99 protein-coding genes and 3 pseudogenes (2 of these 102 cut by a window edge) are annotated in these 114,818 nt (G+C 71.8%); 45 read left to right on the top strand and 57 right to left on the bottom strand.

Translation table 11 applies throughout. The annotated features are described in order from the left end of the window. Positions 1-442, bottom strand: the 5' portion of a protein-coding gene (locus Q5425_RS22720) for an MFS transporter (protein ID WP_308674289.1). It extends 701 nt beyond the left edge of the window; the window shows 442 of its 1,143 coding nt (coding positions 1-442); its start codon is at positions 440-442; its stop codon lies off the left edge, out of view. Positions 443-503: 61 nt separating this feature from the next. Between Q5425_RS22720 and Q5425_RS22715 the strand changes: the two genes are divergently transcribed. Continuing rightward, complete coding sequence (locus Q5425_RS22715; protein WP_308674288.1) at positions 504-1,436, top strand: DUF5937 family protein; 933 nt, start codon at positions 504-506, stop codon at positions 1,434-1,436. Between the two features lie 242 nt (positions 1,437-1,678). Here the strand turns inward: Q5425_RS22715 and Q5425_RS22710 are convergent, their stop codons facing one another. Next, the gene (locus tag Q5425_RS22710; RefSeq protein WP_308674287.1) at positions 1,679-2,557 is read right to left on the bottom strand and encodes a hypothetical protein; all 879 of its coding nucleotides are present in this window, start codon (positions 2,555-2,557) and stop codon (positions 1,679-1,681) included. 254 nt (positions 2,558-2,811) lie between these two features. Between Q5425_RS22710 and Q5425_RS22705 the strand changes: the two genes are divergently transcribed. Further along, positions 2,812-3,447 carry an MBL fold metallo-hydrolase gene (locus Q5425_RS22705; RefSeq protein ID WP_308674286.1) on the top strand — a complete coding sequence of 212 codons (636 nt, stop codon included), beginning with the start codon at positions 2,812-2,814 and terminating at the stop codon, positions 3,445-3,447. Here Q5425_RS22705 and Q5425_RS22700 read toward each other — a convergent pair. Beyond that, positions 3,410-4,150, bottom strand: a complete 741-nt coding sequence (locus Q5425_RS22700) for a TetR/AcrR family transcriptional regulator (RefSeq protein ID WP_308674285.1) — start codon at positions 4,148-4,150, stop codon at positions 3,410-3,412. The two genes, Q5425_RS22705 and Q5425_RS22700, sit on opposite strands and share 38 nt — an antisense overlap. Before the next feature lie 40 nt (positions 4,151-4,190). On the opposite strand from Q5425_RS22700, the gene Q5425_RS22695 reads away from it, so the two are divergent. After that, positions 4,191-4,883, top strand: coding sequence for a DUF2306 domain-containing protein (locus Q5425_RS22695; protein WP_308674284.1), 693 nt, complete (start codon positions 4,191-4,193; stop codon positions 4,881-4,883). On the opposite strand, the gene Q5425_RS22690 is transcribed toward Q5425_RS22695, so the two are convergent. The 3 genes from Q5425_RS22690 to Q5425_RS22680 all read right to left on the bottom strand — a co-directional run bounded on the left by Q5425_RS22690 (position 4,853) and on the right by Q5425_RS22680 (position 7,004). Then, complete coding sequence (locus Q5425_RS22690) at positions 4,853-5,557, bottom strand: DUF2334 domain-containing protein (protein ID WP_308674283.1); 705 nt, start codon at positions 5,555-5,557, stop codon at positions 4,853-4,855. The two genes, Q5425_RS22695 and Q5425_RS22690, sit on opposite strands and share 31 nt — an antisense overlap. 66 nt (positions 5,558-5,623) lie before the next feature. Further along, positions 5,624-6,088: an NAD(P)H-dependent oxidoreductase gene (locus tag Q5425_RS22685; RefSeq protein WP_308674282.1), complete on the bottom strand. Its 465-nt coding sequence runs from the start codon at positions 6,086-6,088 to the stop codon at positions 5,624-5,626. Beyond that, positions 6,009-7,004, bottom strand: coding sequence for a phosphoribosylaminoimidazolesuccinocarboxamide synthase (locus tag Q5425_RS22680; protein ID WP_308674281.1), 996 nt, complete (start codon positions 7,002-7,004; stop codon positions 6,009-6,011). Before Q5425_RS22680 ends, Q5425_RS22685 begins: the two co-directional genes overlap by 80 nt. Positions 7,005-7,051: 47 nt before the next feature. On the opposite strand from Q5425_RS22680, the gene Q5425_RS22675 reads away from it, so the two are divergent. Beyond that, on the top strand, positions 7,052-7,858 hold the full coding sequence (locus tag Q5425_RS22675; protein WP_308674280.1) for an SAM-dependent chlorinase/fluorinase: 807 nt from the start codon (positions 7,052-7,054) through the stop codon (positions 7,856-7,858). Here the strand turns inward: Q5425_RS22675 and Q5425_RS22670 are convergent. The 9 genes from Q5425_RS22670 to Q5425_RS22630 all read right to left on the bottom strand — a co-directional run bounded on the left by Q5425_RS22670 (position 7,741) and on the right by Q5425_RS22630 (position 16,018). Then, positions 7,741-8,622, bottom strand: coding sequence for an MOSC N-terminal beta barrel domain-containing protein (locus Q5425_RS22670; protein ID WP_308674279.1), 882 nt, complete (start codon positions 8,620-8,622; stop codon positions 7,741-7,743). The genes Q5425_RS22675 and Q5425_RS22670 overlap by 118 nt on opposite strands. Before the next feature lie 43 nt (positions 8,623-8,665). Further along, a complete protein-coding gene (locus tag Q5425_RS22665) occupies positions 8,666-9,406 on the bottom strand; it encodes an amino acid ABC transporter ATP-binding protein (protein ID WP_308674278.1) in 741 nt (246 codons plus the stop codon). Next, complete coding sequence (locus tag Q5425_RS22660; RefSeq protein WP_308674277.1) at positions 9,403-10,167, bottom strand: amino acid ABC transporter permease; 765 nt, start codon at positions 10,165-10,167, stop codon at positions 9,403-9,405. The genes Q5425_RS22665 and Q5425_RS22660 overlap by 4 nt, the downstream gene beginning before the upstream one ends. A gap of 7 nt (positions 10,168-10,174) precedes the next feature. Further along, positions 10,175-10,954 carry an ABC transporter substrate-binding protein gene (locus Q5425_RS22655; protein WP_308674276.1) on the bottom strand — a complete coding sequence of 260 codons (780 nt, stop codon included), beginning with the start codon at positions 10,952-10,954 and terminating at the stop codon, positions 10,175-10,177. Between the two features lie 7 nt (positions 10,955-10,961). After that, positions 10,962-11,726, bottom strand: a complete 765-nt coding sequence (locus Q5425_RS22650; RefSeq protein ID WP_308674410.1) for an ABC transporter substrate-binding protein — start codon at positions 11,724-11,726, stop codon at positions 10,962-10,964. Position 11,727: 1 nt separating this feature from the next. Further along, a complete protein-coding gene (locus Q5425_RS22645; RefSeq protein WP_308674275.1) occupies positions 11,728-12,552 on the bottom strand; it encodes an ABC transporter substrate-binding protein in 825 nt (274 codons plus the stop codon). A 151-nt stretch (positions 12,553-12,703) separates the two neighbouring features. Then, the gene (purB, locus tag Q5425_RS22640; protein ID WP_308674274.1) at positions 12,704-14,131 is read right to left on the bottom strand and encodes an adenylosuccinate lyase; all 1,428 of its coding nucleotides are present in this window, start codon (positions 14,129-14,131) and stop codon (positions 12,704-12,706) included. Positions 14,132-14,182: 51 nt separating this feature from the next. Continuing rightward, entirely contained in the window at positions 14,183-15,328 is a 1,146-nt protein-coding gene (gene dgoD / locus Q5425_RS22635) for a galactonate dehydratase (protein ID WP_308674273.1), read from the bottom strand. Positions 15,329-15,340: 12 nt separating this feature from the next. Beyond that, the gene (locus tag Q5425_RS22630) at positions 15,341-16,018 is read right to left on the bottom strand and encodes an SDR family oxidoreductase (protein WP_308674272.1); all 678 of its coding nucleotides are present in this window, start codon (positions 16,016-16,018) and stop codon (positions 15,341-15,343) included. A 73-nt stretch (positions 16,019-16,091) separates the two neighbouring features. Here Q5425_RS22630 and Q5425_RS22625 point away from each other — a divergent pair, with 73 nt between their 5' ends. From Q5425_RS22625 to Q5425_RS22615, 3 genes are all read left to right on the top strand, one after another. After that, entirely contained in the window at positions 16,092-16,709 is a 618-nt protein-coding gene (locus Q5425_RS22625; RefSeq protein WP_308674271.1) for a bifunctional 4-hydroxy-2-oxoglutarate aldolase/2-dehydro-3-deoxy-phosphogluconate aldolase, read from the top strand. Next, positions 16,702-17,703 carry a beta-propeller fold lactonase family protein gene (locus Q5425_RS22620; RefSeq protein WP_308674270.1) on the top strand — a complete coding sequence of 334 codons (1,002 nt, stop codon included), beginning with the start codon at positions 16,702-16,704 and terminating at the stop codon, positions 17,701-17,703. The genes Q5425_RS22625 and Q5425_RS22620 overlap by 8 nt, the downstream gene beginning before the upstream one ends. A gap of 61 nt (positions 17,704-17,764) precedes the next feature. Then, entirely contained in the window at positions 17,765-18,469 is a 705-nt protein-coding gene (locus Q5425_RS22615) for a FadR/GntR family transcriptional regulator (RefSeq protein WP_308674269.1), read from the top strand. A gap of 53 nt (positions 18,470-18,522) precedes the next feature. Here the strand turns inward: Q5425_RS22615 and Q5425_RS22610 are convergent, their stop codons facing one another. From Q5425_RS22610 to Q5425_RS22600, 3 genes are read right to left on the bottom strand one after another with little or no spacing between them, the layout of a single operon-like run. Next, complete coding sequence (locus Q5425_RS22610) at positions 18,523-19,116, bottom strand: TetR family transcriptional regulator (RefSeq protein WP_308674268.1); 594 nt, start codon at positions 19,114-19,116, stop codon at positions 18,523-18,525. Between the two features lie 34 nt (positions 19,117-19,150). After that, complete coding sequence (locus Q5425_RS22605; RefSeq protein WP_308674267.1) at positions 19,151-19,867, bottom strand: hypothetical protein; 717 nt, start codon at positions 19,865-19,867, stop codon at positions 19,151-19,153. Beyond that, a complete protein-coding gene (locus Q5425_RS22600) occupies positions 19,860-20,369 on the bottom strand; it encodes a SigE family RNA polymerase sigma factor (protein ID WP_308674266.1) in 510 nt (169 codons plus the stop codon). The genes Q5425_RS22605 and Q5425_RS22600 overlap by 8 nt, the downstream gene beginning before the upstream one ends. Positions 20,370-20,505: 136 nt before the next feature. Between Q5425_RS22600 and Q5425_RS22595 the strand changes: the two genes are divergently transcribed. The 3 genes from Q5425_RS22595 (at position 20,506) to Q5425_RS22585 (ending at position 23,022) form a co-directional block, all read left to right on the top strand. Further along, a complete protein-coding gene (locus tag Q5425_RS22595) occupies positions 20,506-21,528 on the top strand; it encodes a GntG family PLP-dependent aldolase (protein ID WP_308674265.1) in 1,023 nt (340 codons plus the stop codon). A 15-nt stretch (positions 21,529-21,543) separates the two neighbouring features. After that, entirely contained in the window at positions 21,544-22,122 is a 579-nt protein-coding gene (locus tag Q5425_RS22590; protein ID WP_308674264.1) for an HAD family phosphatase, read from the top strand. An 84-nt stretch (positions 22,123-22,206) separates the two neighbouring features. Continuing rightward, positions 22,207-23,022 (top strand): SAM-dependent methyltransferase, encoded by an 816-nt coding sequence (locus tag Q5425_RS22585; RefSeq protein WP_308674263.1) that lies wholly within the window; start codon positions 22,207-22,209, stop codon positions 23,020-23,022. Here the strand turns inward: Q5425_RS22585 and Q5425_RS22580 are convergent. The 9 genes from Q5425_RS22580 to purD form a co-directional block, all read right to left on the bottom strand. After that, positions 23,019-23,210 carry a hypothetical protein gene (locus tag Q5425_RS22580; RefSeq protein WP_308674262.1) on the bottom strand — a complete coding sequence of 64 codons (192 nt, stop codon included), beginning with the start codon at positions 23,208-23,210 and terminating at the stop codon, positions 23,019-23,021. The genes Q5425_RS22585 and Q5425_RS22580 overlap by 4 nt on opposite strands. Positions 23,211-23,307: 97 nt before the next feature. Next, complete coding sequence (locus Q5425_RS22575; RefSeq protein WP_308674261.1) at positions 23,308-24,489, bottom strand: pyridoxal phosphate-dependent aminotransferase; 1,182 nt, start codon at positions 24,487-24,489, stop codon at positions 23,308-23,310. A gap of 9 nt (positions 24,490-24,498) precedes the next feature. After that, positions 24,499-25,629, bottom strand: a complete 1,131-nt coding sequence (locus Q5425_RS22570; protein WP_308674260.1) for a transglycosylase SLT domain-containing protein — start codon at positions 25,627-25,629, stop codon at positions 24,499-24,501. 14 nt (positions 25,630-25,643) lie between these two features. Beyond that, on the bottom strand, positions 25,644-25,955 hold the full coding sequence (locus tag Q5425_RS22565; protein ID WP_308674259.1) for a hypothetical protein: 312 nt from the start codon (positions 25,953-25,955) through the stop codon (positions 25,644-25,646). Positions 25,956-26,090: 135 nt separating this feature from the next. Further along, positions 26,091-26,849: an ESX secretion-associated protein EspG gene (locus tag Q5425_RS22560; protein ID WP_308674258.1), complete on the bottom strand. Its 759-nt coding sequence runs from the start codon at positions 26,847-26,849 to the stop codon at positions 26,091-26,093. A 2-nt stretch (positions 26,850-26,851) separates the two neighbouring features. Beyond that, entirely contained in the window at positions 26,852-28,441 is a 1,590-nt protein-coding gene (locus Q5425_RS22555; RefSeq protein ID WP_308674257.1) for a hypothetical protein, read from the bottom strand. Positions 28,442-28,450: 9 nt separating this feature from the next. Continuing rightward, the gene (locus tag Q5425_RS22550; RefSeq protein WP_308674409.1) at positions 28,451-29,017 is read right to left on the bottom strand and encodes a DUF3558 domain-containing protein; all 567 of its coding nucleotides are present in this window, start codon (positions 29,015-29,017) and stop codon (positions 28,451-28,453) included. Positions 29,018-29,042: 25 nt separating this feature from the next. Continuing rightward, positions 29,043-29,423 (bottom strand): hypothetical protein, encoded by a 381-nt coding sequence (locus Q5425_RS22545; RefSeq protein WP_308674256.1) that lies wholly within the window; start codon positions 29,421-29,423, stop codon positions 29,043-29,045. A gap of 124 nt (positions 29,424-29,547) precedes the next feature. Beyond that, entirely contained in the window at positions 29,548-30,822 is a 1,275-nt protein-coding gene (purD, locus tag Q5425_RS22540; RefSeq protein WP_308674255.1) for a phosphoribosylamine--glycine ligase, read from the bottom strand. A gap of 180 nt (positions 30,823-31,002) precedes the next feature. Here purD and Q5425_RS22535 point away from each other — a divergent pair, with 180 nt between their 5' ends. The 3 genes from Q5425_RS22535 (at position 31,003) to Q5425_RS22525 (ending at position 34,748) form a co-directional block, all read left to right on the top strand. Continuing rightward, positions 31,003-32,154: a glycerophosphodiester phosphodiesterase gene (locus Q5425_RS22535; RefSeq protein WP_308674254.1), complete on the top strand. Its 1,152-nt coding sequence runs from the start codon at positions 31,003-31,005 to the stop codon at positions 32,152-32,154. A gap of 40 nt (positions 32,155-32,194) precedes the next feature. Then, on the top strand, positions 32,195-33,142 hold the full coding sequence (locus Q5425_RS22530; RefSeq protein ID WP_308674253.1) for a serine hydrolase domain-containing protein: 948 nt from the start codon (positions 32,195-32,197) through the stop codon (positions 33,140-33,142). A 70-nt stretch (positions 33,143-33,212) separates the two neighbouring features. Further along, entirely contained in the window at positions 33,213-34,748 is a 1,536-nt protein-coding gene (locus Q5425_RS22525; protein WP_308674252.1) for an amino acid permease, read from the top strand. A 76-nt stretch (positions 34,749-34,824) separates the two neighbouring features. Here the strand turns inward: Q5425_RS22525 and Q5425_RS22520 are convergent, their stop codons facing one another. Continuing rightward, on the bottom strand, positions 34,825-36,060 hold the full coding sequence (locus tag Q5425_RS22520; RefSeq protein WP_308674251.1) for an aromatic acid/H+ symport family MFS transporter: 1,236 nt from the start codon (positions 36,058-36,060) through the stop codon (positions 34,825-34,827). A 149-nt stretch (positions 36,061-36,209) separates the two neighbouring features. Between Q5425_RS22520 and Q5425_RS22515 the strand changes: the two genes are divergently transcribed. Beyond that, a complete protein-coding gene (locus tag Q5425_RS22515) occupies positions 36,210-37,844 on the top strand; it encodes a Na+/H+ antiporter (protein WP_308674250.1) in 1,635 nt (544 codons plus the stop codon). On the opposite strand, the gene Q5425_RS22510 is transcribed toward Q5425_RS22515, so the two are convergent. Together Q5425_RS22510 and Q5425_RS22505 are read right to left on the bottom strand one after the other, a co-directional pair. Further along, positions 37,825-38,733: a TIGR03564 family F420-dependent LLM class oxidoreductase gene (locus Q5425_RS22510; RefSeq protein WP_308674249.1), complete on the bottom strand. Its 909-nt coding sequence runs from the start codon at positions 38,731-38,733 to the stop codon at positions 37,825-37,827. The genes Q5425_RS22515 and Q5425_RS22510 overlap by 20 nt on opposite strands. A gap of 41 nt (positions 38,734-38,774) precedes the next feature. After that, complete coding sequence (locus Q5425_RS22505) at positions 38,775-39,020, bottom strand: hypothetical protein (RefSeq protein ID WP_308674248.1); 246 nt, start codon at positions 39,018-39,020, stop codon at positions 38,775-38,777. Positions 39,021-39,211: 191 nt separating this feature from the next. Between Q5425_RS22505 and Q5425_RS22500 the strand changes: the two genes are divergently transcribed. After that, positions 39,212-42,127 (top strand): BTAD domain-containing putative transcriptional regulator, encoded by a 2,916-nt coding sequence (locus Q5425_RS22500; protein WP_308674247.1) that lies wholly within the window; start codon positions 39,212-39,214, stop codon positions 42,125-42,127. Positions 42,128-42,270: 143 nt separating this feature from the next. Further along, positions 42,271-42,768, top strand: coding sequence for an OsmC family protein (locus Q5425_RS22495; protein WP_308674246.1), 498 nt, complete (start codon positions 42,271-42,273; stop codon positions 42,766-42,768). 170 nt (positions 42,769-42,938) lie between these two features. Here Q5425_RS22495 and Q5425_RS22490 read toward each other — a convergent pair whose 3' ends face one another. Beyond that, a complete protein-coding gene (locus tag Q5425_RS22490; RefSeq protein WP_308674245.1) occupies positions 42,939-43,670 on the bottom strand; it encodes a TetR/AcrR family transcriptional regulator in 732 nt (243 codons plus the stop codon). Between the two features lie 106 nt (positions 43,671-43,776). Here Q5425_RS22490 and Q5425_RS22485 point away from each other — a divergent pair, with 106 nt between their 5' ends. The 3 genes and pseudogenes from Q5425_RS22485 to Q5425_RS22475 all read left to right on the top strand — a co-directional run. Next, entirely contained in the window at positions 43,777-45,141 is a 1,365-nt protein-coding gene (locus Q5425_RS22485; RefSeq protein ID WP_308674244.1) for an MFS transporter, read from the top strand. Between the two features lie 22 nt (positions 45,142-45,163). Continuing rightward, positions 45,164-45,802 (top strand): SDR family oxidoreductase, encoded by a 639-nt coding sequence (locus Q5425_RS22480; protein ID WP_308674243.1) that lies wholly within the window; start codon positions 45,164-45,166, stop codon positions 45,800-45,802. A gap of 53 nt (positions 45,803-45,855) precedes the next feature. Then, a pseudogene (locus Q5425_RS22475) lies at positions 45,856-46,295 on the top strand (IS5/IS1182 family transposase); the annotation flags it as partial. A 33-nt stretch (positions 46,296-46,328) separates the two neighbouring features. Here Q5425_RS22475 and Q5425_RS22470 read toward each other — a convergent pair. Beyond that, positions 46,329-47,615: an adenylosuccinate synthase gene (locus Q5425_RS22470; RefSeq protein ID WP_308674242.1), complete on the bottom strand. Its 1,287-nt coding sequence runs from the start codon at positions 47,613-47,615 to the stop codon at positions 46,329-46,331. 76 nt (positions 47,616-47,691) lie between these two features. On the opposite strand from Q5425_RS22470, the gene Q5425_RS22465 reads away from it, so the two are divergent. From Q5425_RS22465 to Q5425_RS22455, 3 genes are all read left to right on the top strand, one after another. Beyond that, positions 47,692-48,372: a hypothetical protein gene (locus tag Q5425_RS22465; protein ID WP_396135214.1), complete on the top strand. Its 681-nt coding sequence runs from the start codon at positions 47,692-47,694 to the stop codon at positions 48,370-48,372. Between the two features lie 124 nt (positions 48,373-48,496). Continuing rightward, positions 48,497-49,126 (top strand): HNH endonuclease family protein, encoded by a 630-nt coding sequence (locus Q5425_RS22460; protein ID WP_308674241.1) that lies wholly within the window; start codon positions 48,497-48,499, stop codon positions 49,124-49,126. A gap of 19 nt (positions 49,127-49,145) precedes the next feature. Next, positions 49,146-50,252 carry a glycosyltransferase gene (locus tag Q5425_RS22455; protein ID WP_308674240.1) on the top strand — a complete coding sequence of 369 codons (1,107 nt, stop codon included), beginning with the start codon at positions 49,146-49,148 and terminating at the stop codon, positions 50,250-50,252. 15 nt (positions 50,253-50,267) lie between these two features. On the opposite strand, the gene Q5425_RS22450 is transcribed toward Q5425_RS22455, so the two are convergent. Next, on the bottom strand, positions 50,268-52,151 hold the full coding sequence (locus Q5425_RS22450; RefSeq protein WP_308674239.1) for an FAD/NAD(P)-binding protein: 1,884 nt from the start codon (positions 52,149-52,151) through the stop codon (positions 50,268-50,270). A gap of 462 nt (positions 52,152-52,613) precedes the next feature. Between Q5425_RS22450 and Q5425_RS22445 the strand changes: the two genes are divergently transcribed. Both Q5425_RS22445 and Q5425_RS22440 read left to right on the top strand, forming a co-directional pair. Then, positions 52,614-53,873, top strand: a complete 1,260-nt coding sequence (locus Q5425_RS22445; protein ID WP_308674238.1) for an MFS transporter — start codon at positions 52,614-52,616, stop codon at positions 53,871-53,873. A 321-nt stretch (positions 53,874-54,194) separates the two neighbouring features. After that, positions 54,195-55,358, top strand: coding sequence for a GGDEF domain-containing protein (locus Q5425_RS22440; protein WP_308674407.1), 1,164 nt, complete (start codon positions 54,195-54,197; stop codon positions 55,356-55,358). A 104-nt stretch (positions 55,359-55,462) separates the two neighbouring features. Here the strand turns inward: Q5425_RS22440 and Q5425_RS22435 are convergent, their stop codons facing one another. Beyond that, positions 55,463-56,107: a TetR/AcrR family transcriptional regulator gene (locus Q5425_RS22435; protein WP_308674237.1), complete on the bottom strand. Its 645-nt coding sequence runs from the start codon at positions 56,105-56,107 to the stop codon at positions 55,463-55,465. An 89-nt stretch (positions 56,108-56,196) separates the two neighbouring features. On the opposite strand from Q5425_RS22435, the gene Q5425_RS22430 reads away from it, so the two are divergent. Further along, complete coding sequence (locus Q5425_RS22430; protein WP_308674236.1) at positions 56,197-57,420, top strand: lipase family protein; 1,224 nt, start codon at positions 56,197-56,199, stop codon at positions 57,418-57,420. 65 nt (positions 57,421-57,485) lie between these two features. Here the strand turns inward: Q5425_RS22430 and Q5425_RS22425 are convergent, their stop codons facing one another. Then, the gene (locus Q5425_RS22425) at positions 57,486-57,782 is read right to left on the bottom strand and encodes a hypothetical protein (protein WP_285992158.1); all 297 of its coding nucleotides are present in this window, start codon (positions 57,780-57,782) and stop codon (positions 57,486-57,488) included. A 139-nt stretch (positions 57,783-57,921) separates the two neighbouring features. Between Q5425_RS22425 and Q5425_RS22420 the strand changes: the two genes are divergently transcribed. Genes Q5425_RS22420 through Q5425_RS22405 form a run of 4 tightly spaced genes read left to right on the top strand, consistent with a single transcriptional unit; the run spans position 57,922 to position 61,045 of the window. Next, a complete protein-coding gene (locus tag Q5425_RS22420; protein WP_308674406.1) occupies positions 57,922-58,356 on the top strand; it encodes a MarR family transcriptional regulator in 435 nt (144 codons plus the stop codon). Then, positions 58,353-60,023: an MFS transporter gene (locus Q5425_RS22415; protein ID WP_308674235.1), complete on the top strand. Its 1,671-nt coding sequence runs from the start codon at positions 58,353-58,355 to the stop codon at positions 60,021-60,023. Before Q5425_RS22420 ends, Q5425_RS22415 begins: the two co-directional genes overlap by 4 nt. Continuing rightward, positions 60,020-60,760: a dienelactone hydrolase family protein gene (locus Q5425_RS22410; RefSeq protein WP_308674234.1), complete on the top strand. Its 741-nt coding sequence runs from the start codon at positions 60,020-60,022 to the stop codon at positions 60,758-60,760. The genes Q5425_RS22415 and Q5425_RS22410 overlap by 4 nt, the downstream gene beginning before the upstream one ends. Before the next feature lie 12 nt (positions 60,761-60,772). Then, positions 60,773-61,045: a DUF6295 family protein gene (locus tag Q5425_RS22405; protein ID WP_308674233.1), complete on the top strand. Its 273-nt coding sequence runs from the start codon at positions 60,773-60,775 to the stop codon at positions 61,043-61,045. On the opposite strand, the gene Q5425_RS22400 is transcribed toward Q5425_RS22405, so the two are convergent. The 4 genes and pseudogenes from Q5425_RS22400 to Q5425_RS22385 form a co-directional block, all read right to left on the bottom strand. Continuing rightward, positions 61,046-61,504, bottom strand: a complete 459-nt coding sequence (locus Q5425_RS22400) for a hypothetical protein (RefSeq protein ID WP_308674232.1) — start codon at positions 61,502-61,504, stop codon at positions 61,046-61,048. It lies immediately after the preceding gene. Next, positions 61,501-62,919 (bottom strand): aminotransferase class V-fold PLP-dependent enzyme, encoded by a 1,419-nt coding sequence (locus tag Q5425_RS22395; RefSeq protein ID WP_308674231.1) that lies wholly within the window; start codon positions 62,917-62,919, stop codon positions 61,501-61,503. The genes Q5425_RS22400 and Q5425_RS22395 overlap by 4 nt, the downstream gene beginning before the upstream one ends. Beyond that, on the bottom strand, positions 62,906-64,219 hold the full coding sequence (locus tag Q5425_RS22390) for an MFS transporter (protein WP_308674230.1): 1,314 nt from the start codon (positions 64,217-64,219) through the stop codon (positions 62,906-62,908). The genes Q5425_RS22395 and Q5425_RS22390 overlap by 14 nt, the downstream gene beginning before the upstream one ends. Before the next feature lie 118 nt (positions 64,220-64,337). After that, positions 64,338-64,948, bottom strand: a pseudogene (locus Q5425_RS22385) (TetR/AcrR family transcriptional regulator). 23 nt (positions 64,949-64,971) lie between these two features. Between Q5425_RS22385 and Q5425_RS22380 the strand changes: the two are divergent. Continuing rightward, entirely contained in the window at positions 64,972-65,712 is a 741-nt protein-coding gene (locus tag Q5425_RS22380; protein ID WP_308674229.1) for an SDR family oxidoreductase, read from the top strand. An 83-nt stretch (positions 65,713-65,795) separates the two neighbouring features. Here Q5425_RS22380 and Q5425_RS22375 read toward each other — a convergent pair. The 3 genes and pseudogenes from Q5425_RS22375 to Q5425_RS22365 form a co-directional block, all read right to left on the bottom strand. Beyond that, positions 65,796-65,906 (bottom strand): annotated as a pseudogene (locus Q5425_RS22375) (IS481 family transposase); the annotation flags it as partial. A 26-nt stretch (positions 65,907-65,932) separates the two neighbouring features. Beyond that, positions 65,933-66,958 (bottom strand): LLM class F420-dependent oxidoreductase, encoded by a 1,026-nt coding sequence (locus tag Q5425_RS22370; protein WP_308674228.1) that lies wholly within the window; start codon positions 66,956-66,958, stop codon positions 65,933-65,935. 9 nt (positions 66,959-66,967) lie between these two features. Continuing rightward, complete coding sequence (locus Q5425_RS22365; protein ID WP_308674405.1) at positions 66,968-67,885, bottom strand: oxygenase MpaB family protein; 918 nt, start codon at positions 67,883-67,885, stop codon at positions 66,968-66,970. A gap of 86 nt (positions 67,886-67,971) precedes the next feature. Between Q5425_RS22365 and Q5425_RS22360 the strand changes: the two genes are divergently transcribed. From Q5425_RS22360 to Q5425_RS22345, 4 genes are all read left to right on the top strand, one after another. Further along, positions 67,972-68,562, top strand: coding sequence for a TetR/AcrR family transcriptional regulator (locus tag Q5425_RS22360; RefSeq protein WP_308674227.1), 591 nt, complete (start codon positions 67,972-67,974; stop codon positions 68,560-68,562). Positions 68,563-68,618: 56 nt separating this feature from the next. Then, positions 68,619-69,404, top strand: coding sequence for an IclR family transcriptional regulator (locus tag Q5425_RS22355; protein ID WP_308674226.1), 786 nt, complete (start codon positions 68,619-68,621; stop codon positions 69,402-69,404). Positions 69,405-69,493: 89 nt separating this feature from the next. Next, positions 69,494-71,659 carry a glycosyl transferase gene (locus Q5425_RS22350; protein WP_308674225.1) on the top strand — a complete coding sequence of 722 codons (2,166 nt, stop codon included), beginning with the start codon at positions 69,494-69,496 and terminating at the stop codon, positions 71,657-71,659. A gap of 80 nt (positions 71,660-71,739) precedes the next feature. Beyond that, positions 71,740-72,495, top strand: coding sequence for a DJ-1/PfpI family protein (locus Q5425_RS22345; protein WP_308674224.1), 756 nt, complete (start codon positions 71,740-71,742; stop codon positions 72,493-72,495). A gap of 41 nt (positions 72,496-72,536) precedes the next feature. Here Q5425_RS22345 and Q5425_RS22340 read toward each other — a convergent pair whose 3' ends face one another. The 6 genes from Q5425_RS22340 to Q5425_RS22315 form a co-directional block, all read right to left on the bottom strand. Then, entirely contained in the window at positions 72,537-73,688 is a 1,152-nt protein-coding gene (locus Q5425_RS22340; protein ID WP_308674223.1) for an LLM class flavin-dependent oxidoreductase, read from the bottom strand. Then, entirely contained in the window at positions 73,685-74,689 is a 1,005-nt protein-coding gene (locus Q5425_RS22335) for an ABC transporter substrate-binding protein (protein ID WP_308674222.1), read from the bottom strand. Before Q5425_RS22335 ends, Q5425_RS22340 begins: the two co-directional genes overlap by 4 nt. A gap of 4 nt (positions 74,690-74,693) precedes the next feature. Next, positions 74,694-75,398 (bottom strand): ABC transporter ATP-binding protein, encoded by a 705-nt coding sequence (locus tag Q5425_RS22330; protein WP_308674221.1) that lies wholly within the window; start codon positions 75,396-75,398, stop codon positions 74,694-74,696. Beyond that, positions 75,383-76,198 carry an ABC transporter permease gene (locus tag Q5425_RS22325; RefSeq protein ID WP_308674220.1) on the bottom strand — a complete coding sequence of 272 codons (816 nt, stop codon included), beginning with the start codon at positions 76,196-76,198 and terminating at the stop codon, positions 75,383-75,385. Before Q5425_RS22325 ends, Q5425_RS22330 begins: the two co-directional genes overlap by 16 nt. A 126-nt stretch (positions 76,199-76,324) precedes the next feature. After that, positions 76,325-77,035: an MBL fold metallo-hydrolase gene (locus Q5425_RS22320; protein ID WP_308674219.1), complete on the bottom strand. Its 711-nt coding sequence runs from the start codon at positions 77,033-77,035 to the stop codon at positions 76,325-76,327. A 10-nt stretch (positions 77,036-77,045) separates the two neighbouring features. After that, the gene (locus tag Q5425_RS22315) at positions 77,046-77,927 is read right to left on the bottom strand and encodes a LysR family transcriptional regulator (RefSeq protein WP_308674218.1); all 882 of its coding nucleotides are present in this window, start codon (positions 77,925-77,927) and stop codon (positions 77,046-77,048) included. 95 nt (positions 77,928-78,022) lie between these two features. Here Q5425_RS22315 and Q5425_RS22310 point away from each other — a divergent pair, with 95 nt between their 5' ends. Continuing rightward, the gene (locus Q5425_RS22310; RefSeq protein ID WP_308674217.1) at positions 78,023-78,637 is read left to right on the top strand and encodes a dihydrofolate reductase family protein; all 615 of its coding nucleotides are present in this window, start codon (positions 78,023-78,025) and stop codon (positions 78,635-78,637) included. Here Q5425_RS22310 and Q5425_RS22305 read toward each other — a convergent pair. Beyond that, positions 78,606-79,580 (bottom strand): zinc-dependent alcohol dehydrogenase family protein, encoded by a 975-nt coding sequence (locus Q5425_RS22305; RefSeq protein ID WP_308674216.1) that lies wholly within the window; start codon positions 79,578-79,580, stop codon positions 78,606-78,608. The genes Q5425_RS22310 and Q5425_RS22305 overlap by 32 nt on opposite strands. Positions 79,581-79,662: 82 nt before the next feature. On the opposite strand from Q5425_RS22305, the gene Q5425_RS22300 reads away from it, so the two are divergent. Continuing rightward, entirely contained in the window at positions 79,663-80,232 is a 570-nt protein-coding gene (locus tag Q5425_RS22300) for a helix-turn-helix domain-containing protein (RefSeq protein ID WP_308674215.1), read from the top strand. Here the strand turns inward: Q5425_RS22300 and Q5425_RS22295 are convergent. Further along, positions 80,164-81,327 (bottom strand): hypothetical protein, encoded by a 1,164-nt coding sequence (locus Q5425_RS22295; protein ID WP_308674214.1) that lies wholly within the window; start codon positions 81,325-81,327, stop codon positions 80,164-80,166. The genes Q5425_RS22300 and Q5425_RS22295 overlap by 69 nt on opposite strands. A gap of 454 nt (positions 81,328-81,781) precedes the next feature. Beyond that, entirely contained in the window at positions 81,782-82,294 is a 513-nt protein-coding gene (locus tag Q5425_RS22290; RefSeq protein WP_308674213.1) for a DinB family protein, read from the bottom strand. A gap of 64 nt (positions 82,295-82,358) precedes the next feature. Here Q5425_RS22290 and Q5425_RS22285 point away from each other — a divergent pair, with 64 nt between their 5' ends. From Q5425_RS22285 to Q5425_RS22275, 3 genes are read left to right on the top strand one after another with little or no spacing between them, the layout of a single operon-like run. Beyond that, positions 82,359-83,219 carry a hypothetical protein gene (locus Q5425_RS22285; RefSeq protein WP_308674212.1) on the top strand — a complete coding sequence of 287 codons (861 nt, stop codon included), beginning with the start codon at positions 82,359-82,361 and terminating at the stop codon, positions 83,217-83,219. 53 nt (positions 83,220-83,272) lie between these two features. Then, a complete protein-coding gene (locus Q5425_RS22280; RefSeq protein ID WP_308674211.1) occupies positions 83,273-84,943 on the top strand; it encodes an ABC transporter ATP-binding protein in 1,671 nt (556 codons plus the stop codon). Next, entirely contained in the window at positions 84,940-86,691 is a 1,752-nt protein-coding gene (locus Q5425_RS22275) for an ABC transporter ATP-binding protein (RefSeq protein WP_308674210.1), read from the top strand. Before Q5425_RS22280 ends, Q5425_RS22275 begins: the two co-directional genes overlap by 4 nt. 41 nt (positions 86,692-86,732) lie before the next feature. Here Q5425_RS22275 and Q5425_RS22270 read toward each other — a convergent pair whose 3' ends face one another. The 5 genes from Q5425_RS22270 to Q5425_RS22250 all read right to left on the bottom strand — a co-directional run bounded on the left by Q5425_RS22270 (position 86,733) and on the right by Q5425_RS22250 (position 107,797). Then, positions 86,733-87,563 (bottom strand): RICIN domain-containing protein, encoded by an 831-nt coding sequence (locus tag Q5425_RS22270; RefSeq protein ID WP_308674209.1) that lies wholly within the window; start codon positions 87,561-87,563, stop codon positions 86,733-86,735. Between the two features lie 308 nt (positions 87,564-87,871). Further along, positions 87,872-88,081, bottom strand: a complete 210-nt coding sequence (locus Q5425_RS22265) for an MbtH family protein (RefSeq protein WP_308674208.1) — start codon at positions 88,079-88,081, stop codon at positions 87,872-87,874. Positions 88,082-88,092: 11 nt separating this feature from the next. Further along, the gene (locus Q5425_RS22260; RefSeq protein ID WP_308674207.1) at positions 88,093-89,118 is read right to left on the bottom strand and encodes an ABC transporter substrate-binding protein; all 1,026 of its coding nucleotides are present in this window, start codon (positions 89,116-89,118) and stop codon (positions 88,093-88,095) included. 107 nt (positions 89,119-89,225) lie between these two features. Next, a complete protein-coding gene (gene panD, locus Q5425_RS22255) occupies positions 89,226-89,642 on the bottom strand; it encodes an aspartate 1-decarboxylase (protein ID WP_308674206.1) in 417 nt (138 codons plus the stop codon). Positions 89,643-89,644: 2 nt separating this feature from the next. Continuing rightward, positions 89,645-107,797 (bottom strand): non-ribosomal peptide synthetase, encoded by an 18,153-nt coding sequence (locus tag Q5425_RS22250; RefSeq protein WP_308674205.1) that lies wholly within the window; start codon positions 107,795-107,797, stop codon positions 89,645-89,647. Positions 107,798-107,932: 135 nt separating this feature from the next. Between Q5425_RS22250 and Q5425_RS22245 the strand changes: the two genes are divergently transcribed. The 4 genes from Q5425_RS22245 (at position 107,933) to Q5425_RS22230 (ending at position 111,748) form a co-directional block, all read left to right on the top strand. Continuing rightward, the gene (locus tag Q5425_RS22245) at positions 107,933-108,970 is read left to right on the top strand and encodes an iron chelate uptake ABC transporter family permease subunit (protein WP_308674204.1); all 1,038 of its coding nucleotides are present in this window, start codon (positions 107,933-107,935) and stop codon (positions 108,968-108,970) included. Beyond that, on the top strand, positions 108,970-110,028 hold the full coding sequence (locus tag Q5425_RS22240) for an iron chelate uptake ABC transporter family permease subunit (protein ID WP_308674203.1): 1,059 nt from the start codon (positions 108,970-108,972) through the stop codon (positions 110,026-110,028). The genes Q5425_RS22245 and Q5425_RS22240 overlap by 1 nt, the downstream gene beginning before the upstream one ends. A gap of 4 nt (positions 110,029-110,032) precedes the next feature. After that, complete coding sequence (locus Q5425_RS22235; RefSeq protein WP_308674202.1) at positions 110,033-110,842, top strand: ABC transporter ATP-binding protein; 810 nt, start codon at positions 110,033-110,035, stop codon at positions 110,840-110,842. Between the two features lie 420 nt (positions 110,843-111,262). Next, a complete protein-coding gene (locus tag Q5425_RS22230; RefSeq protein WP_308674201.1) occupies positions 111,263-111,748 on the top strand; it encodes a DinB family protein in 486 nt (161 codons plus the stop codon). On the opposite strand, the gene Q5425_RS22225 is transcribed toward Q5425_RS22230, so the two are convergent. Then, entirely contained in the window at positions 111,735-113,033 is a 1,299-nt protein-coding gene (locus Q5425_RS22225; RefSeq protein ID WP_308674200.1) for a lysine N(6)-hydroxylase/L-ornithine N(5)-oxygenase family protein, read from the bottom strand. The genes Q5425_RS22230 and Q5425_RS22225 overlap by 14 nt on opposite strands. Positions 113,034-113,146: 113 nt before the next feature. Between Q5425_RS22225 and Q5425_RS22220 the strand changes: the two genes are divergently transcribed. Together Q5425_RS22220 and Q5425_RS22215 are read left to right on the top strand one after the other, a co-directional pair. After that, positions 113,147-114,091 (top strand): methionyl-tRNA formyltransferase, encoded by a 945-nt coding sequence (locus Q5425_RS22220; RefSeq protein ID WP_308674199.1) that lies wholly within the window; start codon positions 113,147-113,149, stop codon positions 114,089-114,091. A 55-nt stretch (positions 114,092-114,146) separates the two neighbouring features. Further along, positions 114,147-114,818, top strand: the start of a protein-coding gene (locus tag Q5425_RS22215) for an alpha-galactosidase (protein WP_308674198.1). Its footprint extends 1,416 nt past the window's final position; the window shows 672 of its 2,088 coding nt (coding positions 1-672); it begins with the start codon at positions 114,147-114,149; its stop codon lies off the right edge, out of view.

The raw sequence follows: 114,818 nt of genomic DNA, 5'->3' as shown, positions 1-114,818 counted from the left end.
GCACGCCGTCGAGGATCATCGCGTCGACGGAGATCGCCCGCGGGAGCAACCCGTCGTCGACCGTGTCGGCGAGCAGCGTCCGGAACGCGCCCGACACCGCCCCGCCCGTGATGCCGGGCAGCAGGACCAAGACGAGCAACCCGGCGCTCGGCGCGCCTTTCGCGGCGGCCACGGCCAAGGCGGCGAAGCCGGCGGCGGTCAGGAGCAGCAGTACCGGCAGCCCGCGCGAAGGGCCGACGCGGTCGAGCAGCCGCCCGACCGGGACCGCGCAGACCATCTCGGCGGCGACGAAGACGGCCATCAGCACACCGCCCAGCCGGTACGACCCGGTGGTGGCGGTGGTCAGCAGGGTGAACGCGAGCGGCGCCATGGTCGACGGGAGCCGGGCGAACTGGACCCCGGCCGACCAGCGCCAGTACGCGCGATGGGTGAACAACGACATGGCCGAACGCTCTCTCGGAGATCTCCTGAGGCACACTGATTCGGGTGAGAGCGAATCAACGGTGATCGAGCTCGTCCTGACCGCGGCCGGGAGCCAGCGCGTCCGCTTCGCGATCTCGCCGTTGGAAGAGGTGCTCGGCGCCGTCCAGACGTTGCTCGGCATCCGGCGGCACCCCGCGCACCTGCCGTGGCTCTCCGACGTGCCCGATGTGCCCGAGCTGGCCGCGGTCCTGAGCGCGCGGCACTACATCACGGAGTTCTTGAGCCCGCCGCCCGACGGTCCCGAGACGACCGCCGAAGCGCAGCTCGCGGTGGTCCGCGCGACGCCGCCGTCGCAGGTGGCGCTGGAACTGGGCATGGTCGACGCGGACCTGTCGGGGCTGCCCGCGAACCCGGCGGCTGCGCGCGACCTGCTCGCCGGCCAGCTGGAGACGGTGTGGCACGCGCTGCTGGCGCCGCAGTGGCCCCGCTTGCGCGAACTGCTCGCGGCGGACATCGCCCACCGGACGCGGCAGCTCGGTTCGGGCGGCCTCGCGGCGATGCTGGCGGAGCTCCACCCCAGCGTCCGGCTGTCGGGCACGTCGGTGCTGGTCGACGTCCGCGCCCGGGAGCGGCTGTCGATCGACTCGCGGGGGCTGCTGCTGATCCCGGCGGTGTTCGCGTGGCCGAACGTCGGCGTGGTGACGGTGCCGCCGTGGCAGATTTCCCTGCTGTACCCGGCCCGCGGAGTGGCTTCGCTGTGGACTTCCGTTGCGGCACCACCGGAGCCGCTGGCGGAGATCCTCGGCCGCACGCGGGCCCTGCTGCTGACAACGCTCGACGCACCCGCGGCGACGGCCGACCTGGCCCGCCGGCACGGGTTGGCCCCGGCGACGGTTTCGGCGCACCTGACGGCGTTGCGCGGAGCCGGGTTGCTGGCTTCGGCGCGCCGCGGGCACCGGGTGCTGTACCGGCGGACGGAGCTGGGTGACGCTTTGCTCACCGGTAAGCTCTGACAGCAACCTGTTGTCCACGCATTCTCGAGGAAGCGCCTAGCCCGTCGTGGTTGAATCATTTCGTGGCATAGGGCGCGCCTGGGGGTCGTCGAGGCGCTACAGTCGCGGGTCTCCGGCCGGAACAGGTGGCCGGGACTTCCGTGATGACCAGTCGAGGATGGTAATGATTCACCAAGGTGGCGAAGGCGGAGACACGTAGTTCCGCCTGCAAGAGCAGCAAGAGGCCCCGTCCATCGGACGGGCTACCTCGCCTTTTTGAGGTCGAGGCGCATCCCGACCCGAAGGCGTGGCGGGATGTTCCTCGCCACCAGGCACACCTCGGTCGGTCCGACACCGTTGCGCCGCACCGACAGCGAGTAGTCGTGTTGCCCCTTCACCAGTCCGATCGCATCACAAGCGACGTCGCTGCCCTCCGGTAGCTGGATCACGTATTCCAGATAGTCGGTGACGCAGGCGAACCGCAACGCGAATTCGTCCGGTCGCCGATCGCGCATCAAGGGGGCACACTTTCCCGGCCATTCTTTTTCGATCACCATGACGATTTCGTCGCCCCGCCGGGCCGGACTGCCGAAATGTGCGATTATTTCCAGCCTGCCGTCGTTCAGCCACGTCGACGTGGCGTCCCGCCGCGTGCCACCGATACCGTCCACTTCGAGCGACTTGACGTCCACCTTCACCTTGCGCCGGACTTTTTCGGGCTGATTCCAACCCGCTCCCGTGCGAATGGCGAAGAAGTCGAGCAAATCGCATTCGACGACCGCCTTGACGGTGATCACCTCGCTGGCGTCCCCGTTTGCCCGCACGACGGCGGACTCCACCCAGCTGGCGATCCGCCACGAGTGACCGTGCCGCTCCTTGAGGACGGTGCAGTAGTACTGGAGCAGCCGCCGATCGAGTTCCGTTCGTGACCGCCATTCCACCCGGTTCGCGATCAGGAGGATGTACAACCCGATCACCCCGAGCAACACCGCCACGATTGCGCCCGCCTTTATCGCCGAGTTACCCAGCAATGCGCTGAGCAGTCCGCCGAACGCGAGGATCCCGAGCACACCTTCCACCAGACCGACAATGCCGGTGTAGATGACATAGTCTCGGAGCCAGCCGAGGAAGCTCTTGAGCATCGGGCGCCCACTTCCCTGTAGCGACGGGTGCCGGACGCTCAAGAATAAGCCATTGCGGTATCTTTCGGCCAAGTTGCTCCGTCCGAGTGGACAAATCCCGGACATTCCGCAAAAACCGAAACCGAGCGTCACCGAGACCGGTGTTCCTCCGGTCGGCAGCCGAGACCGGCCCGCCCGGTGGCGACCCAGCGTGTTGGCGAGCTGCCGACAACGCGCCTAGGCTGGGATGGACCACCCGTGAAGGAGAACCATCGATGCGTATCGTCCATTTCGGACACGCCTGCCTGTTGCTGGAGACCGGTTCCGAGCGGATCCTGATCGATCCCGGGACCTTTTCCACCGGCTTCGAGGGTGAGCGGGAGCTGTCCGCCGTGCTGGTCACGCACCAGCACTTCGACCACCTCGACGTCGAACGGCTGCCGAAGGTCCTCGAAGCCAACCCGGGCGCCAAGCTGATCGTCGATCCCGGGTCCGCGCCCGAGGTCCGGAAACTCGGCTTGGAATTCGACGTCGCCGACGTCGGGGACACCTTCGCCGTCGGGGAGACCTCCGTCAAGGCCGTCGGCGGGGAGCACGCCGTCATCCACTCCGACATTCCCGTCATCCCGAACATCGGGTACGTCTTCGGCGACGGCGCCTTCTTCCACCCCGGAGACTCGTTCTTCGTGCCCGAGCAGAAGATCGACGTCCTGGGCCTGCCGACCGGGGCGCCCTGGCTCAAGGCCGGGGAGGCCGTCGACTACCTGCGGGCCGTCGCGCCGCGGGTGGCCGTGCCCATCCACGAAGCCGTACTCGCCAATCCGGCCATGCACTACGGCCTGTTCGGCAACCTCGCGCCCGAAGGCACCGAGGTCAAGGTGCTCGACCGGGGCGAACCGGCGAAGTTCTAGCCACCCACGCCTCGACGCCGTCGAGGAAGCGGTCCACGCCGAAGCCGAGTTCCGCCGGCAGCCCTTCCTGTTCGTACCCGGGGTCGCCGGCGGCTTCGGCCTCGTGGACCGTTGTCAGCGCCGGGTATTCCGCCGGATCCAACACGGCCGCCAGGGCCCGCGCCAGCCCGCCGTTGTCGCCCCGGCCGGCCAGGTCGAGGCTGATCTGCGCCGTGCCGCGGACGACCGCCGTCAGGTGCAGCGCCGCCGCCCTGGCCTCGGCGCCCGTCAAGCCGGCCGCGAGCAGGGGCCGCAGCAGGCGGTCGAGCCAGGCGAGCTGGTTGGGACCGACCGGGGTGTGGTCGAGCGGGACCCGCAGGATCCACGGGCGGGTCTGGAAGCCGGCCCACAGGGCGCCCACCCACTGCCGGACCGCCGGCCGGAAGCCGTCGTCGAGCTCCGGCGGCCGCCCGGCGCCGACGTCGGCGACGACCTCGAGCAGCAGGTCCTTGCTCGGGATGTGCTTGTAGAGCGCCATCGTCGAGTAGCCGAGCTCGGTGGCGATCCGCTGCATCGACAGCGCCTCCAAGCCGTCCGCGTCCGCGATCCGGACGGCGGCGTCCGCGATCCGCGCCACGGTGAGCTGCGCCCGGGGCCCGCGCCGCCCCCTCGAGCGGCCGGCCCACAGCACTTCGAGACTGCGCTCCACGTTGTTGTCGTGCATCCGCCCATCCTAAAACCGTGTATGCCATACACTCAGGTGTATGACCTACACAGTTTCCTGGTGGCGCCGTCCCTGGATCGTTCCGCTGCTGCTGGTGGCGGCGGCGTTCCTGGCTTTCTCCCTACCGCCCTACTTGACCTTCGACCCGGCCCAGTCCCGCCTGAGGCCGCCGGAGCACAACACCGTCTACTACCCCGCGCTCGTCGCGCACGTCCTGTTCGGCACGGTCGCGATGGTGACCGCGTGCTTCCAGATCTGGCCCGCGTTCCGCGCCCGCTACCGGCGCGGACACCGGATCACCGGCCGGATCTACGTCTTCTGCGGCGCGCTGCCCGCCGGCCTGCTCGGGTTGTACATCGGCTGGCACACCGCGGCGGGTCCGTCCGTGCGGGTGGCCAACCTCGTGGGCTCCGCGCTGTGGATCGGGGTCACCGTCGCCGGCCTGTGGCTGGCCCGGCAACGCCGCTACGGCGAACACCGCCGGTGGATGTCACGCAGCTTCGCGCTCAGCATGTCGATCGTGCTGAGCCGGGTCGTGAACGTGATCGCCACGATCGTGCTGACCCCGCAGGTGGACACCACGTTCCGCGGCAGCGAGGAGCTCATGCGCTACAGCGCCGCCAGCATCGGCGTCTGGCTCAGCCCGCTGGTGCTGCTCCTGCTCACCGACTGGCTGCTCGAACGCCGCAAACCCGCGAAACGTCAGGCCGCGACCGCGCGCAGCGAACCGTAAGTCGCCCCGAAGGCGCGGTTCTCCAGCGCGACGTCCACCGCGTCCAGCAGGGCCTGGCGGAGGCCGGGGCGGGTGAGGTCCGTGGCGTCCGCCCCCAGCCGGACCAGCCCGCCCCGGCGAGCCGCGCGCGCCGCCGCCAGCACCAGCGTGAAGCAGCGCACCGTCTCCGTGCGGTGCGACTGGCTCGTGAACTCACTCACCCGGGCCCGGCGCACTTCGCCGGTGACGAGGTCCCGCACCGCGCCGAGGTCGGCGCACAGCCGGAAGCCGTGCTCGGCCAACGCCTGCAGCGTGCCCTGGGACGCGATCCAGCGCGGCGGCGCGAAGCCGTCGACCGCAAGACCGGCGTTGTCCAGCGCGGCCTTCGCGGCGATCAGCCGCAAGCGGGCCTCGTGCGCGGGCAACGTCGCGAACTCCGCCTTCTTGCCCAGGTACACCGTGCGGTGCGTGGGTGTGACGGTGTGGTCATAACCGTGCAGCAGCACGGAATCACCACCACGGGCGCGGGTGCGGACCCACTCCGTCACCGGGCCTTCGCCGGTGCGGGCGGCGTACAACACCGAGAGCGGCACTTTGCGGCGGTCGAGCTCGGCCGCCAAGTCGGCGCACCGGTGCAGCGTGCGCGGGGTGATTCCCGACAGCGAAACCAGCAAGCGAGCGTCCACGACCACCATTGGGACCCACGCGTCTGACGCTCCCGTGAACTGCGCAGGACGGGCGGGCGACCGTTGCCGGAAGCCTCAAACGCCCTCACGCAGGCGCTTCACCGCCACCGCGATCCGCCCCCGCAGGTCCGGATCGGCGACCTGGCCGTCCCCGACGTCCGCGCGGGAAACCGGGATCCGCGCGCACGCCTCTTCGACGATCTTCGCGCCCGCGTACGTCAGGACCTTGCGCAGCGAGTCGTGCGCGTCCCGGCCGCCGGTCGGCGCCGCGATCGAGGACGCGTTGATCCACGCCACCGGCTTGCCGTACATCTCACCGCCGCCCACGGTCCAGTCGAGCAGGTTCTTGAACGAACCCGGCAGCCCGCCCGCGTACTCCGGCGTGCAGATCAGGACCGCGGCCGCCTCCCCGATCGCGGCGCGCAGGCCGGCGACCGCGGGGTGCAGCGGGTCGCGGTCGTCATCGGGGTTGAAGTGCGGCAGGTCGCCGAGGCCGGTGTACGTCTTGCTCGCGGTGAGGGTCGCGACGGTCCCCAGCACCGCCGCATTGCCCGAGCCGGCTCGCAGGCTGCCGCAGATCAGCAGGATCACGGGGCCAGTCTGCCAGCGAAAGCCCGGTGATGCGGCGGTACGCCTCGAGGTAGCGCTCGCGGGTGGCCGTCACCACCTCGGGTGGCAGCGGCGGCAGCGCGGACACGCAGTCCCACCCGGACGCCGGGTCGACCAGCCAGTCGCGCACGTGCTGCTTGTCGAACGACGGCCGGCCGACGCCGGGCTGGTGACCTTCGGCGAGCCAGTAGCGCGCCGAATCGGGCGTCAGCAGCTCGTCCGCGAGCACCAGGCCGCCGTGGGCCCCGATGCCGAATTCGAACTTCGTGTCGGCCAGCAGCAGGCCCTGCTCCGCGGCCCGCGCGGCCCCCCGGCGGTACAGCTCCAGCGACGCCTCCCGGACCTCCTCGGCGAGCGCGCGGCCGAGCACCGACACGAACGTGTCGAAGTCGATGTTCTCGTCCTTCTCGCCGGGACGGGCCTTGGTCGACGGCGTGAAGATCGGCTCGGGCAGCCGCGCCGACTCGGCCAGCCGGGGCGGCAGCGCCAGCCCGCACACCGCGCCGGACCGGCGGTAGTCCGCGTACCCGCGGCCGGTGAGGTAACCGCGGACGACCGCCTCGACCGGCAGCATGTCGAGCCGCTCGACCAGCAGCGCGCGGCCGCGCACGGACTCGGGGATGAGCGGCCCGTCGCAGGTCACGAGGTGGTTCGGGAGAACGTCGGCGAGCTCGCGGAACCAGAACACGCTCATCGCGGTGAGCACCCGGCCCTTGTCGGGGACCGAGGTGGGGAAGACCTGCTCGAAGGCGGAGATGCGGTCGGAGGCGACGATCAGCAAGTGGTGGTCGCCGACGGCGTACAGGTCGCGGACCTTGCCGGTGGCGAGCCGGGGGAGGGGTGTCACGCGCTGAACCCTAACGCGCACCCTCCGCCACCATGGATGATGCTGGCATGGCGTACGACTGGATCTCGGTGACCACCGACTACGGCCTGCGCGACGGCTTCGTGGCGGCCTGCCACGGCGTGATCGCGCGGCTGGCGCCCGCGGTGCGGGTGATCGACGTGACCCACGAAGTGCCACCCCAGGACATCCGGCACGGGGCGATGGCCCTGGCCCAGACCGTCCCCTACCTGCCGGAATCGGTGCACGTCGCCGTGGTCGACCCCGGCGTCGGCACCGCCCGGCTGGGCGTGGTCGTCGTCGCGGAGGACGGGCTGCTGGTCGGGCCGGACAACGGCCTCCTGCTGCCGGCCGCGCAGGCGCTGGGCGGGGTCCGGGCGGCGTACGAGCTGGCGGAGCCGTCGCTGCGGCTGCCGGCGACGTCGGCGACGTTCCACGGACGGGACGTCTTCGCGCCCGCGGCCGCGCACCTCGCGCTCGGCGTGGCCCCGGCCGACTTCGGCGATCCGGTGGACGACCTGGTCGCGATGCCGGAACCGTTCGTGGCCGCGTTCCCCGGGAAGCTCGTGTCGGAGGTGCTGACGGTCGACCACTTCGGCAACGTCCAGCTCGCCGCGACCCCGGCGGACCTCGAGCTCTCGGGCCTGACCGGCGCGGTGTCCGTGCACAGCGAGCGCGTGGCGGTGACCACGGTGCTCGGGCGGACCTTCGCCGACGTGCCCGCCGGCGCGTCGGTGCTCTACACCGATTCGGCGGGGCGGCTCGCCGTCGCCGTGAACGGCGGCTCCGCGGCGGCCCTGCTCGGGCTCGGACCGGCCCAGGAGTGCACGATCACCTCGTCGCCGACGGCGACCTGACCCGGCCGCAGCACCGCGGCCTTCATCCCGAAGACGACGCCGCCGCTCGGGCCACGCCGGTAGGTGGCGAGGGTGCGGATCGGCTCGGGGCCGGCCTTCGCGCCGGTTTCCTGGTCGATCATCGGGACCGTGCAGCGGACGCACTTCTCGGCGTAGCCGAACTTCGCGGTGCCCGCGGTCAGCTCGCGGGCTTCGTCCTCCCGGTGGGGTTCGGCCCAGCCGGAGATGACGATGTTGGGGCGGAAGCGGTCCATCGGGACGGGTTCCCCCTGGCCGGCGGCGATCCGCTCGTTCAGAGCGTCCAAAGAGGACTCCGAGGCGATGAGCAGGGCGTGCGCGTCGCCGAAGGCGGCCACGCCCGGGAACTCACCGCCGCTGACGCGGTGATGGTCCGGCGTGACACCGATCAGTTCGGCCGGCCGGCCGAGCAGGTCCGAGAACCACTCGTCGGCTCGGGGGTCCTGCCGGACGCCCTCGCCGTGCCAGGCGAGCATCGACACCGGGCGCCGCGAGCCGTCGCGCCGGATGTCGAAGACGACGTCTTCGCGACCGGGGGCGGACAGCGCGAGCCGGTCGCCCAGCACCCGCGGCCGGACGCACGCCATGGCCGGGTGCTCCCGCTGAGTGAGGATGTCCCCGTCCGGCGTGACGACCTGGAAGACGCGGTCGTGCGCGAGCCCGGTTCCGGTCACCTCGGCGGACGGCACGTCGGTGCCGGCGCAGGCCTTGACCGGGTAGTACGTCAGCCGAGCGATTCTCGCCATCTCCGCAGGCTACCCGGGCTGCGGCCGCCGAAGCTTCTCCTTGTCAGAGCACCTGCGAGAGGAACCGCTGCAACCTCGGGCTCTGCGGTTCGTCGAAGATCTCCGCCGGCCGGCCCTGCTCGACGATCCGGCCCGCGTCCATGAACGCCACCTCGTCGGCCACACTCCGGGCGAAACCCATCTCGTGGGTGACCACGATCAGGGTGAGTCCGCGCGAAGCCAGTCCCGCCATGAGGTTCAGCACGCCCTTGACCAGCTCCGGGTCCAGCGCGCTCGTCGCCTCGTCGAAGAGCATCACCTCGGGGTCCATCGCCAGCGCCCGGGCGATCGCGACGCGCTGCTGCTGGCCGCCGGACAACGCGCTCGGGCGGTACGGGGCCTTGTCCGCGAGACCGACCTCCGCCAGGCGGGCGCGGGCGATCGCCGACGCCTCCTCCTTGCTCAGCTTCTTCACGCTGCGCAGCGGCAGCACGATGTTGTCCAGCACGCTCCGGTGGCCGAAGAGGTTGAAGTGCTGGAACACCATGCCCACGCGCTGGCGCAGCGCGTCCGGGTCGGCCTTGATCACCGATTCGCCGTCGAGCAGCAAGTCGCCCGAATCGGGCTCCTGCAGGCGGTTCACGCACCGCAGGAGCGTCGACTTGCCGGAGCCGGACGGGCCGATGACACACGTCGTCTTCCCGCTCTCCACGCGGAGGTCGACCCCGCGCAGCACCTCCAGGGTGCCGAAGCTGACGTGGATGTCCCGCAGTTCCACGCTGGACGAACGCACCGCCGTCGTCACGAGCCGACCTTCCCGCTGGCCACCAGGTCCAGCTCGTCTCCGTCGCCCGGATCGTCCACACGCACCTTGCGCCCGGTCCGGAGCTTCTTGTCGATGTAGTTGACCAGGTGGGTCAGCGGCACGGTGATCACCAGGAAGAACACGCCCGCGGCGACCAGGGGCGACAGGTTGCCCGTGTTGGCCGCGAGGTCCTGGCCGATCCGGAACAGCTCCCGCTGCCCGGACAGCAGCCCGAGCACGTAGACGAGGCTGGAGTCCTTGACCAGCGCGATGAACTGGTTCACCAGCGCCGGCAGCACGCGCCGCACGCCCTGCGGGATGATCACCAGCAGCATCGACTTGGTGTAGCTCATCCCGAGTGCCCGGCTGGCCTCCAGCTGGCCCTTGTCGACGCTCTGGATGCCGGACCGGAAGATCTCCCCGATGTAGGCGGCGGCGATCAGGGACAGCGCCAGGATGCCCATCGGGTACGGGTTGGTGCCGACGACGTCCCGCGCGAGCGTGCCGAGCCCCTGACCGATCAGCAGGATCGTCAGGATGGCGGGCAGCCCGCGGAAGACGTCGGTGTAGATCCGCGCGGGCCAGCGCAGCCACCACTTGGTGGACAGGCCCATCACCGCCAGCACCATGCCGAGCACGGTGCCGATCAGCGCCGAGGACACCGACAGGATGAGCGTGTTGAGCAGGCCGGTCTTCAGCAGGTCCGGCAGGACCTGGGAGATGTAATCCCAGTCGAGGAAGGTGTTGACGAAATCGTCCATTGTGGAATTACTGCCCCGGCTTGAACTCGGCGGGCACCGGCGCGGTGGGCTCGAACTGATCGTGCACCTTGACCCAGGTGCCGTCCGCGATGACCTTCTTCAGGCCGTCGTTGATCTTGTTGATCAGGTCCGTGTTGCCCTTCTTGAAGGCGAACCCGTGCGGGATGGTCGTGGTGATCGCCTTGGTCACCTTGAGCTTCGCATCGGCGTTGTTCTTCGCGTAGTCCTCGGCCGTGGCCTGGTCGAACACGGCGCCGTCGATCGCGCCGGTCTTGAGGGCGTTGAGGGCCGCAGCGTCGTTCGGGAAGCGGACGGCCTGCGCGGTCGGCGCGTTCGAACCGAGCCACGTGTCCGAAACCGTGCCCTGGACGACCCCGATCCGCTTGCCCGCCAGCGAGTTCTCGTCGGTGATGCCGGCGGTCTCCTTGGCTTCGATGCCGAGGGACTGGTAGTTGTACGGCGCCGAGAAGTCGACGGTCTTCTTGCGGGCGTCGGTCTGGGAGATCGCCGAGCTGCCGATGTCGAACGTGCCGTTCGCGACCTGGCCGAGCAGCGCCGAGAACTCCGTCGCGGCGAACTCCAGCTTCAGGCCTTCCTTGGCCGCGATGGCCTTCAGCAGCTCGTTGTCGAACCCGGTGTAGTTGCCGTTCTCCTGGTAGGCGTTCGGCTTCGAGTCGCTCAGCGTGCCGACGCGCAGGGTCTTCTCGCCGCCGCTGTCCGAGCCGCCGCACGCCGTGAGCGCGGCCAGCAAGGTCGCGGTGATTACCGTGACCAGCGTTTTCTTCATGCTTCTCCTAACCCTGGAACCCGGCCGGCACCGGAGCGGTCGGCAGGAACTGCTGGTGCAGCTTAAGCCAGGTTCCGTCGGAGATCACCTGCTTGAGCCCGTCGTCGATCTTGCGCAGCAGCTCGGCGTTGCCCTTCTTCACCGCGAAGCCGTGCGGCACATCGGTGACGAAGCTCTTGACGACGACCAGCTTGGCGTCCGGGTTGCCGGTGACGTTCTTCTCGGCGATGCTCTGGTCCAAGATGTACGCGTCGACGGCCCCGCTCTTCAGCGCGGTCAGCGCGGCGGCGTAGTCGGGGAACCGCACGGCCTGCGCCGCCGGGACCGTGCTGGTCAGCCAGTGGTCGCCGACGGTCGCCTGGATGACGGCGACGCGTTTGCCCGCCAGCCCCTGCTCGTCGGTGACCGGCGTGCCCTGCTTGGCCTGGATGCTCATCGTTTCGAAGTCGTAGGCCGCCGAGAAGTCCACCGTCTTCTTGCGCTCGTCGGTTTGCGCGATCGCCGAGCTGGCGATGTCGAAGCGGCCCGACGCGACCTGCCCGAGCAGGGCGGAGAAGTCGGTCGCGGCGAACTCCAGCTTCAGGTTCTGCTTGGCCGCGATGGCCTTGAGCAGCTCGTTGTCGAAGCCGGTGTAGTTGCCGTTCTCGAGGTAGATGTTCGGCGGCGCGTCGCTCAGCGTCCCCACCCGCAACGTCGAGGAAGCGCTGTCCGAGCCGCCGCACGCGGTCAGCGTGAGGGCGGCCGCCAACACGGTGACGATCAGCTTCTTCATGTCACGCATCCAGGTTCTTCACGGGCAGGCCGGGACCGCCCGGCTGCAGTTCCTTCGACAGCGGCGTGTTCTTGTAGAACTGCCCGTAGATGCGGGCGACCGTGCCGTCCGCGACGGCCTTGGCCAAGCCGTCGTTGAGCTTCTTCAGCAGATCCGGGTTCGTCTTGGCGACGGCGAACGCCGACGGCGTGTCCTTGTCCTCGGCGGTGTACCCGAGTTCCAGCGGGACACCCGGGTTCTGGTCCAGGTACTTCTGCCCGATGTCCTGCGGTACGACCCAGCCGTCGAGGGTGGCGTTCTTGAGCTGCGCAAAACCAGCGTTGTAGTCCGGGAAGCGGACGACCTGGGCGCCGGCGACCTTGCCCGCGAACTCGTCCTGCACCGAGCCCTGGACCACGCCGAGCCGCTTCCCGCCCAGCGCAGCGACGTCCTCGAGGTTCGCGCCCTTCGCCGTGACGACCGTGGTGAAGCCCGTGTTGTAGCCGTTGGAGAAAGCGACCGTCTTCTTGCGCGCCTCGGTGCTCGAGATCGTCGAGCTGCCGATGTCGAACTTGCCGGTCGCGACGCCGGCGAGCAGGCTGGAGAACTCCGTGCCGACGAACTCGACCTCGAAGCCCTCGCGCTGGGCGATGTCGCGCAGCAGCTCGTTGTCGTAGCCGGTGAAGCGGCCGTTCTCCAGGTAGATCGACGGCGGGGCGTCGCTCAGGGTCCCGACGCGGAGGGTCTGCCCCGCGGCCGAGGTGCCCGACCCGCCGCACGCGGCCAGGGTCAGCGTCAGCGCGCCCGCGGTGACGACCGCGGCGATCTTCGACAGCGTGGATCTCATCGCTTCTTCCAGAGGTTGGCGCGCCAAGGGCGCGAGGAAAGCACGTCAGGTCATCGGGTAGACGTCCTGACGCTCCGGTTTCGTGCGATCGAGATTAGGGATTTCGCCCGTTCGTGTGGATTCGTTCCAGTCCGTGGACGGGTGCGTCAGCTCACAGGATCGGCTGCGGCGCATAACCCGCGGCGCCGGGGAACCGCTCGAGGACCTGCGCGACGCGCTCGGCGACCTGCGCGACCTGCCGCCCGGCCGTGCCGGTGAACGAAATCCGGTCGGCGAGGAGTTTGTCCAGCTCACCGCGGTCGAGCGGGATGCGGTCGTCGGCCGCGAACCGGTCGAGCAGGTCGTTCTCGGCGCGCCCTTCGCGCATCTCGAGCGCGACGGCGACCGAGTGCTCCTTGATCGCTTCGTGGGCCGTTTCCCGCCCGACGCCCGCGCGGACCGAAGCCATGAGCACCTTCGTCGTGGTGAGGAACGGCAGATAGCGATCCAGCTCACGCTCGATCACCGCCGGGAAGGCGCCGAACTCGGCGAGCACCGTGAGGAACGTCTCCAACAGGCCGTCGAGCGCGAAGAACGCATCCGGCAGCGCCACGCGGCGGACGACCGAGTCGGAGACGTCACCCTCGTTCCACTGGTCGCCGGCCAGCTCGCCGATCATGGACAGGTAACCGCGCAGCACCACGGCGAGACCGTTGACCCGCTCGCAGGAGCGGGTGTTCATCTTGTGCGGCATGGCCGACGAGCCGACCTGGCCGGGCTTGAAGCCCTCGGTCACCAGCTCGTGGCCCGCCATCAGCCGGATCGTCTTGGCCAGGCTGGACGGCGCCGCGGCGAGCTGGACCACAGTGGACAGCACGTCGAAGTCGAGCGAGCGCGGGTACACCTGGCCGACGCTGACGAACCGCCGGTTGAAGCCGAGGTGCGCCATGACGCGGTCTTCCAGATTGTCCAAAGTAGACTCGTCGCCGAGCAGGTCGAGCATGTCCTGCGCGGTGCCGACCGGGCCCTTGATGCCGCGCAGCGGGTACCGCTCGATGAGGTTGTCGAGCCGCTCGAAGGCGACCAGCAGCTCGTCGGCCGCCGTGGCGAACCGCTTGCCGAGGGTGGTGGCCTGCGCGGCGACGTTGTGCGAGCGCCCGGCCATGACCGTGTCGGCGTGCTCGACGGCGAGGACGGCCAGCCGCGCCAGCACGGCGGCGACGCGGGTGCGGACGAGCTCCAGGGACCGGAGCAGCTGCAGCTGCTCGACGTTCTCGGTGAGGTCGCGGGAGGTCATGCCCTTGTGGACGTGCTCCTGCCCGGCGAGCTCGCTGAACTCCTCGATCCGCGCCTTGACGTCGTGCCGGGTGACGCGCTCGCGGGCGGCGATCGACTCGAGGTCGACGTTCTCCAGCACGCGCTCGTAGGCCTCGACGACTCCGTCCGGTACCTCGACGCCGAGGTCCTTCTGTGCCTTGAGGACGGCGAGCCACAGCTGCCGTTCCAGGACGACCTTCTGCTCCGGGGACCAGAGCGAGACCAGCTCGGCCGAGGCGTAGCGGGCGGCGAGTACGTTCGGAATGCGGGGCTTGTCCGTCACGCCCTCACGATACCTGCGCAGGTCAGCGCGGCTCGGCCCCCGGTCGCCGGGTCACCACTCGGCGAAGCTGCCGTCGTCGTGGCGCCACACCGGTGAGCGCCACGCGTGCCCGGTCTCGTCCGCGCGCCGCACGGCTTTCTCGTCGACCTCGATGCCGAGGCCGGGCTTGAGCGGGCGCGCCGCGTAGCCGTCCTGGAACGCGAAGATCGACGGGTCCACGAGGTACTGGTGCTCGCGGCCCTCGTGGTAGTGCATGCCCACACTCTGTTCCTGGATCAGGAAGTTCGGCGTCGCGAACGCGACCTGCAGCGACGCGGCCAGCGAGATCGGCCCGAGCGGGCAGTGCGGTGCCAGCGAAGCGCCGTACACCTCGGCCAGCGCGCCGATCCGACGCAGCTCCGAGATGCCGCCGGCGTGCGACGGGTCCGGCTGGACGACCGCAACGCCGGCGTCGAGCACCGGCTTGAACTCCCAGCGCGAGTAGAGCCGCTCGCCGACCGCGATCGGCACCGTGGACGCCTCGACGACCGCGCGCAGCGCGTCGCCTTGCGTCTCCGGCAGCACCGGCTCCTCGACGAACATCGGCTGGACGTCCTCCAGCAGCCGGACCAGCCGCCGGGCCATCGCGGGCGAGACGCGGCCGTGGAAGTCGATCGCGAGGTCGCGGTGCGGGCCGAGCACCTCCCGCGCCTCCCACGCGCGTGCCACCGCCGCGTCGGCCTCGGCCGGGGACGCGATCGCCGCCAGCGGGCCCGCGACGTTCATCTTCACCGCCGTGAACCCGGCCTCGACCTGCGCGGACACGGCTTCGCGGATGCCGGCCGGGCGATCGCCGCCGACCCAGCTGTAGACCCGCACGCGGTCGCGGACCGGGCCGCCGAGCAGTTCGTGCACCGGCGCGTCGCGGACCTTCCCGGCGATGTCCCACAACGCTTGGTCGAACCCGGCGAGCGCGCTGGAGAGCACCGGGCCACCGCGGTAGAAGCCGCCGCGGCGCAGCACCTGCCAGTGGTCTTCGATGCGCAGCGGGTCCTGGCCGATCAGCAGGTCGGACAGCTCGTGCACGGCCGCGCGCACGGTCGCCGCGCGGCCCTCGACCACGGGCTCGCCCCAGCCGCAGATGCCCTCGTCCGTGCTGAGCTTGAGGAACAGCCAGCGCGGCGCGACCAGGAACGTCTCAACCCCGGTGATCTTCACCCGTGTCCCCCTCTACGCGGAATCCTTGGCGGCGGACCAGCCGCCGTCGACGGTCAGCTCGGCCCCGGTGACGAACGACGCGGCGTCCGAGAGCAGGAACGCGATCACGTTCGCCACCTCGGCCGGATCGCCGAGCCGGCCCGCGGGGGTCGCCCGCGCGCTGCGTTCGCGGTCCGCCGGCGAGATGTGGCGCCAGGCCTCGGTCAGCACCGGTCCCGGCAGCACGGAGTTGACCCGCACCTCGGGGGCGTATTCGACGGCCAGCTGGCGGGCCAGCGAGACCAGCGCGCCCTTGCTGGCGGCGTACGCGGGGTGGCCCGGCAACCCGAAGTGCGCGTGCACCGACGAGACCAGCACGACCGCGCCGCGCCGTTGCCGCAGCGACGGCAGGCAGGCCTTCAGGGCGAGGTACGTGCCGGTCAGGTTGACGTCGAGCTGGCGCTGCCACTCGGCGAGGTCGATTTTGTGCAGCGGCCCGGTGCTCGGGACGTAGGCGTTGCTGACCAGGGCGTCGACCTCACCGATGGCCGCCCACGTCGCTTCGTCGCCTACGCTGCCCCGGATCGGGACGACGCCGTCGGGGAGTTCGGCGATGTCCACGCCGAGCACGCGGTAGCCGGCTTCCAGGAGCTTGCGGGCGGTCGCCAGCCCGATCCCGGACGCCGCTCCGGTCACCACCGCTGTCGGCATCGCCTCTCCCGTCCTCGCAGCACTCGGGAGAGAATAAATCCTAATTTAAGATTTCACAAGGTAAACTGCAGCCATGAGCTACCGCTGGGAGATCACGGCGTCCGCACTGCACCAAGGAGTCATCGGCATCGTGCGCACCCGCGATGCGGAGTCGGCGGTTTCGGCGGCCCGCGTCGCGCTCGAAGCCGGGCTGCGGTCGATCGAGCTGCCGCTGACGAATCCTGGCGCACTGGACGCGATCTCCGGCCTCACGGCCGCCTACCCGGACGCGACGATCGGCGCCGGCACGGTGCTCGACGAGCCGTCCGCCGTGCTGGCGATCCGCGCCGGCGCGCGGTTCCTCGTGTCGCCGTCGGTGGACGCCGCGGTGATCCGCACCGCTCACCGGTACGGCGCGGCGGCCTTCCCCGGCGCCGGTTCGGTGACCGAAATCGTGCGGGCGCTGGAAGAAGGCGCCGACGCGGTGAAGGTGTTCCCGGCTTCGGCGCTGGGGCCCTCGTGGGTGTCGGACGTGCGGGCGGCGCTGCCGCAGGCCCCGCTGGTACCCACCGGCGGCATCGGCCCCGACGACGTGCCAGGCTGGCTTTCGGCGGGTGCGGTCGCCTGCGGGATCGGCTCGGCGCTGACCCGCGGCACGACCGCGGAGATCACCGCCCGCGTCGAGACGCTGTTGAGGAGCGCGCATGGCTGAGCTGGTCTTCGTCGGGTGCTACACCGGCGACGCGGGGAACGGCACGGGGATCACGACGTTCTCGCGGACGCCGTCGGGTGAGCTCCGCGAAGCCGCTGCCCTGCCGCTGGAGTCGCCGTCGTGGCTGGTGAGGCACCCCTCGTTGCCGGTGCTGTACGCGGCCAACGAGCTGTCGGACGGTGGTGTGACGGCGTTGGCCATCTCCCCTTCGGGGACGTTGTCGGTGCTGGGCACGGCCGAGACGGGTGGCGCGCACCCGTGCCACCTGGCGGTGACCCCGGACGGCCGTTTCCTGTTGTGCGCCAACTACACGGGCGGCAGCCTGGCGGTGTTCTCGCTGTCGCCGTCGGGTGCGCTGGAGTCGCGGACCGCGCTGGTCCAGCACTCCGGCAGCGGCCCGGTGTCCGACCGCCAGGAAGCGGCGCACGTCCACATGGCCGTTCCGGGGGCGTCGATGGTGAGCGCGGTCGACCTGGGCACGGACGAGATCCGCAGTTACACGCTGACGCCGTCGGGCGAGCTGGAGCCGCTGGCGGTGTCTTCGCTGCCGCCGGGCACGGGACCGCGTCAGCTGGTCCGGCGGCCGGGCACCGACCTGGCGTACGTGGTCGGCGAGCTGGCGGGGACCGTGGTGACGGTCCGGGAAACCTCGCCGGGCGCGTTTTCGGTGGTGTCGGTGGCCGCGTCGACGCACGCCGAGCCGTCGGTCCCGAATCTGGTGGCCCACTTGGAGCTGTCGGGCTCGCGCATGTACGTGTCGAACCGCGGCCCGGACTGCGTGACGGAGTTCGCGCTCGACGACGCCGCCGCGGTGGCGGACCAGCCGTGCGGCGCGAACCCGCGGCACTTCGCGTTGGTGGGCGGGACTTGTTACGTGGCCGCGCAATCGGAGGACGCGATCACGGCGTTCACGCTGACCGCGTCCGGCGAAGCGGAGCTGCGGTACTACCCGACGGGGTCGCCGACGTTCGTGCTGCCGGTTTCCCTGCCTTGACGCGGAGCGACGCCGTGTATTCATAATGCCGTCATCACCTGCTGGCTGAGAGGGCCCTCCATTGACCGAACACCGGCCACGCGGGCTGCACGGCCAGACCGTGGAGGCGCTGGCCAGCCGGATCCTCTCCGACGAGTGGGGCGAGGGCACCGTCCTGGACCTGCCCGCGCTGCGCGAAGAGCTCGACATCAGCCTCACCGCGCTGCGCGAAGCGCTGAAGGTCCTGGCGGCCAAGGGCATGATCGACGCCCGGCAGAAGCGCGGCACCTTCGTCCAGCCGCGCGAGAAGTGGAACCTGCTCGACGCCGACGTCATGCGCTGGCAGACCGCGGCCGCCGACGACCCCGGGCTGCTCGACGAGCTCACCGAGGTCCGCGCGGTCGTGGAGCCCGCCGCCGCCCGGTTCGCCGCCGGGCGCGCGTCGGAGGAGGACATCGAGTCACTTCGGGACGCGCTGGCCGACATGGCCGCGGCGGGTGACGACCCGGAAGCGAGCGTCCAGGCCGACCTCGCCTTCCACCGGCGGCTGATGGCCGCCACCCACAACAACTTCCTGATGCGGATGGAACGGGTCATCGCGATCGGCCTGGCCGAGCGCGACAAGCTGGTGCACGGCGCGTCGACGGCGGAGGACCCGGTGCCGAGCCACCGCAAGGTGTTCGACGCGATCGTCGCGGGCGACCCGGCCGCGGCGGAGCAGGCGATGCTCGCCCTGGTCACGAAGGCCCGCGACGACCTCGAAAAGGCTCAGCGCACGCGCTCGTGAGTGGTAAGGCGGGTTCTAACCCGCTTTACCACTCACGACCGGCCGCGGCAGGCTCATTCGGCGAGGGCCGCCTGGAGCATCCGGGCCGCCGCCGCGCGCGGCTCCGGGTCTACCGCGATCAGGGCGTTGACGACCGCGCCGTCGACCAGCGCGACCAGCCGTTCCAGCTCGGTGGCGGTGACCGGGGTGCCCGAGCGGGCGAAGATCTCCGTCAGCAGCTCGTTGAGCTGGGCCGACAGCGTCCGCATCAGCGGCCGCAGGTACGGGCGGCGGCCGGTCGCGACCAGCCGCTCGTACCGCAGGAGGACGGCTTCGGCGTCGGCCGCCTGGTCACCGCTCTCCGGGCCGAGCAGCATGTCGAGCACCAGGTCGACGGTCGCCTGCACCCCGCGGTTGCGGGTCGCGAGCTCCTCCAGCCGCCGGCGGCCGGTCGCCAGCTCGGCGCTCGAGTGGTGCTCGACGGCCGCCGTGACCAGGTCTTCCAGCGAGTCGAAGTAGTACGTCGTCGAAGCGAGCGGCAGGCCGGCCCGCTCGGCCACCGCCCGGTGCCGCACGGCGTCGAACCCGCCCTCGACGAGCAGTTTCGCGGCGGCCTCGACGAGCGCGGCGCGCCGTCGCTCCCCCTTCGGGGTGGTCGCAGCGGTCATGGCCGGTCATTCTGCCAACCGGGCGGACCCGGGCTCAGAAGCGGGGCGCGAGATCGCGGGCGAACCGGTCCACCTGCCCGGCGTACGGCGCCGCCGCTCCCGCGGAAGGCACGCTGACCAGCACCAGCACCCCACCGGACGCGGTACTCACCCGGGCCGTGACGGTGCCGGCGGGCTGGGACTTGAAGAGCTCCGGGATGCCCTTCGGGTACACCGCCGCGGCGACTTCGCCGCCCGGAACCGGGAACCCGGCGGACCGTGCCACCGTCGAACAGGCGCCGCCCGGGACGGCCTGGGTGGCAGTGACGTGGCCGGGGAGCTCGCCAGCGAGGGCGATGGCGAGCTCCCCGTCCACCTGTTCGCACCCGGAGGCGCCTTCGGCCAGCTGGCCGGTCCTCCCGTCCCCGTCACCCCCCTGCTGAGGTGGCTGGGCCGGGAAGTTCGGTGACTCCTCGCCGATCTGAGGACGCATCGAGCCGTCCCCCGGTTGCGCGGAGCCCGGTCCCGCTTGCGCGGGCGCGGCGTTGTCCTTCGCCGCGGTGAGCGACCCGGGGGTACCCCCGGAGACGACGCCGTACGCACCGAACCCGACGACGACCAGCGCGACCGCGCTCACCCCGGCGGTGATCCGGTTCCGGCGGCGCGCGGTCTGGCGGCGGGATTCGCGGACGACGTCGTCCTGGGTGAACGTCGGCGACGGCGCGTCCGGGGGCGCGGCGGAGAACAACGAGCGCAGCTCCTGCTCATCCATTGGTCTCCACCTCCCGTTCGAGGACCTGCCTCAGGTTCGCCAGCCCGCGGGCGGTCTGGCTCTTCACGTTGCCTTCGCTGCAGCCCAGCGCCTTCGCCGCGCCGGTCACGTCGAGTCCTTCGAAGAACCGCAGGACCAGCACCGCCCGCTGCTTGGGCGGCACTTCCTTCAACGCCGCGAGCAGGTCTTCCCTGGTCGCGACGAGGTCGTCGAGCCCGGGCGAGTCGTCGGGCGGTTCCGGCAGCGTCTCGGTCTGCCACTCGCGCCGCCACGGCCGCCGCGATTCGTCGATCGACGCCCGCACGAGCGTCGTGCGGACGTACGCGTCGGTCGCCGCGCGATCCCTGATCTTCTTCCACCTCCGGTGCAGTGCGACGAACGCCGTCTGCGCGAGGTCGTCCGCCCGGTGCCAGTCACCGCAGAGCATGTACGCGGTCCGGCGCACGGCGTCCCGCCTGGCGGCGAAGTACTCCGCGAACTCCTGCTCGTCGCGCTGGTCCACGCGCAGTCGTGCTCCGCTCGGTTGTCGTTCGCCCGGGAGGACGGAATCAGGGGCGTCCACGGTTGCACGGACCGGCGGGGTTCGACCACCCGAGGGCTCATTGATCCCCACGACGTGGGTGTGATGTGATCGCAACGTGACCTTCACGCTGTCCGTCCTGGACTTCCGCTCCGACACCGTCACCCGGCCGGATGACACGATGCGCGCGGCGATGGCCTCCGCCGAGGTCGGGGACAACGTCCTCGAACGCGACCCCACGGTCGCGGAGCTCGAGGAACGGGCGGCGCACGTCCTGGGCATGCCGGCCGCGCTCTGGGTGCCGAGCGGGACCATGGCCAACCTGATCGCGCTGAGCCTGCACCTGCAGCGCGGCGACCGGTTCCTGGCGACCCGCGGCGCGCACGTGCTGGCCAACGAGCTGGGCTCGGCGGCGTGGTTGGCCGGCGGCATGCCGGACATCCTGGAGCACGACGGCGGCCCGGGCCGCCCATCGCCCGACGCCCTCGCAGCCGCGATCGGACAACCCGGGCCGTACTTCACATTACGGACATCGCTCCTCTGTCTCGAGAACACCCACAACGCGGCCGGTGGCGCGGTGACGCCGCCCGACGAGCACGCCCAGCTGCTGTCCGTCGCGAAGGAAGCCGGCCTGACCGTGCACCTCGACGGCGCCCGCCTCTGGCAGGCCGCGGTCGCGCTCGAAGTACCGCCCGCCGCGCTGACCGTCGGCGTCGACACCGTGTCGGCCTGCTTCAGCAAGGGCCTCGGCGCGCCGGTCGGCTCGGTCGTCGCGGGCAGCACGGCGTTCGTCGAACGGGCGCGCCGGATGCGGCAGATGCTCGGCGGCGGCGTCCGGCAGGGCGGCGTCCTGGCCGCGGCCTGCCTGATCGCGCTGGACCGCATCCCGGAGCTGGCCGAGTCGCACGAAAACGCCCAGCGGCTCGCCGAGGGCCTGCGGGAACACGGCTGGCCGACCAACGTCCCCGACACCAACATCGTGCTCGCCGAGGTACCCGACATCCCCACCGCGCTGGCCTGGCTCGATTCCCTCGGGATCCGCGCGGTGCCGATGGCGGGCAAGGTCCGGTTCGTGACCCACCGGGACCTGAGCGCGGCCGACGTCGAAGAAGCCCTGCGCCGGATCAAGACCGGCGCCTGAAAGTACTGGGGACAGATGAACTGGATCGTGTTCGACTACGGCGACGTGCTCAGCAAGCCGAGCGCCGCCCTCCCGGACCTGGCCGCGGCGATGCGGGCCCCGCTGCCGCAGTTCCTGGAGGCGTACTGGGGATACCGGATCCCGTACGACGCCGGCAGCACGCCGCTGGAGTACTGGCAGGCCGTCGGCGACGCCGTCGGGGTGCCCGTCGACGAGGCCCTGTCGGCCGAGCTGACCCGCATCGACGTCGAAGGCTGGGGCCACCTGGAGCCGTCTTCGGCGGCACTGCTCGAAGCGCTCTCCGAAGCCGGCGCGAACTTGGCGCTGCTGTCGAACGCGCCGTCGGTGTTCGGCGAATGGGTCCGCGCGCAGGACTGGGCGCGGTACTTCCGCGTGACGCTGTTCTCGGGCGACGTGCGGTGCGTCAAGCCGGACGCGAAGATCTTCCGCCTCCTGCTCGACGAGCTCGGCGCCGAGCCGGCCGACTGCCTGTTCTTCGACGACCGCGAGTCCAATGTGGAGGGAGCACGGGCGGTGGGGCTCCGGGCCCAGGTGTGGAACGGCGCCGACGCGGCCCGCGCCTGGCTGGACTGAGGCTTCACCCACACCGCACGGCCGCCTACCCGCCGTGATCCCCGTGTCCTAGGCTGTGCGCGTCCCCGACCCCGGTAGGTGCCCATGGTGACGAGCGAACGACCGTCGGCCCGCGTCGACTTCGAGCGGCCGAGCTTCGCGCGCGTCTCCGACGCGCTGATGGGCGGGCAGAACCACTACGAGCCCGACCGCGCCGTCCTGCGGCAGCTGGTGGCCATCGCGCCGGAAGCCCCGGCGATGGCGCGGGAGGTGCGGCAGTGGCTGATCCGCGCCGTCCGCTACCTGACCGAACGGCTGGACGTCGACCAGTTCCTCGACCTCGGTTCCGGCTTCCCGACGGTGGAGAACACCCACCAGGTGGCGCAGAAGTACAACCCGGAAGCGCACGTCGTCTACGTCGGCGACGACCCGGTGGTGGAGGCGCACGGCCGGGCCCTGCTCGTCGACAACGACTTCACCCACATCTGCGGCACCGATCCGCTGAACCCCGGCGAAACGCTCACCGGGGTCGCCCAGTTCATCGACCTCGGCCGGCCGGCCGGGCTCGTGCTGTGCGGGGTCGTCGACCACATCGCCGACCTCGAGCAGGCGCAGCAGGTGGTCAAGTCCTACGTCGGCGCGCTGGCGCCGGGTTCGTACCTGCTCCTGCTGCACCAGCACAACCCGGAAGACGGCTCCGAAGCGGCCGCCGTCGCGGCGTCGCTGCAGGACCGGTTCGGCCGCACCGGGCTCGACACGCGCTACCGCACCCGCGCCGAGATCACGGCGTTCTTCGACGGCCTCGACCTGCTCGAGCCCGGGCTGACCCCGCCGCACCAGTGGTGGCCCGACGGGCCGCGCCTGGCGCCGCTGACGCCGGTCAACTGGACGGCGTTGGGCGGCGTGGCGCTGATCCCCTAGTAGCGGTTGATGCGCCGCGGGTCCTTCTTGCCACCGCTGATCGCCTTGTAACCGGCGGCGCCGAGGAAGGCGATGCCGCCGATGATCGCGATCCACAGGACGGCCTTGAACACGAAGCCGATCACGGCGCCCAGCACCATGAACGCCACCCAGGCGACGATCAGGGCGCCGACGATCTTCCAGAACATGGTTCCTCCGATGCTTCCCCGTGGCCCCACCGGCCCGATAGCTACACAGTGCCACCCGCCGCGGTGAAACTCCCCTCGGAACGGCAACGTTCGGGGTTTATTCAGGGTTCCCCCTGGCCAGCCAGGCACCCAAGCGCCGGACCCCTTCGTCGATGTCCTCGGCGCTGCCGGCGAAGGAGAACCGGACGTACTTGCCGCCGTCGACCGGGTCGAAGTCGACGCCGGGGGTGATGGCGAGCCCGGTGTCGGCGAGCAGCCGCTGGCACCAGCTCAGGCTGTCTTCGGTGTAGGCGCTGACGTCGGCGTAGGCGTAGAAGGCGCCGTCGGCGGGGGCGAGCTCGCCGAGGCCGATGCGCTGCAGGCCGGCGAAGAGCCGATCGCGGTTCGCGCGGTACCGCTCGACGTGCGCGTCCGCTTCCGCGTACGCCTCGGGCGTGAAGGCGGCGAGGGCCGCGTACTGCGAAACCGCGGGCGGGCAGATGGTGAAGTTGCCGGTCAAGACGTCGACCGCGCGGTGGAGGCGCTGCGGCACGAGCATCCAGCCGAGCCGCCACCCGGTCATCGCGAAGTACTTCGAGAAGCTGCCGAGCACGAGCGGCTCCCGGCCGTACTGCCACGCGCAGTCGAGCTCGGCGCCGTAGGAGATGCCGTGGTAGATCTCGTCGCTGATGAGCTGGACCCCGTGCGAGGAGCACCAGCCGGTGATCGCGGCGAGCTCCCCGGGCGGCAGCACGGTGCCGGTGGGGTTGCTCGGGCTGGCGACGATCAGGCCGTCGATCGGGCCGAGCTGGTCGAGCAGTTCGACGGTCGGCTGGAAGTTCGTCTCGGCGGTGGTGGCGAACTCGACGACCTCACAGCTCAGGACGGAGAGCAGGTTGCGGTAGGCGGGGTAGCCGGGCCGCGCCATGGCGACCTTGGCGCCGGGGTCGAAGGCGCTGAGGAAGGCGAGCAGGAAACCCCCGGACGACCCGGTGGTCAGGACGACGTCGTGCGCCTGGACGTCGACGTCGTACCGCTTCCGGTAGTGCCCGGCGACCGCCTCGCGCAGCTCGGGGATACCGAGCTGCTCGGTGTAGCCGAGGGTGCTCTTGCGAAGGGCTTCCTGGGCGGCCTCGAGCACGGGTTTCGGCGCGGGCGCGGACGGCTGCCCGGCGGCGAGGGACACGAGATCACCGTGACTGCGCTGCCGGGCGCCGGCCGCGGAAAGGACGTCCATGACGTGGAAGGGCGGCACGCCGGCCCGCAGCGCGGGCCCGGCGAAAGCTCCGAGGTCGGCCATGGGGCCAGGCTAGTAGCCGCGGTAGGCACCACCGTGGGCCATGGCCTTGATGCCGGGCACGTTGTCGAGGCCGCCGTACCGGTCGAAGGAGTACCGCACGCCGGCGATGATGTTGTCGACCGGGTTGTAGATGTTGTCGTGCCCGGGGAGTTTGTGGGCGTTGAACGTCGAATCGATGCACTGCATGAGCCCCTTGGACGGGTGCCCCGCGGCAGCATTCGAATCCCAATTGTTTATGGCATTTGGATTTCCGCCGGATTCGTGCTGAATGATCGCCCAAATCTTCGGAATGTCCGCTTCCGTCACCGGGATACCCGCGGCCTGGAGGGCCTTCATGGCCTCCTGGATCCACTGCTGGACGTTCCCCGGCGGCGGCGAGGACGGCGGGCCGCCGCTAGGGCCGAGGCCGCCGCCCCCACCGCCGCCGCCTCCACCGCCACCGCCACCGCCGTGGGAGGAGCCGTTGCTGTGGATGCCGCCCGTGCTCTTGGGGGCCGCGGCGGAGCTGCTCGGCAGCGGGACCTGGTCGTAGCCGCCCTCGATTTGCTGGGACATCAGCTTCTGGGACGCCTTGATCGCCGTGTCGGCCTGGGTTTGCAGGCCGGTCACGTCGCCGTCGAAGCCGGCCGTGATGGTGTGGATGTCGGTCTTGGCCGTGGCCAGGATTTCCTCGGCGGTGGGGCTGGGCCCCGGCTTGCCCTCGTCGTGGGCCTTCTTCGCCGCGGCCAATGCGTTGTTGATCTGGGTTTCGGCCGTGGCGTTGCGCTCGTTGACCGCCTTCTCCGCGGCGAGCTGCTTGTCCCCGACGTTCTTCTTGATCTGGTCGAGGGTCTTCGCGAGGTCGTCGAGGTCCTTGGCGACGTCCTCGAGGTGGGTCTGTACCTTGGTTCCGGCGTCGCGGACCTGGCGGACGTACTGGAAGAACTGGTCCGCCGCCGGGCCGGCCCACACGCTGCCGTTGAGCGCGTCGGTCGAATTCTTCAGGGAAGCGTTGTGGTCACCGGCGTTCTTGCCCGCCTCGCGGAACTGCGCGGCCGCCGCGGTGATTTTTCCCAGATCGACCTTTTCCACCTGGTCGACCTTCTTCATGAAGGCGTCCCAATTGTCCGGCGTTCCGGCGCCGACCGCGTTCAAACCCACTCTTGTGCCCCCGCTTACTTGTCGACGTGCAGTTTCAGATCGCTCGCCCCGACCTGGTCGGTCTCGGCGATCAACCCCGCGGCCTTGCGCATGGCGAACCCCAGCGCCTCCATGTGCTTGCCCGCCGCGTCGAACTGGTTGTGCACACCGTCCTTGAACTTGCCGACCGCGCCGTGCGCGTCGCCGGTTTCGTCCATCCCGCCGAAGGGGCTTTCCTTCTCGTGGTCCAGGCCGGTGACCTTCTGCTTGGACTTGTCGAACTCGTCCTTCAGCTTCTCCACCTGGCCGGCCGCGATGGCCATCGAGTCCGGGTCGTAGACAGGCACGGTTCGTCATCCCCTTCGCCAAACTTGTCTCCGCCCGTTCAGACGTCGTCATGACCAGGACGGTTCCCGCGCTTACTTTATGACTTCGCCCGGTGCGCGGGTACGGCTCTCCGCCAACTTCCACCCCAGCGGGGTTCAGGCCTCCGCCATCAGTTCGCGGATCCTCGTGGTGAGCAGGGCGTTGTCCGCCGGGGTCACCGTGGCCCACTCGCGGCCGTCGCGGTCGGGGGCGACCTGGAACAGGTAGCGGCCCGCGTCCGTGTCGAAGAACGCCACCACCCGGTCCGCCCGGTGGACCACTCCGTCGCGTGAGGTGCGTTCCGCGCCGAACTGGCCGCGGGCCTCCTGGCCCAGCAGCATGCCCGACAGCTCCTGGGCCTGGAACAGCGGTATTCCGCGGTCTTCCAGCGCCGTGACCAGCGCCTTTGCGTCACCCTTCGCGGCCGCGTCGGCGGATTTCACGACGTCGTGGGGCAGGCTGACCGTCTGGCCGACGCCCGGGGCCAGATCGCCCGCCACCGAGACCGCCGCCTCCGCCAAGCCGTCCTCGGTGGCCGGGATCAGCCAGACCTCGCCTTGGTCGACCACCGCCAGCACCGCCTGGCTGCGCACGCTGACCGCGCGGCCGCGGATCTCGCGTTCCGCCCACACCCACACGTCGATCCCGAACTGGGGCCGCGCCAGCAGGTGCAGCAGGTCGGCCAGCTCGCCGGACGCGCGCCGGTTGCGGGCCAGGCGCCGCTCGCTCAGCGACGCCCACGCCGACTCCACCAGCTCGAGCCGCTCGGTGCGGGTGGTTCCTCCGCTCGGCACGTCCAGCGCGACGTGCCGCCGGGGCAGTTCGAAGGACTCCCAGAGCACGTCGAACTCGAGGGCCGAGAGCACGAGCGACACGGTCAGCGCCCGTCCCCGCTGTGGTCGCCGAGCACGTCGGGGGAAACCATCCGCTGGTCGGCGAACAGGTCTTGGTCGTCGACGCCGTAGCGGCGGACGTGCTCGGCGTCCTCCTCCTGCGGGGCCGCCTCGGACAGGAACTTCGTCTCGCCGGGCTTCTGCTTCGGGCTGATCTGCTCCGACTTCCGCAGCGCGACGGCTTCCTCCTCGGGCAGCTCGCCGACCGGCAACGGCCGCACCGGGCCCTTCGGCTGGCCCTTTTCCCGCCGCTGACGCTCCTTGTCGCCGCTCAACGCGCCGCCGGCCGCGCCCGCGCCGATCGCCGCCGCGCCCGCGCCGATCTCGCCGGGGGTCGCGCCGGGCTTCACCGCGAAGCCGCGTTCGGCCGTGTACTGGCCGGGCGCGAGCGGGGCCTGCGGCATCGCGCCGACCGTGCGGCCCTTGGCCAGCAGCCCGTCCGGGCCGCGGCCCGCCGAACTGTCGATGCCGGTCGCACCGCCACCACCGGGCGTGCCACCACCGCTGCCGCTGAAGGACTTGATCGGCGCCGTCGGCGGCGCCGCGCCGGGCGGCAGCGCGCCGGGCGCACCCGGCGGGACGAACGGGTCGCCGTGGCCGCCGCCTGCCGGGCCGGGGGTGAAGCGGCCGGACGGATCACCGGACGTGCCGCGGCCCGGGGGGTGGACCCAGCCGGGCCCGGGCGAGGCCGCCGGCGGCTTCGCCCCCGACGGCGTCGTCGACGAGCTCGGCGTCGTGTGCTGGGCGGCCGGGGCGCTCACCGACCCGGTCTGCCGCGGCTGCTGGGCGGGCCGGGACGACGGCTGCTGCTGCTGCGCCGCGACGCCGTAGACCGGGGTCGGCGGATCGGCGTGGACGGTGTGGGACACCGGTTGCACCACCGGCGGGTCGACGTGCACGGACCGGACCTTGTCCGAAGCCGGCTTCACGCCGCCGTCCGGCGTCACCGCGACCGCGGCGCCGGCGACGTCCAGCACCCCCGGCGTGACACCGGGGGCGGCCAGCTTCAGCGACTCGGGGTCGGACAGCGCCTGGGTGGAAAGCAGGTTGGTGCCGCTCTGCTGCGCGTACTCGTTCAGCGCCTGCTGCGCCTGGGCCTTGGCGTCGTTCGCGGCCTCGACCTGGCGGGCGTGGTCGGTCTCGAAGCCGATGAGGCTCAGCAGCAGGCCGTCGGCGAGGGTGAAACCGCCGGCGCCCTTCCGGACCGTCTCGGCGTCCGGCAGCTTGTACTTGGTCCGGTTGAACGCCTCGCCCTGCTCGAACACCATTTCCGCGGCGTGCGCGACCTTCGTCGTGGCGTCCTGGGAGAAGCCGGCCTGCTCGGTGAGCACCTGGCTGGCCGCGCCGCCGGCCTGGCTCTGCCACTCGACACCGAGCTCGAGCAGCTGCGCGCGCAGCGTCTGGTCGGTGTGGGCGAGCGCGGTCGCGACGGCCTTCAGCGCGTCGACGGCGGTGCCGATGCTGCCGGTGCCGTCGCCGTTGATCATCCGCGTGATCTGGTCGGCGATCGCGGTGTTGGTCCAGCCGTCGAACCGGTGGTTCTGGATCCCGGCCGCGAGCTCGGAGAATTCCACGCGCCCTCCCTAGTTGCTTGCTTTCAGGGACTGCAGCGCCAGGTCGGCGGCGTGCGCCGACATGTCGCACAGCTGCGGCTGCGTGAGCTTGCCGCGGGTGATGGCGAAGGTCTGGACGGCGAGCGTCTGGCCCTTCGCGACGCCGACGAGCGTCTCGCAGTCGGCCGGGTCGCCGGCCGCGCGGTAGTTCGTCAGCGCCGGATAACCACCGATGCTCTTGGGCTCGGTGGTCATGCTGTTCTTCTTGCGGGCGCCGGTGATCCACTGGTCGAGGTCCGACGGCACCGCCCGCACGTGGTAGGAGTGCACGGGCTCGGCGCCGTCGGCGTCGAACACGCACGTCGGGTCGGCGCCCTCCGGGGCCGCCCGCGGCAGGCTGGTGATCTTCAGCGCGTCGAGCTGCACCTGGGGGAACACCGCGCACAGGTCGACACCCCGCAGTGACAGATCGGCCGGCCGCTGCGGCAGCTGGGCCGCCTTGGCGCTCTGGGACGCGGCCGTGGCGGCTGTCTCGACCGGGTACGGGGTGCCGTCGGTGCCCGCCGAGCAGCCGGCGAGCGCGACGGTCGCGAGCACGCCTCCGGTGATCCGCACCTTGCGGTTACGCACCGTGCTTGCCGCGGTCACCGAACACCGCCGCCTTCTCCTCTTCGCTGATCTTGTAGTCCTTCGCGGCTTCGCGCAGCTGCGAGACCAGGCGTTTGAGGCCGGCGACGTACTCGCGGACCTGGCCCGCGTAGGAGCGGTCGCCGTCGGCGATCAGGGTGTTCCAGGCCTGGATCGACTGGGTGCTGATCACGTCGGCGGACGGCGCGTCGATCCGCAGCTGGCCGAGCTTGGTCAGCAGCTGGTCTTCGAGCGCGTTGGCCTGCTCCTCGACGATCCGGGCGACGTCGAGGAGCTTGTCCGGGTGGACCAGGACGTCCGCGGCGGCCGGCGCCACCGGGACCGCCGAGCTGAGGTCGTACGAGGGTCCTGACATGCTCTCCCCTGACGTCATACGGACAGTGACCGGCCGGCTCCCGTCGAGGCTACCAACGCGGGTGAGCCGGTGAGCCTGAGTTTGGACGAAGAGCGGGCCCGGCCGGTTCCCCCGATCCGTGGAATCAGGCGCGTTGTTTCGCCACCGGCGCGCCGACCTCGCCGTTCGCCGCCTTCAGCGCGATGTCCGTGCGGTGGTGCGAGCCCGCGAGGTGGACCTTCTCGACGACCTCGTACGCGTGCTTGCGCGCCGACTTGAGCGTCTTGCCGGTGCCGACCACCGACAGCACGCGGCCGCCGGCGGAGACGACGGCACCGTCGTCACGGCGGCGGGTGCCGGCGTGCAGGACGCCTTCCAGCTCGGCCCCGGTGATGACGTCGCCGGTGCGCGGCTTGCCCGGGTAGCCGTCGGCGGCGACGACGACGGTCACCGCGGCGCCGCCCGCCCACTCCAGCGGCGGGTGCTCGGCGAGCTTGCCGGTGGCGGTGGCGTGCATGAGGCCGGCGATCGGGGTGCGCAGCAGCGCCAGCACCACCTGCGTCTCCGGGTCGCCGAAGCGGCAGTTGAACTCGATGACCTGCGGGCCTTCCGACGTCAGCGCGAGGCCGGCGTAGAGCAGGCCGGAGAACGGCGCTCCGCGGTTCACCAGCTCGTCCGCGACCGGCTGGACGACCTTCTCGACCAGCTCGTCGACCAGGTTCTCGGGCGCCCACGGCAGCGGCGCGTAGGCACCCATGCCGCCGGTGTTCGGGCCCGCGTCGTCGTCGCCGACGCGCTTGAAGTCCTGCGCGGGCAGCAGCGGGACGACGGTGTTGCCGTCGACGAAGCAGAACAGCGAGGCTTCCGGGCCGTCCAAATAGGACTCCAGGAGGACCGGGTGGCCGCCGTCGAGGAGCATGATCGCGTGCTTGCGCGCGACGTCGATGTCCGGCGTGACGACGACGCCCTTGCCCGCGGCCAGCCCGTCGTCCTTGACCACCCAGGTCGGCCCGAAGCGGGCGAGCGCGGCGTCGAGGCGGGCCGGGTTGTCGACGACCTCGCAGCGCGCGGTCGGCACGTTCGCCGCCGCCATGACGTCCTTCGCGAACGCCTTCGAACCTTCGATGCGGGCCGCCGCGGCCGACGGGCCGAAGCAGGCGATGCCCGCCTTGCGGACGGCGTCGGCGACGCCGGCGACGAGCGGCACCTCCGGCCCGACCACGACCAGATCGGCCTGCCAGCTCTTCGCGAGCCCGGCGACCGCTTCGGGGTCGGCGGCTTCGACGCCGAGCTGTTCGGCCACCGCGGCGGTCCCGGCGTTGCCGGGCGCACAGGCCAGGGCCGTGACGGTGGGGTCGCCGGACGCCGCGAGGACGAGTGCATGCTCACGGGCGCCGGAGCCGATTACCAGTACGCGCACGCCGCACAGCGTATCCGGCCGGGTTCCCGGGGGACATCGCACCGTCCTCCGGCCCCCGGGCGAACAGGAGTCCACGCGCCGTTTACCGCGTCGACCGCCCAGGTACGTACTTCGGACGCTTGCGGCATCGAGGGTGGCGCGAGTAGTCAGGGCACACCCTGTGTGAAAAGAGGTCACCAGATGAAGCGCAAACGTGTCGGTTTACTCGCACTGGCCGGGCTGGCGTTGCTGAGCGTCACCGGCGTCGCGGCCGGGTCGGCGACCGCCGCCGCAGCATCCGAAAAGAGCAGCGGGTCCGCCGATGCGGCCGCGCACGGGCGGGGCCACCATGACCCCGTGATCATCGGACACCGCGGCGCGCCCGGGTACCGGCCGGAGCACACCCTCGCCTCTTACGAACTCGCCTACCGGATGGGCGTCGACTGGGTCGACGTCGACCTCGTGCCCACCAAGGACGGCCAGCTCGTCGCCCGGCACGAACCCGAGATCGGCGGGACCACCGACGTCGCGAAGCACCCCGAGTTCGCGAACCGGAAGAAGACCGTCGTGCTCGACGGGGTCAGCACCACCGGCTGGTTCACCCAGGACTTCACGCTGGCGGAGCTGAAGACGCTGCGCGCGGTCGAGCGGATCCCGCAGAACCGGCCGCACAACACGCTGTACAACGGCCGCTACCAGATCGCTTCCTACCAGGAGGTCCTCGACCTGACCAAGCGGCTCGGCCGGGAGCTGCACCGGACGCTGGGCACCTACCCCGAGGTCAAGCACTCGACGTTCTTCCAGTCCATCGGCAACCCGACCGAGCCGAAGCTGGTGGCGATCCTCAAGCGCAACGGCCTCGACCGGCCGGACGCGCCGGCGATCATCCAGTCGTTCGAGGTGTCGAACCTGATCGCGCTGCACAAGCAGGTCCGGACGCCGCTGCTGCAGCTGACGTCGGCCACGGGCGCCCCGGCGGACTTCGTCGCGAACGGCGACAAGCGGACGTACAAGGACCTCGTGACGCCGCAGGGCCTGCGTGACATCGCGAAGTACGCGAAGTACCTCGGTCCGGAGAAGGGGCAGATCATCCCGCTGGACGCGGCCGGCAACCTGACCCAGCCGACCGCGCTCGTCGCGGACGCGCACAAGGCGGGCCTGAAGGTGCAGCCGTACACGTTCCGGAACGAAAACCCGTTCCTGCCGGCGAACCTGCGTTCGTCGGCCGAGCCGGACGCCTACGGTGACGTCTTCACCGAGGAGGCGGCGTTCTTCAAGGCCGGTGTCGACGGCTTCTTCGCCGACCAGCCGGACACCGCGCTGGAGTCGCTGCACGCGTTCCTGGGCCGGTAATCGCTTTGCCGCGAGGGGCACCTTCCGGGACGCTGAGCCCATGAAGGTGCCCCTCACGGCGTTGGCGGAAGAACACGGCTTCTCGGGCGTCGTGCTGGTGACCCGCGGCGAGGAGACGCTCGTCGAGCGGGCGTTCGGGTACGCGCACATCGGTTACGGCGTCGAAAACACCGTCGACACGCGGTTCGCGATCGCCAGCGGGGTCAAGGGGTTCACCGCGCTCGTCGTTGTCGGTCTCGTCGCCGAAGGACGGCTGACACTCGAGACCACCGCGCGCGAGGTCCTCGGCGACGACCTGCCGCTGATCGACGACCGCGTGACCGTCGAACACCTGCTGACGCACACGTCCGGCATCGGCGACTACTGCGACGAGGAAGCGGACCCGCCGCCGGCCCCGCTGCTCGCCACGTCGGCCGACTACCTCGCCGCTCTCGACGGGTACCCGCAGGTTTCCGCGCCCGGTACGGAGTTCCGCTACCACAACGGCGCGTTCGCGGTCCTCGGCCTGATCGCCGAACGCATCGCGGGTGTCCCGTTCGCCGACCTCGTCCGGACCCGGGTGACCGAGCCGGCCGGCCTGACCGCTACGGCGTTCCTCCGCTCGGACGCGCTGCCCGCCCGGACGGCCACCGGCTACCTCGAAGACGGCCGCACCAACGTGTTCAGCCTCCCGGTCGTGGGTTTCGCCGACGGCGGGATCTACAGCTCCGCGCCGGACTTCCGGAAGTTCTGGCCCGCGCTGCTCGACGGCCGGCTCCTGCCGCGCGAGTGGGCCGGCCGGATGCTCCGCCCGCACGCGGACGGCTACGGGCTCGGCTTCTGGCTGCCGCGGCCGGGTGTGGTGCACCTGAACGGCGGCGACCACGGCGTCACGTTCTGGAGCACGCACGAGCCGTCGTCCGGGCTCACCGCGACCCTGATCTCGAACAACCACCGAGGTGGCGGGCCCCTGCTGCGGTGGCTGGACGAGTTCTTCACGGAGGCTTGACACCCTCCGGGACCAAGGCTACCTTCGGCGAATTCAATGGTCTGGCCGCATACCTTTCAAGAGGTGCCCGATGGATGTTTCCGACCAGCAGACCACCCCCGACGACGACGCCGCCCGGCTGCACCAGCTGGGATACGCCCAAGAGCTCAAACGGACGATGTCGGCGTTCTCCAACTTCGCCGTCTCCTTCACGATCATTTCGATCCTCTCCGGCTGCCTCACGCTCTACGGCTTCGGCATGAAGACCGGCGGCCCGGCCGCGATGATCTGGGGCTGGCCACTGGTCGGGCTGTTCGTGATCCTGGTCGGCCTCGGCATGGCCGAGGTCTGCTCGAGCTACCCGACCGCGGGCGGGCTCTACTACTGGGCGGCGAAACTGGCGCCGAACAAGTCGGGACCCGTGTGGTCGTGGTTCACCGGCTGGTTCAACCTCATCGGCCAGATCGCGGTCACCGCGGGCATCGACTTCGGTGCGGCGTTGTTCCTCAACGCGTTCCTCGACCTGCAATTCGGCTTCGAAGCGACGCCGGGGCACACGATCCTGCTGCTCGCGATCATCCTCGTGGTGCACGGCCTGCTGAACACCTTCGGCGTCCGGATCGTCGCGATCCTCAACAACGTCAGCGTGTGGTGGCACCTCATCGGCGTGCTGGTGATCGTCGGCGTGCTGATCTTCGTGCCGGCCAAGCACCAGGACGCGTCGTTCGTCTTCGGCAGCTTCGTGAACCAGACGGGCTGGGGCTCGGCGTTCTACGTCTTCGCGCTCGGATTGCTGGTCGCGCAGTACACGCTGACCGGCTACGACGCTTCGGCGCACATGACCGAGGAGACGAAGAGCGCGGCGACGGCCGGGCCGCGCGGCATCGTCATGTCGATCGTCGTCTCCCTCGTCGCCGGCTGGATCCTGCTGATCGGCCTGACGTTCGCGATCCAGGACTACGACGGCGCGGTCGGCTCGGCCACCGGCGTGCCGCCCGCGCAGATCTTCATCGACGCCACCGGCGCGGTCACCGGCAAGTTCCTGCTGCTGATCTGCATCGGCGCCCAGCTGTTCTGCGGCATGGCGTCGGTGACGGCGAACTCGCGGATGATCTACGCGTTCGCCCGGGACGGCGCGATCCCCGGATCCGGCTTCTGGCACCGGATCAACAAGCGCACGCAGACGCCGACCAACGCCGTGTGGCTCGCCGCGGGCGGCGCGCTGGTGCTGGCCCTGCCGTACCTGTGGAGCGCAACCGCTTACGCGGCGGTGACGTCGATCGCCGTGGTCGGGCTGTACGTGGCGTACGTGATCCCGGTGTTCCTGCGCGTCCGCCGCGGCGACTCGTTCGAGCCGGGCCCGTGGACGCTCGGCCGCTGGGGCCGGCCGATCGGGATCGTCGCGACGATCTGGGTCGTCCTGATCTTCTTCCTGTTCATGCTCCCGCAGGTGTCGCCGGTGACGGTCGATTCCTTCAACTACACACCCGTCGCGTTCCTGGTGGTGCTCGGCGGCGCGGGTATCTGGTGGGCGGTTTCGGCCCGGAAGTGGTTCACCGGGCCGAAGGTCCAGGGTTCCGAGGCGGAACTGGCCGCGGTGGAACGGGAACTGAAGGAGCTCGGTTAGGCGGTCTGCCGCGGCTCGTCGTGAGTGGTAAGGCGGGTTCTAACCCGCCTTACCACTCACGACCGCTGCGGCAGACTCAGGAAGTCGCGTGCCTTTCCGTTGCCGGCGCGCTCTCCGGCGCCGGGCTGCGGCGGCCGGGACGGACCACCGTCACGGCCGCCGCGCCCAGCGCGCCGACGCCCGCGAACGCGTAGAAGCCCCAGGGGTAGGCGATGCCCGCCGTCAGCAGCGCGCCGCCGAGGATCGGGCCCGAGATCGCGCCGAGCCGGCCGATGCCGGCGGCCCAGCCCAGACCGGTCGCGCGGATCGCGTCCGGGTAGATCCGGCCGACGTAGGCGTACACCAGCACCTGGGCGCTGAACACAAAACAACCGGTCAGGAACACCGCCGCGTACAGCCCGACGGCGGGCAGCTTCACGCTCAGCAGCGCGAGGAACACCGCCCCCGCGCAGAACCAGACGATGGCCGACGGGCGGATGCCGACGCGGTCGGCGACCCGGCCCGCGACGAGCAGGCCCGCGATGCCCCCGACGTTCAGCGTCAGCAGCAGGCTCAGCGCGGCGCCCAGCGGGTACCCGGCCTGGCGCATGATCTCCGGCAGCCAGGTGTTGAGCCCGTAGACCAGCAGCAGGCCCATGAACGAGGTGACCCAGAACGCGATCGTCGCGCGCAGCAGGCCGCCGCGGAACAGCCCGGCGACGGCGTGCCCGGCCGACCGCTCGGTTTCGCGGACCCGCTCGAACGTCTCGGACTCCGGCAGGAACTTCAGCATCAGCGGGACCAGGACGACCGCGGGCAGCGCGCCGGCGACGAACATCGCGCGCCAGCCGAGCGGCGAGATCAGCACGATGCCCAGCAGCGCGGTCAGCACCGCACCGACGTGGTAGCCGGTCATCACCGTGGTCGTCGCGCTGCCGGCCTTGCCGTGGCGCGCGTACTCCGTGACGAGCGTGATGGCCGTCGGCAGGCAGCCGCCGAGGCCGAGCCCGGCGACGAACCGCAGCAGCCCGAAGACGAACGTCGACGGCGCGAAGGCGCACAGCAGCGTGCACAGCGAAAACAGCGTCACGGAGATGATCAGCGACTTCCGGCGGCCGATGACGTCGGTGACCGTGCCGATCGCCAGCCCGCCCAGCATCATCCCGGCGAGCCCCACGGTCGACACGACCGACGCCGTGCCGGGCGTCAGGCCCCAGACGTGACCGCGCAGCAGCACGGGCAGCACGGTGCCGAGCACGACCAGGTCGAACCCGTCGAGCAGAACGGCGGTCCAGGCCAAGGGCACGACCCAGGAGCGGGTGCCAGGGGACATCGGGAACCTCCGGATGTGCGTCGGTGCACGTCTTCCGCACAGGTGTGCGTATTGCGCACGAGTATGCCCACCACCTCCGGCAGAATCCATCACTCTTCCACTCGCCGGAAGCTCAGCGAGGGCCCGCGACCTGCGGAAAGATCGCCTTTGTGGAAATCCTGACGCTGATGGGCGTGCTCGCGGGTTCACTGGCGCTGACCGCCGTCGCCCGGCGCTGGAACCTGTCCGCGCCGTTGCTGGTGGTGGTCGTCGCGCTCGGCGTCGCGCTGATCCCCGGCGTGCCGCGGTTCGAGCTGGAGCCCGAACTGGTGCTCACCGTCGTGCTGCCGCCGCTGCTCTACTCGACGTCGCTCGAGAGCTCGCTGACGCACTTCAAGCGGGCCCTGCGGCCGATCGTGGCGCTCGGCGTGGTGCTGGTCGCCGTGACGGCGGTGGTCGTCGCCGTCGTTGTGCACCTGCTGCTGCCGGACGTGCCGTTCACCTCCGCGCTGGTCCTCGGGGCGGTCGTGGCGCCGCCGGACGCGGTGACGGCGGTGGCGATCGGCCGCAAGCTCGGCCTGCCCCGGCGGGTGATGACCGTGCTGACCGGGGAAAGCCTGGTGAACGACGCCGCCGCGCTGACCCTGTACAAGGTCGCGCTCGCCGCGGTCGCGGGCACCGCGGGCTCGGCCGGGCACGGGTTCGCGGTGTTCGGCGTCGCGACCGTGCTCGGCATCGGGGTCGGCCTGGCCATCGGCGCGCTCGTCGTGCTGATCCGGCGGCAGCTCGACGACCCGCTGGTGGAGTCGGCGTTCGGGATCATCGTGCCGTTCGCCGCGTACGTCACGGCCGAGCACCTGCACCCCTTCAGCGACGACTTCAGCGGCTCCGGCGTGCTCGCCGTCGTCGCGGCGGGCCTGCTGCTCGGCCACCGCACGCTGTACGCGTCCCCCGCGACGCGCATGCAGGACAGATCCGTGTGGGCGTCGATCGACGTCCTGCTGGAAGCGCTGGTGTTCGCGCTCATGGGGCTGCAGCTGCCGTTCGTGCTCGAGGGCGCCCAGCACGCGGCCCGCGACAACAGCACGCTCGCGCTGGTCGCCGCGGCCGTGCTGGCGGCGACGATGCTGGTGCGGATCCCGGCGGTGTTCGTCTCCGCGTACCTGCCGCAGACGGTCCGGCTCTTCGGCCGCGACCGCTCGGCGCCGTCGTGGCGGACGCTCGCCGTGGTCTCGTGGACGGGCATGCGCGGAGTCGTCACCCTGGCCGCGGCGGCCGGCATCCCGGCGGACACCCCGGGCCGCGCGGAGATCCAGCTGTTCGCGTTCGCGGTGGCCATCGGCACGGTCCTGATCCAGGGTCTGACGCTGCCACCGCTGATCCGGGTGCTGAAAGTCGAGGACCCGGACGAGGCCACCCGCGACGAGGCCGAAGAGCTGGCTGCCCGCGAAGTCGCGAAGAAGGCCGCACACGAGCGGCTGCGCGAGATCAGCCGCGAGCGGCTGGCGTCACTGGACCTGCCCCCGGAGCGCGTCACCCGGCTGAAGGAGCGGCTGGAACGGCTGATCGACATGCGCTACCGGTTCGCCAAGGCGGCGATCACCCTGTCCGGCGAGGAACACTCCGGCAGCCCCCAGGCACAGTTCGCGAAGGCCCGCCGGGAACTGCTGATCACCCAGCGCAAGGCGATGATCGAGGAGAACCGCGCGGGCCGCCTCGACGACGAGGTCCTGCGGAAGGTGCTGCGGGAACTGGATCTGGAGGAACTGTCGGTGTCGGCGACCCTCACGAACCGGGTGGGCTGAGCGCCGCCCAGGTCCGCAGGCGCTCCTCGGCGGAGCGGATCCCGGTCTGGGTCAGGACGACGTCGGTGGCGCCGGCGTCGTAGTAGCGCTGGATCCCCCGCGCGACGGTATTTTCGTCACCGATCAGGGCCAGCTCCGCGGGGTGGTCCACGCCTTCCGCGTCGAGGATCCGGCGGTACGACGGGATCTGCCCGTAGAAGGCCATCTGTTCGACGGCGAGCGCGCGGACGGCGTCGGGTTCGTCCGTGACGACCGCGGGCACGGCGGCGATGATCCGCTTCCCGCTGGGAAGAGCCGGAACGATCCGCTCGGAAAGCGCCCGCGGCCCGGCGAGGTACGGGAGGGTGCCGTCGGCGAGTTCCCCGGTGACGGCGAGGGCCTGCGGACCCATGGCCGCGACGATGACCGGCACGTCGAGCCCACCGGACACAGTGGACGGTCCCGGAGCGTGGGCCCGGACGGTCTCGCCGTCGAAGTCGGCGGCTTCCCCGGCGAAGACCTGCCGCAGGACGGTCAGGTACTCGCGCAGGTGCCGGATCGGCGGCGGGTACTCCACGCCGTAGACGGGCCCCAGGAAGCCCTGCGACCCGAGCCCGATCCCGAGCGTGAACCGGCCACCGGTAGCGGCCTGGGCGGTCTGCGCTGCGCTCGCGACCAGCAGCGGGTGGCGCGGGTAGGTGGGCACCACGGAGGTGCCGACTTCGATCCCGGGCACCTCCCGCCCGGCGAGCGCGGCGACGGTGATGGCGTCCTGGCCGAGCGGCAGCTGCGAGAACCAGACGGACGTCATCCCGGCCTCGGCGGCTTGCCGGGTCTGGTCGATGAGCTCGTCGACGAGGTTCGGCGCCGGGTCCGTGTCCCCGGCCGGCAGCGCGACTCCGATGGTCATGCTCCCAAGCTAGCGACGGGTGCCAGCGGGTTCCTCGGTTCTCAGGGAGCGGGAACCTGGCAAGCCTCGAAGGATCTCGTCGTGGCGGTGATGACGAAGACCGTGTGCGTTTTCGTCTTGCCGGCGACGACACCGAGAACCTTGATCGATGCCGGAACACGCGCCTGAGCCAGGAGAGTCGAGCAGGACGGCTCCGCACATGCCCGGGTGGCCTCCGCGGGCGCGACCGGCGCCATGGCCACCGCGGCGGCCATGGCCGCCAGTTTGATCGAAACCGTCCCGTTCACCGATGTCCCGGTCCTTTCGCCCGCCACCGCCCCTTCCGTGCCGGCGGCAGGCACGGCGAGCCCCCTCGCCCCTCCGTGCGCGCCGCCGGCACCGCACCCGGCGATGCCGAAGGTGTCAGTTCGGCTGTACAGGACCGGCACATCCGGCGAACATCGACTGGTCAAGCCACGTTCACCGGGGGAGGGATGCCGTGGAGTTCCTGCTTCTCGGCCCGGTCGAGGTCCGGTCGGGAACCGTGCACCTGCAGCTGGCCTCGCAGCGGCAACGCGCGCTGCTCGCCGCCCTCCTGCTGGCGCCCCGCGTGGTGGTTCCGCCGCATCGGCTGATCGAGGTGATCTGGGGTGAGACGGCTCCACCGTCGGCGATGGCGAACCTGCGCACCCACGTCGGCCAATTGCGCAGGCAGCTCGCCACACTGCAAGGCGGTGCCCGCCGCATCCACGCCCGGGCCGGTGGCTATCTCATCGAAGTCCAGCCGGACGAGCTCGATGCCGAGCGGTTCGAGCGCCTCGCCGCGGCGGGGCACCGGGCGCTGCTCGCCGGCGATGACGAGTGCGCCGCGGAGACGCTCGGGCGGGCCTTGGCGCTGTGGCGAGGACGACCGTTGGACAACCTTGCCGTTACCGCGGCGGTCGAGGGTGAGGCGCACCGGCTGGTCGAGATGCGGCTCGCCGCCGTCGAGCACCACTGCCGCGCGCAGCTCAACCTCGGTGCCTGTGCGGACGTGGCCGCCGAGCTCTACCGGCTGGTGGCCGACCACCCGCTGCACGAACGACTCTGGGCGCTGCTGATGCTCGCGCTGGCCGCCGCCGGGCGACAGGCAGCGGCGCTCGACGCCTACGACACGATCAGCAGCAGGCTGGCCGGCGACCTGGGCGCCGAACCGGGCTCCGACCTGCGTGAAGCACATTTGTCCGTGCTGCGGCACCAGGCCATCCCCGCGTCTTGCCCGCCGCGTCCCGCGCAGCTTCCCCGTGCTGCAGTGGGATTTCGTGGACGCCGCACCGAACTGCAGACGCTCGACCGGCTGCTGCCCGGAGGTGACGGCCCGCGCCTCGGCGTCGTCGTCGGAACCGCCGGGGTCGGCAAATCGGACCTCGTGACGCAGTGGGCGCACCGGGTCCGAGACCACTTTCCCGACGGGCAGCTGTACGCCGACCTCCGCCGTTCGGCCCGGCCGGGCCCCGTTCTCGTGCGGTTCCTGCGTGCGTTGGGAACTCCGGCGCGGCAAATCCCCGAGGACATCGATGAAGCAGTGGCGTTGTACCGATCCGTGCTGGCGGCCAAATCCGTCCTCTGCGTGCTCGACGACGTGTTCGATCCCGGCCAGATCCGGCCGTTGCTGCCCGCGGCACCGAATTGCGTGGTTCTGGTGACCAGCCGCAACCGGCTCGACGGCCTGGTTGCTCTCGACGGCGCCCAGCACGTCACGCTGGACGTCCTCGATGCGGCTGACGCGGTCGCTGTACTCGCGGCCGCGATCGGTCCCGAACGCGCGGCCCGCGAACCGGCGGCCACCGCCGAACTGGCCGAGACGTGTGCGCGACTGCCCATCGCCCTGCGCATCACCGGTGCCCAGCTCCGGTACCGGGCCGGCCGCCGGATCTCCGACCACCTCGCCGACCTGCGTGCCCACGGTGTGTTGGACAGCTTGACGACCGACGGCGGAACCAGCGCGGTCCGGGGCGCCTACGACCTGTCCTACGCCGCGCTCGACACCGCGACCCGCCGTACGTTTCGGCTGCTCGGCCTGGTCCCCGGCCCGGACACGACCCCGGCCGCGGCCACCGCCCTGACCGGTGCCCCGGCCTCGACGACGGCCCGCCACCTCGAACGACTGGCCCTGGCCCACCTCGTCCAGGAGCACGTGCCAGGGCGCTACCGCCTGCACGAACTCCTTCGCCGATACGCCGCCGAACGCGCGGACCTCGAGTGCGCTGGGGAAGAACGCGACACGGCGACGCGCGCCCTGCTCGACTACTACCTCGCCCGCACCGCCGCGGCCGCCGACCTGCTGTACCCGTTCGTCTTGCGCCAGTCTTCACCGCACCAGCAGTGCGGGTTCGACAGCGAGGAAGCCGCACAGACGTGGCTCGACGACGAAGTCCCCAACCTCGTCGCGGCGATCCGCCACGCCCACGCCCACCGGCACCACCGGCGGGCCTGGGAGCTCGTCGACGCTCTCCGCGGCCACTGCAGGACAGCCTGGCTCGCGGAAGGACCGGAACTGGCCCGGATCGGCCTCGCCGCCGCGGAAGCCACCGACGAAACAGACCTGCGAGCGGCCGCGCACAACAACCTCGCCGCCGCTTGCGCACACCGCTACGACTTCGAGCCCGCCACCACCCACTTCCAAGCCGCTCTCCGGCTCTACCGTGCGCTCCGGTTCCAGCGCGGCGTGGTCAGCGTGCTGGGAAATCTGGCCACCCTCCACCTCGTCACCGGTGATCTCGACCGGGCAGGCGCGCTCTTCGCCGAGGCAGGCGCCCTCGATCCGGCGCAGAACCCGATTTGCCGCCGCAATCTCGGGGTTCTCCACGAACACCGCGGCCGGCTGGCCGAGGCGACCAGGATCCACGCCTCGCACACCGCCGACACGCGTTGTCCGGACGACCTGGTCCTGCTCGCGCGCGTGCGTGCCCGCGCCGCCGACTACCAGACGGCCCTTTGCGTTGCCGAAGAAGCCGCGGAGCTCGCGCGGAGCTCCAACGATCGGTGCACCGAGGCCCATGCGGTCGCGGTGCTCAGCCGAGTCCACGCCGGCACCGGCGACACCACGCGAGCCATCCACCTCGCGGAGGAAGCACTCGAGACCGGGTGCGGCATCGACGACACCGGCGCCGAGATCGCCGGGCACGCCGCACTCGCGGTGAGCAGGCTCGCCGGGGGTCTCCACGCCCGTGCCCTGCTCAGCGGCCACCACGCACTTCGCCTCGCCCGTCGGACCGGCATGCGGTTCGACGAATGTGAAGCGCTCATCACCATCGGGCAGGTCCACCGGGCTGCCGGTTCACCGGAACAGGCCGATCACTACCTCGGTGCCGCCGTGCAGCTGGCGAAAACTCATGGCTACCACGGGCTTGCTGCCGTCGCTGGTGAGACCTGAGCCACTTGGCGAATATCGCCTTTCACGCAAGCGGGCAAGCGCTTCCGTATGCCGGACGCCCCTTCTCCCAGGAATTGGGAACCCGAGCGGGCCGGCGTGAAATCGCCCACCCTGAGGCGAAATCACGATCTTCAGGAGGGCCCATGTCGCTGACCGAAGTGATCGAAGGCACCCGCAAGGCCGTCGACGCCGATCCGCACAACGCCGCCGTTTCCTTCAGCGTCGGCCACGAACTCAAGCCGGGGACCAAGACCGAAGTGGAGGTCAAGGTCCGGGACCACCGCTTCACCGTCGACGAGCCGCCCGCGCTCGGCGGGACCGACCACGCCGCCAACCCCGTCGAGTTCGCGCTCGCCGCCCTCGGGTCCTGCCAGGTGATCACCTACCAGTTCTGGGCGGCGAAGCGCGGGATTCCGCTCGACTCCGTCAAGGTCACCGTCGACGGGGACCTCGATCTGCACGGCTTCTTCGGCTTCTCCTTCAACACCCGCCCCGGTTTCGGGGACGTGCGCGTGTCCGTCGAACTCGAAGGACCGGCGAGCCGGGAGCGCTACGAAGACCTCAAGCGCGAGGTCGACGAGCACTGCCCGGTGCTCGACCTGTTCCGGAACGAGACGCCCGTCAGCACCAAGCTGACCTGAACGCGGTATCCAGTGACCAGGCCGCGGTTCGCTCGATCACCCAGCGGTGCTTACCGAGCATCTGGCCGTGCGAAATCACCGCACATCCGTCCAGCGAACGCCTCGATCACCGGGCGAACCTCGTAACGGCCACCGGGACTCCTGGCGCAACGGCGTCCAGAGCGAACCGCTCATCCGTCGAGTTGACCAGCGGTTCGCGGCGCCAGGATCCCGTCCAGCATCATGTCGATGAGCCATGCACTGCGATCTTCGTTGCTGCCGCGGACGAAGATCGCCGTCCCGAGTGCTTTCAGCGTCGGGTGCCGCTGGGGGTCGGCTGATTCGAGCGTGCTGACGAGGTCGCTGAGTTCCTGCTCCCCGCCTTCTCTGCGGCCCTCCCACTCCGCGGCCGCTGCAGTGGAGTGCTGGAGCAGCAGATCGGTCGCCCGAGCCGCCGTCTCCGGCTCGACGCCGGCCGCCGTCAACAGGCGCATCAGCAGCTCGATCAGGTCGAGGTAGTGCGGTCCGTCCGGCCACACGAACACTGCTGACCGCGCGATGCCCGAATGGCTCGCCAGCATCGTCGAATAGTCCGCGAGCACACGGTGCATGCGTCCGCGCCACGGCTCGACACCGTCCCAGGACAGGTCCAGCGACGCGATGAGCCGATCGATCAGCAAGGAACTCAGCTCAGTGGCGTTCCGCACATACACGTAAAGCGACGCTGGGCCTGTGTCCAGCGCCGCAGCGACCTTCCGCATCGTCACCCCCTGGGCGCCGTCGGACGCAAGGATCGCCATCGCGGCGTCCACGATTCGGTCACGAGTCAACGCGAGCTTCGCCGGCCGCTCACGGCGACTGACCGGCATCTGTCGGGGCATGTGACCAGCATAGCAGTAGTCGAACTTGATCGTGACGAACATGTTCGTTACGATCAAGTTTGTCCGAACCATTTGACTGAGGGACGCCCTCCGCATGATCACTTCAACTGATCCATCCCGGCCGCTGACCTCCACCCGAGCAATGGCGATGACGCTCGTCGTCGTCCTGCTCGCGGACGCCATGGACCTGATCGACGCGACCATCGCCAACGTCGCGGCGCCATCCCTGGTCGCGGACCTCGGCGCCGGACCGAGCCTGATCAAGTGGCTGGGCGCGTCCTATGCCCTCGCTCTGGGCTCCCTGCTGGTACTCGGCGGCCGCATCGGTGACCGCTTCGGGCAACGCCGGACCTTCCTGATCGGCCTCACCGGGTTCGTCCTCGCCTCAGCCGTGGCAGGCCTCGCCGTCGGCCCGGTCATGCTCATCGGCGCACGAGTCGCCCAGGGAGCCTTCGGCGCGCTGCTCATCCCGCAGGGCATGGCGATCATCACCGCGACGTTCCCGAAAGACGCACTGCGCAAAGCGTTCGGGCTCTTCGCCCCGATGCTGGGCATCTTCGCGGTCGCCGGCCCGCTCATCGGCGGCATCCTCATCGACGCCAACCTCTTCGGCCTGCAGTGGCGACCGATCTTCCTGATCAACGTCGTCGTCGGCGGTGTGGCATTGGTGCTGGCTTTCCGCTTCCTGCCCGCAGTCGAAGCCGACCGAACCATCCGCATCGACCTGGTCGCGAGCGGTCTGCTCGCCGTCTCGCTCTTCAGCTTCCTCTTCGGACTGATCACCGGCTCCGATCACGGTTGGGGAGCACTCGCGATCGGCACCAGCGTGGCGGGGATCGTTCTCTTCGCTGTCTTCTGCCGCCGTCAAGCCCGTAGCGAGCAGCCGCTGCTGGCCCGGTCACTTCTGCGCAACCGCGGTTTCACCTCAGGACTTGTGATGGGATTGCTCGTGTTCGCCGCCTTCAGCGGCCTGATGTACGTCATCTCGTTGTTCTTCCAACTGGGCCTCGGATACTCGCCGACCAAGACGTCGCTCAACCTGATCCCTCTCACCGCGGGCATCATGGGCGGCTCCGGGATCAGCACCGCACTCGCGCCCAAGCTCGGCCGCAACCTCGTCTTCGGCGGACTGCTCACCACCCTGACCGGCGCCGGACTCCTGCTGTTCGTGGTGAACGTGATCGGCGCGGACGCGACGTGGTGGCAGAACGCCATCACGACGCTCGTCATCGGGCTCGGCGCCGGCATCTGCTTCAGCACCATCTTCACCCTCGCGCTCGGAGACGTGGAACCACACGAGGCGGGCGCCGCCAGCGGCTCGCTCAGCGCCGTCCAGCAGGTCGCCAACGGTATCGGCTCCGCCACGGTCACCAGCGTCTTCCTCGCGGCGATCACCAGCGACGGCAGCATCCCGGCCATGACAACGACGCTCCTGGTCGTCGCCGGCGTCATCGTCGCTTGCCTGGCGGCCGTGCCACTCCTGCCCCGCACTGCCGCCGACGTCACGCACTAAGCCCACCAACAAAGGGAACGTCATGAGCAAGCTCGTCATCTTCGGAGCCAATGGCGCCACCGGACACGCCATCGTCGAACAAGCCCTCCGCGCCGGCCACCGCGTCCGCGCCGTCGTCCGCAACCCGGACACGTTCCGCCCGGTACCGGAAGAATTCCAGCCCGCACTGGAGATCGTCAAAGGCGATGTGCTGGATCACGATGACGTACGCGCCGCGGTACACGGCCAAGACGCCGTCATCTCCGCAATCGGACCGTCCGGAACGCGCTCCGGCGGCCTTTACTCCCGCAGCGCCCGCCACTTCGTCACCGCCATGACCACGGAAAACGTCGCCCGGATCGTCGTTCTCTCCTCCAGCGGCGTGCGACGCGGCGACCCTCACCACCCCCTGTGGTACCGCGCCGTGGCGCGCACCCTCATGCGCGAGCTCTACGGCGACATGGAAACCATGGAAACCATCCTCGAGGGCAGTGAGCTGAGCTGGACGGCCGTCCGCCCCTCCCGGATCATCGACGAACCGGTGAGCGGCGACTACCGGATCGGCGACAGCGAGACCCCCAAAGGCGGCACCACGATCAACCGCAACGACCTCGCCCGGTTCGTCGTGCAGGCCGCCACCGAAGACGTGTGGTCACGGCAACGCCCCACCCTGGCACACTGACGGAGAAAGGTTCTGCCCAGGGTTTGGTTGACACTGATGTGTGAGGCTTCGGTGGGGTGCCGTTCCATACCGCGCACCGCCGCTTCGGCCAGTGGAGGCGAGGCCGGGCTGTGGCGACAGCTGCCCGTGCGCTTTTGGACGAACTCGGCAGCCAGGGCTTCATCGACTGGAGCCGCGTGATCGTGGACGGTGCCTGCGTGCGGGCGAAAAAGGGGGATCTACGACCGGCCCCCAGCCCCGTCGACCGCGGCAAGCCCGGCTCGAAGATCCACGCCCTGCACGGCGGCGCAAGCCGGCCGAGCTGCACGCCGACAAGGCCTACGACCAGGCCGACCTGCGCCGCTGGTCCGCGACCGCGGCATCAAGGTCCGCATCGCCCGCAAAGGCATCGAATCCAAAGGACCAGCTCGGCAAGCGCCGCTGGGTGATCAAACGAACCATGGCCTGGTTCACCGGATACCGACGCCTTACGTTGCGCCACGAACGCAAGGCCGAACTCCGCAAACTCACCACATGCGACAACCTCTCAGACGAACGTGTGCCGCACGATCGTCTGCTCGCGGCCCGGGCCGACGCCGATCGCGGAAATCCGGGCGCCCGACAGCTCTTCCAGGCGCTCGACGTACGCGCGGGCGTTCGCCGGGAGCTCCTCGAACGTGCGGCACGCCGAGATGTCCTCGAACCAGCCCGGGTGCTCTTCGTAGATCGGGATCGCGTGGTGCACGTCGGTCTGCGTCATCGGCATGTCCTGCGTGCGGAAGCCGTCGACTTCGTAGCCGACGCACACCGGCACCTTCTCCAGGCCGGACAGCACGTCCAGCTTCGTGAGGAAGTAGTCGGTGATGCCGTTGACGCGCACCGCGTACCGCGCGATCACCGCGTCGAACCAGCCGGTGCGGCGGGAGCGGCCGGTTGTCACGCCGAACTCGCCGCCCTGCTTGCGCAGGTACTCGCCGGACTCGTCGTGCAGCTCGGTCGGGAACGGGCCGGAGCCGACGCGCGTGGTGTAGGCCTTGAGGATGCCGAGCACCGTCGTGATGCGGCCCGGCCCGATGCCCGAGCCGGCGCTCGCGCCGCCGGACGTCGGGTTCGACGACGTCACGAACGGGTAGGTGCCGTGGTCGACGTCGAGCAGCGTGCCCTGTGACCCCTCCAGCAGCACGATTTCGCCGCGCTCGAGGGCCTGGTTGAGCTGCAGCCGCGTGTCGGCGATGCGGTGCGCGAACTTCTCGCCCGCCGCCAGCACCTCGTCGGCGACCTGGTCGGCGTCGAGCGCCTTGCGGTTGTAGACCTTCACCAGCACCTGGTTCTTGAACTCCAGCGCGGCTTCGACCTTCTGGCGGAAGATCTTCTCGTCGAGCAGGTCCTGCACGCGGACGCCGACGCGGGCGATCTTGTCCTGGTAGCACGGCCCGATGCCGCGGCCGGTGGTGCCGATCTTGCGGCTGCCGAGGTACCGCTCGGTGACTTTGTCGATGGCCACGTGGTACGGCATGATCAGGTGCGCGTCGGCCGAAATGAGCAGCTTGGACGTGTCCACGTCCCGCGCTTCGAGGCCGGAGAGCTCGTCGAGCAGCACCCCCGGGTCCACCACCACGCCGTTGCCGATGACGTTGGTCACGCCCGGCGTCAGGATGCCGGACGGGATGAGGTGCAGGGCGAAGTTCTCGCCGTTCGGCAGGACGACCGTGTGACCGGCGTTGTTGCCACCCTGGTAGCGGACGACCCACTGGACGCGGTCACCCATCAGGTCGGTGGCCTTGCCCTTGCCTTCGTCTCCCCATTGGGCACCGATGAGCACGATGGCCGGCATGTGACACTCCAGGTGTTCGACGACGTGAGGTTTAGTGTCCCGGACGGACACCGGTGGCGCTGCTAAATGCCGGTGCATGAGCGTAACGGAGGACCCGCGGGTGCGCGGAATAGTGGTGGCCTGTGGCGAGGACGCGGCCGGCTTCGAAGAGGTCGACGACGTCGAGTCGATCCGCGTGCCGAGCCGTCCCGGCAAGGCGGAAATCGACCCCTTGCTGGGCGAACACGATCACCTGGTCGTCTCGGGCACGGACGCGGACCTCGCCGCGGTCGTGCTGCGCCTGCTGCGCAAGGACGCGCTCTCCGGCGTGTCGGTCGGGTTCGTGCCGTCGTCGCCGGACTCGGTCGTCGGCGCGCTCTGGGGCCTGCCGAAGACGCCGCTGCGGGCGCTCGCGCTGGCGTTGCGCGGCGAGGTCGACCCGGTGCCGCTGATCCGCGACGACGTCGGCGGCGTGCTCGTCGGGCGCGGGCAGCTGCGGCTGGTCCGCGGGGTGGCCTACGCCGACGAGCAGGTGGCGCTGCGGGGGCCGGCCGCGTCGATCGAGGTGCTGCCGGACCCGGGCGGTCCCGGCCTGGCCGTCCGCGTGGTGAAGGGCACGATCTTCAAGCGGCCGACGACGCTGTACTCGCGGGCGTTCCAGATCGGCTGCATCCCGACCCGGCCGGTGCTCGACGACGTCGTCCACGAGCGCGCGGTGAACAAGTGGACCTGGTACCGGCACACCGAGGACCTGCGGCTGGTCCGCGGCGCGCTCTGACCGTCCCCCGCCGACGATCACGCAGTGTTCATCGACGGGCAGCAAAACGTCACCTATACGTGTTGTATGCGCCACTTCCGTGGATCAAGGTGAACTGTCCCGAACCTGACCCGGAGGCCGCAAGATGCGTGCTGTTCGTCGTTCGTTCACCGTCCTCGCCGTCACCGCCGCACTGTCCGGAACCCTGGCCGGCGTCGCGGACGCGACCCCGCCGGGCATCCCGTCGGCCACCACGGCGAAGTCCGAGCTCGCCACCCTGACCGTCAAGGCCGACGGCTCGCAGACCGGCTACAGCCGCGACAAGTTCCCGCACTGGATCGACCAGGGCAGCAGCTGCAACACCCGCGAAGTGGTGCTGAAGCGCGACGGCACGAACGTGGTGACCGACTCGAGCTGCGCCGCGACCTCCGGCAAGTGGTTCAGCCCCTACGACGGCGCGACCTGGACCGCGGCGTCCGATGTGGACATCGACCACGTCGTGCCGCTGGCCGACGCGTGGCGCACCGGTGCGTCGTCGTGGACGACCGCGCAGCGCCAGGCGTTCGCGAACGACCTCACCGACCCGCAGCTGATCGCCGTGACCGACAACGTCAACCAGGAGAAGGGCGACAAGTCGCCCGACGCGTGGAAGCCGCCGCTGGTGAGCTACTGGTGCACCTACGCGAAGATGTGGGTCGCGGTGAAGTACAAGTTCAAGCTGACGATCAACTCCGCCGAGAAGACCGCGCTGACGGACATGCTCAACCGCTGCTGATCACGGTACGCTCGGTGCGGTGCGGATCCTCTTCACGTGCCGCCCGGCGTACGGTCACCTCTTTCCCCTGCTGCCACTGGCGAACGCGGCGAAAGCCGCCGGCCACGAGGTCGTGTTCGGCACCGGCGAGGCGTTCGTGCCCAAGGTGCGTCAACTCGGCTTCGAGGCGCACCGCGTGGGCATCACCATCGGCGACGCGGAGGCCGAGGCCAAGCGGCGGCACGGCGAGGACGCCGGCTTCGTCGACCTCGCCCTCACGATGTTCGCCGAGCTGCTGCCGCGGGCGACGATGGCCGATCTGCGGCCGCTGCTGCCCGGGCTGCGGCCGGACCTGGTGGTCTACGAACAGAGCGACGTCGGCGCCGGGGCGCTGGCGCAGCAGGCGGGCATCCCGGCCGTTTCGTTCGTGATCGGCCGGTCGATGCCGCCGGAGGTGCTCGAGATCGCGGCCGAACGGCTGGCGCCGCTCTGGGGCACCCGGCCCGCGGACGCCATGCTCGGCGACGCCTGCGTCGACGTCTGGCCCGACAGCGTCCGCGACCCCGGCACGGCGGCCGTGCCGAAGGTGTTCCGGATGCGCCCGACGCAGTACAACGCCGATGTCCCGCTGCCGCCGCTGCCGGGAGACGGCTTTGTGTACCTGACCCTGGGCACGGTGGCCTTCGGCGCGACGCAGGTGCTGCGCGGGGCGATCGCCGCCCTGTCGCGGCTGCCGGTGGACGTGCTCGTCGCGGTCGGTCCCGGGGACCCCGCGGCGCTGGGCGAGCTGCCGGAGCGGGTGCGGGTCGCGGGGTTCGTGCCGCAGGCCGAGGTGCTGGCGCACGCGGGCCTGGTGGTGCACCACGGCGGCACGGGCACGGTGCTCGCCGCGCTCGCCGCCGGCCTGCCCCAGCTGGTCCTGCCCCAGGGCGCCGACCAGTTCGCCAACGCCGAGACGCTGTCGGCGCTCGGCGCGGCGAAGGCGCTGGTGGGCGAGGCGATCCGGATCGACGCGATCGAAGCGGCGGTCCGCGAACTGCTGGACGACCCGGCGGCCCGGGACGTCGCCCGCGGGATCGCGGCCGAAATCGCGGGCATGCCCGCGCCCGAAGCAGTGCTCGCCGAGCTGGTCGCCTGGGCCTCGTGAGTGGTAAGGCGGGTTCTAACCCGCCTTACCACTCACGAGCGTCAGGATCTCGCGGGCTACGGCGTCGTTCTGGCGGAAGGACAGCGCGTTCGTCCGCGGCCGCGTGAACGCCGCGGTCGAGCGCGCGCTCGTGTGCGGACCGACCGCGAACCGGTGCGGGTGGGGCCGTCCGGCGCCGTCGAGCACGCGGGAGTCGGAGACCCGCGTGTGGATCCGGCCGGACGACAGGCGGGCACCCGTGACCGGGTCCGCCACCGCCTCTTCGGCCAGTTCGCCCGCGTCGCGCAGCTGCCTGAGCAGGCCGTCCGCCGCGCGGGTCACACTCGGGCCCGGCAGCCGCGCTTCGATCAACGTGCGGGCCTCGACGGTCTCGGGGTGACTGGCCGAGGACGCCACGAAGACGCCGCCCTCCGCCGTCACCCGCAGTTCGGCACCGGCGAAGGAAACGATCCCGGCTTCGTGCAACGCCAGCAGTTCCTCCAGGCGGCGCGGCGGCGGACCACTGGCGTAGTAGGAGAAGAACCCGTGGAACCAGCCGTCCATATCGGACACCTGCGACGCGGCACCGAGCCGTCCTTTGTGGACCAGCACCGGCAGCTGGCCGTACACCGACAGCAACGCCGTGAAGGCACCGAGGTCGGCGCTGAACTCCTGGTCCGCCCGGCGCGCCAGGTCGGCCTCGACGTACTTGCGCAGTTCCTTGCCGAACTCCTCCGCCGTGCCGAAGGTGCGGCCCGCCATCGGCCGGTCGAGCCGGTCGAGGTCGAGCCGGTCGGCCTCGGCGGGCACCGCCCGCGCGATGAGGTCCCGCATGGCCGGCGCATCCCAGTCCGAGTCGGCGAAGGCGTCGGCGAACACGGCGAAGTCCATCCGGACGCGGTCGGGGTGCCCGGTGAACAGCTCGGTGTAGTAGCCCCAGGCGAGTTCCTTCGCGATCAGCGGCCAGACGTCCGCGCGGAAGTCGAGGGCGGCCCCGGCCAGCCCGTCCATGGCGTAGGCGTCGAAGAACCGGGGCAGCCGCGGCGGTTTGCCGCGCAGCCGGTAGCCGATCTTCGCGTGGTAGGGCACCCCGCGCCGCGAGCCGACGTGCAGCACCGGCTCGGCGCCGCTCGGGTGGTAGCGGAGGCCGCCGCACGGGAGGTCTTCGAACCGGCCGCCGCGGCCCTCGGTCAGCAGCAGCATCAGGTCGGCGAACGCCAGCCCGAACCCGCGCACCAGCACGGTTTCGCCCGGTTCGACGCCCGCGTAGTCGACGTCGGCGGTGTAGCCGGCCGGGTAGTAGGACAGCCCGTGCCGCGCGGCGAACGCCACCAGTTCGAGCTCCCGATCGTCGGGTTCCGCGTCGAGGTGCCCGACGGTGAAGACGACGGCGTCCGCCACGATCGCCGACCCGTCGGACAGGGTGACGGTGTAGCCGTCCACCCCGACCGCGCGGGCCGCGTGCTCGACGACGTCCATGCTTTCGGGCAGGTCTTCGACGACCTTCCGGTACACCCAGGTCAGGTAGGCGCTCTGCAGGCGCCGGGTGGGGAAGTCGAAGGGGTCGAGCGCGGTCAGCTCGGCGGCGACGTCGGCGGGCACCTCGGCGTCGAGCCGGCCGTCCCGCACCTTCCGCGCCCACTCCAGCAGCGAGGGCCCCGGCCGGACCGGGCCCGCCATCTTCACCGAGTCGTCGGTGAACATCGTGACGTCCTCGGGCATGGAGTTCATCCGCAGCAGCGGTGACTGGTCGTAGCGCCACACCCGGCCGGGCCCCGGCGGGAACGGGTCGATCAGGTGCACCTCGAGCCGCCGTCCGCCGGCCAGTTCCCCGGCGTTCGCCCCGAGCCGCTCGAGGACGCCGACCCCGCGGGGTCCGGCGCCCACGACAGCCAGGGTGAACGGCGGGAGGTCGGCCACGAATCCGAAGTTACGCCCGGGGTCCGGCGCGGGACGTCCTTCCCACAGGGCGGAATCCCGGCCCGGACCGATCCGCTCCGCCCGCGGCTGCGAATCCCCCGGTCGGGTCCGTGGGCCTCCCGCGCCGGTCCGCGCGTCGATCGAGGTCGTCGAACGGCCGCGGGGCCTCGCGGACGTGAGGTGGCTACTTTTGCCCCTGGCGACCGGCCAAGGGGTACGGAATGATCCATTGGTGACTCCTGAGCCACCGGTCAGACACTGCGGGCTATCGTCTGACCCGTTCGGGAAAGCTCCGTGACACCTTGGATACCAGCGAAAGAACCTAGAGATTTACCAACAGTCACGGGACACTGGCTGGGGTAACTCACGTACCGTGACTGCCTCATGACCGACTGGTCGTCTTGTCACCGGCGGTCATGCGTGCGAGGGACGCGGTCTGCACAAGAGGTCGGGAGAAAACGCATGGCAGCACCGCCGGATCGCGTCACGTTCCGCGAGGTGTTCGGGGTCGCCGAGTTCCGGGCGCTGTGGTTCGGGGAACTGCTCTCGATCGCCGGCGACCAGCTGGCCAGGGTCGCGCTGTCCATCCTCGTGTTCACCGGGACGAACTCGGCCACCCTCACCGGCCTGACGTACGCCCTGACCTACGCGCCGTCGCTGCTGGGCGGCATCTTCCTGACCGGCTTCGCCGACCGCTTCCCGCGCCGCAGCGTGATGGTGGTCGTCGACCTGCTGCGGGCCGGCCTGATCCTGCTGGTCGCCCTGCCCGGCATGCCGTTCTGGCTGATGTGCGTGCTGGTCGGCGGCGTCTCCCTGGTCAACCCGCCGTTCAAGGCGTCCCAGCTGGCGCTGCTGCCGCAGGTGCTCGAAGGCGACCGGTTCGTCGTCGGGATGGGCATCCGGAGCATGACCGTGCAGAGCGCCCAGCTGCTCGGGTTCGCCGGCGGCGGCGCGCTGCTGATCGCCCTCGACCCGCACGTGGCCTTGATCATCGACGCCGCCACGTTCGTGCTGTCGGCCCTCTTCGTGCGCTTCGGCCTCCGCGCCCGGCCGGCCGCGGCGACCGGTGAGCAGCGCAAGTCCTTCTTCGCGACGCTCGGCGGGGGTGGCCGGACGGCCTTCGCGAGCTCCCCGCTGCGGACGCTGGTGCTGTTCACCTGGCTGATGGGGCTCCTGCCGGTCTACGAGGGCATCGCCGCGCCGTACGTCTCGGCTGCGGGCGGCGGCCCCGAAGCGATCGGCCTGCTGCTCGCGGCCGACCCGATCGGCAGCGTCATCGCGACCTTCGCCTACACGCGCTGGGTGCCCGCGCGGCTGCGGCCGAAGCTGATCGGACCGCTGTCGGCGCTGTGCGCCGTGCCGCTGGTGCTCTGCTTCCTGAACCCCGGGCCGGTCTCGTCGATCGTCCTGTTCGTCGTGTCCGGCGGCCTGGGCACGGTCTGCCTGCTGCAGGCGACCGCGTCACTGACCCTGGCCGTGCCCGACGAGCAGCGGGCGCAGGTGATGGGCCTGTCCAACACGGGCCTGACCACGATGATGGGCGTCAGCCCGCTGATCGGCGGCGTGCTCGCGGATCAGCTGACCCCGCACAGCACCGTCGGGATCTTCGGCGTCATCGGGATCGTGCTCACGCTGCCGCTGGCGGCGCTGTGGGCGCGGGCCGTGGCGGGCGATCCGGGTCGATGGATCGACAAAGAAGCCGCACGCGCCGAACATGCTTGACATGCCCCGCGCGTGGGCTCGACCTGCGCGACCTTGCGGTGCGCTGTGCGGTCACTGTTCTTTGCCGCGCATCGCTGGCCACCTCTCGTTCCGGTGTCAAAGAAAAAGTACACACCGAAAGCCCTTGTGGACAGCAGGCGAACGGTCTGAAACTGTCCGTGAGTACTTTGTCACCGTACATCTGCGCAAGGGTCTGGGGGAAAAATGGTCACATCGGGGGAACAGAGCGGCCAAGACTTGATTTCTCGCGTGCGGGGCTGGGCACTGTGGACCCGCCCCCGCGACTGGATCGTCGCGACGCTGACCGCCATCACGGTCATGCTGAGCTGGACCGCCGTCGCACTGTTGACCGTGCCGGTCACCGTCGCCCAGGTGGGCACGTTTCTGCTGCTCACGGCCCTGGCCGTAGCGCAAACCGAGGTCAGCAGGCGGCTGGAGCGGCAGCGCCGGATCCTCAGCAACGGGCCCTACATCTCGATGACTTCGGTGTGGCTGCTGCCCGCCGGCCTGCTGCTGCCGGCTCAGCTGGTCGCCGCGCTCGGGGTCGTGCTGTACGTATACCTTGCGTTCCGCAGTTGGTCCGGCACCCGTCCGGGTGAATTTCACCGTGTGGCCGCCAACGCGACCACGATGATCCTGTCGGCGTTCTCCGCGGGTGTCGTCGGTCACATGACCATCGGCAGCGGCGTGGCCACGGTGACGCTGGCCGCCCTGGCCTTCTTCACGGTCAACACCGCGCTGACCGGCCTCGGCCTCTACCTGGCCGACCCGAAGAGCGCGACCCCGGTCTCGTGCCTCGGCAACATGGACGACAACCTGCTCGAACTGTCCACTTTGTGCGTCGGCGCGCTGCTGGTGATGGTGCTCAACGAGGAGCCGCTGCTGTCGGTGCTGGTCATCCTGCCGCTGTACGTGCTGCAGCGGTCCGTGCTGATCAAGCGGCTGGAAGAGCTGGCCACGACCGACCAGAAGACGCAGCTGCTCAACGCCACCACCTGGCAGGACGGCGCGCAGCGCGAGATCTCGCGCGCGGAGCGGGAGAACGGCAGCTTCGGCGCCATGATGATCGACCTCGACCACTTCAAGCGGATCAACGACACCTACGGGCACCTCGCGGGGGACGACGTGCTCAAGGCGGTCGCCGCCGTGGTCAAGCAGGAGACCAGGGCGCACGACCTGGTCGGCCGGTTCGGCGGCGAGGAGTTCGTCGCACTGCTGCCGTCGACGTCCAAAGAGGATGCGATCGTCACGGCGGAGCGGATCAGGCAACGGGTCAGCGAGCTGATCATCAGCACCAAGACCAACGAGGGCGCGGCCGTGGACATCGAACGGCAGACCGCGTCCATCGGCGTCGCCGCCTACCCGCTCGACGGTGCGTCCATCGAGGAGGTGATGGCGTCCGCCGATGCGGCCGTGTACGCGGCCAAACACGGCGGGCGCAACCGGGTGGTGGGGTCGGCCGCGGCGGCCTTGGCCGCGGCTTAGCAATCCGGCCAAAAGCAGGCCGCCCCCCGCGCGGAACGCAACCGTGCTACGAAGCCATTCGGCCGTGACTGTGGTCGGATTGGTAATCGATCGGCACAGCGCCCCTACCGCAACCGGTCGATGACGTCGCTCGCCTTGGTCTGGAGGCGGGCGACGCCGCCGACGGTGAACTCGGTGAGCAGGTCGATCAGGGCGTCCTGGTCGGGCGGCTCGCCGTCCCAGGTGGCCTGGACCAGTGACTCGGTCATCGCGAAGAAGAGCGTGACGAGCGCGCGGTCCGCGCGGCCGGAGTCGATGCCGTGCGCGGCCCACCGCTTGCGGCTGGCTTCGGCGTAGACGACGGCCAGCCTCTCCCTCAACCGGGTGAGAGCGGGGTCGCCCGCGCGCTCGGCCGCGCGGAGCACGCCGTAGCCCTCGGGGTGGTCGGCGACGAAGGTGACCATGTTGGCGTAGTTGGCCCGTGCCCAGGCCCGCAGACCGGGCTGCTCGTCGGCCACCGACGGCCCCGCGATGGCGGTGAACGCCCGCTCCTCGGTTTCGGCCACGACCTCGGCGAACAGCGTCGCGCGGTCGCCGAACTGCTCGTAGACGGCCTGCCGTGAGACGCCGGCTTCCCGCGCGATCTGCTCGATCGTCGCGCCCTGCATCCCGTGCTGCGCGACGACCCTCGCGGTCGCCCGCAGCACGCGGGCGCGCTGCTCGGAAACCGGGAGCTTGCGCGGCCGCCCACGCGGAGCCGGGCTTGACATGGTGGTCCCCCTCACGTGATTCTTTTTCCGACACCTCTGTCTAAAAAGGTGTTTCCCCGCGCACCCGCCCTGCTCAACGAGGAGCAAGCATGCGTATCTTCCCCCGCCGCGCCCTCTGCGCGGCCGTCGCCACGGTTTCCGTTCTGGCCCTGGCGACACTCGGCCCGCCACAGGCCTCCGCCGCGTCCTTCTACGATCCCCCGTCCCCCCTTCCCGCGGGCAGCAACGGCGACGTCATCCGGCACGAGGCGTCGACGTTCTACATCGATCCGATCAAGCTGATCAAGGCTGACGCAAGCGTGCAGCGGATCATGTACCGCAGCACCGACACGCACGGCTCGCCGATCGCCGTCACCGGCACGGTGCTGACCCCGCGGTCGGCCTGGCACGGCACCGGCGTGCGCCCGATCGTCTCCTACGCCGTCGGCACCCAGGGCGAGGGCGACGACTGCGCGCCGTCGAAAGCGCTTGCCGCGGGCTTCGAGTACGAAGGCCCGTTCATCGCCGGGCTGCTGACGCGGGGCTACGGCATCGTCGTCACCGACTACGAAGGGCTCGGCACGCCCGGGGACCACACGTACGTCAACCGCGCGTCGGAGGGGCACGCGGTGCTCGACGCGATCCGCGCGGCGCAGCGGCTGCCGGAGGCGGGGCTTCCGGACGACGGCCCGGTCGCGATCGCGGGCTACTCCCAGGGCGGCGGCGCGTCGGCCGCGGCGGCGGAGCTGCAGCCGGGCTACGCCCCGGAGCTGAAGCTCAAGGGCGCGTACGCGGGGGCGGTGCCGGCCGACCTCGCCGAGGTCGCCAAGAACCTCGACGGCCACTACGCGGTCGGGTTCCTCGGGTTCGCGCTGGTCAGCATGAACTACGCGTATCCGGAGCTGAACATCCCGGCGCTGCTCAACGCGCGCGGCAAGCAGCTGTTCGAGCAGGTCCGGACCGAGTGCACGGTGGCGGCGATCGCCGGGCACGCGTTCACGCAGTCGTCGACCTTGACCAACGACGGCCGCTCGCTCGTCGCGTACCTCGGGGAAGAGCCGTACCGGTCGCGGGTGGCCGAGCAGAAGATCGGTTCGCTGAAGCCGTCGGCGCCGGTGCTGATCGTCCACAGCGCGCTCGACGACATCGTGCCTTACGCGCAGGACCGCGACCTGGGCCGGACGTGGTGCGGCAAGGGCGTGAAGGTGCAGTTCAGCACGTCGCTGGTGCCGACGCACGTGCTCGGCGCGGTGCGGGCGTACCCGGAGGCGTTCGCCTGGCTCGAGGGCCGCTTCGCCGGCCTCCCGGCGATCTCCAACTGCGGTCTTTTCTGAGGTCTCCCGCGGCTTGTCGTGAGTGGTAAGGCGGGTTCTAACCCGCCTTACCACTCACGACGGGGTCAGTGGTCGTCGTAGTGGTCCTCGTGGGTCGCGTGGCGGTGCCCGTCGTGCAGGTAGTCGACGTGGTCGCCGTGCGGGACCGCCACGTGGCCGCAGCCGTCGCCGTGGGCGTGGTCGTGACCGGTGTGGGGCACGTGGCCCGCGATTTCGCACTCGTCGAAGTGGCCGTCGTGCGCGCGGTGCAGGTGCCCTTCGTGCACGTAGTCGATGTGGTCGCCGTGCGGGACCGCCGCGTGGCCGCAGCCCTCGCGGTGGACGTGGTCGTGGCCGGCGTGCTCGACGTGCAGGATGGTCATCCGGTGTCCCTCCAAGGTGTCCATTGCGGACGGTAACACCGGATCCGGAGCCGCCCCCGGCGAAAGCTCCCGGCTCACCCGATAGCGGTGCCGAAGTCCGAGTTGATCAACCCAGGTTTATCAGTCTAGGTTGACGATCGTGCCGGACGAGGAGCTCCTGCAGGCGAGCGCCGACCTGCGCGTCGCGCTCGGCCGGCTCGTCCGGCGGCTGCGCCAGGGCTACGTCGCCGGCGAACCGACCCTGCCCGAACGTTCGGTGCTGTCCCGGCTCGACCGCGAAGGACCGGCCACCCCCGGCTGCCTCGCCGACCTCGAACGCGTCAAGCCGCAGGCCATGGGCGTCACGCTCGCCGGGCTGGTCGAGCGCGGGCTCGTCGAGCGGCGCAAGGACGGCTCCGACGGCCGCAAGGTGCTGATGTCGGTCACCGGAGCCGGTGTCGAGCTGCTCACCGACCGGCGCTCGCAGACCACCCGGCAGCTGGCGGACGCACTGGCCGGGAAGTTCACCGCGGCCGAGCAGCGCGCCCTGATCGCGGCGATCCCGCTGCTCGAGCGGCTGGCGGACGAGCTGTGAGCTACAAGTGGGTCGCGCTGTCGAACACCACGCTCGGCGTGCTGATGTCCGCGCTCGACGGCTCGATCGTGATCATCTCGCTGCCGGCGATCTTCCGCGGCATCGGGCTCGACCCCCTGGCCCCGGGCAACATCGGCTACCTGCTCTGGATGATCCTCGGTTACCTGCTGGTGCAGGCGGTGCTGGTGGTGACGCTCGGGCGGCTCGGCGACATGTTCGGCCGCGTCAAGATGTACAACGTCGGCTTCGTCGTGTTCAGCGCCGCGTCGGTGGCGCTGTCGTTCGACCCGTTCCACGCCGGCGCCGGGGCGCTCTGGCTGATCGGCTGGCGGGTCGTGCAGGCCGTCGGCGGCTCGATGCTGACGGCGAACTCGGCGGCGATCCTGACCGACGCCTTCCCCGCCGAGCAGCGCGGCATGGCCCTCGGCGTCAACCAGATCACCGCCTTGGCCGGGCAGTTCCTCGGCCTCGTCGTCGGCGGGCTGCTGGCCGAGCTCGACTGGCGCGCGGTGTTCTGGGTCAGCGTGCCGTTCGGCCTGCTCGGCACGATCTGGTCGATCCGCAGCCTCCGCGAGGTGGGGACGCCTCAGCGTGCGAAGGTCGACTGGGGCGGCAACGTCACCTTCGCGGCCGGGACGGCGCTGGTCCTCGCCGCGATCACCTACGGCATCCAGCCCTACGGCGGCGCGGCGACCGGCTGGGGCAATCCCCGGGTGCTGGGCGGGATCGGCGCCGGTGTGCTGCTGCTCCTGCTGTTCGGCGTCATCGAGACCCGCGTCGCCGCGCCGATGTTCCAGCTTTCCCTGTTCAAGATCCGCGCGTTCGCCGCCGGCAACATCGCCGCCTTGCTGACTTCGGTGGCTCGTGGTGGCATGCAGTTCATGCTCATCATCTGGCTGCAGGGCATCTGGCTGCCCCTGCACGGCTACGACTACGAGCGGACGCCGCTGTGGGCGGGCATCCACCTGCTGCCGCTGACCGCCGGGTTCCTCGTCGCCGGGCCGGTGTCCGGGTACCTGTCCGACCGCTTCGGCGCGCGGCCGCTCGCCACCGGCGGCCTGCTGCTGGTCGCCGCGGCGTTCCTGGGCCTGCTGGCGCTGCCGGTGGACTTCTCCTACCCGGCGTTCGCGGCGCTGCTCGTGCTGAGCGGCGTCGGCCAGGGCATGTTCGCCGCGCCCAACACCTCGGCCATCATGAGCAGCGTCCCGACCGCGCAACGCGGTGTCGCCTCCGGCATGCGGGCGACCTTCCAGAACTCCGGCACGTCGTTGTCGATCGGCGTGTTCTTCTCGCTGATGATCGCCGGGCTGGCTTCGTCGCTGCCGCAGACGCTGACCGGCGGCCTGCAGGCCCACGGCGTCCCGGCGCCCGTCGCCGACGGCGTCGCCGGGCTCCCGCCGGTCAGCACGCTGTTCGCCGCGTTCCTCGGCAGCAACCCGGTCGGGCACCTGCTCGGCCCGGACGTCCTCGCGGCGCTGTCGCCGCCCGACCGCTCGGCCCTGACCGGCGGCGAGTTCTTCCCGCGGCTGGTCTCCGGCCCGTTCCACCACGGCCTGGTGGTCGTGTTCACCGCGGCCGCGGTGATGGCCGTCGTCGCCGCGATCGCCTCCGCTTCGCGCGGCAAACGGTACGTCCACATCCCCGAGGGAGCGAAGGAGAACCGATGACCGACGAAATCATCGCCGGAACCGTCACCATCACCGGCCACGGCGGGGACGAACTCGAGGCCTACCTGGCCAAACCGACCGACCCGGCCCCGCGCGGCGGTGTCGTGGTGATCCACCACCTGCCCGGCTACGACGCGGCGACGAAGGAGATGGTGCGCCGCTTCGCCGTCGAGGGCTACAACGCGCTCTGCCCGAACCTGTACACGCGCGAAGCGCCGGGCGCGGACCCGGACGACGCGGCCGCCACGGTCCGCGCGGCGGGCGGCATCCCCGACGACCGCTTGGTCGGCGACGTCTCGGGCGCGGCGGACTACCTGCGTGCGCTGGAAAACGCCAATGGCCGCGTGGGCGTCATCGGCCACTGCTCGGGCGGGCGCCACGCATTCCTGGCGGCGTGTTCCCTGGACCTCGACGCGGCGGTGGACTGCTACGGCGCGTTCGTCGTCAACGACCCGCCGGAGGCCATGAAGCGGATGAAGCCGCTGCTGGGCCTGGCCCCGCAGCTGTCGTGCCCGCTGCTCGGGATCTTCGGCGCGGACGACCAGTTCCCGGGCCCGGACGAGGTGGCCGTGCTGGCGGCCGAGCTGGAGAAGCTGGGCAAGGAGCACGAGTTCCACACCTACGCGGACGCCGGCCACGCGTTCTTCGCCGTCGACCGCCCGAGCTACCGCCCCGAAGCCGCCAAGGACGGCTGGGAACGCATCCTCGACTTCTACGCCCGCACGCTCACCGCCTGAGAGGACCCGCTCATGTGCACTTATCTGACGGAGAAGTTCGCGCTCGAAGGCAGCGGCAAGGGCGCCCGCGGCTGGTTCCGGGTGAGCGAGGGAACCGTGTACGTCGACCACCCGGTGCACGCGCCGTACGCGCACACGGTGAACATCGACTTCCGCAACCCGGGCTTGGGCGCTTCGGCGCGGGTCGCGTTGGAGCTGACCGAAGAGGACGCGCTCGCCTTGGCGGACGCGATCCACGCGGCCGTCAAGTCCGCTCCCGCGGGGCTGGCTTCGCGGAACCAGTGATCACCGGAGCTGCCGCCCGGCGGCTCGGACGAACGCCGTGAGGACCTCCTGGCTGCGGGCTTCGTGGTCCTCCAGCTCGGCCCGGTCCGCCGCCTTGCCGATGGCGGCGATCGGGTCGAACGCGGCGTCGGCGAGCCGGAGGACCTCGGCGTCTTCGGTGAGCAGGCGCACCTCGAACCGGGCGTGGTCGGCTGCGGCCCCGCACTGGTCCGCCTCGGTGTGCGCGGCCCGCGGGTCCGCGTCTTCGTGCTGCAGGAACCACAGCGCGATCACCTTCTGGCGCAGGGCGGTCATCGCGCCGGCGAAAGCCGCGTAGGCCGTGATCCGCTCCTGGCGAAGCCGCTCCTCGCGGACGGCTTTCTCCGTCCGCCGCGCCGTGAGGCGGGCGAAGAGGTACGTCAGCGCGGACCCGGCCAAGGTCCCGCAGACCGCGATGATGCTGGTCAGTACCCCGTTCACGGCGTGTAGAGGGCGCCCAGGAACTCCAGCAGCAGCCGCTCCCGCAACGGCGCCGGTGCCGTTGCGAGGAGCGCGTTGATCGGCGCCATCCGCTCCGGGAGCCCGGAAGCGCCGCCCAGACCCGCCGCCGCGAGGAGGCCCGCGAACTGCTCCGAAGTCAGCGTCGCCGGGTCGAGGGCCGCCACGAACTCCGCCACCGCGGGGTCGACGACCACCGGGCCCGCCGCCCGGGCCGCGTCCAGCGAAGCCGCCAAATCGGTCAGGAACTCCTTCTCGCTGCCGTGGTTCGCCGCCGTCACCGTCAGGTGCAGGTTCGCCGGCGACGTCAGGTGCGCGAACTGCGGCTGGACGTACCAGCCGCGCGCCTTCATCTCGTCGGCCACCGTGAACAGGTCGAAGCCGTCGCCGTCGCCGGCGAACGCGATCAGCGTCGACACCGGGTCGCCCAGTACCCGCAGGCCGGGGAGTTCCTCGAGGCCGGACCGGATCCGGGAGGTCGCCTCCCGCGCGGCCGACGCCAGTTTCAGGTAGCCGTCGGAGCCGAGGTGGTGCACCACCGCCCACGCCGCGGCGAGGGGGCCGCCCGAGCGGGTGCTCTGGATCGTCGTGTTCAGCATCGTGTAGCCCGGCCAGGCCGCGCTCGCGAAGTAGTGCGTGCGCCGCAGCTCCGCCGAGGCGTGCAGCAGCACCGACGTCCCCTTCGGACAGTACGCGTACTTGTGCAGGTCGACCGAAATGCTCGTGACGCCGGGGACGCGGAAGTCGAACGGCGGGACGTCCGCGCCGAGACGGGCGAAGTACGGCAGGACCCAGCCGCCGATGCAGGCGTCGACGTGCATCCGGACGCCGCGCTCGAGTGCCGCCGCGGCGATCTCGGGCACCGGGTCCAGGACGCCGTGGGCGTACGACGGTGCGCTCGCCACGACCAGGACCGTCGAGTCGTCGATCGCCGCGGCCATCGCCGCCGGGTCGGCGCGGAACGTCACCGGGTCGACCGGGACGTCGATCCGCCGCAGCCCGAACAGGTGGGCCGCCTTGTGGAAGGCCGCGTGCGCGGTCGTCGGGAGCACGATCGACGGCGCGGCCACCGCGGGGTGCGCGTCACGGGCCGCCAGCACCGCCAGCAGGCACGACTCCGTGCCGCCCGAGGTCACCGAGCCGACGACGCCCGGAACGTCGCCGAGCAGCGAAGCGGCCGCGGCGACCAGGTCGTTCTCCATCCGCAGCAGGCTCGGGAACGCCGTCGGGTCGAGGCCGTTGGCCGACGACGCCAGCGCGTGCGCCGCCGCCCCCAGGGAGTCCACTTCGGACAGCCCGCTGTCGTAGACGTAGGCCAGGGTCCGGCCGCCGTGCGTGGGCAGGTCGCCCGCCCGCAGCTCCCGCAGGGCCGCGAGGACGTCCTCAGACGGGTTCATGGCGCGGCTCCAGCACCTTGCGCCGCAGCAGCGGCAGGGCCAGCGCGATCAGCACGCCGGGCACGATCGACGCCCCGACGAGGATCGCCACGATCGCGCTGTGCGGCTGCGTCGCCGTGGCGTCCGTGCTGGACACGTACCCGCCGAACGCCAGGATGAGCGCCCAGAGCCCGCCGCCGAAGGCCAGCCCGAGGGTCTCCCCCGCGGTCCACACGCCCGCCGCGATCCCGGCGCGGGTCTCGCCGGTGCGCTCCTCCTCGGCCGTGATCAGGTCGGGCAGGATGGCCAGCGGGAACACCGAGATCCCGGCGTAGCCGACCCCGCACAGCGCCACGAAGACGAACGAGACGACCAGCGGGATCGACTGGGCGAACACGAGACCCAGCAGCCCGATCGCGAACACCGCCGTCGCCAGGCGGAAGCCGTTGAGCTTGCCCACCCGGTCGCCCAGCCGCGGCCACAGCGGCATGGTGACCAGCGCCGGGCCGACGAAGATGACGAACAGGATCGTGCCGTAGCCCTCGCTGCCGAGGATGCGCTGGGCGAAGAACGGGATCGCGGCGAGCACCGTGCCGATCCCGAGCGCCTGGATGAAGTACGTGCCGAGCAGCCAGCGGAACGGCCGCCACGCCGCCAGCGTGCGCACCAGCTCCTTCAGGTTCACGGTGTTCGGCCGCAGCGAGCCGACCGGCGCGTCCTTGAGGCCGAAGTAGACCAGCAGCGTCGCGGCCAGCACGATCAGCCCGATGACGACGGCCATCACGCGGTAGCCCGCGACACCGCCGATCCCGGCGCTGATCGCGGGCGCGCCGCCCCCGCAGACCAGGATCGTCACGGCGAGCACGCCGATGCGGACGCTGGTGAGCTTCGTGCGCTCGGTCGCCGACTCGGTCAGCTCGGCCGGCAGCGCGTTGAACGGCACCTGGAACAGCGCGTACGCCGTGGCGCAGGCGGCGAACATGACCGCCACGTAGAGCGCGTCCGGCAGCGGGTCACCGAACCCGGGGTGGGCGAACATCGCCGCGAACAGGATCGCCACGCCGATGCCGCCGACGAGCAGGAACCGCCGCCTGCTGCCGGTCTTGAGCAGGTCGGCGTCGGACATCCGCCCGGCGACCGGGTTGAACAGCACGTCCCAGGCCTTGGGCACGAACACGATCGCGGCGGCCCAGCCGGCGGGCACGGCCATCGTGTCGGTCAGGTACTTCACCAGCACCAGGCCGGGAACCGTGCCGAAGGACCCGGTGACGAACGAGCCGAGCGAATAGCGGAACCTCGTCCGGCCGGACAACGTCGCCAACAGGTCCTCCTCGGATGCGTACCGGGTGCAGGCCATGAGTATTCGATCTCGGCAGGCACCCGGTCGTGGTCGAGGGGAATCGTGCCATCGTCGTGACCAAGGCCACGACAGGGGCCTGCTAGGCGCGAAGGCCGTCGATGATCACCGCCACGATCCGGGGCGCCCGCTCGTCCCAGCCGGCTTCGGGGATCCGTGACAGCGGCCCCGAGGAGCAGGATGACGTCGGCACCGTCGACGCCGGCGCGGATCTCCCCGGCGGCCTTTCCCCTGTCCAGCAGCGTTTCGAGCGCCTCGTCGAGCCGGTGGTGCTGACCGGAGTGGAGGTCCTGCCAAGCCGGCACCTCGATCGCCGCCATGACGCCGCGTTCGACGCGCGCGTACTCGATCAGCCGGTCCAGCCAGCGGGCCGGCGCGTTCAGCGGGGAGTGTTCCGCCAGCAGCGGGCGCCACGGTGCCGACGAGCTGGCCCAGCTCGGTCCGGTACACCTCCGCCGGCAGGTGCTCGCGCGTCGGGAAGTGCCGGTAGAGCGTGCCCTGCCCGACCCCGGCGGCATTGGCGACCCGGTGCAGTTTCAGCTCATCGGCCGCGCCGTTGGACTCGCTCAGCTCCGCCCGTGCGGCCTCGTCGATCCGGTCGCGGTTGGCGACGGCGTCCGAACGGCACTCACGCGAGACCCGCTCCTCGCTTAAGTGGACAAGTGTCCGGTACGGTGGGAGCCAACCGGACAGTTGTCAGTTTAGCGAGGAGTGCCATGACGAACGGGCTGGACAAGGTCGTCGCGATCACGGGCGCGAGCAGCGGGATCGGCGAAGCGACGGCCGTGGAGCTGGCGAGCCGCGGCGCGGCCGTCGTGCTGGGCGCCCGGCGCACCGACCGGCTGGAAGTGCTCGCCCGGAAGATCCGCGACGACGGCGGCCGCGCGGAGCTGCTGAAGGTCGACGTGACCCGGCGGGCCGACCTCGAGCGGCTCGTCGCCCTCGCGGTCGATCGCTTCGGCCGCCTCGACGTCCTGGTGGCCAACGCCGGCGTCGCCCGGATCGCCCCGGTGAGCACCCTCGACCTCGACGACTGGGACGCGATGATCGACGTCAACCTCCGCGGGGTGCTCCACGGGATCGCCGCCGCGCTGCCGGTGTTCCGCGCGCAGGGCCGCGGGCACTTCGTCACGACCGTCTCGACGTCGGGGCTGAAGATCGTCCCGACCCAGGCCGTCTACGCGGGGACCAAGAACGCCGTGCGCACGCTGCTGGAGGCGTTGCGGCAGGAGTCGACCGACGGTGTCCTGCGCACGACCTCCATCTCGCCGGGGTATGTGCGCACCGAGCTGGTCGACTACGTCGAGGACCCCGCGCAGCGCGAGCAGGCCCAGCAGGCGATGGCGGCGCTCGGCATCAGCCCCGAGGCCGTGGCACGGGCGATCGCGTTCGCCATCGAGCAGCCGGACGACGTCGAGATCGGCGACCTCACCATCCGCCCCACCCGGCAGGGCTGAGCGCGCCGAGCGCGCGGAGCGATGGGTGGCTTGCCACCGGTTGAGCTGCGAGGTCGGCGGTGATCGCAGAAGTGCAGCCGGGCGCGGCCGACGAACCGGTGCCCGCCGCCGTCGGGGATGTTGCCGAACTCGGTGACCTGGACTTGGACCAGCGAACCGGGGTGGTCGTCTTCGTAGCTGCGCCGTGGTTCGCCGGCGAAGGCCACGGGCGGCCCGCCGGTCAGCCGAGCACGCGGGCGATCTTCTCCAGCGTCGCGGCGTCACCGCGCAGCAGCAGCTGGGTCACCACGGTCTCCTCCCAGGCCTGCAGCTCGTCGCGGATCTTCGCCGGCGGCCCGATCAGGGACGTGTCCTCCACGAGGGACGTCGGGATCGCCGCGGCCGCCTCTTCCTTGCGGCCGGCGAGGTAGAGCTCCTGGACCTTGTCGGCGACGTCGCCGTAGCCCAGCCGCGCGTACACGTCGTGGTGGAAGTTGACGCTCTTCGCGCCCATCCCGCCGATGTACAACGCCAGCGACGGCTTGATCCAGCTCGCCGCCTCTTCGACGTCGTCGTGCACGATCACCGGCAGCGAGCACGGCACCTCGAAGGTGTCGAAGGTGTGCCGCGCGCCCGGCCGCGAGAAGCCTTCCTCGAGCGCGGCCTTGTAGAAGTCGTTGCTCTTGGGCGAGAAGAACAGCGGCAGCCAGCCGTCGCCGATCTCGGCCGCCAGTGCCACGTTCTTGGGGCCCTCCGCCGCCAGGTGGATCGGGATCTCCGTGCGCAGCGGGTGCACCGTCGGCTTCAGCGGCTTGCCGAGCCCGGTGCCGCCCTTGAACGGCAGCTGGAAGTGGTCGCCGTCCAGGGTCACCGGCGCCTCGCGGGCGATCACCTGCCGGACGATGTTCACGTACTCGCGCGTCCTGGCGAGGGGCTTCGGGTACGGCTGGCCGTACCAGCCCTCGACGACCTGCGGGCCGGACGCGCCGAGCCCGAGCACCATCCGGCCGCCGGAAAGGTGGTCGAGGGTCATGGCGCTCATCGCCGTCGCCGTCGGGGTCCGCGCGGCCATCTGGACGATGTTGGTGCCGAGCCGGATCCGGCTGGTGGAGGCGCCGTACCAGGCCAGCGGCGTGAACGCGTCCGAGCCGTAGGCCTCCGCCGTCCACACCGAGTCGAAGCCGAGCTCCTCGGCCTTGAGGACGGCTTCCAGCGCACCCGGGGTCGGGCCGCTCTGCCAGTACCCGACGTGGAATCCCAGCTTCACGAAAGCCTCCTAGACGTTCGGCGCGTAGTGCTCGGGCTTGCCCCGCTCGGACAGCGGCGGCAGGTTCCTGCGTGGAGTCTCGGCCAAGGGCGCGTCCACAGCCACCTCTCCGCGCTCGCGGCGCCAGCCGGCCCGCGCCCGCGGGTGGTAGCGGCGGTCGTGCGGCACGAGCTTGAAGACGGCGTCGACCAGCTTCCCGAAGCGGCGGTGGCGCCGCGCGTCACGCTCGGTCCAGCGGAAGCCGAGCAGGTCGCGCACCTCGCGGTCGTAGAGGCCGATCGTGAGCCAGGCGAAGTTGCGGGCGATCACCCGCTGGACCGGCCGCCACAGCGCGTCCGGCAGCCAGGGCAGGAACGGCGGCTTGCCGAGCCCGCGGATGTCCAGGACGTCCCGGGTGGCCTTGTTGTCCTCGAGGACTTCGGTGCACATGTGCTTCCAGTAGCGCTGGAAGTCCTCCCAGCTCGCCGGCACCGGCCGCAGGGTCATGCCGTACATCCGCCACCACTGGACGTGCTCGTCGAACAGCTGCCGCTTCTCCGCTTCGCCGATCCCGCCCGTGAAGTGGTCGGCGATGAGGATCGTGCTGACGAAGAAGGTCGCGTGCGCCCAGTAGTACGTGTCCGGGTCGAGGGCGTGGTAGCGCCGCCCCTGCGCGTCGACGCCCTTGATGCGGTCGTGGTAGCCGCGGACTTCGAGGGCGGTCGCGTGGGCGCGCGGGCCGTCGTAGACCACCCCGCCGATCGGGTAGAGCGAGCGGAACAGCCGCTGCCAGCGTTCTTCGAAGAACCGCGAGTGCTGCTCGACGCCGGCGCCGAGGCCCGGGTGCATGTTCTGCATCGACCCGGCCCACAGGCCGATCAGCAGGCCACGCCAGTCGCCGAAGTACTTCCACGTCAGCGAGTCGGGCCCCAGCGGCTCGGCGGTCATCGGCGGCTCCTCGTCGAGTCTTGAACTGACCACGGCTGTTGTCAGGCTAGGATCTGACAACAGATGTAGTCAACCAAGGAGCTGTGATGCCGGGCCGGACCTGGGCGGGCACGACGCTGGACGACCGGAAGGCGCTGCGGCGGGGGCAGCTGGTGGCCGCCGGCCTCGCGCTGCTGGGCACCGAAGGCTCGGCCGGGACGAGCGTCCGCGCGGTGTGCCGGCACGCCAAGCTGACCGAGCGCTACTTCTACGAGAGCTTCGCCGACCGCGAAGAGCTGGTCGCGGCGGTGTACGAGCACGTCGGCGAAGAAGCGCGGCAGGCGCTCGTCGACGCGGTGCGGGACGCCCCCACCCCCGTCCTGCGGGCGGAGAACGCCGTGCGCGCGTTCGTCGAACTGATCGTCGACGACCCCCGCAAGGGCCGGATCCTGCTGCTCGCCCCGCTCACCGACCCCGCGCTGACCCGCCGCGGCCTGCATCTGCTGCCGGTGTTCGCCGCGCTCGTCGGCGAGCAGCTGTCCCACGGCGACGAGACCGAACGCCGGATGGTCGCCGTCGGGCTGGTCGGCGCGCTGAGCAACGTCTTCATCGCCTACCTCGACGGGTCGCTGAAGGTTTCGCGCGAGCGGCTCGTCGCGCACTGCGTGAAACTCGTCCTCGGCGCCGACGGCCACTGACCCACCTCCTTGCCGACCCCGTGACAGTCGCGCGGCGGATCGGGCACACTCAACCCATGCGTACCGCTGGGCGGAACGACGGCGCGAGCGGCGACGGCCTCGTCGCAGCCCGGCTCGCCGCGCTGCTGGAAGCCTTCCGGCCGGGTGACGACACCATCGGCGTCTCCGAGCTGGCCCGCCGGACCGGCCTGGCGAAGACGACCGTGCACCGGCTCGTCGGGCACCTGGTGGAAACCGGGCTGCTCGAACGCGACGCCGGCGCGGTGCGGCTCGGGCTGCGCCTGTTCGAAATCGGCCAGCTGGCCTCGCCGCGCCGCGGGCTGGTCGAGGCGGCCCGGCCGTACCTGGCCGACCTCCGCGAGGCCACGCGCAACACCGTCCACCTCGCGATCCTCGAAGGCACCGAAGTCGTGTACCTCGACGTGCTGCGCGGGCCGGACGCGCCGACGCTGCCGTCGCGCATCGGCGGCCGGTTCCCCGCGCACGCCACCGGCGTCGGCAAGGCGATCCTCGCGTTCTCCCCGGAATCCGTGGTGAACCAGGTGATCGACGCCGGATTGCCGCGGATGAGCGCGCGGACGATCACCGCGCCCGGCCTGCTCCGCCGCCAGCTCACCCGCGTCCGGGAAGACGGGATCGCCTTGGAGCGCGAGGAATCCGGCGTCGGCGTGGTGTGCGCGGCCAGCCCGCTGCTGGACTCGCGCGGCGTCGCGGTGGCGGCGGTGTCGATCTCCGGCTGGGCCAACCGGATGCGGACCGAACGGGTCGCCCCGGCCGTCCGGACGGTCGCGCTCGCGTTGACCCGGACGCTGCCGGGCTCCACTCCGGACAGTCGGAAATAATCTTTGCCCGGCAACGGATCTCGGGTCACTGCGCTCGCGGACGTGGTCCCGGACCGGCCGGGGCGGCGCGAACCGCTACAGTCCGTGCAATGGCCCCGCGCAGCCCGGTCTCCGCAGCACACCGGTTGCTGTCGCTCGACATCGTGCTGGCGCTGCTGGCACTGGCCGGCGGGCTGCGCGTGCTCTACCTGGCCGCCCCCGCCCCGGCGCTGCCCGCGGAGGCCGCCACGGTCGCCCACGTCCACGCGCTCGCCCACCTGACGTCGTTCGCCGACGCGGGCGGCGCCGGGGTCAGCCCGTTCGGCTGGCTGCAGCTCGCGGCGGCCACGATGGTCTCGGACGCGTTCGGCCGCTCGGCGACGGCACTGGCCGCGGTCCGCGAAACCGTGCTCCTCGCCGCGGTCGCGGGCGCGGTGCTGCTGTGGGTGCTGGCCCGCCGCCTTGGCCTGACGCGCTGGGCGTCCACGGCGGCGGTGCTGCTCCTCGCGGCCTCCCCGTTGGCTCTCGGCGTGCAGCGGCTGGTCGTCGTGGAGCACCTGGCGGCGCTGTGGGTGCTGGGGGCGCTGGTGCTGATCACCCGCCCGCGAGCCCGCATCCGCCACGACATCGTGGCGGCGGTCTGCTTGCTGGCGGCGGTGCTGACTTCACCGCTGGCGCTGTTCTTCCTGCCGGCGGCCGGCTGGCTGCTGGCGCGCCGCGCCCCGGCCCGCGCGGCACTGGTGGCGGTGCTGCTGAACCTCGGCCTGGGCATCGCGTTCGGCCCGGCGGCCGCGCTGCTCCGCCCCCACCTCGCGGCGGCGGGCCGCCCGTCGGCGGCGGACTGGGCCGCGCTCGACCCGGCGTGGATCGTGTTGTCGGCGGTCGCCTTGGTGGCGGCACTCGGCGTGCGGGCGGTGCGGCCGTTCGCGGTGTCGGGACTGCTGCTCGCCGCGGCTTTGCTCGTGCCGGGGGTACCGGACACGGCGGTGTTCGCGCTGCTGGTGCCGGTGACGCCGCTGCTGGTGGCGGGGATCGCGCAGGCAGCGGGGCGGCGGTGGTGGCCGGGCGGCTTCGGGGATGCGGGGCGTCGGGCGCGGTTCGCGTGGGGGGACCGGAGCCGGTCGTTCAGTTCGGTGCGCAGCGGAGGCACGGGCGGCCGCCTGGCGCGGGCCGCATCGGCCGACGTTGCCCCGCCTCCCCCGCCGCAGCCCGTGGCCGCGCACCGCGAGGATCACCGAGGCGGGTCCGCGTGGGAGGGCCGGCCCCCGCAGCCCACTCCGGCACGCCAGTGGATCACCGGCCGCCTGGCCCGGGCCCCGCAGGCCGCCACCCCGCAACCCACTCCAGCCCGCCGGGGGTTCCGGCCCCCACAGGCCGAAGTCACCCCAACCGCCGCCCCACCACCCACAACCGCGCACCGCGCGGACCAGGGCCACCTCACTCAAGCGTCCACCGTTGCCCACCACGGCCGTCCACCCCGCCGTCACCGCCTCCTGCTCGCCCTCGCCGGGGTCACCCTCGCCGCAACCGTCGCCGTCAGCTGGGGCTTCGGGTATCCCGCGCTGCAGCCGGCCGCCGACCGGGGCGGGCCGCTCGCTGCCGCGCGGGAATGGTTGCGTGCCAATGCTTCCGGGTCCCGGCTGCTGGTCGACGAGGCCGCCTGGGCCGAACTCGCGAACACCGGCTGGCCGACCGGCCTGCTCGCCGCGCCCGCCGCGTGCGCCGTCACCTGCCCGGCCGCCGAGTGGGCCGTCTTCGGGACCGGCGAAACCGGGCTCCGGAAGCGCTTCCCGGCCCTCGACGCCGCTTTCACCGGCGCGGGCGCGACCGCGGTGTTCGGCGACGGCGATATCCGGGTCACCGTCTGGCGGCTCGGGCTGCCCCCGGCCGACCCGGCCGCACCGCCGGAGACACCCGCCCGGGCCCACGCCGGCGCAGCCCTGACCGCCTCGGCCCGGATCACCCTGACCCCGGAAGCCGCCGCCGTCCTCCAAGAGGGCTGCGCCGATCCGCGGCTCATCGCGACGATCGCCGCGCTCGCGGCCGTCCAGCCGGTGCGGGTCGCCGCCTTCCCCGAAGTCGCCGGCGAGGACGCTGCCCGGCAGCCGCGCCGCCGTGTGCTGCTGACCGGCGGCGAAACCGGCGTCACCGCGTTCTACACCGGGCAGCGCGACCTCTTCCGCCCCGCTTCGGTCGTCCGCACGGCCGACGGCGTGCTCGTCACCTACCCGCTGTTCGCGCCCCCGGGACTGCTCGTCCCCTACTCCTCCCCCTGAGAACGCACCAGGGACACGCTTCGCAGGATCGCGGACATCCCCGGTCCGCCGCCCGCGGCGGCTGTCCACACTCCCGCAGCATGAACGACACACAGACGAGCCGCCGGACCGTGCTCGGCGGCGTGGCCGCGGCCGTGGCACTGGGGCTCCCGGCGGCGACCGGGACGGCGGCCGCCGGGACTCCCGGTTCCGGCCCGGAGATCGGCGTCCTGCTCTACGACGGGTTCAGCCTGCTCGACCCGACCGGCCCGGTGGAACTGCTGTCCCGGCTCCCCGGCGCGAGGGTCACCATGATCGGCGAACGCCGCGGCCCGGTGCGCACCGACACCCGGCGCACGGCGGTGTTCGCCGACCGCGCCGTGTCCGAAGTGGACCGGCTGGACGTGCTGCTGGTGCCCGGGGCGGGCAACCGCGGCACGGTCGCGGCGATGAACAACCCGGTGCTGCTGGACTGGATCCGCCGCATCGACCGCCACACGACCTGGACGACGTCGGTGTGCACCGGCGCGTTGGTCCTCGGCTCGGCGGGCCTGCTGCGCGAGCGGGCCACGACGTACTGGGCCTCGGCGAGCTACCTCGAGGCCACGTTCGGCGTCGAGTACGTGCCGGAGCGGTACGTCCGGGTGGGCAAGGTGATCACGGCGGCGGGCGTCTCGGCGGGCATCGACATGGCGCTGTTCCTGGCGGCCGAGCTGGCCGGAGCGGAGATTGCGCGCGCGGTCCAGCTGGCCGTGGAGTACGACCCGCAGCCGCCGTTCGACTCGGGCGACGCGGCCGCGGCGAGCCCGCAGCTCAAGGAGCTCGCGTTGCGGCTGCTCGCCGGATCGCAGCGGTAGCGGACGGGGTGCGGGGACGCGCCGGCGTCCCCGCACCACCGTCAGAGCGCGGCGACGGTCCGCTCCGGGTGCGACGGCCGCGGCAGCGCCGGGACGTCCGCCAGCAGGCCGCGCCGGGCCAGCTCCGGCCGGACGCCGTCGCCGAACCAGTACGCCTCCTCCAGGTGGGGGTAGCCCGACAGCACGAACTCCGTGACGCCGACCGAGTGGTACTCCTCGATCAGGTCGGCGACTTCGGCGTGGCTGCCGACCAGCGCGGTGCCGGCGCCGCCGCGGACCAGGCCGATGCCGGCCCACAGGTGCGGGTGGATCTCCAGCGCGCGGACGCCGCCGCCGGACCGGCCGCCGTGCAGCGCCACCATCCGCTGCTGCCCCACCGACTCGCTCGCGGCCAGCTGCGCCTGGGCCTTGGCGACCTGCTCCGGGCTCAGCGCGTCGAGCAGCTTCTGCGCCTCCGCCCAGGCCTCGGCCGAGCTGTCGCGGGAGATCGTGTGCAGCCGGACGCCGAACCGGATCGGCCGGTCCCCGGCCAGTTCGCGGACCCGGCCGATCTTTTCGGCGACCTGCGCGGGCGGTTCGCCCCAGGTCAGGTAGACGTCGGCGTGCCGCGCCGCGACGGGCAGCGCGGCCGGCGACGAGCCGCCGAAGTAGATCGGCGGCACCGGATCGGGCACGGCCAGCGTCGTCGCGCCTTCCACGCTCAGGTGCTCGCCCGCGAAGGTGAACGGCTCGCCCGACCACACCCCGCGGACGATGGTGAGGAACTCGCCGGTGCGGGCGTACCGGGCGTCGTGGTCGTGCCAATCGCCGAAGCGCCGCTGCTCCACCGCGTCGCCGCCGGTGACGACGTTGAGCAGCACGCGGCCGCCCGACAGCCGTTGGAACGTCCCGGCCATCTGCGCGGCGAGCGTCGGCGAGAGGACACCGGGGCGGAACGCGACCAGGAACTTCAGCCGGGTCGTCTCCCGGATCAGCGCGGCGGTGGTGAGCCACGCGTCCTCGCACCACGTGCCCGTCGGCGTCAGGACGCCTTCGAAGCCCTGCCGCTCGGCGGCGCGGGCGACCTGGGCCAGGTAGTCCAGGTCCGGGTCGCGCTGCGCGACCGGGCCGGCGGACCGGTTGGCGTGGAAGCGTTCCACGATCGTGCGGCCGTCGCCGCTGGTGGGCAGGAACCAGTGCAGCCTGATGCTCATCCGTTGCTCCTCGCCTGGTCCAGGTCGGGACCGAACCGCCGGTCGACGAAGGCGGCGAAGTCCACCTTGCCCGGCAAAGTCTTCTCGTCGGTGAAGGCGTCCGCGAGCTGCTGTTCGGCCGCCACCACGGAGTCGTCGAGCACGATCGGCAGGTCGCGGCCCGCCTCGACGGCCTTCTGGGCGACCTCCGGCTTCAACCCCGTTTCCTTCGCCCACGCCTGCGCCCACTCGCCGCGGTGCGTGTCGGCCCACTTCTGCGCCTTGACCACGCGGACCGCGAAGTCGCGCAGGGCGGAGTTCTTGCCGGGATCGCCGAGCGCGGCCGTGCTCGCCGTCAGGAAGCCCAGGCCGTTCGACGCGCCCCGGCCGTCGGCCAGCACCCGCGCGTGGGCCTCGAGCTGCGCCTGCGCGGTGTAGGGGTCCCAGATCGCCCAGGCGTCGATGGTGTGCTGGGTGAACGCGGCGTACGCCTCGGACGGCTGCAGGAAGCTCAGCTTGACGTCCTTGGTGGACAAACCGTGCCGGTGCAGGGTGTTCAGCAGCTGCCCGTGCGCCGAAGTGCCCTTCGCGACGCCGATCGTCTTGCCCTTCAGCGAAACGACGTCCCGCAGCGGCGAGTCCGGTGGAACGAGCACGGCTTCCCGTTCGACGTTGCTGCGCGACACGCTGATCACCTTGATCTTCGCCTTCGCGGCGGCCGCGAAGATCGGCGGGGTGTTGCCGACGCGTCCGGCGTCGATCGCGCCGGCCGAGGCGGCCTCGAGCAGCGGCGGCCCCGAGGTGAACGTCGCCCATTCGATCCGGTACGGCGTCCCCTGCAGCAGGTTCGCCGCGGTGAGCAGCGACTTCACCCCGCCCTTCTGGTCGCCCACCTTGAGCGTCACCTTCGCCAGGTCCGCCGCGCTCACCGGCGCCGGCGCGGGAGCTTCGCCGGTCGCCGTCCCGCAGGCGGTCACCACGAGGGCCGCCGCGACAGCAGCCCATCCGCTACGCCACCGCATCTCTCTACGCCACCGCATCTTCGGTCACTCCCAGGTCGGCCAGCACCCGCCGGCGGAGATCGTTGTGGTCGGCGGCTTCGCGCGGCCGGTGCCCGGCCACGATCCGGCCGCCGTCGAGCACCAGGACCCGGTCGGCGAGCCGCAGCGCCTCGTCGACGTCGTGGGTCACGAGCAGCACGCCCGGCCGGTGCCGCCGCCAGAGGTCCTGGACCAGGGCGTGCATCACGATCCGGGTGAGCGCGTCGAGGGCGCCGAACGGCTCGTCGAGCAGCAGCAGATCGGGCTCGCGCACCAGCGCGCGGGCCAGCGACACGCGCTGGGCCTCACCGCCGGACAGCGTGAGCGGCCAGGCGTCGGCGTGCGCGGCCAGGTGCACCTCGGCCAGCGCTTTGTCCGCCAATGCCCGGTTGCGGGACTTCGCGACGCCGTCCTGGCGCAGGCCGAGGACGACGTTGCGCCAGACCTTCCGCCACGGCAGCAGTCTCGGCTGCTGGAACGCGACCGAAACGGTTCCGGTGACTTCGGCGCTGCCTTCGACGGCACCGTCGAGGCCGGCCAGGACGCGCAGGAGCGTCGACTTGCCGGAGCCGCTGCGGCCCAGCAGGGCGACGAACTCGCCGCGTTCGACGGTCAGGTCGAGGCAGGAGAGGACGGTCCGGTCACCGAACCGCTTCGTGAGCCCGCGGACCTCGGCTACCGGGTTCGCCACCGCAGCACCTTTCGTTCGAGCAGCCGGACCAGCGCGTCGGTGACCAGGCCGAGCACGGCGTAGAGGACCAGCCCGACGACCACGACGTCGGTGCGCAGGAACTCGCGTGCGTTGTTGATGAGGTAGCCGACGCCGGCGTCGGCGTTGACCGTCTCGCCGACGATCAGCGCTAGCCAGGCGAGGCCGAGCGACTGCCGCAGCCCGACGAGCGCCTGCGGCAGCGCGCCGGGCAGGACGACGTGCCAGAGCCGTTCCGCGCGGCTGAACCCGAGCGCCCGGGAGGCTTCGACGAGGGCCGGGTCGGCGCCGCGGATTCCCGAGTGGACGTTGAGGTAGAGCGGGAAGGCCACGCCGAGCGCGACCAGCACGATCTTCGTCTCTTCGCCGATGCCGAACCACAGGATGAACAGCGGGATGAGGCCGAGGAACGGCAGGGTGCGCAGCATCTGCACCGGCGGGTCGACCAGGGCCTCGCCCCAGCGGGACAGCCCGGAGACGATGCCGAGCAGGACGCCGGCGACCGCGCCGAGCGCGAAGCCGGCACCGACCCGGCCGAGCGAAACGGCGAACGCCGTCCCGAGTTCGCCGCTGCGCGCGGCTTCGGCACCGGCCTGCACGACTGTCCACGGTGAACTGAGCTTGTCGGGCGGCAGGACACCGGTGGTACTGGCGATCTGCCAGGCGGCGACGAGCACCGCCGGGCTGATCCAGCGTTTGAGATCGGGTCGCCGCACGGCTTTGCGCGGCGGACGACCGGTGGAGCGGGCGCGCGGAAGCACGCCCGTGGTGGAAATCGACACGGATTTCTCCCGGGGACGGGGTGGATCGGGATGGCGTGGTCCCGACCTTCCGGTCCCCGGGAAGCGAAGTCAATCCGTGCCCACTCCGTGAACGCGCCGCGTTTCAGCCCGTGGAACGCACTTGGCTCAGCCGCCGAACATGACTTTCCATTCCTCCAGCGACCGCGGCCGGTAGACGAAGTTGGAGCGCTTCACCTCCGACAGCGCGGCCGACGGCTCGGCCGAATACTGGTGCCCGGGGTAGACGACGGGATCGCCGGACAGCCCGGCGAGCGCCTGCAGGCTGCGGTAGATCTCGTCGGCGTCCCCACCCGGGAAATCGGTGCGGCCACAGCCTTCCAGGAAGAGCGTGTCGCCCGAAACGAGCTTGTCCTCGACCAGGAAGCACTGGCTGCCCGGAGTGTGCCCCGGCGTGTGCAGCAGCCGGATCGGGATCGCTCCGACTTCGAGGACGTCGTCGTGGTCATGGGCCCGCAGGTCGGCACCGGACACCCCGGTGACCCGCCGCACCCACTCGCTCTCGGCCCCGTTGACGTGGATCGGCACCGGCTCGATCGCGAGGAGCTCGGCGATCCCGGGCAGCGAGAAGCCGAGCATCTCCCCGCCGACGTGGTCGGGGTGGTGGTGCGTCGCGAGCACACCGGTGAGCCGCATCCCGTCCTGCGCCAGGACGTCCAGGAGGTCCTGCACCGCGTAGGCGGGATCGACGATGACGGCGTCTTTCGTTTCGCGGTCGCCGATCAGGTAGGCGAAGTTCACCATCTGCGTCGCGACGGGATCGCCCACGGCGAAGTCACGGCCGGCGAGCAGCTGCCGGAAGTAGAGCCGATCAGTCATGCCGGACACCCTACGGTCCGTTCCGCACCAGCGCGGCGGCCTGGGTGAGCGCGGCCAGTACAGCGGCCACCGCGGGAGGGTCCGGCGGGTCGCCGTAGGTGGCTGCGTGGATGCGGCGGTGGACGCCGGCCAGCTCGGTCGCGTGGATGTCCGGGCGCCGATGGGCTTTCAGCGCCAGCCCGGGCAGGGTCGCGACCCCCAGGCCGGCCGCGACCAGGGACTGCACCACCACCATGTCGTCACTGGACGACGCGATGCGCGGGCCGAAGCCCGCCCCCGCGCAGATGGCGGTCAGCTCGGCCCGGCACCGGTCGCACCCGCCGATCCACGCGGCTTCGCGGTGGGCCGGCAGCGTGTCGGCCGGGCGGCGGCTGATCAGGTGGATCGGGTCGTCGGCGAGGTGGCGGAACCGGAAGCCCTCCTCCTCGAGCGGGGCGCCGGCGTGCTGGAAGACGAGGGCGACGTCGATTTCGCCGCGGCGCAGCATCTCCAGCGCCTCGACCGGGTGCCGGTCGGCCAGGCTCAGCTCGAGCCCCGGGTGGGCCCGCGCCAGGGAGGCGGCCGCCTCGGGGACGAGGGTGCTCAGCGCGGACGCGTTGGCGGCCAGCCGGACCCGGCCGGTCCGCAGGCCGACCTGGGCGGCCAGCTCGCCGGCCGCCGCGTCCACGCGGCCCACGATCTCGGCCGCGCGGTCGGCCAGCAAACGACCTTCGGCCGTCAGGCGGATTCCGCGGCCGGCCCGTTGCACGAGCCTGGCGCCGGTCGCCGTTTCCAGGCGGGCCAGGTGGTGGCTCACCGACGGCTGCGAATAGTGGAGCTCCCGGGCCGCTTCGGTCACCGACCCGTGCCGGGCCACCGCGGCCAGGACCTTGAGCTGGACCAGGTTCAGCATTCATCGAGAATATCAATGGGTTGCCACCCGGATTGGCATTGGACGTCATGTCCTGCCCCGCGCATCCTGATCGGGACACCGAGGAGGGCACGACGATGACCACAGGACCGGTGACCTGCGATCTCACGATCACGCTCGACGGCTACGCGGCCGGGCACCACCAGACCGAGCAGCGCCCGTTCGGCGACGACGGCGGCGACGGCTGGGGCGACCGGCTGCACGCCTGGTACGGCGAAGGCCGCGAGGCGCACCCCGAGGAGTTCGACCGCATGCTGACGGCCAAGGCGTTCATCATGGGCCGCAACATGTTCGGCCCGGTGCGCGGGGAGTGGGACCGGCCGTGGACGGGCTGGTGGGGCGACGACCCGCCGTACCACGGCCCGGTCTTCGTGCTCACCCACCACCCGCGCGCGCCGCAGCCGATGGACGGCGGCACCACCTTCCACTTCGTCACCGACGGCATCGAGGCCGCGATGGCGCGCGCCCGCGAAGCGGCAGGTGACGGCGGCATCTCCGTCCACGGCGGTCCGACCACCGTCAACCAGTACCTCGCCGCGGGTCTGGTCGACGAGCTGCGGCTGCACGTCTCGCCGTACACGCTCGGCGACGGCGTCCGGCTGTTCGACGGCGTGCCGCCGCTGAACCTGGAGCAGGTGGACGCACGGGCGACGCCTTCGGTCACGCACCTGCGGTACCGCGTGCTCCGCTGAACTCCGGCGTGGTGAGCACGATCCGGCCGAACACCTCGCCGGCGTCGAGCTTGCGGTGCGCCGCCGCGGCCTGCTCCAGCGGCAGCACCTCGTGCACGACCGCCCGCACGTCGCCGGCCAGCAGCTCGGCGACGGCGGCGCGCCGGTCGGCCGCCGGCACGGTGTCCGCGCTGAACGTCGCGAACGACAAGGACTTCCGGAACGCCGCGAACAGCGCCGTCCCGAAGTCGGCGGGCGGGTCGCCGGCCACCGCGCCGACGGCCACCAGGCGCCCGTTCGGGTTCAGCCGGCCGAAGAACGCCGGGAGGTCCGGGCCGGCCACGACGTCGAGGATGACGTCGTAGTCCCCGGCGCCCCCGCCGTCCCGGCCGACCACGTGGGTCGCGCCCAGCTCGCGCAGGCGGTCGCCGCGCTCGGCCGACGACGTCGTCACCGCGATCACCCCGGCTCCGCCGCGGGCCGCCAGCTGGACCGCCACGATCCCGATCCCGCCGGCCGCGCCGCGCACCAGCACCGACTCGCCGGGGGCGAACCGGGCGTGACGCAGGGCGAAGCGGGCGACCGTGCCGGAGCTGCCGAGCGTCACCGCGTCGACCGGCGACACGTCCGGCGGCAGCGCGACGAGCGTCGCGGCCGGGACGACCGCCTGCTCGGCGTAGCCGCCGCCGGTGCCGGCGAACGCCCAGACGCGCTGTCCGGTCCAGGCCGGGTCGACCCCGTCGCCGACCGCGGTCACCGTGCCGGCGATCTCGCCGCCCAGGACGTGACCGGCTTCGAAGCCGTAGGCGGCCAGCGCCCCGCTGCGGATCAGGACGTCGACCCCGCCGACGCCGATCGCCTCGGTGGTGATCAGCACCTGCCCGCCGGCCGGGCTCGGGTCCGGGAGGTCGACGACCGCCAGCCCCTCGGGCCCGCCGAACGCCTGCACCGCGACTGCTTTCACTGTTCTTCTCTCCTCGTTCCGCGATCCGTGATCGGCAGCGGACGCTAACGGACGCCGCCGTCCGGTCGGCTAAAGTGAGGAAGTGCCCGAGGGTTTGCCTCACCTGCTGCGATCCGACGCCCGGGACAACCGCGAGCGGATCCTCGAAGCCGCCCGCGCGGTGTTCGCCGCCGACGGCCTCGGCGTGCCGATGCGCGAAATCGCCCGGCGCGCCGACGTCGGCCCGGCGACCCTGTACCGCCACTTCCCGACCAAAGAGGCGCTCGCCGCCGAGGCGTTCGGCGAGCAGATGCACGCCTGCTACGCGATCGTCGACGAGGGGCTCGCCGACCCCGATCCGTGGCGTGGCTTCACCTCGGTGGTCGAGCAGCTCTGCGCGTTGCACGCCCGCGACCGGGGGTTCACCGCGGCCTTCACCTCGGTGTTCCCGCACGCGCTGGACTTCACCGCGGACCGCGAACGCGCGGTGAAGTCCCTCGCGGAGCTGACCCGCCGCGCCCGGGAAGCCGGTCGCCTGCGCGCGGACGTCGAACTGGACGACGTGATCCTCGTGCTCATGGCCAACGGCGGTATCCAGGCGTCCTCACCGGCGGTCCGGGTCGCTGCTTCGCGCCGCTTCGCCGCGCTCGCGATCCGGGGCATGCGGGCCTGAGCCGGCCCACTGGTGGACGCTTCCCCGGTGCAGGGCGGCGTAGACGCGGTCTCTGAGGACGTTCGCCTCGGGCGCGGACAGCGTCCGGTCCAGGGGGCGCAGCACCAGCCGAACGAGGAGGTTCTTCTGGTCCGGTTTCGCGCCGAGCCGGGCTCGCGCCTGCTCCGGCAGCCGGGCCCACGGCGTCTCCTGCCGGATCTCGACCGACTCGACGACGTCGGCTTCGCCGCCGAGGGCGTCACGGACGCGGTCGCCGAGGTCTTCGGCGCGGTCCCCGGCCGGCACCACGATCGACAGGTCGCGGCGCACCGGCGGCAGCGCGGAGACCGGCCGGTAGGGCGCGAGGTCCGTCAGCTGCGCGGCGACGGCCGGCTCGGTGGAGCGCAGCAGCCGGATGTCCGGGATGCCCTTGCGCAGCATGAGCATCCGGTCGAGGCCCATGCCGAGCGCGAGCCCGGACCATCCGTCCCCCAGGCCGGCCCGCGCCAGCACGGCGGGGTGGGCGAGCCCGCACTCGGCGACCTCGACCCAGCGCCCCTCGTGTTCGACGTCGAGCTGCGCACCCTCCACTGTGTACGGATGGCGGCGGGGTTCGAGCCGCCACTTCCGGTCCGGGACAAGGGCGGCGACCATCTCTTCGAGGTCGGCCCGGGTGGTGGTGCCGCGGACGATCCGCCACAGGTCGAGCTGGTGCGGCGTGCCGCTGTGCAGGCGGTCGATGCTGTCCCGGCGGTAAACGACACCGGGGCACACGAGCAGGACGTCGCCGGCCGGGCTCGCGGCCAGGGCCCGCAGCGCCGCGGGGATCATGGCGCTGGAGTGGCTGCGCAGGACGTGGTCCCGGTCGACGTACCGGGTGTAGCGGGCGTCACGGGTGACGTCGGCGGGGTCGTAGCCGAGGTTGTCGTAGTTGTCGGCGACGGTGACGATCCGGTCCCCCGGCCACCACCGGACGGCACAGGACCACCGGGCGGCCAGCGCATCGACGGCCTGATCGACAACGAGCTGGACGGCGTGCGGCCCGGCGGCCGGATCGGTGAGATCCCGGACGGCGAGGTCGCGGGCGAGCTGGGCGGGGCTGAGTGGTTCGGGCATGGCAAGGCCTCCAGGGTGAGCGGGACGGTCGAGGGAGAGCTCCCCCTGGCCCGGACACCCGGCGAGGTCGGTGCGGACAGCCGGTTTCCGCGTTCCCGACTTCGGGAGCGGGCGGATCGAACCGGGCGGCTCAGGCAAGCCCGGCCGCGGGCGTGGCACCGGAACCCCGCTGGCACCCGGAAAAGGGCCAGGGGGCCGGTAAATCGGCGGTACTCCGCGACAATGGCCACGAACTCAGGATAACGGGGCTGTCATTCGGTTTCCCGCGCTGAGATTGCGCGGGGCCGGGCCACAGCTGGCCGGGCCGCACTCCGCCAGGCCAGGCCAGGCCGCGCCGCGCCACAGCTGGCCGGACCGGGCCGCAACCCCGCCGGGCCAGACCTCACCAAGCCAAGCCCGTGCCGCACAACGCCAGGCCCTACCGCACCCACGAAACCCCACCCTCACCTGCCGCTCACTCACCCACCTCCCCGTCCGCCAGCTCGCGCAGCACGTCCAAATGCCCCACGTGCCGCGCCGTCTCCTGCACGACGTGCGCCACCACCCACCGCACGGTGAACTCCGACCGACGCCGGGTGCGGTCGTCGGGGCCCAGCCCTGTCAAGGCCTTCTCCGCGCGCGCCCACTCCGCCTTGTACGCCGCCACCACGGACTCCGGGGTGTCCTCCGGGGTCAGGTCCCAGCTCGGGTCCGGGCTGCCCGCCCACAACGACGGCAGGTCCGCCCCGCCCGCCTCGATCGACAGCCACCAGCGCTCGACCGCCGTCAGGTGCTTCACCACGCCCAGCGCGCTCATCCGCGGTGATGCCGGCAGCGGCGTCGCCGCCGCCTGGGCCCGAGGCAGCCCGGCCAGCTTGTTCACCGCCGTGGCCCGCAGGAACTGCAGGAAGTCCAGCTGCAGGCGCAGCTCGTCCCCGGCCACGGGCGCCGGCCAGCGGCGGTACGTCTTCGAACTCGTGTTCGACATGGCCGCACCGTACCGCAGCGGTCCGACAAAATGCCCGGCAACAGCCGGCAATAGAGTGACCCGCATGTGGTGGGGACTGCTCTGCGCCTTGGGCGCGGCATGCGCGTACGGCGTGGCTTCGGTGATGCAGTCGGTCGCCGCGCGGGCCACCGACACCGGGGCCGACGGCGTCGACCCGAAACTGCTGGTCCGCGTGCTCGGCCAGGGGAAGTTCGTGCTCGGGCTCTTCCTCGACGTCCTCGGGTTCGTCGCGCAGATCGCGGCCCTGCACGTCCTGCCGCTGTTCGTCGTCCAGGCCGCGCTCGCCGCGAGCCTCGCCGTGACCGCCGTCGCCGCGCGGTTCCTCGGTGTGCGGCTCGGCCGGCGCGAGTGGGCGGCCGTGGCCGTCGTGTGCGCCGGGCTCGCCCTGCTCGGCGCCGCTGCCGAAAGCGAGGGCTCCGATCCCGTCGGGCTGGGTTTCCGGCTCGTCCTGATCGCCGCGGTCGCCGTCCTCGCCGCGGCCGGGATCGTCGCGGGCAAGGCGAACCGCCGGATCCGGACGCCGGCGCTCGGGCTCGTCGCCGGGCTGTGCTTCGGCGTCGTCGCCATCGCCGGCCGGATCATCCCCAGCCTCGCGCCGCTGGACCTGCTCACCGATCCCGCGACCTACACCGTCGCCGTCGCGGGCGGGCTGGCGATGCTGTTCTACGCGACGGCGTTGCAGCGCGGGAGCGTCACCACCTCGACCGCGATGATGGTGCTCGGCGAGACGGTGTTTCCGTCACTGGTCGGTGTGCTGGTGCTCGGGGACCGCACCCGGCCCGGCTTCGCGGCCGTCGCCGTCGCGGGGTTCGCCCTCGCCGTGCTGGCCGCGCTCGCGCTGGCCCGGTTCGGGGAACCGGCGACCGAACCGCGGACTGAGACGAAGCCGACCGTGTTCCCGTAACTTCTTTACTTAGACTAGCCTTACCTATCCCAGCTCTGGACAGGGAGGCGCGGGTGCGCACGACGGGACGGCAGGTCCTCCGCCGGTCGATCGCCGGGCAACGACGATCGGTGGTGCTCGCGGCGCTGCTGACCGCGGGCCACCAAGGCGGCGAAGCACTGGTTCCGGTGGTGATCGGCGTGGTCATCGACCAGGCCGTCGCGGGCGGCTCGGTGAGCACGCTGCTGGTCTGGCTGGCGGTGCTCGGCGTGCTCTTCGCCGCGCTGTCGACCAGCTACCGGCTGGGCGCCCGCTTCGGCGAGCGAGCCGCCGAACGCGCCGCCCACGACCTGCGCCTCGACGTCGGGCGCCGGGTGCTGCACCCCGGCGGCGTCGGCGGCTCCGGCACCCTCGCCGGCGAGCTGGTGAGCATCGGGACGTCGGACGCCAAGCGCGTCGGCACGGTCAACGGCGTCCTGCCCTTCGGCGTCGCCGGGCTGGCCGGGCTGCTGGTCAGCGCCGTCGTGCTGCTCACCATGTCGCTGCCGCTCGGCCTGCTCGTGCTGCTCGGCACCCCGCCGATGCTCTACCTGGCGCACCTGATCGGGAAGCCGCTGGAGCGCCGCAGCGAAGCCGAACAGGAACGGTCCGCGGTCGCCTCCGGTGTCGCGACCGACCTCGTCGCCGGGCTGCGCGTGCTGAAGGGCGTCGGCGCCGAACGCGCCGCCGTCGACCGCTACCGCCGGACCAGCCAGGACTCGCTGCGGGCGACCCTGCGCGCGGCCCGCGCCCAGGCCTGGCACAACGGCGCGCTGCTGGCGCTCACCGGGATTTTCATCGCCGTCGTCGCGCTCGTCGGCGGCAACCTCGCCGCGGCGGGCGACATCAGCGTCGGCGACCTGGTCGCCGCGGTCGGGCTCGCGCAGTACCTGATCACGCCGTTCTCGATCTTCTCGTGGGTCAACGGCGAGCTCGCCCAGGGCCGGGCGTCGGCCGCGCGGATCGCCGACGTGCTGAACGCGCCGCCCGCCGTCGGCGCCGGGGACGCGACGCTGCCGGTCCCGGCGGCCGGGCACGTGAAGCTGTCCGCGCTGAGCCGCGGCGCCCTGCGCGACGTCGGCTTCGAGGCCCGTCCGGGTGAGCTGCTGGGCGTGGTGGCCACCGACCCGGCCGCCGCGACGGACCTGCTCGACTGCCTCGGCCGCGCCGCCGACCCCGCGAGCGGCTCGGTGTCGGTCGACGCGGTCGATCTGTCCACTGTGGACCCGAGTCGGGTCCGCGAGGTGGTGCTGGTCGCCGCGCACGACGCGGACCTGTTCGCCGGCACGGTCGCCGAGAACGTCGGGACCGGGCCCCGCGCCGCCGACGCGATGACCGCGGCCGCCGTCGACGAGGTGGCGAGCGCGCTGCCGGACGGCGCCGCGACCGCCGTCACCGAACGCGGGCGGTCGCTGTCGGGCGGGCAGCGCCAGCGGGTCGCGCTCGCCCGGGCGCTCGCCGCCGACGCGCCGGTGCTGGTGCTGCACGACCCGACGACCGCCGTCGACACGGTCACCGAGGCCCGGATCGCCGCCGGGCTCGCCGAACTGCGGCGCGGCCGCACCACGATCCTCGTGACCACCAGCCCGGCGCTGCTGGCCGCCACCGACCGCGTCGTCCTGCTCGACGACGGGCGGATCGCGGGCGAAGGCAGCCACGCCGAGCTGGCCGGCCGTCCCGACTACCGAGCGGCGGTGCTCTCGTGACCCGTGAACTCCTCCCCGTGGCCGACGGCCGCCGGATCCGCGCCGTCGTCGGCGAGCTGGCCGGCCGGGCGAAGGGCCGGACGGCGGCCGCGTTCACCATGCTCGTCGCGGCCACCGCGATCGGCCTGCTCACTGCCCCTCTGCTCGGCCGGGTCGTCGACCTGGTCGCCACCCGCCGTCCGGCGGCCGAGCTGGTCACGCCGATCGTGGGGCTGGTGCTCGTCGCGGTGGCGCAGGCGGTCGCGACGGCGATCGGGGTGTCGCTGGTGGCGCGGCTGGGCGAGACGATCCTCGCCGAGCTGCGCGAACGCTTCGTCGAACGCGCACTCGGCCTGCCGCTCGAACAGCTCGAGCGCGCCGGGTCCGGCGACCTCACCGCCCGCGTGACGAACGACGTCTCAGTGGTCGCCGAGGGCGTCCGGCAGGCGCTGCCCGAACTGGGCCGGTCGGTGCTGACGGTCGTCCTCACCCTCGGCGCGCTGGCCGTGCTGGACTGGCGGTTCCTGCTGGCCGCGCTGCTCGCCGTGCCGATCCAGCTGTGGACCGTGCGCTGGTACGTGCCGCGCGCGAAACCGTTGTACGCGGCCCAGCGCGAGGCGGTCGGCGTGCAACAGCAGCAGCTGCTGGACACCATCGGCGGCGCGAAGACGGTCCGCGCGTTCCGGCTGGCGGACACCCACCTGGAGCGCGTGCGGCAGCGGTCCGACGCCGCCGTCTCGCTCGCGTTGCGCGGGATCCGCCTGGTGACGCGGTTCTACGCGCGGCTCAACCTGGCCGAGTTCGTCGGGCTCTCGGCGGTGCTGGCGCTCGGGTTCCTGCTGGTCGGCTCGGACGCGGTGACGGTCGGCGTCGCGACGGCGGCGGCGCTGTACTTCCACAGCCTGTTCGGGCCGATCACCACCGCGCTGGCGCTGGTCGACGACGCGCAGGCGGCCGCGGCCAGCCTCGCGCGGCTGATCGGCGTCGCGGACCTGCCCGCCGAGGCGTCGCCCGCACAGCCGTCACGCCCGGTCGACGCGTCGGTGAAGACCGCGGGGATCGGGTACTCCTATGTGGACGGTTACCCGGTGCTGCGGGACGTCGACCTCGGTGTCGCGCCCGGCGAGCGGGTGGCGCTGGTCGGCGCGAGCGGGGCCGGGAAGACGACGCTGGCGAAGCTGATCGCCGGGATCCACCGCCCGGACACGGGATCGGTGACCCTCGGCGGGGTGCCGCTGGACGAGCTCGGCCCGGAGGGCACGCGCCGGACGGTCGGGCTGATCAGCCAGGAGGTCCACGTCTTCGCCGGCTCCTTGGCCGAGGACCTGCGTCTCGCGCGCCCGTCGGCGACCGACGCCGAACTGCGGGCCGCGCTGGCCAAGGTGGGCGCGCTGACGTGGGTTTCGTCCCTTCCGGACGGCCTCGCGACGGTGGTCGGCGAAGGCGGTCACCAGCTGACGGTGACCCAGGCGCAGCAGCTGGCCCTGGTCCGGCTGGTGCTGGCCGACCCGCCGATCGCGATCCTCGACGAGGCCACGGCCGAGGCGGGCAGCGCGGGATCGAAGGTGCTGGAGTCGGCGGCCGCGGCGGCGCTGGAGGGCCGCACGGCACTGGTGGTCGCCCACCGCCTGACGCAGGCGGCGGAGTCCGACCGGATCGTGGTCCTCGACGCGGGTGCGGTCGTGGAAACCGGGACCCACGACGACCTGGTCGCCGCGGGCGGCCGGTACGCGAAGCTGTGGGAGGCGTGGGCCGGCCAGCGCGCCTGACACACGGTGCCGGCCGATCCCGGCTGGCACCGTGCTTCCGGTCAGGCGATGGCCAGACTCCACTTCTGCCAGTTGGCCAGGGAAGTGCGCTCGTAGGTCGAAATGTTGGCGCTGGCGCTGGGCGTGAGGTAGTTGCCGCCGGCGACGTTGCGCACCCGGACCGTGCCGATCAGGTCCGGCTCGACCTGCCACTGCTGCGCCGGGTCGTTCGAAGCGCAGGCACTCACCAGGTCGACGTGGGGCGATCCGGACGACCCGGTGCGCAGGCAGGTCCCGGTCGCGAGATTGCGCAGCTGGACCACGCCCCCGCCGAGTTCGACCCGCTGGAACTTCTGTTCCACCGCACCAGCGCAGTCGGCCAGCTTCGCGGCGGTGCCACCGGCCGCGGCGCACTTGCCCTCCGACACGCTCTTGATCCGGACGATCCGGCCACTGGTGTCCGCCGGCGGAACCGGCGCGGTCCCGGTGACCCTGAACTGCCACCGCTGGTAGTCACTGCGGCCGGCGTCCTGCAGGAACACGCCGAAGTTGTCGTACAGGTAGGTATCGGCCACTCGGCCCGTCTTGGCGTGCGTCAGCTTCTCGCCGGCGACCACCCAGTACTGCTCTTCGTCTTCGTCGTCGCATTCGTAACGGACGACGTTGTTGATTCCCTTCACACAGGTTCGGTCGCCGAGGTTGCGGAGGATCACCTTGTCCCCGCCCACGGGGATCCGCTCCCACTGCTGGGTTTGTGCGCCGGTGCAAGTCTCCACCGTCACCCAGGCCACGGCCGGTGCGCCGACGCCGAGGCATTTGCCCAAGGCGACATTCTTGATTTCGAGCGCCTGATTGGTTTCCGCCATCGCGGGAGCCGTGACTCCCATCCCCATGGCCACTGCCGCGGCGATGACGGCGAAGATGCGCGATTTGAGTCACCCGGCGGACGATACCGATCTTGAGAGCAGGCGAGCACTCCATTAACGGCCATTGGTGTGAATAGTCCAGTTTGTTAGGCAAACGGCCGAGTATTGACAGGAACGCGACCCTTGCCGGTTGACGTCGGGGCCGGAACTCGCGTGATTAGAGGCGTATCTCGCGTGATTGGCGGGGCATCTCGCGTGATTGGCGGGGCATCACTCGGGTGGGACGACGACACGCCGGGAGCCTCGTGGCTCCCGGCGTGCCGGGTGGGAGGTGGTCAGGCGTCCATGGCGTCGGCCAGGGACTTGGGGCGCATGTCCGTCCAGTTCGCTTCCACGTGGTCCAGGCACTCCTGGCGGCCCGACGGGCCGAAGGCGACCGTCCAGCCGGCCGGGACGTCGGCGAACTCCGGCCAGAGGCTGTGCTGGTTTTCGGCGTTCACCAGGACCAGGTACGTCCCGGCGGGATCTTCGAACGGGTTGGTCATCGCGGGCCTCCTCAGGCGGTGATGTCCGTGCGGGCACCCTTCACCAGCGCGGTCAGCTTCTGGATGACCGGCGTGGCGAGCAGGTGGTTGAAGCGCGGTTCGGCCGACCAGTCACCCAGCTGGTCCGCCTTGACCGCGGGCAGCTGGTTCCAGGTCGGGAACTGCGTCATCTGGGCGCGCGGCAGCGCGTAGGACCGCGTGTCGGTGAGGATCAGGTCGGCCGGGTACTTGCCCGCCTGCTCCCAGCTCAGCTGCTCCCAGTAGTCCTCGTTGCCGCCGCCGGAGACGATGTCCAGCCCGAGCTCGCGGTAGTAGGCGAGGTCGGCGAAGTACTCCGGCTTCGCGATGTACAGGCCGTCCTTGTCGCCGTACAGCACGAGGACCTTGAGCCCGGCCTTCTCCTTCGCCGCCGCGCGCAGGTCCTCGGACGCCTTGCCGAAGTCCTCCTTGGCCTTCTTCATGGTGTCGGAGTTCGGGTCGCCGCCGAGGGCGACGGCCAGCTGCGAGTAGCGCTCGATCACCTTCGGCAGCGTGACCTTGTACTCCGACAGCGCGACGATCGGGGCGACCTGCTGCACCTTCGGGCCGAGGTCGTCGGTCAGCACCCACATGTCCGTCGGCTTGGTGCCGGTCAGGCCGGTGACGACCAGGTCGGGCTTGAGCGCGGCGAACTTCTCCATGCTGAAGTCGTCCCACGCGTTGCCGATCGACGTGACGGCGCCCAGGTCGATGTTGCCCGCCTGGAGCTCCTTGCCGCCGGACGCGGTCTTCTGCGGGCCGAAGACGCCGGCCGGGCGGACGCCGTAGTCCCACAGCGCGGCGGCCGCGCTGACGTAAGCCACGACGCGGGCCGGGCGCTGGTCGCGCGCGGCCTTCTGGCCGCGGTCGTCGGTGAACTCCCACGGGCCGGAAGCGGCGCCCGCGGGCTTGTCACCGCTGCTGCCGCACGCGGTGAGGGCCGCGGCGGCGGCGACGCCACCCGCCCCGATCAGGAATCCACGCCGGCTGAGCCCGGCAGCGCCTTGGAACACGGACATGAGCACCTTTCGAGAGCTTCGGGGGTCCGGGTGGCCGACCCCCGGATTTCACCAGAGACTTTAGGATAGGCACACCTTATTTAGGGCAGCCTCCCGAAGCAACTGTGTCAGCGCCCACCCCGGCCGGACAGCTGCGCCGGCGCGCCGGGCACCGGCTCGGCCGGGTCGTGACCCAGGTGGACCTGCCGGTTGTCGCCGTCCACGTGCACCACCCGCGGCCGGTGCGCGGCGCGCTCGGACTCGTGGACCTGGGCGTAGGTGATGATGATGACGAGGTCGCCGGGGTGCACGAGGTGCGCCGCGGCGCCGTTGACGCCGATCACGCCGGAGCCCGGCTCGCCGGTGATGGCGTAGGTCTCCAGCCGGGCGCCGTTGGTGATGTCGACGACCTGGACCCGCTCGCCCTCGACGATGTCCGCGGCGGCCATCAGCTCGGCGTCGATGGTCAGCGAACCGACGTAGTGCAGGTCGGCCTGCGTGACGGTGGCGCGGTGGATCTTGGCGTTCATCAGGGTGCGGTGCACGTCTACTCCGTGTCTCGGGTCAACAGCGCGGCAAGTCCGGCCGCGGTGGGGGTACGGAAGAACTCGGCGATGGCCAGCTCGGTGCCGAGCCGTTCGGTGATCCGGTTGCGCAGGACCACGAGCAGCATCGAATGGCCGCCGAGGGTGAACAGATCGTCGTCGGCGCCGACGGCGGTGACGTCCAGAACCTCCGCGAAGATCTCGCAGAGCGCCTTCTCCACGGGCGTTTCGGGTGCCCGGCCGCGTGCCTCGAACTCCGGCACCGGCAGGGCGGCCTTGTCGAGCTTCCCGTTGGCCGTGACGGGGAAGGCGTCGAGGGGCACGATCGCCGCGGGCACCATGTACTCCGGCAGCGACCGCGCGAGGAACTCCCGCAGCCGCACCGGGTCCGCGGTGGCCGGCGTGGTGTAGGCGACCAGCCGCTTGTCCCGGTCTTCGCGGACGACGACGAGCGCCTGGGCGACGTCCTCGTGCCGGGCCAGCGCCGTCTCGATTTCGCCCGGTTCGATCCGGAAGCCGCGGATCTTGACCTGGTCGTCGGTGCGGCCGAGGTACTCGAGCTGCCCGCCGGGCCGCCACCGCACCAGGTCGCCGGTGCGGTACATCCGCTCCCCCGGCGGTCCGAACGGGTCGGCGACGAACCGGTCCGCGGTGAGCCCGGGCCGCTCGTGGTAGCCGCGGGCCAGCCCGGCGCCGGCCAGGTACAGCTCGCCCGGCACCCCGGCCGGGACCGGCGAGAGGCCGCCGTCGAGGACGTACGCGCGGGTGTTGTGCACCGGACGGCCGATGACCGGCCGATCGGCGTCGCCGAAGCGGCCGACCAGCGCGTCCACCGTGGCTTCGGTGGGGCCGTAGAGGTTGTACGTCGCCGTGCCCGGCATCGACGCCAGGGTCTCCCACAGCGACTGGGAAACGGCTTCACCGCCGACGCCGACCACGCCGAGGGCGCAGCGGCCATCGGAGATCACGCCGGCCGCGGCCAGCTGCGCGAAGTGCGACGGCGTGAGCTCGAGGAAGTCGAGCCCGCGGTCGCGCACCACGGCCGCCAGCCGGTCCGGGTCGCGGCGGGTGTCGTCGTCGACGACGTGCACCTCGTGCCCGTCGAGCAGCCACAGCTGCGGCTGCCACGACGCGTCGAAGAAGAACGCCCACGCGTGCCCGACCCGCAGCCGCCGCCCGCCCGCGGCCGCGACCGCCGGGCGGTAGAGCGTCTCCCGGTGGCTGTGGAACAGGTTCACCAGACCGGAGTGCGGGATCACCACACCCTTGGGCTTGCCGGTGGAGCCGGACGTGTAGAGCACGTACGCCGGGTTCGACGGCGACGGCGGCGTGAGGACAGCGGAACTGTCCACGACGTCCTCGACGAACAGCGCCCCGGGCACCGGCGAAGCCAGCGAACGGCTGGAGAGTACCAGCGAGGCGCCGGAGTCGGCGACGATCGCCGCGATCCGGTCCCCCGGCTGGTCCGGGTCCACCGGCAGGTACGCCGCGCCCGTCTTGAACACCCCGAAGATCGCCTCGACGACGGCCGCCGAGCGGGGCAGCACCAGCGCCACGACCTTCTCCGGCCCCGCGCCCCGGGCCGCGAGCCACCGGGCGAGGCGGTCGGTCCGGGCGGCGAACCCGGCGAACGTGACGCTCGAATCCGCGTCGCTGAGCGCGATCGCGTCCGGGGTCGCCGCCACCTGGGCGGCCAGCCGGTCGATCACGGTCGGCGCCGGGAGTGTCAGCGGCTCGCCGGCGCCCCACTCGTGCACGATCCGGGTCCGCTCGGCGGGTTCGAGGACGTCGATCCGGCTCAGCGGCCGGTCCGGGTCCGCGACCACCGCCGCCATCACCCGGACCAGGCGCTCGGTGAGCGTCCGCGCCGTCGGCTCGTCGAAGAGGTCGAGGCTGTACTCGAGGTCGCCGTTGATGCCGTCGGCCGTTTCGACCAGGTCGAACGACAGGTCGAACTTCGCCTGCCGCAGCCCGGTGTCCCGGTAGGCCGCCTCCAGCCCGAGCAGCCGTTCCGGCTCCGAACCCGAGTGGTAGACCGCGAGCATGACCTGGAACAGCGGGTGCCGGGCCAGGGACCGGGGCGGGTTGAGCAGTTCGACGAGGTGCTCGAACGGCAGGTCCTGGCCGGCGTACGCCGCCAGGTCGGCCTCGCGGACGCGGTCGAGCAGCTGCCGGAACGTCGGGTCGCCGCCGGTGTCGGTGCGCAGCACGAGGGTGTTGACGAAGAACCCGGCGAGGTCGTCCAGTGCGTGGTCGGTGCGGCCGGCCACCGGCGTCCCCAGCGGGATGTCGGTGCCCGCGCCGAGCCGGGTCAGCAGGGTGGCCAGCACCGCCTGCAGCACCATGAACGTGCTGGTGTCGCTGCGGTGGGCCAGCTCCCGCAGGCCGCGGTGCACGTCGGCGGGCACGGTGAACGGCACGGCGGCACCGCGGTTGGTCGAGCGCGCCGGGCGCGGCCGGTCGGCCGGGAGCGCCAGCTCGTCCGGGATCCCGGCCAGGGTGTCGCGCCAGAACGCCGCCTGAGCGCCGAGGACGCTGTCCGGGTCGTCGGCCCGGCCGAACATCTCCCGCTGCCACAGCGTGTAGTCCGCGTACTGCACCGGCAACGGCGTCCACTGTGGACGCTCGCCGCGGAGCCGGGCGGCGTAGGCGGTGTCGAGGTCCCGCTTCAGCGGCGGCAGCGACCAGCCGTCACCCGCGATGTGGTGCACCAGCAGCACGAACACGTGCCGCTGCGGTCCGGCCGACACGAGCGTCGCCCGGATCGGGATTTCGGCGTCGAGGGTGAAGCAGTACGACGCCGCCGCGGTGACGCGCTCGTCGAGGTCCGCCGCGGACACGGTCTCGGTGACCAGCACCGGGCGAGCCTCGTCGAGCACGACTTGCCGCGGGGTGCCCTGCTCTTCGACCAGGAGCGTCCGGAGGATCTCGTGGCGCGCCACGACGTCACCCAACGCGGCCTGCAGTGCCTCGGTGTCGACCGGGCCGCTCAGTTCCCACGCCCACGGGATGTTGTAGGTCGCGTTCATCCCGTCCAGGCGGTCGAGGAACCACAGCCGCTGTTGCGCGAACGACAGCGGCAGGACCTCCGGCCGCTCGGCAGGCACCAGAGCCGGCCGGCTGCGCCGGCCCGGGTCCAGTGCTTCGGCGAGGCGGGCCGGGGTCGGCGCGTCGAACACCGCCCGGATCGGCACCTCGACGCCGAGCAGCGCGCGGATCCGGCTGACCAGCCGCGTCGCCAGCAGCGAATGCCCGCCGAGGGTGAAGAAGCCGTCGTCGGGGCCGACCGCCGGGACGCCGAGGACGTCGGCGAACAGCTCGCACAGCGCCTGTTCGGCCGGGGTCCGCGCGACCCGGCCGGAGGTGCGGACCTCCGGGTCGGGCAGGGCGGCACGGTCCAGCTTGCCGTTGGCGTTCACCGGCAGCTCGGGCAGGACGACGATCGTCGACGGCACTAGGTACTCCGGCAGCCGCCCGGCGAGCGAGGCCCGCAGCGCGACCGGGTCGCCAGACGGCGCCACGTAAGCGATCAGCCGGTCGTCCCGGGCGATCACGGCGGCGCGCGCCACCGAGGCGTCGGCCGTCAACGCGGCTTCGACCTCGCCCGGCTCGATCCGGAACCCGCGGATCTTGAGCTGCTGGTCGGCACGGCCGAGGAACTCGAGGGTCCCGTCGGCGCGGCGGCGGACGAGGTCGCCGGTCCGGTACATCCGCTCCCCCGGCTCGAACGGCGAGGCGACGAACCGCTCGGCGGTGAGCGCCGGACGGCCGAGGTAGCCCCGCGCGAGCCCGGCGCCGGCCAGGTACAGCTCACCGCGGACGCCCGGCGGCACCGGCCGCAACGCCGCATCGAGGACGTACGCGCGGGTGTTCGCGATCGGCCGCCCGATCGCCACGGAGCCGGCGCAGACGTGCGCCAGGCTGTCACCGGCGACTTCGGAGCAGCCGTAGAGGTTGACCAGCTTCGCCGACGGCCAGCGGGCCGCGACCTTCGCCGCGAGGGCGCCGGAAAGCGGTTCGCCGCTGGTGATCCACGTCGTCACCGAGGCGAACGCGCCGGCTTCGGTGTCCTCGGCGAAGGTGGCGAGGAGGCTCGGCACCACGGTCAGCACCTGCGCGCCGGATTCGCGCACCAATCCGGCGAGGGCGTGCGGGTCGGTGGCCGTGGTGTCGTCGGCGAGGACCACCGGATCGCCCGCGACGAGCCCGCCGAGCAGCTCGGTCGAGCCGTCGATGAACGTCAGCGCGCTCTTCGCCACGCGTACGCCTCGAGCGACGTCCCGGCCCCAGTGCAGCCGGTTGGCCAGGGCCCGCTGGGTGCCGGCGACCGCCTTCGGGCGACCGGTGGAACCCGACGTGAAGATCACGTACGCCGGGTGGTCCGGGCCGATCGACGGCCAGGCCGGTTCCGGCCCGGTGTCACCAGGCCGGACGAGCCGCTCCCCGAAGCCTTCTCCGGCGATGACCAGGTGCGGTGCCGCGTCGGCGAGCATCAGCTCGAGGCGTTCGGCCGGGTGGTTGAGGTCCAGGGGCAGGTAGGCGGCACCGGTCTTGAGGACCGCCAAGAGCGCCACGACCAGGTCCACCGACCGCGGCAGCGCGACCGCCACCACCCGCTCCGGGCCCGCGCCGCGCGCGAGCAGCGCCCGGCCCAGCTGCGTGGCCCGCGTGTCCAGCTCGGCGTAGGTCAGCCGCTCCGGGCCGAACACCAGGGCGGGAGCGGCCGGCGTCCGCGCGACCTGGGCCGCGAACAGCCCGGCGGCCGTCTCCGCGGGCAGCGGGGTCGCGGGGTCGGCGGCGAGCAGGTCGTGCTCGGCGCCGGTGAGCAGGTCGACGGCGCCGATCCTCGTGTCCGGGTCGGCGACGACGGCGGCCAAGAGCGTCCGCAGCCGCTCCAGAACCGCCTCGACGCTCGCGCGGTCGAAGACGTCGCTGTTGTACTCCGCCGTGCCGCGGATCCCGGCCTGGTGGCCGGGCCGCTCGCCGACGAAGAACGTCAGGTCGGCCCGCGCGGTGCCGGTGCGGACCGGCTCCTCGGCGACGGTGAGACCGGGCAGGGCGACGTCGGCGACGGCGTTGTTCTGCCAGGCGAGCATCGTCTGGAACAGCGGGTGGTACGCGAGCGACCGGGCCGGGTTCAGGGCCTCCACCAGCCGTTCGAACGGGACGTCCTGGTGGGCGTAGGCGTCGAGGCTGCGCTCGCGCACCCGGGCCACGAGGTCGCGGAACGACGGGTCGCCGCCCGTGTCCACGCGCAGGACGAGGGTGTTGACGAAGAACCCGACGAGGTCGTCGAGCGCGGAGTCGGTGCGCCCGGCGATGGACGTGCCGAGCGGGATGTCGGTGCCCGCGCCGAGCCGGGTGAGCACCGCGGTGAGCCCGGCGTGCACGACCATGAACACGCTGGCCCCGCAGGCCCGGGCGAGCTCGACCAGTCCACTGTGGAGTTCCGCGTCCCAGCCGAAGGCGAACTGCTCGCCGCGGTAGGACGCCTCCGCCGGGTGTGGCCGGTCGGTGGGCAGCTCGATCCGCTCCGGCAGGCCGGCGAGTGCCGTGCGCCAATAGGCCAGCTGCGGTTCGATCACCGGCTCGCCGAGGACGTCCCGCTGCCACAGCGTGTAGTCCGCGTACTGCACCGGCAACGGTGTCCACCCAGGGGCCGCACCGGCCCGGCGGGCGGTGTAGGCCGTCGCCAGGTCCCGCCACAGCGGTGCGGTCGACCAGCCGTCGGAGGCGATGTGGTGGAACACCAGCACCAGGACGTGCTCGCGGGCACCGAGGCGGAGCAGCTCCGCCCGCAGCGGGATCTCCGACTCCAGCTCGAACACCGTGCCGGCCGCTTCCGACACCGCGTCGGCGAGCGCGGTCCCGGTGACCGGGCGGACCGGCAGCGGGATCGTGACGTCGTCGAGGACCAGCTGCCGGGCTTCCCCGTCGATCTCGGGGAAGACCGTGCGCAGGGCTTCGTGGCGCCCGACCACGTCGGCCAGCGCCGTGTGCAGCGCGCCGACGTCGAGGTCGCCGGTCAGCCGGACCGCCGTCGGCATGTTGTACGTCGCCGACGGGCCTTCCAGCCGGTGCAGGAACCACAGCCGCTGCTGGGCGAACGACAGCGGCAGCACCTCCGGGCGCGGGTCGGCGCGCACCAGGGCGGGCCGGGCGGGCGAAGCGCCCGACGTGGCCAGCAGCGCGGCCAGCCCGGCCACCGTCGGCGTCTCGAACACCGACCGCACCTGCAGTTCGACGCCGAAGACCGCCCGGAGCCGGGCGACCAGGCGGGTCGCCATCAGCGAATGCCCGCCGAGGGCGAAGAAGTCGTCGTCGACCCCGATCGACGCCGCGTCGAGGACCTCGGCGAAGAGCCCGCACAGAACCTCTTCGACCGGGGTCCGCGGGGCCCGGCCGGTGGGGGCCGCCTGCTTGTCCGGGCTCGGCAGGGCGCGGCGGTCCAGCTTGCCGGAGGCCAGCAGCGGGAGCCGGTCCAGCAGCACGAACGCCGAGGGCACCATGTACTGCGGCAGCCGGTCGCGGACGTGGGCCCGCAGGGCCGCGACGAGCGCGCCGGTGTCCCGTTGCCCCGCCGGGTGGTTGCCCAGCGCCTCGAGGGCGGCCCGGACCGGGCGGCCGCGGTGGATCCGCTGCGGCTCACCGGTGGTGAACACGACTTCCAGCTCGCCGACGTTCGCGTTGAAGGTCGCGTACACCCGGTAGCCGTGCCGCTCGCCGAGGTCGTGCAACGCCTCGGGGTCCACCCCGTCCCTTTGCTCCAAAGAGGACAGCGCCGTCTCGGCGTCCCCCGCGGCCAGCGCGGTGACGGCGGCGAGTTCACCGGACAGCCGGGCGTCCGGCACGCCGGTGACGCGCAGCCGGGCCGGACCGGCCGTCAGCAGCCGCTCCAGCTCTTCCACCGAGGCGAACGCGACCACGTCTTCGGCGACCGGCGCCGGCTTCGGGGCTTTCCGCAGGACGACGTCGTAGCGGTGCCGGGTCAGCTCGTTGTGGGCGTGGCCGCGTTTGACCCACAGGTCGACGTCGTCGAAGCCGTCGAGTTCCCCGGCCAGTGCCGCGAAGAAGTCCGGGTCGAGGACGAGTTCGCCTTCCCGCGCGATCGCCTGGTCCACCGCGGCGACGTCCCGGCGGCCGTGCCGCAGCTCGGTCGCCGTCCGGAACGCCCGCAGCGAGCGGAGGTTCCGGATGTCGCCGAGGAAGAGCACGCCGCCCGGCCGGACGTGCGCCGCGGCCGTGCGGAGGACTTCGGCGAGGTAGCCGACGCTCGGGAAGTACTGCGCGACCGAGTTGACGATCACCGTGTCGAACTCCGGCAGCTCACCCAGGTCGTGGGCGGGCCGCGCGGCCAGGTGGACCTTGCCCGCGAACGGCGTCGCCGCGAGTTCGCGCCGCAGGTTGGCGATGGCCTTCTCGGAAAGGTCGACGCCCCAGTACTCCTCGGCGTCCGGCGCGATCCGCGACAGAATCAGCCCACTCCCCACACCGATCTCCAGCACCCGCCCCAAGGCGGAGCTTTCACGTGAAAGCGGGAGTCTCCTCAGGGAACGGATGCGGTCGATCGTGGCCGCGTGCCACTCCCGCATCTCGTCGAGGGGGATTTGGGTGCCGTCGTAGCTGGAGTTCCAGCCGGTGAAGTTCTCCTCCAGCCCGCCGGACGCCGCTTCGGTGAAGACGTTCTCGTGCAGCTCGCGCCACTCGCCGACGTGCTCCAGTTCCGCTTCTTCGTCGCGCCCGGCCGCGGGCACGGCGTAAGCGATGAGCCGCCCGTCCTGGGCGACGACGACGGACTGCCCGACGCGCGGGTGCTCGGCCAGCACCGACTCGATCTCACCCAGTTCGATCCGGTAACCACGGATCTTGACCTGGTCGTCGGCCCGGCCCAGGAACACCAGACGACCGTCCGGCAACCACTTCACCAGATCACCCGTGCGGTACAACCGCCCGCCCGAACCGAACGGGTCCGCGACGAACCGCTCCGCCGTCAGCCCCGGCCGCCCGAGATAACCGCGGGCCAGACCGCTGCCGGCGAGGTACAGCTCCCCCACCACGCCGGGCGGGACCGGCCGCAGCCCGGCGTCGAGGACGTACGCGCGCGTTCCCGGGTCGGGAATGCCGATCGGGACGACCGTCGCGTCCGCCAGCTCGGCCGGGTCGCTCTCGCCGAGCGTCGAGTTGGTGGTGGCCTCGGTCGGGCCGTAGGCGTTGAACATCCGCCGTCCGGGCGCCCACCGGCGCACCAGCTCGGGCGACACGCGCTCGGTCCCGGCGAGCAGCACGCTGTCGCGGGGGAGGTCGCACTCCGCCGGCATGGCGTCGAGCAGGGCGGGCGGGAGGATCATGAAGTCCACGCCGTGCCGGTGCGCGTACTCGGTCAGCGCCGGGCCGGCGACCCGCCGCTCGGCCGGGACCACCACGAGGCGGCCACCCGAGAGCAGGCCGAGGCACAGGTCCCAGAAGGCGACGTCGAAACTCGGCGACGCGAACTGCAGCACCCGGCTGTGCGGCCCCACGCCGAACCGCTCGACCTGGGTGGCGACCAGCTTCGCCACGCCCGAGTGCTGGAGGACGACGCCCTTCGGCCGCCCGGACGAGCCGGACGTGTAGATCACGTACGCCGCGTTCTCCGGCGTGACCGTCACCTGCGGGTCCTCTGTGGACATCCGCGTGAGCGCCGCGTCGTCCAGGAGGAGCCGGGGCAGGGCCTCGGGCAGCTTCGCCTCGACGTCCCGGGTCGTCACCACGCAGACCGGGGCCGCGTCCTCGACCATGTAGGAGATGCGGTCGCCCGGGTAGTCGACGTCGATCGGCAGGTACGCGGCACCGGCCTTGAGCACCGCCAGCTCGGCGACGATCATGCCCACCGACCGCGGCACGGCCAGTGCGACCACGCGCTCCGGCCCGGCACCGCGGTCGAGCAGCAGGTGCGCGAGCCGGTTCGCGCGGGCGTTCACCTCGGCGTAGGTCAGCTCGACGTCCTCGAAGACGAGCGCCACCGCGTCCGGGGCCTCGGCGACGCGCCGGGCGAACATCCCCGGGAACGTCTCGGTGCCCGCCGGGTCGAGGGACCCGGCCCAGGCGGTGAGCACGCGATCGCGCTCGTCCCCGTCGAGAAGGTCCAGGGCCCCGACCGGGCGGTCGGGCTCGGCCGAGGCGGCCCGCAGCAGCACCTCGAGGCGGCGCAGGATGCCGTCCGCGCTCGCGTGGTCGAAGACGTCGGCGTTGAACTCCAGCACGCCGGCGATCCCGGCCTCGCGTTCGGTCAGCGAGATCGACAGGTCGAACTTCGACGTCCCGGTGGTCACCGGGATCTCGGTGACGGCGAGGCCGGGCAGGGTCACCTCGGCGCGGGTGTTGTTCTGCCCGGCGATCATGACCTGGAACAGCGGGTGGTAGGACAGCGACCGCGCCGGGTTGAGCACCTCGACCAGCCGTTCGAACGGGACGTCCTGGTGGGCGTAGGCGTCGAGGTTGCGCTCGCGGACCCGGGCCAGCAGTTCGCGGAACGTCGGTTCGCCACCGGTGTCGACGCGCAGGACGAGGGTGTTGACAAAAAAGCCGACGAGGTCGTCCAGGCCGGCGTCGGTGCGGCCGGCGATGGGCGAGCCGATCGGGACGTCGGTGCCCGCGCCCAGCCGCGTGAGCAGGGCGGCGAGGGCCGCGTGCACGACCATGAAGACGCTGGCGCCGCACTCGCGGGCCAGCTCGGCCAGCCGGGTGTGGAGCCCCGCGTCCCAGGTGAAGGTGTGCAGCTCGCCGCGGAACGTCGCGGTCGCCGGGTGCGGCCGGTCCAGGGGCAGCTCGATCCGGTCCGGCAGGCCGTCGAGGGCCGTCCGCCAGTAGTCCAGCTGGGCGCTCAGCACGCTGTCCGGGTCGTCCTCGCGACCGAGCAGATCCTGCTGCCAGAGCGTGTAATCCGCGTACTGCACCGGCAGCGGCGTCCACTGTGGAGTATCGCCGGCCCGGCGGGCGGCGTAGGCCGTCGCGATGTCGCGCCACAGCGGGGCCATCGACCACCCGTCGGAGGCGATGTGGTGGAACACCAGCGCGAAGACGTGCTCGCGGGCGCCCAGCCGCAGCAGCTCCGCCCGCACCGGCACGTGCCGCTCCAGGTCGAACGAACCGCGGACCAGGCCGGTCAGGGCCTCGTCGAGGTCGTCGACCGCCCGCACCCGCAGGTCGAACTCGCCGGCGGGGAGGATGTCCTGGTAGGGCACGCCGTCCCGCTGCGGGAACCGGGTGCGCAGCGCTTCGTGGCGGGCGAGCACGTCGGACAGCGCCGTGCGCAGCGCCTCGACGTCGAGGTCGCCTTCGAGGCGCATGATCAACGGGACGTTGTAAGTGGCCGACGGCCCTTCGAGGTGGTGCAGGAACCACAGCCGCTGCTGGGCGCCGGACAGCGGGACGAGCTCCGGACGGCGGGTCCGCACCAGCGGCGGCCGGGCGGTCCCGCGGGCGGTGGCGAGCACCCCGGCCAGGCCCGCCGGGGTCGGCGTCTCGAAGACCGCCCGCACTTCGAGCTCGGCTCCCACGGCGGTGCGGACGCGGGCGATCAGCCGGGTGGCCAGCAGCGAATGGCCGCCGAGGGCGAAGAAGCTGTCGTCCGGGCCGACCCGCGGCAGGCCGAGGACGTCGGCGAACAGCTCGCACAGCTGCCGTTCGACCGGGGTGCGCGGCTCGCGGTCCGAAACGGGCGCGCTCCGCTCGGGCGCCGGGAGCGCGCGGCGGTCGAGCTTGCCGTTCGCCGTCACCGGAAGCGCGTCGAGCACGACGATCGCCGACGGCACCATGTGCTCGGGCAGCCGTTCGGCAGCCAGGGCTCGCAGCTGGGTGGGCAGGGCGGCGCTCCGGCGCGAGCGCCGGGGATTGCCGGTGTAGGTCAGGAGCGGGTCCGGGCCGGGCCGGAACGCGCCGGCCGGGTCGCCGGTCGTGAACAGGACGTCGACCGAGCCGTCGCCGGCCGCGGACCAGGTGACGACCGCACCCAGTTCGTACCAGTCTTCGGGGTGCACGCCTTCGGTGATCCGCCCGTTGGGGACGCCTTCGACACGCAGGCCGTCGCCCAGGCGTGCAACCACCTCGTCCACAGTGGACACGTCGGTGCCCCAGGTCAGCGTCTCGACCGGGAGCGGCTCGGCGGCGCCCGGGCGCAGGACCACGTCGTAGCGGTACTGGGTGAGTTCGTTGACCGCCCGGCCGCGCTTGACCCGGATGTCCGCGGCGACACCGTCGAGGCCCGCGAAGAACTCCGGCGCGACGAGCAGTTCCTTCTCCCGCAGCAGACGCTGTTCGACGTCACCGCCGCGCGTCCGCGCCACCGCGGTGTGGAACGCCCGGACCTGGCGCAGGTCCCGGACGTCGCCGACGAAGAGCGACCCGCCCGGCGCCAAGAGCGCCAGGGCCTGGCGTACGACGTCCAGCAGGTAGGTCCCGCTCGGGAAGTACTGGACGACGGAGTTGAGCACGATCGTGTCGAAGAACGCCGCCGGCAGGCCGGTCAGGTCGGCCGCGTCGCCGGTGCGCAGTTCGACCCGCTCGGCGAGCGCGGGATCGGCCGCGACCCGCTCGCCCAGCGAGGTGATGACCTCGGCGGAGAAGTCCGTGCCCCAGTACGCCGCGCAGTGCGGGGCCAGCTCGGTCAGGAGCAGGCCGCTGCCGACGCCGATCTCGAGGACCCGGCGCGGCTGCAGCTCGCGGATCCGCGTGACGATGGCGTCGCGCCACTCGCGCATCTCGGCCCGCGGGAGCGGCTCGCCGGTGTAGCTGGAGTTCCAGCCCGCGAACTCGTCCTCGGCGCCCGAGTACATCGAGTCGTACAGGGCCCGCCACTCGCCGACCTGCTCGGTCTCCTCCTCGGCCGAACCGGAGGTGTCGGCGGGAACGACGTACCCGACCAGGCGGACGTCGCCGGGCCGGTCTTCGCGGGCGACGACAACCGCGTGGGCGACGTCGTCGTGCGCGGCCAGGGTCGCGGCGATCTCGCCGGGTTCGACGCGGAAGCCGCGGATCTTGATCTGCTCGTCGCCGCGGCCGAGGAACTCGAGGACGCCGTCGGAGCGGAAGCGGGCGAGGTCACCGGTGCGGTACATCCGGGCGCCGGGCGCGCCGAACGGGTCGGCGACGAACCGCTCGGCGGTGAGCCCGGCACGGCCGAGGTAACCACGGGCGAGCTGGACGCCGGCCAGGTACAGCTCACCCGGGGTGCCCGGCGGCACCGGGCGCAGGGCGGCGTCGAGGACGTAGGTGCGGGTGTTCCACACCGGACGTCCGATGGGGACGGAACCGTCCTTCGTGGACGTCCGGTGGGACGTGACGTCGACCGAGGCTTCGGTCGGGCCGTAGAGGTTGTGCAGCTCGGCGTCCAAGACCTGCCCGAACTGCGCGACGGCGGCCGGGGGCAGGGCCTCGCCACTGCACAGGACCCGGCGGAGGCTCGTGCACTCCCCCGCGGCCGGCTCCTGCAGGAACACCTGCAGCATCGACGGGACGAAGTGGACGGTCGTGATGCCGCGGTCGCGGATCAGCCGGGCGAGGTAGGCGGGGTCCTTGTGCCCGTCCGGGCGGGCGAGCACCTCGGTGGCGCCGGTGAGCAGCGGCCAGAGGAACTCCCACACCGAGACGTCGAAGCTCGACGGCGTCTTCTGCAGCACGCGGTCGCCGTCCGTGAGACCGTACTCGTCCTGCATCCACAGCAGCCGGTTGACGATTCCCGCGTGCGGGACGACGACGCCCTTGGGACGGCCCGTCGAGCCGGACGTGTAGATGACGTACGCCGGGTTTTCCGGCCGGAGCACGGCTTCCAGGGGCGCGTCCGGGACCCCGGCCAGGGTGTCCGGGTCGTCCAGGAGGAGGGCGCCCGGGACGGCGGTGTCCGCGACGGCCAGCACCAGCGCCGGGTCGGCGTCGTCGAGCATGAAGGCGATGCGGTCGGCCGGGTAGCCGGGGTCGAGCGGCAGGTAGGCCGCGCCCGTCTTGAGCACGGCGAGGATCGCCGTGACCAGGTGCGTCGAGCGGGGCAGGGCCAGGGCGACCACCCGCTCCGGCCCGGCGCCCCGCGCGGCGAGCACGCGGGCCAGGCGGTTGGAGACGGCGTCCAGCTCGGCGTAGGTGAGCTCTTCGTCCTCGAAGACCAGCGCCGGCTGGTCGGGGGTCCGCGCGACCTGGGCGGCGAACAGGTCCGGGACGGTGACCGCGGGGATGGGCTCGGTGGCCCCGGACCAGGTCTTTTCGAGGCCGTCGCGCTCGGCCGGGGTGAGCACGTCGAGGGAGCCGAGGCGGCGGTCCGGGGCGGCGACGACCTGCCGGAGCAGGGTTTCCAGCCGGTCGAGGACGCCGGTCACGGTGGCGCGGTCGAAGACCTCGGCGTTGAACTCGGCCTGGCCACCCACGCCGTCGGCCCGTTCGGTGAAGGAGAACCAGAGGTCGAACTTGGCCGTGCCGGTGCCGACGGGCTGCTCGGTCACGGTCAGCCCGGGCAGCTCGACGCCGGTGCCGGGGGTGTTCTGCCAGGCGAGCATGGTCTGGAACAGCGGGTGGTGCGCGAGCGACCGGGCCGGGTTCAGGGCCTCCACCAGGCGCTCGAACGGGACGTCTTGGTGGGCGTACGCGTCGAGGCTGCGCTCGCGCACGCGGGCGACGAGGTCGCGGAACGACGGGTCGCCGCCCGTGTCGACCCGCAGGACGAGGGTGTTGACAAAAAACCCGACGAGGTCGTCCAGGCCGGCGTCGGTGCGGCCGGCAATCGGGGTGCCGATCGGGATGTCGGTGCCCGCGCCGAGGCGGGACAGCAGCGCCGTCAGGCCCGCGTGCACGACCATGAACGGGCTGGCCCCGCAGGCGCGCGCGAGGTCGGCCAGGCCGGCTTGGAGCCCGGTGTCCCAGGTGAAGGTGAAGAACCCGCCGCGGTAGGCCGAGACCGGCGGGTGCGGCCGGTCGAGCGGGAGCGGGATGCGGTCGGGCAGGCCGGCCAGGGTCTCACGCCAGTATTCGAGCTGGGCCGGCTCTTCGGTGGCCAGGAGTTCGCGCTGCCAGAGCGTGTAGTCCGCGTACTGCACCGGCAACGGCGTCCACTGTGGAGCTTCGCCGTCGAGGCGGGCGCGGTAGGCCGTGGCGATGTCCCGCCACAGCGGCGACAGCGACCAGCCGTCGGCGGCGATGTGGTGCACGACCAGGACCAGCACGTGCCGCCGCGGGTCGACGGTGAGCAGCTCGGCGCGCACCGGGACCCCGGCGCCCAAGTCGAACACGCCGCGGACCAGCCGGTCCACTTCGGTGTCCACATCGGTCACTTCGCGGACGGTCAGCTCCACCGTCGCTTCGGGCAGTACCTCCTGGTACGGCACGCCGTCGGCGACCGGGAAGATCGTCCGCAGCGCCTCGTGCCGGTCCAGGACGTCGGTCAAGGCCCGCCGGAGGGCTTCGACGTCGAGCTCGCCGGTCAGCCGCATGACGAGCGGGACGTTGTAGGTCGCCGAGCCGCCTTCCAGCCCGTGCAGGAACCACAGCCGCTGCTGCGCGAACGACAGCGGCAACCGCTCCGGCCGCTCGGCGACGCGCGCGAGCGGGCGCCGCTCGGTCTCGGTGACGGCGCCGGCGAGCAGCTCCGCGAGCGCGGCCGGCGTCGGGGCGTCGAACACCGCCCGCACCGGCACTTCGGCACCGACGGCCGTGCGGATGCGCTGGATCAGCCGGGTGGCGAGCAGGGAATGCCCGCCCAGGGCGAAGAAGTCGTCGTCCGGTCCCGCCTGCGGCACGCCGAGGACGTCGGCGAACATCTCGCACAGCAGCTGCTCGACGGGGTTGCGCGGCGCGCGGCCCGGTCCGGCGGTGAACCGCTCCGGGCTCGGCAGGGCCTTGCGGTCCAGTTTGCCGGAGGCGAGCACGGGCAGCTTGTCGAGCACGACGAACGCCGAGGGCACCATGTACAGCGGCAGCCGGTCCCGCACGTGCGCGCGCAGCGACGCCACGAGCGCCCCGGTTTCGCGCCGTGCCGCCGGGTTGTTGGCATAAGACCCCGGCGTCCCCGTCTGCCGCACCGGCCGGTACGCGGGACCCCCCTGCCCCGAGCGCCCCAATGTGGCGTTGGTTGCGTCCAACGCACCGAACGCCACATTGGGGCGCAGGAAGACCGCCTCGAGCTCGCCGGCCTCGGGTGCCAAGGTGACCGCCACGCGGTAGCCGGCGCGCTCGCCGAGCCGGTACAGCGCTTCCGGGTCGACGCCGTCCCGGCGTTCCAGTGCGGTCAGGGCCGCCTCGGCGTCGCCGGTGTCGAGGGCGCGGACCGCGGCCAGCTCGCCGGCCAGCCGCGCGTCCGGGATCGCGGTGACCCGCAGCCGCTCCGGCGTCTCGGCGGCCAGGAACCGCTCCACCGCCCCGAGGCCGCCGAACGCGACGACCTGCTCTTCCGCCGCTTCCGGCCGCGGGGCCTTCCGCAGGACGACGTCGTAGCGGTGCCGGGTCAGCTCGTTGTGCGCCTTGCCGCGTTTGACCCACAGGTCGACGTCGCCGAAGCCTTCGAGCTTCCGGGCGAGAGCCGCGAAGAAGTCCGGGTCGAGGACCAGCTCGCCCTCGCGCGCGATCGCCTGGTCCACCGCGGCGACGTCGGCCCGGCCGCGGTGCAGCTCGACGGCGGTCCGGAACGCCCGCAGCGAACGGAGGTTGCGGATGTCGCCGACGAAGATTGTCCCGCCCGGGGCCAGGAGACCGGCGGCGGTTTTCACGACTTCGGCGAGGTAGTCCGCACTCGGGAAGTACTGCGCGACCGAGTTGATGATCACCGTGTCGAACTCCGGCAGCTCGCCGAGGTCGTGGGCCGGCCGGGCGGCGAGGTGGACCTTGCCCGCGAGCTCCGGCATCGCCGCGACCTCACGCCGGACGTTCTCGATCGCGCTCTCGGAAAGGTCGACGCCCCAATAGGTTTCGGCGCCCGGAGCGATCCGCGACAGAATCAGCCCACTCCCCACACCGATCTCCAGCACCCGCCCCAAGGCGGAGCTTTCACGTGAAAGCGGGAGTCCCCTCAGGGAACGGATGCGGTCGATCGTGGCCGCGTGCCACTCCCGCATCTGCTCCAGCGGGATTTCGGTGCCGTCGTAGCTGGAGTTCCAGCCGGCGAAGTTCTCTTCGATGCCGTGGGAGCCGGCCAGCATCTCCTCGTGGACGTCGTGCCACTCGTCGACGTGACCTCGCTCGGCCGCCTGGTCGCGGTCGGGCACCGGCACGGCGTAGGCGATCAGCTGCCCGTCCTGGGCGACGACGACGGACTGCCCGACGCGCGGGTGCTCGGCCAGCACCGACTCGATCTCGCCCAGTTCGATCCGGTAACCACGGATCTTGACCTGGTCGTCGGCCCGGCCCAGGAACACCAGACGACCGTCCGGCAACCACTTCACCAGATCACCCGTGCGGTACAACCGCCCGCCCGAACCGAACGGGTCCGCGACGAACCGCTCCGCCGTCAAGCCCGGCCGCCCGAGATAACCGCGGGCCAGACCGCTGCCGGCCAGGTACAGCTCGCCGGCGACCCCGACCGGGACCGGCGCCAAGGCGGCGTCGAGCACGTACGCCCGGGTGCCGGGGTCCGGCACGCCGATCGGCACGGCCGAGCCGGGGGTGATCCCCGGGTCGCAGAGCCCGAGCGTGGAGTTGGTCGTGGCCTCGGTCGGGCCGTAGGCGTTGAACATCCGCCGCCCCGGCGCCCAGCGTCGGACCAGCTCCGGCGACACCCGCTCGGTGCCCGCGAGCAGCACGCTGTCGCGCGGCAGGTCGCAGTCCTCCGGGAACTCGGCCAGCAGCGCGGGCGGCAGGATCATGAAGTCGACGCCGTGGGCGTGGGCGTACTCGGCCAGTGCGGGGCCGGGCACCCGCCGCTCGGCGGGGACGATCACCAGGCGGCCACCCGAGAGCAGGCCGAGGCACAGGTCCCAGAAGGCGACGTCGAAACTCGGCGACGCGAACTGCAGCACCCGGCTGTGCGGGCCGACGCCGAACCGTTCGGACTGCGTCGCGACCAGCTTCGCGACACCCGCGTGCGAAACCACGACCCCCTTGGGCCGCCCGGTGGAGCCGGAGGTGTAAATGACGTAGGCGGCGTTGGCCGGGACGATGTCGGCGGCCGGGTCCGTCGCCGGGTCCCACGAGATGTCGTCGAGCAACAGGACGTCACCGTCGAAACGATCGGTGAGATCGCGCGTGGTCACCACACAGACCGGGCGGGCGTCGGACACCATGAACGCGATCCGCTCGGCCGGATAGTCCTGGTCCAGCGGCAGGTATGCGGCGCCGGCCTTGAGGACGGCCAGCTCGGCGACGATCATCTCGATCGAGCGCGGCACGGCGAGCGCGACGACCTGTTCCGGCCCGGCGCCGCGCCCGATGAGGATGTGGGCGAGCCGGTTCGCGCGGGCGTCGAGTTCGGCGTAGGTGAGTTCCTCGTCCTCGAAGACGAGCGCGACGGCGTCCGGGTTCTCGCGGACGCGGGCCGCGAACAGCTCCGGCAGCGTCGCAAGTGGTGCCGTGAAGTCGGTGTCGTTCCACTCCTCGAGGAGCCGGTGGCGTTCCGGCGCCGTCATGAGGTCCAGCCGGTTTACTGGCCACTGTGGACGGTGTTGCGCGTCGGCCAGGAGGCGCTCCAGGTGGCCGACCATGCGGTACACAGTGGACTCGTCGAAAACGTCGGCGCGGTAGTGCAGCCCGTCCGCGGTCAGGTTCAGGTCCAGCGGAAGGCCGGTTTCGGCGCCGAAGCCGACGTTGACGAGCAGAGCTCCCCCGCGACCGGGCTCGGGGTCCAGCTCGGCGACCAGGTCGGCGAACCGCACCTCGTGCGCCAGCGCTTCCTCGCGCGCCTCGCGCACCCGAGCGACGACGTCGGCGAACCCGGGCGAGCCACCCAGATCCACCCGCAGGGGCACCAGCGCGCCGATCCCGAGCACGACGTCCACCGTTCCCGCATACCGGGACAACAGCACTGTGAACGCCGCGAGGAGGGTCAGCTCGTCGACGGCGGGTAGCGGCCGGTCCAGCCGAGCGAAGACGGGCTCGGCCGGGTACGGCCGGTCCACCGGCAGCGGCAGCTCCTTCGGCACCGAAGCGAGGCGGTCGCGCCAGAAACCGAGCCTCGACACCTGCTGCACAGCGTCACCGTTGCTCACCGGTAGACCAGCCTCCCGCTGCTCACGGCGTCCCGATCGGGACGCGAAGTTAGGTGACCCTAACAAACGGATGGTGAGGATGCACTCCTGTACCATCGGTTAGCCTTACCTAAATCAGTACCAGTCGGAGGTGCGGTGCGAACAGACCCCGGAGGGATCGCTCTCAAGCGACGCCCGCCACACACGGGCCGCGCGCTCGGTCTGCTGGCCGCTCTCGGTGTCCTGGTTTTCCTCTGCCTGCTGAGTGTCTGGCTGGGGTCCAAGGAGATCTCGTTCGGCGCCGTCTGGCAGGTGCTCTGGCACGACGACGGCTCGGCCGACGCGGTGATCATCCACAGTGTCCGGATGCCGCGGACCCTGCTGGCGGTGCTGGTCGGCGCCGCGCTGGGCCTGGCGGGCACCGTCATGCAGGCGCTGACCCGCAACCCATTGGCCGACCCGGGGCTGCTCGGCATCAGCGCCGGGGCCGCGTTCGCCATCGTCTTCTCCGTCACGGTGCTCGGCGTCGGCTCCCTCTACGGCTACATCTGGTTCGCCTTCGCCGGCGCACTCGCCGCGACCGCGGTCGTCTACTTCCTGGGCACCCGGGGCCGCAGCGGGTCGAGCCCGGTCAAGCTCGCTCTCGCCGGAGCCGCCGTCACGGCGCTGCTCGGCTCGTTCACCAGCGCGATGGTGCTGTCGGACCCCGTGGCGCTCAACCGCTACCGCTTCTGGTCGGCCGGCTCGCTCGCCGGCGTCGACAGCGGTTCGCTGGTGCGGGTCCTGCCATTCCTCGTCGCCGGCGTGGTGCTGGCGATCGCCAGTGGTCCCGCGCTGAACAGCCTCGCGCTCGGCGACGACGTCGCGGTCGCCCTAGGACGGCGGCTCGGCCCCCTGCGGCTGCGCGGCGCGCTGGCGATCACCCTCCTGACCGGCGCGTCCGTCGCGGTCGCCGGCCCGATCGTGTTCCTCGGCCTGATCGTGCCGCACGCGGTGCGGTTCGTCATCGGGCCCGACCACCGGTGGCTGCTGCCCTACACCGCGGTGCTCGCACCGTGCCTGCTGCTGGCCGCGGACATCGTCGGCCGGGTCATGGCGCGGCCCGGCGAGGTCCGCGCCGGCGTGATCGTCGCGTTCCTCGGCGCGCCGTTCTTCATCTACCTGGTCCGCCGCCGCAAGCTGGCGGAGTCCTGATGAGCCTGCTGCAGGTGCGGCGCGGCCGCGTCACCTTCCGCTTCGCGAAACCCGCGGTGTCCGGCCAGGTCCGGCTGCGGCTGGTCGCCGTCTCGCTCGTGCTGGCCGTGCTGGCGTTCGTGTTGTTCTGCGCCGGCATGACGATCGGCGACGTCCCGCTGAGCGTGTCCGACGTCCTGTCCGCCGTGTTCGGCGGCGGGGACGGCGGCACCGGCTACATCGTGCAGGAGCTGCGGCTGCCGCGGGCGCTGACGGGACTGCTGGCCGGGCTCGCGTTCGGCGCGTCCGGCGCGGTGTTCCAGACCATCACGCGCAACCCGCTGGCGAGCCCCGACATGATCGGCATCAACGCGGGCGCGGCCACCGCCGTCGTCGCCGGGATCTCGTTCGGCTTCGGCGGCGGCCTCGGCACCACCACGCTCGGCCTGCTGGGCGGGCTGGGGACCGGCCTGCTCGTGTACGTGCTCGCGTGGCGGCGCGGCACGACCGGCTACCGGATCATCCTGGTGGGCATCGGGATCTTCGCGATGTGCACGAGCCTGACGGACTACCTGCTCAGCCGCGCGCAGATCACCGAAGCGCAGGCGTCGATCGGCTGGCTGGTGGGCAACCTCGCCAACCGCGGCTGGGAGCACGTCGTCCCGCTGACCGGCGCGCTGGTGGTGCTGCTGCCGCTGGTGCTGGCCCTGTCGCGGTGGATGCGCACGCTGCAGCTCGGCGACGACGTGGCGGCCGGGCTCGGCACGCCGGTCCAGCCGGTCCGGCTCGGCCTGCTGCTGGCCGGCGCCGGGCTGGTCGCCTTCGCGACGGCGTCCGCGGGCCCGGTCTCGTTCGTCGCGCTGACCGCGCCGCAGATCGCGCAGCGCCTGGCGCGCCAGACGTCCCCGCCGGTGACGGCGTCCGCGCTCACCGGCGCGGTCGTGGTGCTGGGCAGCGACATCCTGGCCCGCATCCTCACGGCGTCCCCGCTGCCGGTCGGCATCGTGACCGGCGCGCTGGGCGCCCCGCTCCTGCTCTGGCTGCTGGCCAGGGCCAACCGATCCGGTTCCGGAGGCTGAAAAGATGACACCGTCCTTGCGGGTGCAGGACTTGCGCGTCGCCTACGACGACCGGGTCGTCATCGACGGCCTCGACCTCGACATCCCGCCCGGGAAGATCACCGCGATCGTCGGGCCGAACGCGTGCGGGAAGTCGACGCTGCTGCGCACCCTGGCCCGGCTGCTCACGCCGAAGGCGGGCGGGGTGTACCTGGACGGCCGGTCGATCCACGACCTGCCGACCCGCCAGGTCGCCCAGCGGCTCGGCATCCTGCCGCAGTCACCGGTGGCGCCCGAAGGCATGACGGTGGCCGACCTCGTCGGCCGCGGCCGCGCCCCGCACCAGAGCTGGTGGCGCCAGTGGTCCACATCGGACGAAGGCGCGGTCCGCGACGCGCTGGCCGCCACGGAGATGACCGACCTGGCCGACCGCCCGGTCGACGAGCTCTCCGGCGGCCAGCGCCAGCGCGCGTGGATCGCGATGGCGGTCGCCCAGGGCACCCCGGTGCTACTGCTCGACGAGCCGACGACGTACCTCGACCTGGCCCACCAGATCGACGTGCTGGACCTGGTCGTCGACCTCAACCGCGCCGAAGGCCGCACGGTGGTGATGGTGCTGCACGACCTCCCGCAGGCCTGCCGCTACGCCGACCACGTCATCGCGATGAAGGCGGGGCGGGTGGTGGCGTCGGGCGAGCCGGCCGCGGTCATCACGGAGGAACTCGTCGACGAGGTCTTCGACGTCCGCTGCCAGGTGACCCCGGACCCGGTGAGCGGCACCCCGCTGGTCATCCCGATCAGCCGCCACCACCCGGCGCCGGTGCACCAGGCCTGACGTCCGGGCGGCGGTCGCGGGCGTTCGGTGACCGTGGCCGGCCACGGCGACGGTGCCGGCGCTCGTCACTCGCGTGACCGGGGCCGGACCTCACGTGATTGAGGCCGGAACTCACGTGATTGAGGCCGGAACTCGCGTGATTGGAGGCCGGAACTCGCGTGACTGGAGAGGCATCTCGCGTGACTGGAGGGGCATCTCGCGTGACTGGAGGGGCATCTCGCGTGACTGGAGAGGCATCTCGCGTGACTGGAGGGGCATCTCGCGTGACTGGAGAGGCATCTCGCGTGAGTGGGCGGGCATCTCGCATTGGCGCGGCGACCGAGGTTCCCGGGCACCGGCAGCCGCGCTATTCTGGGGCCGGCCTTCCTCGCCGTCTCCGAGGACCGATCCGGCCGAATCCCACCAAGGAAGCTGACTGCCGTGTACGTGCTGCCCGAAAAGACCACCGGCCCCGAGCGCGAGCTGCTGGAGGCCATGCTCGACCGCAACCGGCTCGCGCTCGTCGAAAACGCGCGCGGCCTCTCGGAAGCCGACGCCCGGCGCCGGCTGGTCCCGTCGCTGACCACCCCGATCAGCTTGGTCAAGCACGCCGCCGTCGCCGAGCGCCGCTGGTTCCAGTGGCTGATCGCCGGGCTCGACGAGGCCGGGATCGACGGTCCCTCGACGCCCGGGGACGCCAGTTTTGTGGTCACCGAAGAGGAAACCGTCGCCGACGTGATCGCCGAGTACGAGCGGACCAGCGCCCGCTCGCGCGAGATCGCGGCGGGCTTCTCGCTCGACGACCGGTGGACGCACCCGGTCGTCGGCGAGGTCACCCTGCGGTTCGTCTACCTGTTCCTGATCGAGGAGCTCGCCCGCCACACCGGCCACGGCGACATCCTGCGGGAGCAGCTCAGCGACCGCTGATCGCGTACTCCCCCACCGGCTCCGCGACGATCCGGCGGTCCACGACGGACTGCAGGATCTCCCCCACCCGCACCGCGGTGTTCGACAGCAGCGACGACGTGATGCCGTGCGTGTGCTCGGTGCCGCCCTGCAGGTAGATCCCGCCGCGCAGCGGGAAGTCCGTCGTCAGCCGGTAGTCGCGCTCCACGCGCAGGCGACCGGCCTCGTCGCGCAGGCACCGCGGACCCAGCTCACCGAGCAGCGGCGTCGGGTCCGCGGGCCGGTAACCCGTCGCGTACACGACCGCGTCGGCCTCCAGCACCGTCTGCGAGCCCGTCGTCAAGGACTCGATCGTGACCGTGCCCGCGTCGGTCACCTCGACCGGGCGCGAAACGTTGAACAGCCGCAGCCGTTCCACGCCCAGCACCTTCTCGCGGTAGACCCGCCGGTACAGCTCGTCGATCAGGTCGATGTCGACGGCCGAGTAGTTCGTCGCACCGTGGTAGCGCATCAGGCGGTCCTTCACCGGCTCGCCCGCGCGGTAGAACTGGTCGACGGCTTCCGGGTCGAAGATGCGGTTCGCGAACGAGCTGTCGTCGGCCGGGCTGTAGCCGTAGCGCGCGAACACCGCGCACACCTCGGCGTGCGGGAATTCGTCGTGCAGCAGCGCCGCGACCTCGGCCGCGCTCTGGCCGGCGCCGACCACGACGAACCGCTTCGGGTCGGCACCGCCCAGCGCGTCCACGCGGAACAGCAGTTCGCTGTTGTGCCAGATCCGCGGGCCGGCGGTGACGCCGTCGGGCAGCTGCGGCCGCAACCCCGTGCCCATCACCAGGTTCCGGGCGCGCAGCGACGAACCGTCCGACGCCTCGACGTCGAAGTAAGCCACTTCCGCACCGTCGTACACCGGCTTCACCGACACGACCTCGGTGCCGTAGGAGACGACGTCGTCGACCTTCGCGGCCGCCCACTCGAAGTAGTCGTGGAACTCGACCCGCAGCGGGAAGAGGTTCTTGTGGTTGATGAAGTCGACCAGCCGCCCGGCGGCGTGCAGGTAGTTCAGGAAGCTGAACTCGCTGGTCGGGTTCCGCATGGTGACCAGGTCCTTCATGAACGACACCTGCATGGTCGCGGTGTCGATCAGCATCCCGCGGTGCCAGCCGAACCGCGGCTGCCGCTCGAGGAAGTGCGCGGTCACCGGCTCGCCGGTGCCCGTGTTGTGCTCGGCGAGGGCGATCGCGAGGGCCAGGTTCGACGGTCCGAAGCCCACGCCGACGATGTCGTAGATCGGGACCTCTGCACTCATGTTGCTCCCTCGCGCGCTCCGGTACGGTTCAGGGAACCCTAACCTAACTTAGGCGAGCCTCGCCTAGTACGTTCGTGGTGATGTTCGTCCCCGACCCTGAAAGGCACTCTCGAATGCGCGTGGCGATGTTCGGCTACCAGACCTGGGGGCACCGGACCCTGCAGGCGCTCATCGACGCGGGCCACGAGGTCGCGCTCGTGGTGACCCACCCGAAGAGCGACCACGCCTACGAGCGGATCTGGGCCGATTCGGTCGCCGACCTCGCCGAGGCCAACGACATCCGGGTCCTGCTCCGCAACCGGCCGGACGACGCCGAACTGCTGTCCGAGCTCAAAGCCGCCGACCTCGACCTGATCGTCGCGAACAACTGGCGCACCTGGCTGCCGCCGGAGATCTTCGAGCTGCCGCGCCACGGCACCCTGAACATCCACGACTCGCTGCTGCCGGCGTACGCGGGCTTCTCGCCGCTCATCTGGGCCATGATCAACGGCGAGCCCGAGGTCGGCGTCACCGCCCACCTGATGGACGGCGAGCTCGACGCCGGCGACATCGTGCTGCAGCGCGCGATCCCGGTCGGGCCGTCCGACACCACGACCGACCTCTTCCACCGCACGGTCGACCTCATCGCGCCGATCACCGCCGAAGCCATCCAGCTCATCGAGACCGGCTTCACCCCCGTGCCGCAGGACCGGTCGAAGGCCAGCTTCTTCCACAAGCGCGCGAAGCGGGACAGCCTGATCGACTGGACCCAGCCGCCCGCCGACATCGAACGGTTCGTGCGTGCACTGTCGGACCCGTACCCGAACGCGTTCGCCTACCACCGCGGCCAGGAGCTGCGGATCACCCGGGCGTCGGTTTCGCAGGGCCACTACGGCGGCACGCCGGGCCGGATCTTCATCAAGGAGGGCGACGGCGTGGTGATCGTCGCCGGACCGGACGCCCGCACCGGCCGGTCCCCCGGCCTGCTGGTCGAGCGCGTCCGCACCGCCGACGGCACCGATCTGCCCGCGCACGAGTACTTCAAGACGATGGGCGGGTACCTCACCGACCGCCCGTGACCGGTGAGCGGGACATCCCTTGGCGGCGGCCACGCCGGTGAGCAGGATGTCCCGCATGGCCGGGATCAGCTTCCTCGACGAGCACCGCATCTGGGTGCTCACCGGGGACTCGGGCACGTACGCGCTGCGGCTCGGCGAAGACGACGCCCCGATCCACCTCTACTGGGGCCCCGCGCTGTCCGACGCCGACGTCGTCGAGCTGGCCGGGAAAACGCTTCCCTGGTGGGACGGCTTCAACGATCCGGACGAGGGGCTCGGCGAGCTCGCCGCCGACGGCGGGACCCGGTACTGGACACCCGCGCTCCAGGTCCGCTTCGCCGACGGGACGCGGGCCCTCGAATGGCGGTACGAGGACCACAAAATCACCGGCGGGCACCTGCGCATCCGCTTCGCGGACCGGCATTACCCGCTGCGGATCACCCTGCACTACCGGCTGCGCGGCGCCGTCCTCGAACGCTGGACCGAGCTGTCCGCCGACGTCGACGTCGAAGTCGTCCGGGCCGACTCGGCCACCTGGGCCCTGCCGGTCTTCGAGGACTACCGGCTCAGCCACGTGACCGGCCGCTGGGCGGCGGAGACCCAGCTGCGGCGAACACCCGCGCCGCACGGCGAAACCGTCTTCGCCAGCCGTCGCGGGATCACCAGCCACCACGCCAACCCCTGGGTGATGGTCGACGACGGCACGGCGACCGAGCGCCACGGCGAGGTCTACGGCGTCGCACTGGCC

This window comes from Amycolatopsis sp. A133, from assembly GCF_031082405.1.
Classification (GTDB): Bacteria; Actinomycetota; Actinomycetes; order Mycobacteriales; family Pseudonocardiaceae; genus Amycolatopsis.
The sequence above is the reverse complement of the archived record's forward strand: the minus strand, read 5'-3'. Positions and strand labels throughout refer to the sequence as shown.

Excerpts from the sequence above, each read along its gene's own strand:
- Q5425_RS22335 (WP_308674222.1), bottom strand. The coding sequence starts at position 74,689 with ATGCGGTGGCGTAGCGGATGGGCTGCTGTCGCGGCGGCCCTCGTGGTG.
- Q5425_RS22530 (WP_308674253.1), top strand. The coding sequence starts at position 32,195 with ATGAAGGTGCCCCTCACGGCGTTGGCGGAAGAACACGGCTTCTCGGGC.
- Q5425_RS22425 (WP_285992158.1), bottom strand. The coding sequence starts at position 57,782 with ATGACCATCCTGCACGTCGAGCACGCCGGCCACGACCACGTCCACCGC.
- Q5425_RS22510 (WP_308674249.1), bottom strand. The coding sequence starts at position 38,733 with ATGACCATCGGAGTCGCGCTGCCGGCCGGGGACACGGACCCGGCGCCG.
- Q5425_RS22485 (WP_308674244.1), top strand. The coding sequence starts at position 43,777 with ATGACGCTCGTCGTCGTCCTGCTCGCGGACGCCATGGACCTGATCGAC.
- Q5425_RS22700 (WP_308674285.1), bottom strand. The coding sequence starts at position 4,150 with ATGCACGACAACAACGTGGAGCGCAGTCTCGAAGTGCTGTGGGCCGGC.
- Q5425_RS22360 (WP_308674227.1), top strand. The coding sequence starts at position 67,972 with ATGCCGGGCCGGACCTGGGCGGGCACGACGCTGGACGACCGGAAGGCG.
- Q5425_RS22525 (WP_308674252.1), top strand. The coding sequence starts at position 33,213 with ATGGATGTTTCCGACCAGCAGACCACCCCCGACGACGACGCCGCCCGG.
- Q5425_RS22285 (WP_308674212.1), top strand. The coding sequence starts at position 82,359 with ATGTGGTGGGGACTGCTCTGCGCCTTGGGCGCGGCATGCGCGTACGGC.
- Q5425_RS22590 (WP_308674264.1), top strand. The coding sequence starts at position 21,544 with ATGAACTGGATCGTGTTCGACTACGGCGACGTGCTCAGCAAGCCGAGC.
- Q5425_RS22575 (WP_308674261.1), bottom strand. The coding sequence starts at position 24,489 with ATGGCCGACCTCGGAGCTTTCGCCGGGCCCGCGCTGCGGGCCGGCGTG.
- Q5425_RS22580 (WP_308674262.1), bottom strand. The coding sequence starts at position 23,210 with ATGTTCTGGAAGATCGTCGGCGCCCTGATCGTCGCCTGGGTGGCGTTC.
- Q5425_RS22395 (WP_308674231.1), bottom strand. The coding sequence starts at position 62,919 with ATGAACCCGTCTGAGGACGTCCTCGCGGCCCTGCGGGAGCTGCGGGCG.
- Q5425_RS22645 (WP_308674275.1), bottom strand. The coding sequence starts at position 12,552 with ATGAGATCCACGCTGTCGAAGATCGCCGCGGTCGTCACCGCGGGCGCG.
- Q5425_RS22610 (WP_308674268.1), bottom strand. The coding sequence starts at position 19,116 with ATGACCGCTGCGACCACCCCGAAGGGGGAGCGACGGCGCGCCGCGCTC.
- Q5425_RS22675 (WP_308674280.1), top strand. The coding sequence starts at position 7,052 with ATGGCGTACGACTGGATCTCGGTGACCACCGACTACGGCCTGCGCGAC.
- Q5425_RS22710 (WP_308674287.1), bottom strand. The coding sequence starts at position 2,557 with ATGCTCAAGAGCTTCCTCGGCTGGCTCCGAGACTATGTCATCTACACC.
- Q5425_RS22240 (WP_308674203.1), top strand. The coding sequence starts at position 108,970 with ATGAGCCTGCTGCAGGTGCGGCGCGGCCGCGTCACCTTCCGCTTCGCG.
- Q5425_RS22260 (WP_308674207.1), bottom strand. The coding sequence starts at position 89,118 with ATGTCCGTGTTCCAAGGCGCTGCCGGGCTCAGCCGGCGTGGATTCCTG.
- Q5425_RS22630 (WP_308674272.1), bottom strand. The coding sequence starts at position 16,018 with ATGCCGACAGCGGTGGTGACCGGAGCGGCGTCCGGGATCGGGCTGGCG.
- Q5425_RS22435 (WP_308674237.1), bottom strand. The coding sequence starts at position 56,107 with ATGTCAAGCCCGGCTCCGCGTGGGCGGCCGCGCAAGCTCCCGGTTTCC.
- Q5425_RS22410 (WP_308674234.1), top strand. The coding sequence starts at position 60,020 with ATGACCGACGAAATCATCGCCGGAACCGTCACCATCACCGGCCACGGC.
- Q5425_RS22340 (WP_308674223.1), bottom strand. The coding sequence starts at position 73,688 with ATGAGCATCAGGCTGCACTGGTTCCTGCCCACCAGCGGCGACGGCCGC.
- Q5425_RS22460 (WP_308674241.1), top strand. The coding sequence starts at position 48,497 with ATGCGTGCTGTTCGTCGTTCGTTCACCGTCCTCGCCGTCACCGCCGCA.
- Q5425_RS22290 (WP_308674213.1), bottom strand. The coding sequence starts at position 82,294 with ATGTCGAACACGAGTTCGAAGACGTACCGCCGCTGGCCGGCGCCCGTG.
- Q5425_RS22470 (WP_308674242.1), bottom strand. The coding sequence starts at position 47,615 with ATGCCGGCCATCGTGCTCATCGGTGCCCAATGGGGAGACGAAGGCAAG.
- Q5425_RS22235 (WP_308674202.1), top strand. The coding sequence starts at position 110,033 with ATGACACCGTCCTTGCGGGTGCAGGACTTGCGCGTCGCCTACGACGAC.
- Q5425_RS22380 (WP_308674229.1), top strand. The coding sequence starts at position 64,972 with ATGACGAACGGGCTGGACAAGGTCGTCGCGATCACGGGCGCGAGCAGC.
- Q5425_RS22695 (WP_308674284.1), top strand. The coding sequence starts at position 4,191 with ATGACCTACACAGTTTCCTGGTGGCGCCGTCCCTGGATCGTTCCGCTG.
- Q5425_RS22365 (WP_308674405.1), bottom strand. The coding sequence starts at position 67,885 with ATGACCGCCGAGCCGCTGGGGCCCGACTCGCTGACGTGGAAGTACTTC.
- Q5425_RS22690 (WP_308674283.1), bottom strand. The coding sequence starts at position 5,557 with ATGGTGGTCGTGGACGCTCGCTTGCTGGTTTCGCTGTCGGGAATCACC.
- Q5425_RS22660 (WP_308674277.1), bottom strand. The coding sequence starts at position 10,167 with ATGGACGATTTCGTCAACACCTTCCTCGACTGGGATTACATCTCCCAG.
- Q5425_RS22655 (WP_308674276.1), bottom strand. The coding sequence starts at position 10,954 with ATGAAGAAAACGCTGGTCACGGTAATCACCGCGACCTTGCTGGCCGCG.
- Q5425_RS22265 (WP_308674208.1), bottom strand. The coding sequence starts at position 88,081 with ATGACCAACCCGTTCGAAGATCCCGCCGGGACGTACCTGGTCCTGGTG.
- Q5425_RS22320 (WP_308674219.1), bottom strand. The coding sequence starts at position 77,035 with ATGACTGATCGGCTCTACTTCCGGCAGCTGCTCGCCGGCCGTGACTTC.
- Q5425_RS22620 (WP_308674270.1), top strand. The coding sequence starts at position 16,702 with ATGGCTGAGCTGGTCTTCGTCGGGTGCTACACCGGCGACGCGGGGAAC.
- Q5425_RS22355 (WP_308674226.1), top strand. The coding sequence starts at position 68,619 with ATGCGTACCGCTGGGCGGAACGACGGCGCGAGCGGCGACGGCCTCGTC.
- Q5425_RS22225 (WP_308674200.1), bottom strand. The coding sequence starts at position 113,033 with ATGAGTGCAGAGGTCCCGATCTACGACATCGTCGGCGTGGGCTTCGGA.
- Q5425_RS22430 (WP_308674236.1), top strand. The coding sequence starts at position 56,197 with ATGCGTATCTTCCCCCGCCGCGCCCTCTGCGCGGCCGTCGCCACGGTT.
- Q5425_RS22350 (WP_308674225.1), top strand. The coding sequence starts at position 69,494 with ATGGCCCCGCGCAGCCCGGTCTCCGCAGCACACCGGTTGCTGTCGCTC.
- Q5425_RS22270 (WP_308674209.1), bottom strand. The coding sequence starts at position 87,563 with ATGGGGATGGGAGTCACGGCTCCCGCGATGGCGGAAACCAATCAGGCG.
- Q5425_RS22520 (WP_308674251.1), bottom strand. The coding sequence starts at position 36,060 with ATGTCCCCTGGCACCCGCTCCTGGGTCGTGCCCTTGGCCTGGACCGCC.
- Q5425_RS22315 (WP_308674218.1), bottom strand. The coding sequence starts at position 77,927 with ATGCTGAACCTGGTCCAGCTCAAGGTCCTGGCCGCGGTGGCCCGGCAC.
- Q5425_RS22535 (WP_308674254.1), top strand. The coding sequence starts at position 31,003 with ATGAAGCGCAAACGTGTCGGTTTACTCGCACTGGCCGGGCTGGCGTTG.
- Q5425_RS22445 (WP_308674238.1), top strand. The coding sequence starts at position 52,614 with ATGGCAGCACCGCCGGATCGCGTCACGTTCCGCGAGGTGTTCGGGGTC.
- Q5425_RS22705 (WP_308674286.1), top strand. The coding sequence starts at position 2,812 with ATGCGTATCGTCCATTTCGGACACGCCTGCCTGTTGCTGGAGACCGGT.
- Q5425_RS22490 (WP_308674245.1), bottom strand. The coding sequence starts at position 43,670 with ATGTTCGTCACGATCAAGTTCGACTACTGCTATGCTGGTCACATGCCC.
- Q5425_RS22670 (WP_308674279.1), bottom strand. The coding sequence starts at position 8,622 with ATGGCGAGAATCGCTCGGCTGACGTACTACCCGGTCAAGGCCTGCGCC.
- Q5425_RS22345 (WP_308674224.1), top strand. The coding sequence starts at position 71,740 with ATGAACGACACACAGACGAGCCGCCGGACCGTGCTCGGCGGCGTGGCC.
- Q5425_RS22585 (WP_308674263.1), top strand. The coding sequence starts at position 22,207 with ATGGTGACGAGCGAACGACCGTCGGCCCGCGTCGACTTCGAGCGGCCG.
- Q5425_RS22625 (WP_308674271.1), top strand. The coding sequence starts at position 16,092 with ATGAGCTACCGCTGGGAGATCACGGCGTCCGCACTGCACCAAGGAGTC.
- Q5425_RS22310 (WP_308674217.1), top strand. The coding sequence starts at position 78,023 with ATGACCACAGGACCGGTGACCTGCGATCTCACGATCACGCTCGACGGC.
- Q5425_RS22545 (WP_308674256.1), bottom strand. The coding sequence starts at position 29,423 with ATGTCAGGACCCTCGTACGACCTCAGCTCGGCGGTCCCGGTGGCGCCG.
- Q5425_RS22605 (WP_308674267.1), bottom strand. The coding sequence starts at position 19,867 with ATGGATGAGCAGGAGCTGCGCTCGTTGTTCTCCGCCGCGCCCCCGGAC.
- Q5425_RS22465 (WP_396135214.1), top strand. The coding sequence starts at position 47,692 with ATGAGCGTAACGGAGGACCCGCGGGTGCGCGGAATAGTGGTGGCCTGT.
- Q5425_RS22295 (WP_308674214.1), bottom strand. The coding sequence starts at position 81,327 with ATGCCCGAACCACTCAGCCCCGCCCAGCTCGCCCGCGACCTCGCCGTC.
- Q5425_RS22220 (WP_308674199.1), top strand. The coding sequence starts at position 113,147 with ATGCGCGTGGCGATGTTCGGCTACCAGACCTGGGGGCACCGGACCCTG.
- Q5425_RS22480 (WP_308674243.1), top strand. The coding sequence starts at position 45,164 with ATGAGCAAGCTCGTCATCTTCGGAGCCAATGGCGCCACCGGACACGCC.
- Q5425_RS22495 (WP_308674246.1), top strand. The coding sequence starts at position 42,271 with ATGTCGCTGACCGAAGTGATCGAAGGCACCCGCAAGGCCGTCGACGCC.
- Q5425_RS22650 (WP_308674410.1), bottom strand. The coding sequence starts at position 11,726 with ATGAAGAAGCTGATCGTCACCGTGTTGGCGGCCGCCCTCACGCTGACC.
- Q5425_RS22405 (WP_308674233.1), top strand. The coding sequence starts at position 60,773 with ATGTGCACTTATCTGACGGAGAAGTTCGCGCTCGAAGGCAGCGGCAAG.